The following is a 115,343-nucleotide window of genomic DNA, read 5'->3' on the forward strand; positions in this document are numbered from 1 at the left end:
TTGGCTGCAAACCCTATTTTTTGGGCCGCCTGGCATAGTCCCAGCAGAGAGGTACCATTCAGGGTGGTGCCACTGTTTTTCCGAAGTTCATCCTGTGAACATGCTCCACCATACCAGTTGGCGAGGGTACTGAGGCAAGCTAGCCCGCAAGCAAACTCTCCGAGCTGTTTCACATGGATCCGATCGAGTTTTTCCTTAGACAACTTCATAAAAATCACGTTTGGTATAGTTAGGATAAATCAACTTCATTTCTTCCAGCAGGATACGGAGTCTCTGATGTTCCTGCTCGTTTACCGGTGTCATGCCTGCCTTAAATGAGCGGATGGCGGCTTGATATCTAACCGCATGATCCAACATATATCTGATCTTTTGCTCCATCAAACCCAAGGAGTCTTTACGGATATTCCCCATTTGACCCAGCCCTAGGTAAACCAGCCTTGCCGCACAGCCCGGCTGATCCCATTTTAGCGATAGTGGAAAAGCCAACATAGGAACTTCAGCAGCAATGCATTCCTTGATTGAATTGATTCCCCCGTGATGAATCATTAAATCCACGTGGGAAAGCAGTATTCGCTGCGGAACACTTGAAAACACCGAAACATTGGCGGGCGTCTTGCCTAGGCGGTGGATATCTAAAAAACCACCTATACTCAACACGAAAAAAGCATGCGCTATCCTACCGGCAAGGCTTATCACGTTGTTGAAAAAACGCTCGCAAATACCAAGATCGTTTATCGTCACCGTTCCCAGCGAACAGAAAACCAGCCTTTTGCCAGAGGACTTGACCAAATCAATCACTTTTATGAGCCGTTGATCCTGAATAGACTGCTCCGAGGGAATATCAGGTAATCGACCAAAATAGTATTTGTTTTCCTTGTGTGATGCCGCGGCAAAATCAAAGGATTTGGGATAGGCGGCAATGATAGGCAACTCTTTTACACCAATTCCGAAGCAACGATCGGTATCCAAGGTCAATTTGGATAACCGGTACTTTGATCTTATGACATTTACGTGGTTAGTTTCACCTAACAATAATTCCTTCCAAAAACGGCTACACCATCTGGAAAACAACACCCTATTCCAAGAAATACGAATCCGCAGTGCGGAGAATGCAGATGTAGCCGGCATTTGAACACTTTGAAAGGGCGGAGTACCCGATACTCTATGCGGCAGCGTCATGGTTGATACCAATAGCGTAGGCAGCGAGATACGCTCGTATAAAAAAGCTTTCAGGGCAAAATGATCGTCCAGAAATACCAATGAGGGAGAAACAGAACGCAAGGCGACGGCGTACTCTAACCTTCGTGCTTTCATCTCTTCTATCAAACGAGGCTTTCTCTTTCCGGATATGCGCTCGACCAACACGCTGACCCACCCTGCCTGCTGTATCTCTGACTTCTCCGGCGCTAAAAGAAATGGGTTCACTAGAATTACCCGATATCCCCTACTAGTGACTACCGAGGAAAAATCAGGATTGGTCAAAAAAACAATCTCAAACCCTTGCTCCTTCATCCAATCGGCCAAATTTAAGAATGCTTGCACGTGACCCATGGCAGGAAAAGGATCCATCAATACCACCGAGGAAGCTGATTTTTCCGCATTCATATCACAGGCTTTTGGGTAAGTTATTCAACAAAGAAGAAACTTTAGCAGGTCCTTCAAACCTCCAAACCAGGTGCATGTCCTTACTGAAAATCAGGGAAACAGGCACGTTAAAAACTTCTAAGGTCTTGGCTATACTCGCGTCTTCGTCGACCAAAAAATAGGTAGGAACGTTGGATTCCCAGTCAAACGAGTTCTTAAACGCGTCGATTTCATTTGGGTCTTCGGAGGAAATAAAAAGTAACAAAGCAGGTTCAAACGCCTCTAAATGCTGATTGATTTGTGCTATCTCATGCTTGCATAGATCACAACTCGAATTGAAATAAATCAAGACAATTGGAACCTGACCCGCAAACTTCGATAGGTCCAGCCAGGTTCCATCCACTGTTTTAACCGGCAGATCCATCAGTGAAACGGTAACCGGTTTTGGCGTTTGAAGGCTTTTGTATTTTCCGATCATGGCCCAGCCCATGACGCCCAAAAACAAAAAAACGAAAGCTAACAAGGCATTTTTAGTTATCTTTTTCATTTACATCACATTTAGGGTTAAGAACATGACCAAGACCACCCAGCATACCATTCCTACTCCATAGGAAGAGAGCACGATTCGGGAACTTTTTAGTAACGGGAGCTCTACCTCTTCCTTTAGGAAGTAAATCAGTAGCACCATATAGACCAGCTCAAACGCATTGAGCAATTGTAAGGGATATACAAAAACCTGATGCAACCCCGCAGCATCGAAAAAATTAATGGCTGACAGCGGGTAATACTTCATAAAGGCATCGTAAGAGAAATTACCGGAAGAAATCACGAGAATTTTTATCAGAACGGCTATCACGAGTATGCTTTCTGCGTATACGGCAACATGAAATAGACGGGAAAGTGGTTGGTTTTCGTGACTGTCCGCAAAAAATAACCCCGCATAAAGTAGAGACGCTACCAAAAATGCCTTCACCACATAAATGAACACCGAAAAAAGAAGGCTGAATTTACTCCAATACCTCATTTGATCCAGGCTCTCCAAAAGGACATGCTCCGGAATATCCAAATCACCCTGTTCCATAAACTGACGGAAGAGTAAACCTTCTATATCGACGAAATAGAAGTTTACGGTGTAAATCACTCCCGCATAGAAGACAATGATTACGAAGCTCTTCATAAAAAACATGTTAAAGAAACTGCACCTAAATTAACCAGCCTTTCGGCCCTCCACACCTGCCTTCAACACACAAATGAATACACTTACAAACAAAAGAACGGAACGATGATTTGATAAGAGATTCTGCCAAAAGGAACAAAAAATTAGCGCTATACGACTATGCTTGCATGTTTTTGATCCTTGAAGAATAATCCCGATAAAATTATCACCCAAAAGGCATGTTCAATTACTACCTAACGAGATAAATCAGATATAACTTACAATTTTTCATCAAATCATTACAATCACATAATATTAAAAATTAATCCTTTCAATGTCAAGCTATTGAAGCAGAAAAAAAACAAACTTTTTATATTGATCAATCAAAAACACCAAATAGTAGATGAAATGAAGGCTACCTACTGGAAAGACAGGGATTTCTTGTTACCGTTGAAAAATCAATTATAGACACATGCTATAATCTCAACAACACATTAGGCTGTGCTGAACCAAAAAAAAAGCAACGCCCTGATACATGCAAACTGAAAACGACCGTGCTCTTCATCCGCAATAATTAGATATCGCGCTAAAAAAGTCTGTGAAGCTGTAAAGAGCGTTAACAAGGTTTTAGTCAAACAGAAAGACCGTTCGGAATCTTACTTGCTAATCAACTCCTCAAAATCATCCCGTACATAGATCACGTTGCGGCCTAGTTCGATCCAGCGCTTTTTCTCCAGTTGCTTGAGCAGTCGGGAAATGACCTCCCGGGAGGTACCGAGTTCGTTGGCAATCTCCTGATGGGTGGTATGGAGCTCGTTGGCACGCAGCTGCTTCATCTTGGTCACAATATACCGCATCAGGCGCTCGTCCATACGCTTAAATGCCACCGCATCCAAGGCCACCAGCATCTCCTGAAAACGGTGCTGATAGGTGCTGGATACGTAATCCTTCCATTGCTTGTATTCATCCATCCACTGCTCGTGCAACTGCACCGGCACGGCCAAAATGGTTGTTTTTTCCTCCGCTACCGCCCGGATTTCACTCGGACGATTGGCACTGCAGCAGGTAAGCGAAAGGGCGCAGGTCTCTCCGGGTTCCAAGTAGTAAAGAAAGAGCTCCCTCCCGTCCTCATCCGTTCGCAGTACTTTGATGGCACCATCCAAGACGATTGGCACCATTCGGACGAACTGACCGGGCTCCATGATGGCCTTATCCGCTTCAAACTGCATTATTTTCCCCTCTTTTGCCAAAACCTCCAGTAACCGGGTATCGGTAATGGCCGGCAAGCGGTCCCGCAGATCTGCTATTTCTATCGTATTCATACTACCCTAAGATTTATTCTTTGATAAGTAACCATCGATTGAAAAGGTATTGGATGGCATAAACTGGATCAGGAGCACAAAAAACCCGAGATGGATCATCTGCGAGGGATAAGCACCCCAGTTTTCGATTGACGCCGTTCCCAGCATCAATAACAGCATAAAGATCGCCCCAGCTACCGCACTCCAGGTACTTTTATATCCCAACAGCAATAGCAAACCCAGCCCGAATTCGACAAACGGGATCGCCAAGCTAAAAGGCCGCACCAGCAGCGATGGCAACATGGATTCCGCAAAATCAGCCACCATTTTGTCGCTAAAGGATGTAAGCTTGGGCAAGCGTACCAGGCCATGCCCAAACATGCTAATCCCTATGCCAAGTCGGATAAAGAGATAGGAAATTGGATTCATATGTTTCTTGTTTTTTCTCGGGGAACATAGCCGGCCTGCCCGATATATCCATCCGAATTCATAATGCGCCGTGGCGCTTTATCCAAAATTGCCACAAATTCCGCAAACGCCCAAAAAAGCCGGGAGAAGATTACGCTTTCAAAAAAAAAGCAGCTACGGCAAATAGGCCAAAACCAGACATCGTCAGCATGCCTGTTTGATCATGAAAATAAATAAACGGACGCAAGGTCAGGGAATTACAAAAAAACTGATCCAATGGATAGCTTAAACGCCCCGAAAACAACAAAAAAGCCCGGTAGTGAACCGGGCGAGAAAATCAAAAGGAATCGGTGGAGAAACTAACGGGATCTCCAAAGATCCTTTAACGATTTGCCGTTAATCTGCATCACAAAACGGGCGGGGTTGGCTACCAGCACAATACGCACATCTTGACCATCAAACTGTTCGGATTCGATAGGCACTCCTTCTTTACCCTTTATCTCATAGGAAACGACACCCCGCGCATCTGCCTGCAACGGCACGTATCGATTGGCCAGATAAGCAGAAGGAAGTAACACATCGTTGTCTGAATTCAGTGCGTCGTAAATACGTTCCAACTCAGCCTCCAATCCATCGCCATAGGTTTCGTTGAAATCATCTTCCAGGTCATGAAGCTCCTCCTCCAAATCATCGTAATCGGGCTCGGCATAAGTCTTCTTGCTTAGCTTTATTCGCAGTTCAATGATAGTAGTGAGATCTTGGTCCAGTTGATTTAAATCCATAGTATAATCGGCTCTTTAAATTTTAGGAATGAAGGTAGATAATAATGAAACAGTTTCCAAGAACTACCCGATGAATTGGGGGCTTTGGAAATGAAACGAACCAAAGGATTCGAGTCATCTTCCCGGCCGAAAAAGGCAGGTTCCAAAAAATCCAGAATAAATTTTCCGTTTCCCATACGTTAACCCACATAAATTCCTAATTTCATTCCTTCATAATAACTTTGTACCAGAACCAAACTTTTTCCAAACTATGACAGATGCTTCTATCTTGAATAAAGCCCAAACTTGGCTTAACAGCAACATCGACGAGGAATCCAAAAAACAAATCAAAGCCCTGATGGAGGCCTCGGATTCCAGCGAATTGATTGATTCATTCTATAAAGACCTGGAGTTTGGCACAGGAGGTCTTCGCGGGCTGATGGGGGTCGGTTCGAACCGCATGAACGTCTATACCGTGGGGATGGCTACCCAAGGCCTTGCCAACTACCTGCTGGCATCCTTTCCAGGGCAGCAGATTTCAGTGGCGGTCACCCACGATTCCCGGATCAACAATACGCTGTTTGCCGACACCACCGCCAACGTAATGAGCGCCAACGGCATACACGTTAAGTACTTCCGGGAGATGCGGCCCACGCCCATGCTTTCGTTTGCCATCCGACATTTTAAGTGCCAAAGCGGCGTGATGGTCACCGCTTCCCACAACCCGAAAGAATACAACGGATACAAAGTTTATTGGGAAGATGGGGGACAGGTGGTGCCCCCTCACGATAAAAACATCATTACAGAAGTAATGAAAATCAAATCGGTAGACGATGTCAAATGGACCCGGAACGAAGCCCTGATCTCATACATCGAAGAGGATCACGACTTGGTATACCTGGCCGAAGTAAAAAAGCTCTCCATGTCACCGGAAGCTATCATCGCACAAAAAGACCTAAGCATCGTATTTTCACCGATTCATGGGGCCTCCGGAACCATGGTACCAAAGGCATTGAAGATTTTTGGCTTCGAAAACATCCACATTGTCAAGGAACAGGCAGAACCAGACGGAAGATTTCCCACCGTCATATACCCCAATCCCGAAGAAGCCGAGGCGCTAGCCATGTCGGTAGCCCTCGCTCAAAAAGTAAAAGCAGACCTGGTGCTGGCCTGTGACCCTGACGGTGACCGGTATGCCGCCGTAGTTCCCAATGAAAAAGGAGAATACGAACTGCTCAACGGGAACCAAACCGGATCTGTCATCGTCTACTATCTCCTAAACAAATGGCGGGAACACGGGAGGCTGACCGGCAAGGAATATACCGTAAGTACCATTGTCACTACCGACCTGATTGGTGAAATTAGCAGGGGCTTTGAAACGGAATATTTCTCCACCCTGACGGGCTTCAAGTACATCGCCGAAGTGATCCGGGCAAACGAGGGGAAGAAGACCTTCATAGCCGGGGGCGAAGAAAGCTACGGTTTCTTGGTAGGGGATTTCGTACGGGACAAGGACGGCGTGTCGGCCTGTGCCATCGTAGCGGAAATCGTGGCTTATTACAAGACCAAGGGCATGAACCTCATTGATGTCTTGGCCGAAATCTATATGCAGTTCGGGTTTTACAAGGAATCCCTGATCTCCATTACCAAAAAAGGGAAAGACGGTGCCGAGCAAATCCAACAACTGATGCAGGGCTTCCGCACCAATCGGCCAAACGCAATTAACGGCGTGAAGGTAACCAAAATCATCGATGTTAAAGAAAGCAAGGTATATGACATGGTAACCGGAACTGAGGAGATGCTCCATTTGGACAAATCAAACGTGATTCAGTTCTACCTGGAAGACGGAAGCAAGATCTCCGCTAGGCCATCCGGTACGGAACCCAAAATCAAATACTACATCTCGGTAAACGAAAAACTACCTAATCGGGAAGCCTACAGATCAGTGGAAGCCATATTAGACAAACGAATAGATGACCTGAGGAAATTCTTTGGCTGATCGACCGAACATCTGATCACTAAAAAGGACAGCGCATCGCCAATACGGCTAATGCGCTGCCTTTTTTTAAGGGGCAACCAAAAAATCGCCTTTCATTCAACTTTACGTTCCCCTCCTTACCCTTCTACTCAAAAATAACATAAACCGCCTGCTCACTTCATGCATCACCTTCCAATCCCAGATTAATAGACCATACGGGCAAATTCAGGTAGGTGACCAGGTTTTCCGTCACGCTGGGTGCAAATAGCTGCTGCAAATCAGAACGCCCATGTGTGGCTACAGCAACCATATCGGCTCCCAATTTTTCGGCAAACTGAATAATTCCACGTTCCTCCTTGTAGGCGCTGTAATGATGAACCGGGTAGTCCGAATCCGCATATTTTTCCAGAAACTCCCCAGCCAGCTGCTCAATCTGGGAATCTTCCAAGAAGTTTGCGGGTGTGTTCACATACAATAAGTGCAGATAGAGTCCCATTTTCGCCGCAAATTCCGCCACTTGTTTCAGTGCCTTGCCTGAGTTCTCCTTCAGATCCGTCGCAAAGACGATACGATTAAACGAAACCGGATCTTCGATATTCTTCACCACCAAAACGGGAACCCGGGCCTTCCGCAACACATGGTAGGTATTCGACCCCAGCATATGCTCCTTCCATCCGTATTGCCCGTGCGACCCCATCACTACCATGGAAGCATGCTCTCGTTCTACAAAAGAAATGATCTGATCCTTCCCGTCGCTAAAGCACAGCTGCTCTCCTACTGCGACGCCTTTGGTTTTGGCCTTGTCAACCCGCTCCGCCAAGGCCGCTCTCGCCCTGCGGATGGCCTCTTGGGTCTCCGGAAACAACCGCTCTTGGTCTTTGGAAAGCTTTGCCCAATTCACTGGTGTATGAAGGACATGGAGCAGTACTACCTCCCCCGGCTGCTTTTGGGCCAACTGGATGGCGTAATCGAAGGCAGCATCCGCATGGGGGGAGAAATCGGTGGGAACTAGGATCTTGTTCATCTGAAATGGCTCTTTAGAAGATTCATAATGATAAATATAAAAAAAACAGTATATTACAAAGCTAGTTTGTGTCAGCATGTTTCATGACTTTGGTCATGCCTGTCTACTACAGGGAAGGTAAAGAAAAGCGATTCAACCATAAGGCCCGTGCAACACGCCTGACTGCTTTCGGACGGGCTTGCAGTTAATGGGTATTCGATAAACTTAAAAATGACATTTTACCTTAGAGATCTCTGGTTTTTACCTTGTATATCAACCCTTTGGTTGGGATGTTCGGGAAAAGACACGTCCCAGGGAGGTCTTTTTCCTACGGTTCTGATAGAAGCCTCCCAAATCCTGCCTTTTGATCAAGCCGCCGCAGAGGTAAGTTTCATTCCCTTGCGAATTCCGGAAAACCAAGCCATTAACCTTTCCTGTCGTTCCTCCGAACTGACCGTATACGGGAACGAGCTTTATTTCGCCACTAAATGCATGAATCAATTCGCCATCCATGTTTTTGGTTGGGAGGGGAACTACCGTCGAAGCTACGAAAAACAGGGAGATGGCCCGGAGGAGTACGCTTGGCTACAGGGTCTGCACATAAAAAACGACACCCTCATCCTAAGTGCTGGCCAGGGCGAGCTTGTGGAATACCGATTACCCGACTTTCGGTTTTTAAGGCGGATCGAGGTAGGGAGCTACCTTTTTCTCAACAATTTCAGGGCACTCGGGTCGGACACATGGCTGCTTTCCGGTGAATACGACGGAACGCTGGATGCGGATGGAAAATATCCCGTTTTCGTGAAAAAAGACATTCAATCGGAGAAATCTGAGGGAATAGGATTGCTCGGAACCCCTGTATCAGCCGAAATCAGCGAGGGAGAGATAGCTGACTTTGGCCAAGGATACCTGCTTAACTACGCCTTTTCGGACACTATTTTCCATTTCTCAAATGGCAAGGCAGAGCCTATCGTTCGGATGCATTACGGAAACCGGCACCCTCCTAAAACCGCTATCTACCTGGAGGAGGATGCATTTTTCGAATCTCTCCAAACCCAACGCATGGCATTCAATATGGGAAACATTTGGCATACCGAAGGCACTTGTCGCGTTCGGGTTTTCGGCCTTGAAAAAAAGGCCTCTTTTGACCTGGATGATGCTGCCTCTTTTCCAATCTACGAGGTCTTCTTTTCGTTAGATTCCCCAGTACCGGTAGCGACGCCCATGCTTGGAGGCCTCCATGCGAAGGGAACCTCCCATGCAGGATATTTTTTCGATATCTTACAGCCTGAGGACTGGGTCCGCGCACTGGAAACTGGAAGCCTGGGTTCACATGGCGAAGCATTGCAGCAGGTAGTAAGCCAAGACATCGATTTTGAAGAGCCTGTAATAGTCCGCTACCAGGTCAGGGCGAAAGGTCGATAGGGAATTTCTTGGCCAAAATCATCCGTTCTGAAACGGCTATTTCGTAGATAAAAACATAGGGAATGCGATCACTGGCCGCAAGACAGTAGCCAAACAGACTGTCGGCATGAGACAGAGTCCGCTCGTAAAAATCCAATTTGATGCCACTAAAAAAGCCCTCTAAAATTTCTCTTGAGGGCTTTTTTAGCAACTTCCGTTCTTCAGTTGGATGATAGCAAATGAACGTTAGTAACCTTCATTTTGATCAGCGCCTGAAAGAGCCGAATTGTTATCGATTTCATTTTGTGGTATAGGCAACCTATCGTGCACCTGCCGGTAGACCGCGATGGGTTCAGCGGCCAATTTACCGGCTCTTCTCCATCTTCTAATATCCCGGTTTCGAACTTGCTCCCCTCCCAATTCCACTCTTCGTTCATGTTGGATCGCCCGGCGCATTTCTTCCTGTGTCCCGGTAGGGTATTGCGCGGTGGGGTATGGAGGCATATCCACGTCAGCCCTCGCCCTTACTTGATTGATATAAGGCAATGCGGCCGCAGGACCGGAAGTTTCATTTTCTACTTCCGCCATCATTAGCAACACATCGGCATAGCGGATTACCCTGAAGTTAATACCTGACCGGGTGTCTTCATTCTCCCGCTTATAGATCATCTGGTATTTCCTCCATGAAGGACGGGTAACATCGCCCTGCACCTTATCCGCAGTGAGTTCATTTTGACCATTATTATACATATCACCTATCCGGTAAAAGGAGTAAACCGACCGAGGGTCGTCCTTTTCGGCCCCATTGGCAACGGACTCAAACTCATCAACCAACGAAGCGCTGGGAATAACATTTCTCCAGGCTTTTGGACCATACTCCTGCCCCCTGAATGTAACTTCAGCAATATCGCTGCCATCGGCATTCCAACCACCGGCGTCCCCGAATTCCTCTGTAAACTGCACCTCCCAAATGGACTCTGCATTATTTTCATTTTCTTCTTCGAAATTATCCAAGTAGCGATCCACCAGCCGGTACTGCCCAGATCCGATCACTGCCTCCAAAAAAGGCTTGGCAGCGGCATAATCTCCTCGGAATAAATGTGCCTTAGCAGCCAGCGCCTGTGCAGCACCCCTACTTGCCCTTCCTGCAAGGGATCCGGTAAGTTCACTTTTCAACGGCAACAGGCTGATTGCCTCTTGAAGATCACTAAATATCACCTGATACACTTCCTCCTCCGAAGATCTGGGGATTCCGTCCGGAGTAGAAGCACTGGAGGTCATCAAAGGAATTGGACCCCACAGACTCACGAGCTCAAAAAACGCCAAAGCCCGTAAATAATGTGCTTCGCCAATAATTCGGTTGCGAAGCCCTTCGGTAATCTCTTCTGTTGCATTTTCAGCATTTTCCAGCACTAGATTTGCACGGTGGACGATTCGAAACCAGCCCCGCCAGTTAGCCCCAACCAATGGATTGGACGCGTCGAAAACATGATTAAGTACCTGTGCGCGAGGTGCCTCCAATTGAGGCCCTCCGGTATCACAGTCGTCTGAAAGCAGGTCTTGAAGGAAGAAATACTCCCGGTTGTACAAGTTATTTGCCTGTAGTCCCGAATAGACCGAATTTATCGCAGCCTCAAGCTGGGGGCCTGTACGATAAAAGGTTTCTATACCCAATTGGTTAGGGTTTACCGGTTCCAGAATTTCCTCGTCGCACGACGCAGCTCCCATCAACAATAGGAACAGCGTGAGTATGGATTTAGATTTCATAGTATGCATTTTTTTGGAATAATAGGTTAGAAGGTAAGCTGAATGCCCGCAAGAACGGTTCGGGCCGCAGGAAACTGACCATAATCGATACCAGCGCCTAGGGTATTGTTGATCCCTTCACGAACCGCAATCTCAGGATCGTATCCCGAGTAGTTTGTGAAAGTCAACAGATTTTGGCTGGATAAGTACACTCTTAGATTCGAAATACTTCCCCTACTAAATGAATCCAGCACCGGCTTAGGCACCGTATAACCTATGGAAAGGTTTTTCAATCGGAGGTAAGAACCATCCTCAATCCAGCGGGAACTTGCACGGGCATTTCTATTGGGATCTCCCGATACTGCCCGAGGAACTTCTGTATTAGGCTGCTCAGGGGACCATCGATCCAAAACCACCGTACTGGCATTGAATAGTCGAGTCATCCCTTCGGTATGAAAACGCAATAGGTTAAATATTTCATTTCCCTGAACTCCCTGCCAAAACATGGTGAAATCAAAGTTCTTATAATTGGCGGATACATTTACCCCATAAGTAAAATCCGGCATGTAATGTCCCAGAAAAGTCCTGTCAGCATCGGTAATCACCCCATCGTCATTTAAGTCTCTAAAGCGAATATCTCCTGGAGACGCGTTCACCTGCTGACTTCGGTCATCTCCTTGTTGGAAAAGCCCATCGGCCAGCCATCCATAGAAATAGGCGATCGGCTGTCCCTCTTCGGTAAACGTCATTTGATCACCTTGAAACTCCGGCCCAAATATGGTGTTACCAGTACCCAATGAAGTGAGCTCATTGCGAATAAAACCAATGTTTCCATCTACTGAAAATTGGAAGTCACCGGTATATTTCCGATATCCCGCGGTAAGCTCCACTCCCCGGTTTGACACATTTCCTACATTGGCTACCGGCGCGGCGTCGTATCCGAGGGACGGAGGAATCGGTACCCCCAAGATCATCCCTTCTGTCGTATTGTCGAACCACTCGGCAGATAAGTTGATTCGATCGTTCAACAATCCCAAATCCAACCCAACATTTCGCATTACGGTGGTTTCCCAGCGGAGATTGGCATTCGCCAATGCGGATATCGTGCTGGCACCTTCCAAAGACCCCGCAAAATTGTAGAAATGGTTACTGTTGATGGTTCCCTGATAGACATAATCCCCGATGCGGTCATTTCCTGTCTCGCCATAACTCGCCCTTAACTTTAGATCGCTTACAGCGGAAAGCGATTCCATGAACCGCTCCTCACTGAGCCTCCAGCCCAATGAAAACGAAGGAAAAGTTCCCCATTTGTTGGCAGGGCCAAAACGTGATCCCCCGTCCCTTCTGACCGATGCACTGACCAAGTACCGTTGTTCGTAGTCGTAATTGATACGCCCAATGTAGGAAATGAGTCCATATTCTGTCTTGTTGCCTGAAGTTGTTTGGTTTTGCACACCCTGCAATACCCGTACGTCGTTGGTAAGGAAATTTTGACCATTTCCGACAAGTCCGGTGGAGACAAAGGTCTGTTGCTCCAATACCGCTAGGGCATCTATCGTGTGTTTCCCAAAGGTCTTGTTATAAGAAAGTTGGTTGCTGATGAGCGGAGAAACAAAGGTGCTTCTATTCTGGGTAATAGATGCGAAGGGCTGGAAGTTGAAGTCCCCGGCATCAAATCGAGGAGTGTATTGGTCCTGTGTACCTATCCCTATGTCCATTCCGACGAGAAATTTATATTTTAAACCTTCATAGATATCTACGTCCACGAAAGCGGTACCCAGCAATTTGAAATCCTGCTGTCGGTTGGTTCGTATTTCGGCATTTAAAACCGGGTTTTCGGGATCCGATCCATCCACGCGATCGGGCGACCGGAATCCACCCAATCGGCTGGCATCTCTGACAGGGATATAAGGTACCTGCTTGACCATGTGCTCTATCTGACTTCTGCCACCTGTCAGAGGCTCATTGGCACGATCCGAATAGGCGAACGTCAGCGTTTGGCCGATTTTTATTCGGTTGTTAATTTTAAAATCCGTATTGGTTCTGAAAGAAACCCGTTCGAATCCGGTTCCTCTCATGATACCCTCTTGCTTAAAATACCCAAAAGAAACATTGTATAACACAGACTCTGTACCACCCGAAACCGCCACATTATGATCCTGAATGGGAGCTGTACGGAACATCTCTCCCTGCCAGTCGGTATCTACATTGGCAAAGTCGCCGAGATCGTCAAAGCGCTGCGGCGCCGGTTGCCCTCCATTGGCCAATAAGTCCCTTCCAAAGGAAATGTATTGATCCCGGTTCAACAGATCCAATTGCTTCCAGGCAGTCTGGGTTCCATAATAGGAATCCACAGATACCTTTGGAGTCCCGATCTTACCCTTTTTGGTGGTAACAAGGATTACGCCATTGGCGGCTCTTGATCCGTAAATTGCCGCAGCAGACGCATCCTTCAACACCTCGATAGACTCAATATCCGCCGGGTTGATTTGATTCAAACCTCCGGCGGGTACGCCATCTATCACGTATAGGGGGTCGTTATTTCCGACTGTCCCAATGCCTCTCACCCGTACCAATGGATTGGTGCCCGGCGCTCCGGAATTGGTAACACTCACACCGGCGGCGCGGCCTTGTAACGCAGAAGCCAAATTTGGGACTGGTAATGCACGAATATCTTCGGAACTTATCGAAGATATGGCTCCGGTTACCTTTGCGCGCTCTTGGGTACCGTACCCCACTACCACAACCTCGGAAAGAGCGGACAGCTCCTGTCCAAGTACAACGTCCACCGTGGTTCGATTTCCGACACGGACTTCTTGTACCTCAAATCCAATGAAGGAAAAAACAAGCACCGCATCGGAGGAAGGAACTTCCAGGGAATACCGCCCGTCTATATCGGTAGCTGTTCCGATCGTAGTCCCTTTTACCAGTATGTTCACTCCCGGTAAGGTTTCGCGGCCATCCTCGGAAGTAACCGTTCCACTTACACGAATCGGTTGGTTTCCCTGTGCCATCAGTGATCCAGTACAAAACAGGACAACTATTAAACTCAAAAAAGCCGCCCTTATGCCAAAAATGGACATAGAACGGCTCACGTAACAATTTTTAATCATACTCGTAGGTTTTTAGGTTTAATAAATCAACTTTCTAAACTGCCCATTAGAGCCATCGTATTTGTCGGTGATCAACTCATTGAAATGTGATGACCTAACAAAGACAGCATGATAAGTTTAAAGTCATTCAAATGTATAAAATTTATTTTAGAATAAACGAAAAAAGCGCTAATTGGTTTATCAAAAGACCTAAATCAATTTAAAAATTAATCACATAACACTAAAATCGGAATATAATTTTAAAAAAATTAATAATTTAGAGATAGATAAATTTTTTTCATACATAAAATATTTTAATACTAATTATTAATGAAATAACACATATATAGGGTAAAAAATAGATTGAGTGACCAAAATCACCTTCGAATTCAGTTAATTCCCCTATCTTTCTAATAAAATAAATACACCATGGGATACTACATCGCAAGAACATTTGAAAAACAAGACATCCAAACGCTCAGGGAACAGGTGGAAGCGGCACTCAAGCAGGAAGGCTTCGGCATACTGACCGAAATAGACATACAGGCCACCATGAAAAAAAAGCTGGACAAGGACTACAAACCCTACTTGATTTTGGGTGCCTGCAATCCGGTTTTTGCAGATAAAGTGCTGCAGGCGGAACCCAACATAGGAGCCCTGCTACCCTGCAACGTGACCATTCGTGAAACCGACTCCAACGAAATGGAAGTAGCGGTAATGGATCCGGCAGCGGCGATGATGGCGGTAAAAAACCATTCCATCGAATCGCTGGCAAATGAAGTAAAGCAAAAGTTAGAACGGGCGCTGGCTTCGTTGTAGTCAGTAATGGAAAGCAAAACCTATCGCTTGCCCCCTATTTCCCGGCCTTTTTGTTTCCAGTAACGTGGGAAGAATAGTGGCCGGGATATTTTTTTTCTATTCCATGCTCACTACCCTGCTTTTTTCCTCGGTAGATTTGCGAAAGTGCATTTAGCCACTCTCAAGTCGTATTTTTGATAAATTTGGGTGTTCCGGTCATTATTGTTGCTATTTTGAGTCGTGTCCAAGAGCATCGAAACCCCGCAGCTGGGCACCTTTTGGCTAAAACCTGCAAGGCGGAAAATAAAGTGAGCATGTGGTTTTTCTCCCATATACAAAATTACGATCAAGATAATAGGGTCACATCAAACCATCGGAAACCATCAAGAGAATTGACGAAAAAAGGTATCGGGTGGATTGAAATGGGTGTCCCAGCGAGGAAAGCGGCAAAAATAGGGTGTAATTGATTCATCACTTGAAAAGATCTGTGAAAACCTGTGATATCTGTGGTCAAAAAATCCAGTTCCTGCTAGCTTAGATCTAGGAACCTGGCAGGTCCCAGTCCGTCTACATTCAGTCGGGTTAGAGGACATTCAATCACCCCCTCCAAAAACTCGTACACCAAGCCGTTCAATGGGCCGGTAAACGGACAAAATAAACGCATTTACGACCAAGAAAGGCTCATTTTCACACTCCAAGTGTATGAAAAAGAGCCTCTTTTGGCACGCATCCTCCGACTAAACCTGAGCTACCGGACTGCTTAGTAAGGAAACTCCCACTACTTCTCGCCGAAGGTGCCTAAACTCCTCTTTCAACGCCTCCACGCTATCCACCGTGTCGGCTGCCTGTTGCTCGATCAACTGCTGATAGTATTGGATTCCATCCAGTAGGTTCTTTTTGAATTTCTCCACATAGTTTTCAAACTTCTGGCTGTTCTCCGCCAATGGCTTCTCAACCTCCCGTTTGATATACCCTACGTAGAGTTGAAGTTCCTTGACAAACACATGGGGCCGCTGGGGATCCAGGGACAAGCTTATTTTTCCATATATATGGTCCACCATTTCCTTGAGGCTGAAAACCCCTTTGAAATAGGCCAGGTTTGGCCCCGGACAAATGGTTACGGCGCTCAGGTTTCTTCGTGGGGTATGCCCTTCGTGCAAAATGGCAGGGGCGCTGAGTCCCTCGCATAGGCAATCCTTTTCCATGGCTTTTTCCAGTTCCTCCGAGGTGATGGTACCCGAGGCCTGTTGTTTGGACTTTAAGTGCAGATAGGCACGGGAAGCGGTGCAGATGGGTTTGTCTCCAAATTCTGTGCTGAACGACAGAAATTTCTTATAGCAAGGACTTCCTGCCCGGTTTTTTTGGATGCGGGCCATGCGTTGTTCTTCCGCGCTGCTGTTCCGCAAATTGTTAAAAGGAACGCCCAAAGGAGAAGCATTGCTCAGGTAGTAGTCGGACTTCCGTGAAGCAAGAATCCGCTGAAGCGTGTCCTCATCAACGCTCGTAGCCTCCGGGACCAACAGAAAGGGGCTACCCCAGCCGGTACCATCCAGCTCGTAATGATCCAGCAGGAAGCGGTCTTCCTCCGAATTGCCGATGCCTCCTTGGTAGGTGATTTTAGGTCGGGCATCTTCCGGCAGACGAAGGCCTTTGGCTTGTAAACCTGCATTGCACGCCTCCCTTAGCGTTTGGGCCAGCACCTGCCTGTTTGTCTTAAATTCTTCCAGAATGGGCCCAATCAAATACCCCTCCGTCGCAAAGGCATGGCCTCCGCAGTTTAACCCGGACTCCACCCGAAATTCCGACACCCACAAACCCTTCTTGGCCAAAAAGCGGCCTTGAATCAGGGCAGATCGGTAGTCACTGACCTTCAGTATGATGCGCTTTTTTATATATCCGTCCTTATCCGGGAAAAAGTCCGAAAAATTCTCCGCATAGCTGTATAGGGCAGGGTTTAGCCCGGCGGAGAAAATAACCGATCCATCCAGTTCGCTGTTGGCAAATCCTCTGAGAGCAGTGAGTGCATCCGAATATTCTCTTGGAAGGGGGTTCCCCTCTTTGTCCGTATTTAGTTTATCCACCTTCGTCATGATATTGACGTCGATGGATCCTGGTACGATATGGCTTCTGAGCTCCTCTTGCAGTCTAACACGCTCGGTACCGGTTTCCGACAGCATCTGAATATAAAGCGAGTGGTCGGGATGGTCGGTGGGCAGCAATTCGAAGTAAACATGGATGTCCCGGTCGGTCTCAAAATCCTGGTTTTTGAGATCCGAGCATTGCCGTTGCACCTCGTGATGGAGCAGGTTTAGGTAAGCGGTCGTGCGGAGGGCCTTGTAATCAGGCACCTGCTCGTCTATAGCGTCAAAAGGGAGACCCAGCTTGCTGCTGTGAATCCGTCTCATGTCTTCCAACAAAAAATCGTCTACGATGGAAACGGCACTCGAAATGCCAAATTTGGCAACTTTAAGGGGGGTGTCAACAGTAAACCCCAATCCCATTACGGGGATATGAAATGAATGTGGGGAGGTAGTTTGCTTCATGGAAATCTGATCAATTTAGCCCAGTATCAGGCAACGACAAATATATAGTGTACCGCAAAAGCCACCTACGATGAAACTCACCCATAAGTATGATTTAAATCATCTATTTCGCTTGATGGGGATCAGTTCGATTTTTCGCTTCTGTACACCAGAGCATGCCAACGAGCAGCGGTAGACGCGTCTACAAGCTACAACTGGAAAGCACCAATCCTTCAGATATATTTAACTATCCTTAGATGCGTAAGACCTCGCAGCGGGATGGAAGGGGGGCGATTGAATCGGAAGTGGGAGATGGGAGTATGAGGGGATAGTGGTTTTTGTTATAACAAATCAGTTCTGCCCTTTGTAAAAGGTATTAATATTCGTACCTTTGTACTTTACCAATCAAGCGGAATGAAATATTCAGAACTCGAAAAGAAATGCAAAAAGGCCGGGTGCTACTGGATAAAAGATGGTAAAAAACACCCGATATGGTATAGCCCGATCACCGGAAAGACCTTCGACCTCTCACACCATAAAAATCAGGAAGTAAAAACGGGAACACTAAACAAGATCATGAAAGCAGCGGGAATTAAATAACCTCCGCTTTTTTAACCCTAAACTGTAAATCAAAATCGTATGATAAAGGCAAAAGCAATTATAGAGCGTGGTAATGACGGAACGTATGGTGCCTATCTGGACACGGAGGATCTTCCCTATCACATCATCGGTGACGGTGACACCGCTCAGGAAGCAATAGAGGATTTTTACAATAGTTACGAAGAAATGAAGGTAGTTTTTGAGGAACAAAAGAGGGAATTTGTGGAATGCGAATTTCAATTCTCCTATGATGTGGCTTCGTTTCTTGATTACTATGGCAAGGTGCTTTCTCTGGCGGGATTGGAGCGGCTCACCGGCATCAATCAGGGACAGCTAAGCCACTACGTGACAGGCAGAAAGAAGCCCGGCAAAAAGACGGTGGAGAAAATAGAACATCGCTTGAAGGAATTTGCCAAAGATCTACAGCAGATTCAGTTCGTTTGATTGGTACCCGTGCGTGCGAATGCAACGGCCCCGGATCCTGATTTTCAGGACCGGGTTTTTTTATGTCCTTTAACGGAAAGTGCCTGAAGGGACTATGATACGATACGCTCCCCAAATCAAAAAAACGGGTAAATGCCGCCTGCTGGTCACCGAGACGAATGCCTTTGTGATAGGCACCAGTCCGTTTGCCCAGTTTGATGAATATATCGGAATATCCAAGGGCAGCAAGGCTCCATAGGAGGGCTTGCATCCTATTTTAGCTAACTACCAATGCTGTTTTTTTGATTTCGTCTGCCAAACAGTGAAGGGTTTCCTCAATCCGTTTTGCTTGGTCCTTTGAAGGGTTTTTAGCACCAGACACGTACTGCCTTAGAAAAGCAGGATTCATGCCGGCATGTTTGGCTATATTGGAGATTTTCAGGAAGTTGCAGAGAAATCTTTAAGCTGGAAAAAGATGACTTCTTCGCCGCAGATACCGGAGGTGAATGGTGGAAATTCGCCTTACATTTCCTATATTCTAGGAACTGACAATTCCCTACCTCCGAACACTTTTGCGCCAGGGTAGTAGAATTTTCTCAGTTTCACCGGATCCATGGCAGCTTGGATTAACTCTAAATGGGCTCGGGTAATCCGGTCATTTGCGTCTTTATGCAAAAAACCAATTGATTTTTCCTAAAATCCTGCGGATTTTAGGAAAAAATAAATCTTGCAGAATCGCTTGTAAATGAAATCTTTTCCACTACATTTCCGCAATTATTCTTTCATTATGAACGCCTTTTTTAAATCGATCTTGGTGCTGTTTTCGATTTTTCGTTTCTGCACCCCCGGGCATGCCAACGAGCAGACTCCCCACTACTCCACCGTCAATAAGGAGCAGCACATTACGTTGCTGGAAAACTACAGCTACCTTATCTCGCTGAAGCAAACCACCACTATTATTAACAGCGAAGGGTCGGCCCATGGAGGGTACCGGTTTGTCGTTGATGAATTCACCAAATTGGAGTACTTCGACGTGCGGATCGTAGACCCGATCAGCGGAAAACTGATCAAACGGGTCAGAGAAAAAGACCTGAAGTCACGGGCATTGATCAGCGAAGGAACTTTCTTTCAGAACCTCGTCCTAATGTACTTTGACTTGGATCAAGTAAAATTCCCTGCCCGCGTGGAGATGGAGGTCAAATTACATAAGACCGGCAACTTCAATATGCCCACTTGGTATCCCACCCATTTCTTCAACCAAAAAGTACAAACATCCACACTCGAAATACAGTATCCGGAGGCGCTGGGCATGCGGTATAAAGCCGTCCATCTGGACGAGCCAAAGGTCTCATCCGTCGGCACCACCCACCATTCCTTTTATTGGCAGGTCGAAAACATGGATCCCATGGATTCGGAAATTAAATCAGCGGACGTGCCGCGGATTGAAATCGCCCCAAATCATTTTGCCATGCAGGGATATCAGGCAACGATGGATTCGTGGAATTCTTTGGGCAAGTGGTTCCATCTATTGAATCAAGGGAAGGACAATATTCCCGAGTCAACGAAATCGCTGGTGGCCGATTTGACGAAGGGGCTGGATAACGACTACGATAAAGTAAAGGTTCTCTATCAGTACCTTCAGAAAAACTACCGCTATGTGAGCATTCAGATGGGCTTGGGAGGTTGGATGCCGATGGCTGCTTCTGACGTGGTTTCCACCAAATACGGAGATTGCAAAGCACTGACCATGTTGATGAAAGCACTATTAGCCGAGGCGGGAATTGAGGCGTACTACACCTTGGTCTATGCTGGAGAAATGGACGAGCCTTTCGACTTGGATTTTCCTTCCAATCAGTTCAACCACGTTATTCTACAGATTCCGACCCAAGACAAAACCCTTTGGCTGGAGTGTACATCGAGTACCCTTCCCGCAGGGTATTTAGGGTCCTTTACAAAGGACAGACCAGCCTTGGCCATTTCACCCGAGGGAGGCAAAATCGTTCATACTCCCTCCTACAACACAGCCGAATACAACACCACCCACCTTACCTTGGAAGTGGAGCTGACCGCGAATGGCGACGCAGAAATAAAAGGACACCTACTGCATAAAGGGGCACCTGCGGAATCATTGCACAGCCTGGACTATCAGACCGGAGGAAGCGAAAAAAAGGATTACCTAATCCAGAAAATCGGAGGTGCTGGCCTTAGCTTGGAGGACCACACCCTTTCGGTTGGCTCCGAAAAGGAACTTCCTACCGCCGATCTGGCATTTTCTGGTTGGGTGGGTCGTTATTCCCAAAATACCGCCAAACGGACGATCATACCGGTCACTTGGGCAAAGGGACTACAGATCAACGACAAAACCGCTTCCGGAACAATATCAGAGGAAACAACGGTGATTATCCCCGGCCCATTGGAATGGGAATCCGGATCGGATGGTTGGGAACTCACGACTGCCCATACCCAAACCCAGATAAAGCCCGAACTTAGCGAACGTACACTGAAAATTGTAAAAAGCATTCATTATTCATTTCCCGAGGATTTTTCACAGGAGGAAAAGGCCGCCGAATTGAGTCTGATCAAAGTTCTTTTACAGCAGCAATTTATTTTCAAAAAACAACTATGAAATCGATCCATTTTTATCCACTCCTTCTGGCTGGGATCTTCATCCTGTGCCATAGTGCCCTAGGGCAGCAATCAAAGTATGGAAAATACGAAGCAAGCGAATGGGAGCTTATCGAGGTCCCCTTTGATCCCGACGCAGATGCAGTGGTATTGGATGAAGAAAATATCTCCTTTATTTCCAATTATGTGCTTCTAAGTGAAATAAACCGGCGGTTTAAGGTGTTGAAAGAAAGCGGAAAATCCATTGGGGATGTGGTGATCCGGTACTATGCCAAAGACCAAATAGAAACGATCCAAAAGCTCCGGGCCCAGATCGTTCAGTTGGAAAACGGACAGGAAAAGGTCACCAAGCTGGGCAAAGACGACTACTTTGAAGTAGATGCCGGAAACGGTTGGCGGGAAATCCGCTTCACCTTCCCCAATGTACAAACCGGTTCCATCCTCGAGTACAGCTATACCAAAAGGGATAAATCGATTGTTTTTATAGATGGGTGGGTATTCCAAAACCATATCCCCACCCTTCGATCGACTTACCATTTAGCTATTCCCGCCGAACTCGAATACCGGATGCTGGGTCAGGGTTTTAACGTCATTACCAGTAACTACCGCAAGGACAAAGGCTCCTACCAGTGGAACCTTACGAATCTACCCTCCATTAAAGAAGAACCCTATATGAACAACCCGGGGGACTACCTGGAGAAGGTACAATTCCAGCTGGCCAAACATGAAACGCAAAGCCAATCCATGGGAATCGTGCAATCCAATTCCACCAGCTATTTCCGCGATTGGCAAGATCTGGGCAACTGGTTTATGAACGAAAAATCATTCGCCACCTACCTAAAGCCGGATCGGAACACGCAGCGAAGTTTGGTTCAGGAACCTGCGAGCGATCGATCCCCCCTAGACCTGATCCAAAAAATCTATCAGCACGTCACAGATAACTTTACCTACAACGAAAAGCCTGGTGTATTCCCCAGCCAAACACTTAAGGCAACCTTGGATCTACGCACCGGAAAACGGAGCGACATAAACCTGGCCTTGCTTGCGTATCTTCGGGCAAACGGTATCGAGGCCTTCCCGCTGCTGATCAGCAGTAAGGGAAATGGCCGCTCCCACTTGGTGCACGCCCCCTTCGCCGACCAGTTTAACCAATTGATTTTGGCCATCAATACGGGTGAGAAACTGATTTATGCGGATGCAAGCCAAAAAGATCACCCATTAGGATATCTATCACTGCCCTCCTTGGTGCATGAAGCCTTCATTTTGCGTGATCCCGGAAGTGGCCTGATCGATATACAGGTGCCCCACCTATCTGGATTTAATCAGTTCGTAACCGTCAAATGGGACGAGGCCGGCTATTTCAAGAAAGAATCCAGCTTTCGTTTCTCCGACTACGATGCACTCGCTATGGGCGGACTGAAAACCGACGCCGAAAAGGCCGAATTTAGAAAAAAGATTGTCACTGTTGAAGATGACCAAGTGCTTTCGATAAAATCCGAGCTTACTTCGAAGCTTAACAAACTTACCCACGAGTCCACCCTTAGCACCAAATTGTTCGCTCCAGAAACAGCACCTTTCCATGTGTTACCGTTTTCCATTACCCGCTGGAAAGAAAACCCGTTTACCTCGGATACGCGTAATTTTCCGGTAGATTTTAACTACACCGTAACCGACCGCTTTTCCTTCAAAATGGATATACCGGAGGGATATGAGCTGGACGATTTCCCGGAAAACATCAATCTGACCATTCCGGACGGCACCATGTTGTTTAGCTACGTGGTGAATGCCGTAGGAGCCATTGTGCAGGTGAACATGGTCCTTCAGATTAAACAAGAGTACGTCGATGCCGAGCAATATCCGCACCTAAAGTACTTTATGGACGTGGTGACAAGCAAATTGAAGGAGCCTGTAATTTTGAGAAAAACGGATCATCAAGCCACTGCCAGCAACCACCCCTAGCGACCGAAGGAAAAATTTAGAACCCAATTCGTCGGATTGGGTTCTTTTTTTTACCTTACACGAAAAAACCATGCACTATATCGTCTGTGAAACCCCTGGCAAATTAGTCCTTACCGAGAAGGAAGTTCCCGTTCCCCAACCCGGAGAGGTGCTGGTAAGAATCAAAAAAGTAGGTATCTGTGGCACAGACATCCACGCCTTTGCAGGAAATCAAGCCTTTTTCACCTATCCCCGAATCTTAGGACATGAGCTGGCAGGGGAAGTTGCAGACCCGAACGGACAGGCCGGCTTTAACCCATGCGACAAGGTTGCCATCATCCCTTACGTATCCTGTGGATCCTGTATTGCCTGTCGGGCCGGAAAAACCAACTGCTGCAGCACCTTAAAGGTATATGGCGTACATACCGACGGAGGCATGCAGGAATATTTCAGCTTTCCGGCACAATTACTCCTGCCCGCCCCCGACCTCAGTTTGGAGGAAATCGCCATAATTGAACCGCTCTGCATAGGCTACCACGCCGTGCAGCGGGCACAGTTTACCGCAGGCGAGGCCGTTCTAATTATGGGCTGTGGCCCAATTGGATTGGCCATGATCCGTTTCGCCACATTGGCAGGGGCACGGGTAATAGCCGTGGATGTCAATGCCCAACGCCTTGAGAAAGCCAGATCCCACTTCGGTGCCGCCGAGATACTCGTGGCCGGCGAATCGTTAGCAAATCAAGTCTCCGAGCTGACCGGCGGCGAACTTTGTCCAGTTGTAATGGACGCTACAGGAAACAAACAAGCATTGGAATCGGGCCTCAAATACCTAGCCCATGGAGGTAGGTACTTGCTGGTAGGGCTCTATAAAGGCGATTTGGCCATAAACCACCCGACCTTACACGCTAAAGAAGGAGCCGTGATGAGCAGCAGAAACGCCACCAAAAAGGATTTCGAAGCGGTGATGGAACTGCTGCGAACCAAGCAGTTCCCCGTAGAAGCCTATGTGACCCACGAAGCACGCTTCGACGAGATGATCTCGAAATTTGGGCATTGGACCCGAGCCGACAGCCAAGTCATCAAGGCCATGGTCAGCTTTTAAGCCAAACGCATGTAGGATGTCCATCTAAAACGGAATGATCCCGGCGCATGTTGATTCAACAGCGCCAGGAGCTTCCTATGTGGCTCAATTCATGTGTTTTCCAATTACTTTTGCCCAGATTTCATACCCCTTTCTGTTCATGTGCAGGTTGTCTTCGATAAAGATATCCGGCATGGGTTGACCGTTTTTACCCAACATAGGCTTCCAGACATCCGCAAAGCCAACTCCTTTGGTAGACCTGGCATACCGCTTCATTGCCGTATTTAGCTCCTTGTATTGATTGGCAAGGTTCCAGCGGGAGATACTCGGTTTTGCGCTGATTAATATCACTTCGGTATTGGGTAAGGCTTTGTGAATTGCTTTGACGATTTGGTCCATGGTATCCATGATTTCCCCTGTAGTCTTTTTGCCAGAAATGTCATTGTCCCCCTCATAAATAAACACCTTCTTCGGCTGGTATTCCAGCACCAACTCATCCAGGTAGTGCATCAGGTCTGTTGCGTGGGATCCTCCAAACCCGGTATTCACAACGCTATGATTGGGAAAATCGGTTGCCAGGTCCTTCCACAACCGCACACTGGAACTCCCTGTAAATAAAACACTTCCACGGTGCTGATCTGAAGGATATTGGGTCTGGATTCTGCCCACTTCCTCCTCAAAACGGGTGGGATCTTGCGCATTAGAAACCGAAAAAACCAACAGCGCTAATGACAGGGCAATGATACATTTCTTTCTCATAGGTGGGTTTAGTTGACTTGTATGATGCAAAGATAGAAACATCTGTCCGAACAGCCGATTTCTGACTGTCTCAAAATCGAACAGCAGGAAATCCAAGCAATCCCATTACCGGACAGGCAACCTGAGAAAGCACCTGTTGCTACTACATGTTAAATTTTGTTTATCAGCTAGTTACAAGTTAAAACGATTGATTTAAATCCATGCTATTTTCTAGCCCGGACTTTGCATTCCAATCTAAAAAACCCTAGCCTAATGAACAAACTTTCCCATTTTTTGTGGTTTTGCGCCGGAACCTACCGCCCACTCCTCAAACGATGCCCCACTGAAGCAAACAAATACGTAGGTATAGGGGGCACCGTTTTATTTACCGCCATCTTTGCAGGTCTGGCTGCAGGCTATGCGCTGCATACCATTTTTGACGACCTGTTGGTTACCATCCTGCTGGCATTGGTGTGGGCCACTGCCATTTTTAACCTGGACCGGTACATAGTGGGAACCATGCGCAAAAACGGCAAACCATGGCCGGAATTCAAATTGGCTGCACCTAGGCTGGTACTTGCTATCGTTTTAGCGTTGGTTATTGCCAAGCCGCTGGAGCTGCGGATCTTCGAAAAGGAAATCAACCAACAACTGGCCACCCAAAAGCTGGAACTTGTGAAACAAACGAAATCGGCACTGGAGGCAAACTATCCGGAAATTGCCGCCTTGGATCTACAAATAGGAGCTCTGCAAGAAGAAATAGCCGCAAGCCGACAATTCAGAAATGAAAAACAGGGGGAGTATGACGCCGAACGGTTCGGAGTAAAAACGCCCGGAACCTCCGGACGTGCAGGGATAGGTGTGAATGCCCGCAAAAAAGAAGAGCAACTAGATCAGGCCCAAAAAGCCTACGAGGAAACCGAACGACTCAATCGAGTGAAGATCGATCAATTGGAGGTGGAGAAAACCCGACTCAATCAGCTCAAAGAAGCGGCCTTGCTGGATCAGGAGTCAACCATCTCCGAGATGGATGGCATTGCCGCGAGGCTTCAGGCACTTGCCGATCTCTCCCAAACGGAGTCTGCCATAAACCTGGCCAATAGCTTTATCATTCTATTGTTTATTTTGTTGGAAACTGCCCCTATTCTAGTGAAGTGGATGGCACCCCGGGGTCCTTACGATACCCTGTTAGCCTTTCGGGAAAATGCGCTCATGCTACATACCGAGGAGCAATGGTACCAAACGCAGGCAAAAACCAACGCAGAAAGGGAAATCTTTGACTTCCGGCTGGCCAACAGAACCACCCGCCTGAAAAACCCGGACACATCGTCTTCAGACCCCATTTGAGCATGGCCTGGGGGAATCTAGACAAACTTTTTTACCGGTAGTTTCGATTTACGACCAAATTTTCTCATTTTCAGGCATTGAATACTACCCATTCCATTGGAACACGTTGTAGCAAGGCGAAATCGTCAATTGGGCAGAAAAACCATGCCCGATCTGCCCAGCCTAAGGGTGTGCCCAATGTAGAAAAAAAAATCAACCTCATGTGTAAATACCTCATTGGATGTTGGCTTCTTGCGATAGCCCTCTCCTGCAAGCCAGAACCAAAGAATAACGAAATATCGGAGCAACCCACACCTCCCAATCTGGTCTTTGTATTTGCAGATCAATGGAGAGCCGATGCCCTAGGCTGTGCAGGCAATACAGAAGTGATAACGCCCCATCTTGACAGGCTGGCGACCGAGAGCTTGGTGTTTGAAAATGCAGTGGCGGTAACCCCCGTTTGTGCACCCTGGCGGGCTTCTTTTCTTACAGGGCAGTACCCGCTTACCAATGGACTTTTTTACAACGACAAGCCACTGCCTACCCAAGCCGTTACCATTGGAAAGGCCTTCAAGGAAGCTGGATACCAAACCGGGTACATCGGCAAGTGGCACGTCAACGGGCATCAACGTGGAGAAGACCCCTTTAGCGGCAGGAATCAACCAATTCCCAAGGAGAGACGACAGGGATTTGACTACTGGAAGGTGCGGGAGGTTACCCATGACTATAATAATAGCTATTATTTTGACGAAAACGACGAAAAACACTTTTGGGACGGGTACGATGTTTTTCCACAGACTGACAGTGCCATTAGCTATTTCCATAAAAACCAAGACAATCCTTTTTTCTTGGTGTTATCGTACGGACCGCCACATGATCCCTACTTTACCGCACCACAGGAATACAAAGACCTATATCGTGATCGTACACTTTCCCTGCGGCCAAATGTACCGGAAATGTACCAAGATAGCGCCCGTCGGGTGCTGGCCGGATATTATGCCCACTGCACCGCTATTGACAAAGCAGTGGGGGATCTTCTAAAAGGGCTCGAAGATGCGGGAATTGCCGAAAACACGATATTTGTTTTCACCTCAGACCATGGCGACATGCTGATGTCCCGGGGCGTATTGAAAAAACAGCGCCCATGGGATGAATCCATCAAGGTGCCCATGCTCATGCGCTGGCCTTCGAAACTCGGATCAACCCGGAGAGATATCTATGATCCCATCAACACTCCGGACCTAGCTCCTACTCTTTTGGGGCTCTGCGGAATAGACGTACCGGAAAGCATGGAGGGAGAAGATTTTTCAGCCACCCTTTTCAGCGGGGAGGACTTGGGCAACGAAGCCGCTCTGATCACCCTCCCGGTACCCTTTCACGAATGGCAGTTTATGAATGGAGGCAGAGAATACCGAGGGGTAAGAACCCGAAAATACACCTATGTCAAAGATTTATTAGGTCCTTGGCTGCTCTATGACAACGAGCAGGACCCCTACCAACTGACGAACCTCGTGGAGGTGCCCCAATACGCCCAGGTGAAAGCATACCTGGAGACTGTACTGAATGAAAAGCTGCTGGCTACTCAGGATGAATTTCTGCCAGCAGATACGTATATGCGGAGAAGGGCCTACCTCTACGACAGAAACGACAGCCTGCGTCCTGCAAACTACTTGGAGATAAATAGGGATTGATTCATGTAGCAGTTAAAGGGCATCTTTTGCGCGGTTTCTTACCCTGTCCTTTACAGTGTTGCATGGAGAAAACTCCATTTCCCCGTTTTCATATTTTTCAAGCCTGCCCTCCAGTTCCATCTGCTGTTCCGCCCGTAATTCAGAAGTACTTTACTGTTGCTCTTTCAGTTCCTAAAGTTTCTTAAGGATAGACTTGTCCTGAAGCTCAGTAACCCAGCAGATAAGGTCGATTTTAACAGATTGTACGTCCATACCTATCATTTGGTAACGATTTATTCGTGTAGTTGATTCACTCCAGCGGAGTGGAAGCAAATACAATCCAAAAAAGTCCATGTCCTAGACTAATTGGAAAACAAAATCAATATCTCCAAACATAGGGGCGTTAGCCCTTATATCTTAGTAGAACGTAGTTATAGTTGGCAAACCGAGGGGCGTAGCCCTGAAATCATAATACTGGGGAAATAGAAAACCAAAACGTGGGCCCGTTCGTAATGAAGTTCCATTCACCCAAATTAGTCTAATGTAATAAAAAGGCATAATCTGTTAAAAATGGCAAACAAATTTACCCATCTGTACCTCAGAGTCATTCTTTTCCATCCAGAAAAAGGGGATTTTCCTAGTCGAATCATTCCGTGACGAGTTAGAAAAGGTGACGTGTGGAATACTTGGTTTTTCTGTTGTGGCCAAATTGTAACCGTATGGCAGGGCGGATAAGATGTCAGGGCTAACGCCCCTCATTTTTACAATACCTGGTTTTTTCTACTAAGATTGCAGGGCCCTGCCTCATATTATAGTTTGGCCCCAACTAACAGGACAAAGGAAACCCCATCTGCGTGTAGTTTGCCCTTCCTTCTTCCCGGCCCTAGCCTAAATCAGTTCCCAAAACTTATATTAACGGCTTGTCCTACCCTTCTATCCTTTCCAGTCTGCTATTGGAAATGGTCGGAATCACTCTTAATCGACCTCAATTAACCCTTTCAATCCAGCATGTTCCTTGCGCTCGAAGACATGCAATCCACAGGATTTAAACATTCAGACGATGGAGCGAAGGAAACCTGTGGTCACGATAAATTCAGACTCAAAGCAACAACCTAAGCGTATCCTAGCTTCGTCCTCACCCTATTCAGAACCGAGGAGGCAATCTCCCTTGCCTTTGCCTCTCCCTCCTTTAGAATCTGATCCAGTTCATCTGGGTGGTTCATGTAATGGTCGTACCGCTTTCTTTGTTCCGAAAATGTTGTCAGAATTAACTCGGTCAGCTCCTTCTTGGCATGTCCATAGCCAAAATTACCACCCAGGTATTTTTGTCGCAGCTCCTCGGTGGCTTCTGGTGTTGCTATCAGGCTGAAAAGCTTGAATACATTGCAAGTATCGGGGTCTTTGGGTTCTTCTAGGGGGGTACTATCAGTCACGATTCGGTTGACGTTTTTCTTCAGCGCCTTTTCCGGCAGGAAAACATCGATGTAATTGTCGTATGACTTGCTCATTTTTCGCCCGTCAGTACCCGGGATGATCATAACCTCCTCACTGATTTTTGGTTCTGGCAGGAGCAGCAGTTCCTCTTCCATCCGGTTATTAAAGGCAGTAGCGATATCTCGGGTTATTTCCAAGTGTTGCAGTTGGTCCTTTCCCACGGGGACTATATGGGCATCGTAGAGCAGGATGTCTGCGGCCATCAAGACCGGATAGGTAAACAGCCCCGCATTCACGTCCGAAAGCCTATCGGATTTATCCTTAAAGCTGTGGGCGTTGGCCAACATGGGGAAAGGGGTGAAGCAACTTAGGTACCAAGTAAGCTCGGTAACTTCCGGGATCCGGGATTGCCGATAAAAAACCGTACGATTCACGTCCAGGCCAAAAGCAAGCCAAGCGGCGGCTACCGCCCTCACATTCTCCTCTCTTGCCACACCGTCTTTCAAGGTGGTAAGGGAATGGAAGTCGGCAATGAATATAAAAGACTCGTTGTCCTCCCGGGAGGCCAAGGTGACCGCAGGAAGAATCGCACCTAAAATATTACCCAAATGAGGCTTTCCCGAACTTTGAATTCCTGTAAGTACTCTTGCCATTGATAACTTTTTGCCGCAAATTAAGGAAATAAACACATACTTCGACCCGAAATTAGCGTTATTTGTACCATGATGAAGTACCTTGCTTTGGCGCCAGTAATCCTTTGTTTTTGGACTGTCAGCTTACCGGCTTACTGTCAAGACATTGCCCACTCCCTTTTGGAATGGGAATCAAAATCGATCAACTTGGGTTCGGTGTTGGAAGAACAGGGGAATGTGACTGCGCAATATGCCTTTACCAACCGTAGCGGAAGGAGCCTATTCATCGAAGAAATCATGACGGATTGCGGTTGTACCACCGCAGACTATACGCGGGACACCTTGGCAAACGAAGAAATGGGCCAGATAACCGTCGTTTTCGATCCGAGAAGCAGGGGAGGAGCATTCTCTAAATCCATCTTGGTGAAGGTGAATGACGATCCAAACTTGGACACCTTGGTATTGGAAGGATTTAACGTGCCCTTTCCCGCTGATGCTGCTAAGGCTTATCCCATTGAAAAAGCGGGCTTGGGATTTCGACTGCCGGTAATTCATATGGGAAATGTCTTTTCCAACGAGCCAAAAGTCAAGCAGATGGATTTTTTCAATTTCAGGGATTACCCCATACAGCTCAGCCAAATTCAGGAGGCATTGCCCGATCACATACAAGTTAAACTAAGTCCTGCAGTGGTTACCGCCAAATCCCGTGGCATACTGGAGATTGTCTACCATGGGGAGGCACAGGGAGATTTGGGATTCTTTGAAGATGAGATCCAAATTACCGTACTTTCGGACGAAAAGCAATCGATTGATTTTCGGGTAATTGCAAACGTGTATGAGTATTTTGCGCCCACTCCCATCACGGAGATTGATCAGGTACCCCGCCTGCAAATACAGGAAATGGAAGTAGACCTGGCGAAAATAAACAGCAATATGCCCATCTCCAGAATGATCACGCTTCACAACAAGGGGCAACAGGAACTTCTAATACGGAAGGTTACAGCAAACTGCGATTGTGTCAGCATTTCTTTACCCACCGACCGTCTTTTGCCGGGTGAACAAACCGACATCACGGTAACCTTTGACCCGAAAGACCGAAAAGGACTAGACCATAAGGCGATTACGATCTTTACCAACGACCCTATCCAACCGGCTCAGACATTTATCGTGAAAAGTCGCATCAATTGATACCCAAAATTTCACCTTAGTAAACATTTTTTTAAAATCAGTCTCTTTGCGGCAATGTTGAAACAACGGCAAGGCGCTTTCATACGAAAAAAAGATTCGCAGCTTACCTGCTGCGAATCTCCCTTCTCATAAACGAATAATATGCCAATCCGAAACACGCTGCGGTGGCTGCAATCAGGGCGGTCAATTGGGCCCAAACGAGCAGCATACTTTGTCCCAATGGAAGCGGGCTAGGCAATGCCCCTACCACCTGTTCGGAGCTCAAAGGGCCTAAACTCCTCACTGAGGGCATCAATAAAGTGGTGGTTGCATCGCTGTAAAGCTGACTGGGCACTACCCGCAACAGGTTGGTGATAAATTGTTGGTATTGAATAATCTGCTGCGGATGGGCGAAATTGGAGGGCGCAATGGCGTTGGCAATCAGGTTAACGATGATCCCGTAAAAAACCGTAAAAAACAGCCAAACGGCTATCACTGCCAAGGCGGAGGTCGCCGCCTGCCTAAATTTCACCGAAAATAAGATAGATAGATTCAACCAGAATCCGACATAGCATATACTCACCAGAATAAACAGAATAATCCTCAAAAACTCCTCGGGCGTAGGCGGGATGCCGATGCGAAGAATTCCCAAGCCAACGAATAGCAATGTCAGGCTGGACAGCAGTGCCGCTACCACCAAGAGTCCAGCTGCAAACTTGGCGTTGAGCCACTGATCTCGATAAATGGGCTGTGACAACACCCTCGCCATGGTACCCCGGCTTACTTCTGAGTTTACCGAATCAAACCCCAGCCCAATTCCCAGCAAAGGACCCAAAAAGCTAATAAATACCACAAACGATGGCAAACCGGACCCTGATGCAGAAAAGAGCTTTAGGAAGAAAAACGCATCTTCCGGATCGGTGACCTTCACAAAATCGTTGAAATGCAACAACCCGGTGATCAAGGAACCTAGGCAGGCAAGCACGATCACTCCCATCAGAATGATCAATCTCCAGCTGTGTATATGATCCGAGACTTCTTTGCGCACAATCACCCAGAAAGGAGAGGTGGGATTTTTGGCTACATCATTCCTTGTTTCAGTTACCCTGCTCCACACAGCCTGCCAACGGGTAGCTTGGAGCGGCAACAATAGCTCATTGAACCATTTCATATGCTTTCTTTTCTTCAAAATACCGTTGATAGATTTCATCCAACCCATAGGTCTTTTGGGTGAGTTCGTGCAGCGCAGCTCCGCTGTCAAGAAGCACCCTTGCAATCTCGGAGGTTTGATCCGACTCGCAGCCTACTTCCAACAAGCCCTCCGCTATCCATGTCACCTCTTTGACCCCATCTAACGCTAACAGATCCGCTTGCAATTGCGCTTTCGTCACGTGGGCAGGGAATGATACTTTTGCTTGAAGTTGGAAAGGATGCTTCGAAAACAACTGCCCAGACAATTCATCCACCGTGCCACAGGCTATGAGCTTGCCAGCCACAAACAACCCTACTCGATCACATACCTGCTGTACTTGGTGCAGATGATGAGATGACAATAACACGGTTAGTCCCTGACTCTTGGCGAGGTGGGAAATTAAACCTAGCAGTTCTTTGACGCCCTTTGGGTCAATACCCAAGGTAGGTTCATCCAAAATAATTACCTCCGGGTCTTTGATCAACACATCTGCCAATCCCAACCGTTGACGCATGCCTCGGGAATAGGTTTTGACACGCTTACCGGCGGCGGCTTCCAGTCCCACGGTACGCAATAATTTTTTTACCTTTACGGCTGCCTGATCGTCGGGAATCAAGTTTAAGCGGGCGGTAAACATCAGGTTTTCCCGTCCAGACAGCTCATCGTAGAAGCCTACGTCTTCCGGCAGGTACCCAACCTTCCTCTTTACGTCCACCGGTTGGGTAGTCGAATTATACCCACAAACCGTAACTTGGCCGGAACTGGGATCGGTCAACCCCAACATCATCAAAATGGTGGTAGATTTACCTGCACCATTTGGACCCAACAAACCGAACACCTCGCCCTGTTGGATTTGCAAATCCAAGCCATCCACCGCCTTGAACGTACCGTAGGTCTTGCAGAGCTTATTCAGTTCTATCACAGGGCTCACCCATTACCTCCTTCCGTATTTGTTAAACAGCTGAAAAACACCTCCGAATACGCCGAGAATCAACATGACACCCAGCCATCCCCAGATCACGGGGGTCTTGACAGATACCCTAAACGCCGCCTTTTCGGCAACCTCCGGGGTAGTTGCTTCCAAGGTTGCCATGTAATCCCCGGCAATTGCCTTCTTCGATGCTTGAATAGTGGCAAATACCTGTGCAGATTGGCCTGGCTCCAAGCTCACGATTTCAGCCGGTTCGTAACTCACGTCCCAATCCACCGGCACCTTCCGGTCCAGCTTGAGTCCATTGATTGTAGAGGATCCGTTGTTTCTTACCACCATCTCCAATCGCTTGGACTTACCGGCAGTAACACTGGTACTCAGCATGCCAGTGGGTGTCGTAAACTCCAGTTCGTAGGAACCCTTAATAACCGCCTCCAAGTCTAGGTTAGCAGCTGTGTTGGCCGTGATCGCACGAACGGGCACGTTATAAGTCCCCGCCGCAATCTTTTTGGGAGGAGTCACTTCAATGGAAACATCTTGGGTTTGGTTAGCTTCGATACTAACGGAACTGACCTGTTTGCCATTTGCCTTGAATACCACGTTCCAGCCTCGGGGTGCGTCCGTGGAAAGGGCATACAACTGAGGCTCTGAAGTCATATTTTTAAGCTTTGCATTGTAGGAAAAAAGTGCGGAGGAATGCCCTTCTATATTGGGTTGATTCGAGGTAAACTCGGTTTTGAAGGTTCCTGTTTCCGACACATTCACCGTTATCGGTAATGTGTACAATCCGGTAGCGACCACTTGAAACCGATAACTACCTTTTTCTACTTTATGTGGCACATCTACCTTTAGCGAAAGGGTCCTTTTCTCGCCGGGCAAAACAGCAACTTTGGTAACCGTCCATCCTCCTGATTTAAGGGAATATTCCCACCCTTCCGGCATTCCGGATAATAGAATGGAAACATCCCGAATGCTCCCCGAATTGTTGATCACATCGATGGAATAATCGATGGATTCACCGGGAGGTACGGCAATTTCAGGGTAAGGCGTATACAAAGCCACGGTATTTGCAAATGCCAAGTGGCCACCGAGAAGCAAAATCCACAAGCTGTGGACCCATTTCATACATAGTGAATTTTTCGTACAGGTTGACAATAAAAAACGTTTCATAATCTTTTAAAGGCTTTAGTACAATGGACAAATTTAAAAACAGCGAAAAAATCACTCAAGAGTCCCTATGTTAAAAATTGTTAAGGAATATTATTCTTTAAAAGGTAGCCAAACTGCCGACTATCCAGACAAAATAGAAATAAGAAAAATATAATTTCAAACTTATCACAAAAACCGTACTTGTTGAGTTTTTGCAAAAAACGGATTGATTTCCAGAAATTTCCTCGAATGGAAATCGGCTCGGGATTGTTTCATAGAATCAACTAATGCGCCCCTGATATTCCCGCTTGCGCACCAATCCGAAGACTATTGTCCCCTATCGCGGCCCAATGAAACCTTAAAATTATCCGGGTCGCCCGAAATATTTAAATTGACAAACCGAACCTTTTTATTCTCATCCCGAAAAACAATGGCATCTTCCTGGTCTGGATCCACTTCATCCCTACTTTTACCTCCAAAAAGTGACCTAAAGCCTACTTGGGTGACAAGACCCAGGGGGATACGAATAAAATAATCCATATTGAGGTCTAGTCCTTGGCGGCCCGACATTTCGATGAAACCCAAGCTTGAGTTGATGTTCATTCTAGGAATGTTCAGCACCCCATTCCTTAAATCAAATGTATTCTGAAGCGTATCAAACCGAACCAAATTGAGGTTCCGATCTCTGAAATAGGCTCCCATAGCCTGCAAGGGGGTGAAGTTCACCAAGCTGCCATCGTATACGACCAAATCCATTTTTGCTTCACTCTTGTCCACGATAGGAGTCAGATCAGGATGTACCAAAAACTTGCTCACAATCGTACCACTTACCTTACCATGCAGGTTTTCATTGATCATCACGTCCTGGCCAAAATTATCAAACTTTACCATCATCTTGTCCAAGTCCAGCTTATCTGCCACCATCGTGGAGTGAAAATAAATATGTGAAGAATCAGATCCATTGAAATACCCGTTCATTGACAGACCGCCATCGGCTAGTCTAACCGATAGGGTGTCCACATACAGGTAATGATCAGGGGTAGTTCTAAGCCTTGCCCTCAAATCCTCAAACCAATATGTATGGTAGTTTACCCGGTCTATATCCGCAACAAAATTCATGTCGCTAAAAGGCAACTCAAAAATATTGAACGTATCCGCATGGGAAACCGGTTCGGTTGCGTTCGGGTCATAATTCAGCAGGGCATCTAGATCCAGTGCTTTGGCTCGAAATGCCAATTGATTTTCACGGACCTTTGCCGTGGTATCCTTTCCCATAAAATAGGCCAAATCCATCTCAAAGTCACTTTGACCCATAATTCCTCCGAATTTCTCTACTAGAACGTTCCCCTTTTCAAAATGCAGGCGTCCGGAAAATCCTTCTAGCTTAAGTGGGTGTATATTGAGCTTCCCGCCCAACTGATCGATCACGAGATCTGCAGACTGAAAGGTCGTGTCATAATTCAGGTCGAGTGAGCCAATGAGACTAAATTCGCGCAACACCTCGTCTCTATAGTCATCCGGCAAGTAATTTTCACCATTATAGCTCAACAGATCTCTAACCACCAACGATTGCGACCTAAGGTCAAACTCGAACCGGGAAATTCCGGTATTGACATCCTTAAACCATTTGTCGTAATGGGTCAAAATCCCGGAAAACCTAAAATCACTCGTATCAATGTAGCCTTTGAATTCTTCGACCTCCAACTGCTCCGAATCAATCGCAATGAGTACATCAAAATCATGAAATGCATGGGGATAGTCCTTCAATTTCCCATACAGGTCCTGCAATTTGAACTTGCCTTTTGGCAGGTATTCGAAATTCACCAGTTCACTACCTTGGGTATCCAACGACAAAGAAACTGAAAAACCCGAAAGTTCCTCATCCGTGGAGTCGGAAAGGGAGGGGTCAAACGCCAACAATTCCGAAAAAATGACCTTATCGGATCTTGCCTTCAAACTGGCGGTGACCGGCATATCTCTGCCATGAAAAACCGCTGGAAAATCACTGAGGGATCCTGAAAACTCAAAGTCAGAGGCACCCACATTAAATTTGAGAAAATCCAACTTGATTTGTCCGTTTTCCATAACGGCATAGCCATTGGCATCGGTAATAGGGTGAGGAAAGCCAGGAACTTCAAAACTTAGGTTTCGGATGGTCAGCTCACTATCGAGACCTTCTTTTATTCTGGCAATCTGGTCCGAGGGCATATCGAGATCGATCAACTCGTCAAAATCCATGTCTAACAGCACATTTCCCCGAATCCTCCGTAGCCCCTCTATTTCAAAAAACTGCCCTAAGAACTCCAAATCCAAATCCGCATGGAGGTTTACCTTAATAAAGGGATCTTCAAAATCCCGGATAACCAGTTGCCCTTCAAACTCCCCCTCATCCGGCTTGGCCGAGAACTGCTGAAGCCGAAATTCGGAAGTTTTAAGGTTTCGCTCCTTTCCATTGGTAAAAAAACCAGAAAACCGCAGCTGGTCGATTCGCTTTTCCATGGCCGTATTTTCAAAGTAGGCATTCTCGCAGCCAAATTCCACTGCGATTGCCGGCATAGAACCATTTCCCGCTTTGCCCAATATGGTGCCCAAAAAGTAAATTTCGCCTTGATTTTGGTACCTTTTCAATACTTCTGCTACTTCCTCGGGCGCAAGAGCAGCAAAAATGGAGAAGTCGGGCTTCTCGCCGTAGATCTTCACGTCTGTATCGATCCCCTCGTTTAGATTTATCGTTCCCTCTATTGTGAATAGGGCTTCCTGTATGCCAAGGCTGGACGGGGAAATTTGCACCAAATTTTGTTCTGACATGTAGCCGACTTCCCAATCAAGCGTTATTAATTTATTGGTGAAAAACGTCGGCTCGCCATCTTTGAGTACATTTAATACCATGTCACTCATCAGATCTATCAAAATTCCATCCTCGCCGAGACGAATCAAAGACCTAAACTTTCCAATCTGAGAAACCAATTCCTGTCCCATGGTCTCATCCCGATAGGTAAAAGAAAAGCCGTCTAACCGAAGTTCCTTTAACTCCAAAGACAACGCTTCGTCCGATGAACCCTGCGGTTCTTCCATGTTTTTGGCCTTTAGGAGATTGATAGAACCATCGGCATATTTAATCAAGTTCAGAGCACCTTGGGACACTTTGACGGAATGGACTCGGTAGTTCCCGCTGATAACTTCAAAGATATTAAAGCCCAAATAGATATCTTTTGCTTGATAGATAGGTGTGGTATCCATCGCTTTCGTTTCGAAAAATCTTACTCCTTCCAAATCAATGGAGATATAGGGAAACTGGGCAAAAAGCGCCAAGTAGGAATCTTCAATCACGAGCTGCCCTCCGAATTGTTCATTTACCGACTGCAATGCCATCCGAGTGAGGGCCCGTTGGTTTATATACAAACCAATGGCAGCCGCGGCACCAATCAGCAGCGGTATAGCAACTATAAGAGCAATGAGGAGCGGGCGCCTATTTCTCATAACGCAGTAAATTGGATTGGATCTTTCAACGATTAAATAACGAACGGTAAACCGTTAAGGTTCTTACCGCCTTCCGGCTAAATTGCCCCTTTCTGACGAAAAAATTCGTGCAGAAACTGAAAATACTACTGATATTTCCCGCAAATATACTGTTAATTAACAAAATATAGCACGCCTATTTTTAGGATGAAATCGCTATTACTTTGCGGCTGCCATTTGATTTCCCCATTGATACCAATTTCATCGATCAACTTATGAATTAAGCCTCCACCGAGGTTCAGGGTTGGCTCGTTCCTGAGGGGAATTTCCGGATTGAGCTCATACCTTCTACGGAAATTAGCAAAGCCAATCAATCCATACCATTGGGTCGTTTCCTCTGTCAAATAATATCGAGCATCCAAATGAAGGTTACTCGCCTTGCCGGTAGCAGGAAAAAGTATAGAGAAACTGGGTGAAAACGATAGGTTATCCAAGAAAAAATATTCAGCCCCTATATTCATTCCGAGCAAGCCACTACGAAAACCCATATCATTGGCATACTGTACACGACCCTGTCCCTTATACTGTGCCTTTAGGGTCGTACACGTAAGAACAAGTGCCAAGAAAACAACTACCTTCTTCATCTTTTTCTAATCGTTTTGTCAATGCTAGGAGTAAATACTACCCCGAAAATCGCGTACCGTGCTATCTTCAGCCATGCCACAGGTCGGAGAGGGATCCTATTGCGGGTAGTGCACTTCACGCAGCCGGTATTTCGATGACTAGATTTGCTCTTTAAATACGCTATCACAATGGCGGCAAGCTTCTCTGCACGGGTCTTCGCCGGTTTCTGAAATCTAATGTATACATGATATTCAGGCGGATTACATGCTTGTTTGCATAAGTACCCGGATTATTGGTGGATCCGTATGTCCACATGTGCCCGCCGAAGAACATAAAATTATTATAGGTATAGCCAATAGCCGTGTAGATGCGATTGTCCTCGAATATCTCCCGCTGATATTTACCAGTTTGAAAAAAAATCTCGTTAGACGGTGCTAGAAAGAGGGTTTTGTTTTGCATTTTGGGCTTGTTCAGCGGGATATAAGCAATGAATTTATACCGGTATCGATTGGTGAATTTGTATTCCGCTCCGATTAAGTTGTCGCGCTTAAACCGGTGCTCAAATCGGAATTGGTGCAAAATCTTTATGCCTGACATGGACTGCGTGAATAGCCATTGATGCCACAATCGAGGCTCCAAGGTATTACTTAAGTAAGATGGGTTTTCCCGATCAGGCGTATAGTTAAATACCAAGGTCGGCCCTACCGTTACCTCAAATTGGTCATTAAATAGGTAAACCAAGCCTGCCCGATTGTAAACCTGCCCCATTCTACCTAAAAAATCAGACCGATTCTCCGCACTTGCCCGTCTTCGGTAATGGTTTTCCTGGTACCAAAATATTTTTTCCGAAAGCCTGAATTTCAAGTAAAGACCATTCCAAAGTTCAGTTGTTGGCGCTAAATTCGTCCTAACTGGAACCTCCGAGCCAATCTCTGATTGCGCAAAAACGGTCGATAAGCAACCTAAAAAGGTGAAAATGGGCAGCAAACAGAGCTTCTTCCACAAAACATTCATCTTCATCTTGTTTAAGTGGTTACAGATCCAGTGCGGATTCTATTCTCGATACGGTTTGACGAGTTCCCAAACGCCTTTCTATTGCTCTGCTATCTTGATCCCTTAGCTCATACATTCTATCCTGCAATTTTTCGATTTTACCAATGTGATCCTTGATGCGTGTATAGTCCGGTTCCTGCAACAAGTCCTCTTGGTATTGCTTGTATAAATAGCGGTAGGCTAGGAAAAGTCTTTCCTTGGCCCGTACATCGTAGCGACTGTAGGTAAATGGGTTAAAGGTCTCCTCCATGTAAACCTCATCCAGTACCCCATCCCGTTTGAATAATGTAGTGATCATGGGATACCTCTTTTCCAGTTCATCAAAAAGATCCAAGATAATAGTACCCGCATCCATTTTGCTTTCGAAATCTACTCGGGAAGCATATTCTTCGTTCAGCGACTCGTATACGTTCCCCATAAACTGGCCCACAAAAGCCCTGCAAAATGCTTCCTCCTCTCCTTCTGCCATGGCATGGTAGTTTACAAACAACGTATCCATTTCGGCCTTTCGGCTAACAATACTTGTCTCCAACGCCACTAGCTGGGAGTTTACCGCTATGGCATACAGTTCTTTGGTAACGAACCCCCCAAGATCTTCCACAATTTCCAGCTCCTCCAACAAATAGTCTCTCAGGGTTGCCAGTAGGTTAGTGGCATCTACGAAAAAATGTTCTCTGGAAATAGATTTACTCAGGGTATCATCCTGGTAAACATAGGTAACCGCGTCTGCTTCTTTCAAAATTTCCACGCCAGATTCGGTGTAATTCCCCAGATCAAAATACCGGATTTCCCCGGTGCTGATGAGGTCAACAAGGTGATGTATTGCATCAAGCCTTTCTGAAGCTTGGCCGAAATAGGCGTGTGAAAAAGCCAACGAGTCACTTTTGGAACGGTTTAGATCCAATGAATTCATCTCAGTGAACCGCTTTACCGAATCCCTGACTTGGTCAAACAACAAGGGAATCTCCACAAGAAGGTTACGTTCCTCCTCACTTAACTCGTATTCAAAACGCCTAGTAAAAAAGGGGTATCGCATAATCTCCCCATCGTCGGTAACAGAATCGTCAAATCGCAAAAGGTCTAAAAAGAACGCTCGCATAAAGTTGTTTCCCGCTTCCTGAAGCTGTAGCTCCTTTGCGTCGGGACTAAACCCATCATTGTAGTAAGGTGGAAAAGCCTTGTCTGACACCCTATAGCCCAAATTTCCACCTTCGTTTACCTCACTGAGCTTTCGGATAGTGGTAAAAAATATTACCTCGTCTATTACTTCCCCGTTTTCGAGATCCCGCTTTACCAGGCCCAGTAGAAATCCATTTTCATAATTCCTGACTTCGGAAACCAATCGGGAGTCCTGAACATACACCAATGACCACTCTCCTTCCAAAAAGCCATTAGAGTCCAATTTTCCGCGTATAAACTGCGTATACCCGTTTAAAAAATTCCGATAGGATACATTTCCCTTCATGACACCTTCCTCAAAATGAATGCCTTCGGCAAGGGCTCGAATATCCGCCTTATTTCCGTTGAAAATGTTTTTCACCAACTGCCATTCTCCATGGGGTTTACCATCTTGGTAGGAGGCTTTAATCTCCAAATCATCGCTTTCCAACTTGGATATTAACTTAAAATCAACTACATCCTCCAGAATTACTTTATGTCGCTCTTGGTCGTAATGCCAACTTCCGGATTTGAGATTCTCAGTGTAAGTACCTCGCACCTGAAATTTCGTAAGCAAAGTCTGATCCAACGAGTCTAATTCCTTTCTATCAAACGAAAAAAAACCATCAAGTAGGATTTCACCATCAACTCCCTCGCTGAACTCAAAGGTGGCATGTCCCCTTCTTCCCTTAAACTCATAAAGTCCGTCGAACAGGGACTTATCCTGGCTAAACCCTATAAAAGAACTAAAAAAAACAAAATACAGAATACATATCGTTCTCATTTTGTGCAAATTACAATTATATCGGTTAGGAAATTAATGTTGGTAAACGTTATGGGCTCGGAAAAGCGCTCAACAGATACAAAAATTCAACGCCAAAAATCTTGCCAAAATCAGCCGGTACTTGAACGTTTTAAAGCAATATTTTGGCAACCCGCCACTGCATAATAGATTTCAAAGTGCCGTGGGACTAATCTCCCATCCACTGACAAATCCCACCATACAACACCTTGTTATATTCTTAACCGAAGCCTCGCTCTCTCTAGCAAGCCGGTCATGAGGATGATGATTAGGGCGTATAATAGCGACTTGACAATGCCTAACGCCCCGGTCCGCACCATCAGCGGCAGAGCAATGCCCGTAATAGATAAGAGACCGTAGTGGATATAGGGGAGCAAGTAGCAGGTTAGCGTGCTGGTTCCGGCAGGCCTGATGACCCTGAACCACTCCTTTTTACCCTTCAGCTCAACCAACCATATCAAAAGACAAAAAAACAACACACTGATTCCTATGCAGATAGTCACCCAAGAAGGGGATGACCCAATTTTGTGTATACCCCACAACGGCCTAGTCAATAAACCAAAACCCAGACAGCTAACCGCAAAAATGCTCATTTTGGCCCAGACCCCACCGAACCTGCTAGATCCCAAAAATGGCTGATAATACAGTGCAACGATAATTCCTGCCATGGACAGGGCAGGGGTAGCGCCGTCATCGATCAACCATACATAGGGCTTGATTACCTGTAGTGAATCCAGCAAACCCAATTTGGCCAAAACACTAAAAAGCATAAAACCAGCGAAGAATGCCCACATAGCAGAAAGCTTTCCCTTAAACGCTACAAAAACCAGCGAACAGATAAAATAGGCCCAACCTATCAAGCCCAATATGCCCCACCAATAAAACCGCATCCAGCTAGGATCAGCTGCCGTCCCTCCTTGATACAGCAGCACCAAGCCCAACAGAAGGATCCACCCCAGTGCCTGACCTGCGATCTTTACACGCTTTGCGTCCTCTTTTGGATAATCTAACCAGATCAGAAAAAAGGCGAAGGTTGCTAAAATCTGCCATATAGGCTTGGGCAATATCGCCAATTCCTGGTTATAGGACTCCAGGTTTACGTGGCAGAGCCCCATTACTAGCAGGGCGAATGATCTGGATAGAATATGTAAAGCGATCGACCAATTAGACCCTCCTTTCTTCCAGCGATTTTGCATCGCAAAGGGGATGGATAATCCGACGATGAACAAAAATACAGGGAAAACCACATCCGCCAACCCCATCCCGTCGACCTGAGCCGGAACATGCCCAAGCCATGCCGGAATATGCTGCAGTGTCCACAAGTCATTCACAAAGATCATCAAAAGCATGGTAAGCGCTCGAAATACATCGATCGCATTGGAACGGGAGCCAATAGTCTGTTTTGTATGCATAGGTTAAATTATCTGCTAATTTTTCTTCTACTGTCAGCAATCATTCCATTCAGGCGACATGACGTTGGACATCTCATTTTGAACCATCGCTTTTTCGATGACGTGGCCATTCTATCTGTCCAACGAAGCAACCCCAGTTGCAAGGAGACTCCTAGTTAGTCCGCAGCATCGTGGCTTCACCTGAAAACAAAGATACGTTTGACGAATTGTTATTGAGGTGGCAACTCCAAATCTTGACTCTAGGGACAAAAAACCATACCGCACCCTATCTCCAATCCGTGAAAGAAAGACCAGAATTCATTGAGATCAGGTAGGCTAGGTAAATACCCCCAGTACCTGCCGCATCGAATTTACCAATTTTTAGGTTCCTTTACACACTCCTTTCCAGGTTTTTGATGGCAGCAAAGTCATCCTTACAAAAATTTATTTCGGTATCAGTAGCGACGGCTACGATCTTGCAAAAGGGCGCCAAAAAAAACCACAAAGACAATGAATCGTATGCCGACCTAGCCTACTACCAAACTCAAATAGTATAAATCCCGGATGCCTGTTTGAAATTAAGATGTTACAGGAGCAACAGGTAGCTTGAAGTTGCTAGCTAGACTACGAGTTGTTTTTAATTGGTGCTGTTTCGAGTAGCAGAACGAACACTTTTTTATCCTCTAAACATAAAAAAAGCGACTGAAAATCAGCCGCTTTTAAAAGGAAAGGGATCAGTTGCTTACGGATAGTCCGGATTCTGAGGCGTCAGATTCGGGTTGTTCTGCATCTCAGGTAGCGGATAGGGCATCAATAAATGCATATTGCGAAGCGGTTGATTTGAGCTAAGGTTTACGTGGCCTATGAAGTCATCAAATCCATTTGTTAGTTCATTGTATACCTTTCGGAGACGGATCATGTCAAACCAAGTGATCTGCTCGTAGCACAGTTCGTGCCAGCGTTCTCTCCACACGGCCTCGCGAAAGGTATCCGTCGTAAATTCGCCCAGCGCAGGAGTGGCCAGCTGAGCTCTATCCCGGATACGTTTCAGGCTTTCATGTGCCAGAGCATTGGGACCACCTACCTCATTTTGGGCTTCTGCATACATCAGCAGCACCTCTGCAAACCGAATTAAGGGCACGTTCAGGTTATTGGCGCGGTTTCCTGGTACGCCAAAGGTACCCAAAGCCGCACGGTTGAAATGTTTAAATATGTAAGGAGCACCCAAATCAAACGGCTCACCACTACCATTGGTGAAATAGCTCGTATAAAAGAAGCCCTCTTGATTTACGGTCCGCCGATCTCCCTCCTCGTAAGAATTGTAAAACTCGATGGTCGGAACCGTACTTCCGGTTCCGGATGGTCCCTGAAAGGTTACTGGTTTGAAGTTGGGAAACATGTTGTTCATCGGGTTACCGGCCACAATTACATTGTATTGGATCATAAAGAGGTGTTCCAATCGATTGCCATTGTTTTCATTGTGCAGGTCTCCATAATTTGGATAGAGATTGATGGAGGCGGGGTTGCCGTTGGCGTATTCGATCACCTCCAACGACTTATTGGCGGCAAGTTGGTAATACTGATTTCCTCGATTCAAAGGGAAGCCCGCCATCGTCAGGTAAACTTTGGCCAATTGGGATTTTACTGCCGCCATGGAAACCCTGCCACTGGGATCCATCCAAGGAAGACCCGCTGCTTCTGCAGCTATAAGATCTTCCACAATTAGTTCATAAACCTGTTCCTGAGAGGCAGGAGAAGGTCTAAAATCCTCTGAACTAGCTGTCTGAGGTGCTGTAATCAAGGGCACATTTCCCCAAAGCCTGACCGCGTAGAAATAAGCCCACGCCCGAAGAAACCGCGCTTCACCCAAAATTTTGCGCTTTTGCGCTTCATCCATCGGAGTGATGGCAGGCACACGATCCAACACCATGTTTGCCTGTGCGATTACTTTATAGAGGCCATTCCACCAGTTGATAACGTGCTCGGTACGCCCATCATAAATCAATCCATATAGGTTGTTCAAATCCGAATTCTGGGCTGTTTCTGTTGTAGAGGTTCCTGTTGTTGCCTCCAATAGTTGCCAGGTAGAGGAGAAGATACCGGCACCTCCCCCATAAAAACGCATATCTGCATATACCGAAGCCAATGCCGCCTCTGCGTGGTCCGGAATAGTGTAAAACGACTCGGGCGTCAGGTTAGACGGGTCTTCTTCTTGAAGAAAATCCGAGCATCCTGTGGTGCCTGTCAGGACCGCACCCATCAGCAGATAAGCGAATCCTTTATATATAGTTACTAAATTCATTTTTTCAATTGTTTTGAGTAAGTCCACAAAAATTTAAAGTGTCACCTGAAGGCCTAACATGTACGTGGTAGGCTTCGGATAGGCGTGCCAGTTCATACCTTGGGAAAATACGTTATTTCCATCTCCTCCCCTGATTGGAGCCACTTCGGGATCTCCTATGATGTCCTTTCCGGTCACTAAAAAGAAGTTCTGTGCCGTGGTGTACACCCTAAGCCTGCTTAACTTGATTCGGTTGGCAAAATCAGTCGGAAAGGTGTATCCAATCAGCAGGTTTCTACCCCGTAAGAAGGAAGCATCCTTCACCCAGTGGGAATCCACGTTGGTAACGTAACCTGCGCGGGTATCACGAATCTCTGCGATCGGCGTGTTTTGATTGGTAGGCGTCCAGGCATTCAGAACCGTACGGTAGCTGTTTGCAAGGGCTTGCCGGTCTTCACTAGGGTGAAGGTTCATGTCCAATAGGTCATTCCCATACATGTACTGCAACTCAAGCGTTAGATCCCAATTGCGGAAACGGACGCTGTTGTTCATGGCTCCCCACATATTCGGATTGCCATTTCCGATGATCATCCGGTCCGAGTCATTGATGGCTTTGTCCCCATTCACGTCTAGGTACTTAATATCACCGGGTAAGATAGTGAGGCCGTTCCGGTAGCTGACAAATTCCGCTGCTTCGTCTCGTTCTGCTTCACTCCAGGTTCCCAAGCGAACCAATCCCCAAAACGATCCCACGGGCTCACCTACCCGGATAATATTGGTCTGATTGGTAAAACTAGGACCTCCTACACCAAAAATATCCGCAGGTGTAGCCAAGGACAGCACTTTGTTGCGGTTGGCGGAAAGGTTGAAGGATGTATTCCAGCTAAAGTCCGCCTTTTCCACGTTCACCGTGTTCAGCGTAAACTCAATTCCCTTGTTTTGCATGGAACCTACGTTGCTACGTATGGTGGCATAACCACTGGTTCTCGGTACGGGTGAATCGAGCAACATGTCGGTAGTTTTGCGGTAATAGTAGTCCATTTCGATGGTGATCCTGTTTTGGAACAAACCCAACTCGATACCAATATCGCTTTGTGCGGTCTTTTCCCATCTCAGGTTTGGATTAGCCAATCGGTTGATTCCGGTCCCTCCGACTTGAGATTCATTGTAGATTGCCGAATAATTTGAGCTAAGCAGTGCCAAGGAAGAATACGGCGGAATCTCTGAGTTTCCGGTAAGCCCATAGCTGGCCCGTAACTTCAAGTTTGAAATCGTGGAATTACCTTTCAGAAAACCCTCTTCGGAAAGCCTCCAGGCGATGGCCGTGGATGGGAAAAATGCGAATTTGTTGTTTTCCCCAAACTTGGAGGCGCCGTCTGCCCTACCGGTGGCAGTGAAGAGATACTTGCCGTCCAAGCTGTAATTGATTCGGGCAAAGTACGAACTCATCGAATGACGGGATGCTCCTGAACCTACGCGTGGCAGCTGGGAGCCTGCGCCCAAATTATCGAAGGTAAAGAAGTCTGTCGCGAAATTCTGAATGCTGGCATTCATCGTAGTCAGCGTATTTTCCTGCCAGGAAATACCCAACAATCCGGTGAAGGCATGGCGTTCTGCAAAGGTTTTGTTGTAGGTCAGGTAGTTCTCCAATGACCAAAAGCTATCTCTGCGCATGCTTTTGGAAGCGGTACCATTTTGAGCTATGGATAAGGTTCTGGTGCTAGACTGGCTGTTTTCCTGCGTCATGATATTCACGCCCAGCACCGTTCGCATTTCCAATCCTTCGGCAAACTTAATATTGGTATACGCACTTCCCAGGGTCGTTTGGGTGTTGAGTACATACCTCCTGCCATACAGACGGTGCATGGAACTCATGGTTCCTTCAGCAAAGGGGTAATCCCGGTTATTTGCAAAAGTACCATCCTCATACCTTACCGGCATAAATGGGAAGTCCTCTACAATCTGACGGGGAACCGCATCCGAGACGTCCACCAGGTTTTCTTCTTGGCTGTTGTAGCTGATGGTGCCCCCCACCTTCAACCAGGATTTTACTTGATCATCAATGGTAAAGCGCGTGGAATAGCGGGTCAGGTAGGAGGTTTTCAACAAACCCTCATCGTCCCGGTACCCCAAAGAAAGAGAGTACTGCGTTCGCTCATTTCCCCCTGTAAAGCCTAGCTGATGGTTTTGGGAAAGCTTGTTTTGAGTAGTTTCCTTCAGCCAATTGGTATCGTAAAGCGGGTTCCCGTTGGCGTCAAAAATCCGTGGATCCGTTCTTCTCAGCGCCGGATTCAAATAGGCCCACCTGCCGGCTTCCCATCCTACTGGATCGTATTTGGCCATGTTCCTCCATGCCAAATCCTCTACCTCTAAATATTCACGGGCATTCAATACTTCTGGCCGATTGGGCCCTATGGTATTCACGCTGACATCGACGTTGTAAGTAATCGTTCCCTCACCGGATTTGCCCTTTTTGGTGGTCACCAAAATTACCCCATTCGCTCCCCTGGATCCGTAAATGGCGGTGGAAGAAGCATCTTTTAGCACCTCGACAGAAACGATATCGTTGGGATTGATGTAATCAATCGGATTACTGGCTTGGTCCATGGTTCCCATGGGAAGCATCACACCGTCCACTACGTAAAGCGGATTATTGGATGAATTGATCGAGCTGAAGCCCCGTATACGCACATTGGTACGACCTCCCGGACGACCTGAGTTGGTATTTACCTGCACACCGGCCACTCTTCCCGCAAGGGCTTGGTTTAACGAAGGGGCGGGACGTTCACTGAGTTCCTGCGCTCCCACGGAACCGACGGAACCTGTTAAGTCAGATTTTCGCTGTGTACCGTATCCAATCACCACCACTTCCTCCATGGCGGACGCATCTTGCTGCATCTGTACATTGAGTACCGTTTGGTTGGTGATACGGATCATTTGGGTTTCATAACCGATAAACGAAATGACCAACGTAGCATTTTCGGGAACCACAATGGAAAATTCCCCATCGATGTCCGAAACGGTTCCCCGCGAAGTTCCCTGTACGGAAATGGTTGCTCCCGGGAGTGGCTCATTCGTTTCGTCGGTAATTTTACCGCGAACGGTAACGTCAAATAGGGCATCTTCCAACGCGGAAGACGTCAATTTGTGCGGCGAAGCTGCCTGCACGTGCAATGCCCCGCTTCCCAATAAACAGGCGGAAGCCAGTAGGCATACCCCCCATCTCTTGGGAGGCGTAAGTAACATTTTAAACATAGTTTGTTGGGTTTTAATCAACAATGATCGAAAATGCCGGCTTGCGTAGGTTCAAAAAAATAAGCGTGGTCTAAAAATCACCTTAGAAACTAACAAATCAGTTATTTGGGATACTTGTTGAAGGGTTAATAAATTAACTGGGTAAAGGTTTTTTGGCAACCAACAACGGTTACCCTGTGTCGAAGAATTGCTTCATAGATCTGGGTTTATTGGTTAGAAATCATGAAAGGAATTAAACTGCCAATCCCTTGTCCTCCGTTAGAATAAAATCCCAAAAAGGATGCCTTCTAAAATTGGCTACCGTTTAATGGCATAAATATAAAATAAAAATATATAAAAAATCAATATAAAAGAATTATTTAATTGTTAAATTGGGTATCTCCGTTATTAATACTTGGCTAACAACGACACCCTTTTGACGCTTCTCCACTTTCAAGAACCTAGATTTTATTCAGCAAAGCAACCTACGCTAAAATTAGTTTCAAAACTTTTTAAAAGAAGGCGCAAAAAAGTAATTCATATGGCAAAGTCAGCTAATTACAAAATTTAATTTCCAATACTTGGATTGATATTTTGAGGTAAAAAATATTATTATCAAAAAAGGATATTCCGATATCTCTTTATTCTACTAATTCTAAATTTTTAGTATTTAAATTTTATGAAATCGGTTGCATGTTTAGGTATGTATGGCTAATATTAGCAATCTATTGAAAGAGACGTTGCTTTAACAATTTATCCTACAAACCTAATAATCAGTCGACTATGAGATAAACCACTCGAGAAAATCTGTAATGAAGTTCAAATTAATTAATAAACTCAAAGTATATGAAAAAAATCATACCCAAACGAAACTGGGCTTTAAATGGCTTGGTTTACTTGTCGATCGGAGCCGTGATTGGTCTCCATCAAGAGTTGGGCGCTGCTGTTCCAACTACGAAAGCGCTGTCAACAATACCTGACACCTATATTAGCGAGGCAGATGTCACGGTCACAGGAACCATTACCGACGAGGATGGCGAACCCATCCCGGGCGTAACGCTGTTTATTGCGGGCACTGGCGTAGGTACCGTCACAGATATTGACGGCAAATACAGCCTGACGGTTCCCGAGGGATCCGAAATCACCATTTCCTATGTAGGCTTTGTCACGCAGGTGATCCAAATCACCAATCAAAGTGAACTGAATATCACCTTGATGTCTGACATGGCATCTCTGGAAGAGGTCGTTGTGATCGGATACGGTACGGCCCGGAAAAGAGATTTAACAGGTGCAGTTTCCTCCGTTACGGCTACTCGCCTCGAAAATGAAAACCCAAACTCTATACAGGATATCTTACGAGGTAATGCTGCTGGTCTAAATGTGGGCTTGAATACATCCGCAAAAGGTGGAGGCGGACTGGAAGTACGGGGAAGAACATCCCTAAATGCAGGCGGCAGTCCATTGATTGTATTGGATGGAGCCATTTATTATGGGCAGTTGGCGGATATCAACCCCAACGACATCGAGACCTTGGATGTATTGAAAGATGCTTCCTCTGCTGCAGTATTTGGAGCCAAGGCGGCGAATGGTGTAATCCTGATCACCACCAAAAGGGGGACGCTGGGCAAACCCACGATCAAAATCAACACCAACTGGGGCACGCAGGGCATGTCCAAACACGAGCGGGTATACGATGGTGCGGGGTTTATCGCTTGGCGTGAGGATGTAATGAAATCCATTTTCGCAGGTGGTTACGAACCCTATCGTTTCTCCAATCCAAACAACCTCCCCTCCGACATTTCACTAGAAACATGGATGAGCTACGATGGGTCTGAGGGCGATCCGGAAACTGTATGGCTGCAACGGCTTAACATGCAACCGCTGGAAATCGCCAACTATAAGCGCGGACAGGAAACGGACTGGTATAGCATGATGTTTCAAAACGGCCTGCGCCAAGACCACACGGTCAGCTTGGCTGGAAGAAGCGAAGACTTTCAATACTATTGGTCTATGGGCTACTTAGACAATGACGGACTGATCGTTGGAGACAAATTCACTACCATAAGAAGCCGATTTAATATTGAGGGAAATGTTAACAAATGGCTAACAGTAGGCATGAATACGCAATTTGCCGATAGAGACGAAAGCCAAATACCGGTAGCTTGGGGCAACCTCGTGAATCTTTCCCCTTGGGCGGAACCGTTTATGGAAGATGGAAGTCTTCGTTTTATGCCTAATGAAGAAGTCAGCGGCGGGCGCCACCCCTATTATACCCCCGGGTATACCAATCGGCTACAAAAGGAAACCACCATCAATTCAACACTTTACGCAACAGTTGACCTGCCCTTTGGTATAAAATTCAGGAGTAACTTCACTCCTAGGTACGAATTTTTTGAATACTACAACCACGAATCCGCAGAGCACCAAGATTTCGCTCCCATGGGAGGAAGAGCTACCCGGCGCCAGCGTAAAGTATATTATTGGCAAATAGATAATATCCTAAGCTGGAACAAAAACATCAATAATGTTCATAATTTCGATGTAACATTATTGGCAAATGCCGAAAAATTCAATGTATGGGACAACTCAATGACCAATAATGGTTTTGAACCCCACGATAGATTAGGATATCATAACATTGGAGCTGGTATAAATCCAATTATATCGAGCAATGACAGTACGCACACGGCTGATGCCTTGATGGGCAGGGTAATCTACTCGCTTAAAGATAAATACGTAACTACCTTTTCGGTAAGGAGAGACGGGTACTCTGCGTTCGGCCAAAGCAATCCCAGGGCTACTTTTACTTCCGCCGCATTCGCCTGGTTGTTTACGGATGAGGATTTCGTCAATATACCTTGGCTGGATTATGGAAAACTACGGGTATCCTGGGGAAGCAACGGTAACCGGGATATTGGCCGGTATGCCGCACTATCCAATCTGCAAACCGGAAAATATTTTTACCAACGACCCAGCGGACAATTGTATTTCGTGAGCCAACTCTACGTTAACTCGATGGAAAATCGAAACCTACGTTGGGAAAGAACCACATCGGTAAATGTGGGATTGGACTTCTCATTGTTTAGCAGTGTGCTTGATGGTACGTTGGAGTTATACGACATGTCCACAACGGATCTCCTGGTACAACGTAGCTTGCCTGATATCCTTGGATTTAACTTTGTGTGGGACAACCTGGGAGAAGTCCGTAACCGTGGGGTAGAATTAACTTTGAATTCACTTAACTTAAACAGGACAAATGTCACTTGGCGTTCCAATTTGAATTTTCAGCTGAATCGTAATGAGATTGTCAGCCTATATGGAGACCTAGATGAAAACGGTAGAGAATTGGATGATATAGGAAACCGTTGGTTTATAGGGAAAGCGATCGATCAGATATGGGATTATAGGACTCAGGGTATTTGGCAATCGGATGAAGCTGAACAGGCATCGGATTATGGCGTGCGGCCAGGTGACTTTAAAGTAGAGGACGTGAATAACGACGGAGTTTTCACCAATGCCGACCGACAGTTCCTAGGGTTTACACAACCTCGCTCACGATGGAGTTTAAGAAATGAGTTCAAGTTGTTCAATAACTTTGATATATCTTTCATGATGTATGCTTACTTGGGGCATATGGGCACCTTCAATCAGCGCCAAAACAGACAGGGCTTCCTAGATCGATCCAATTCACACATACTTCCCTACTGGACGGAAGAAAACCCCAACAACGAGTGGGCGAGGCTCTATTCCAGCCAAGGTGGATCCAGTCCACTGAATGTCTACGTGAAGCGTTCCTTTGTTCGATTCGAAAACGTTTCCATGGCTTATAGCATCCCTAGAAAGATGATCGAGCCATTTGGAATCCAAAATGTCCGCTTTTATGGAAACATCCGAAACCTCGGTTTCTTCGCACCTGAATTCAACTTCTGGGATCCGGAGACCGCCGCACCTACCCCTAGGCAATTTACCTTGGGATTAGACATTACCCTGTAATTGTTGGACCAAAAAATTTGCTGAATCATGAAAAATCAACGAAATCATATAAAGCCCCTTCATTGGATACTTGGGATATTCGTCCTTTTGGTGACTCCTTCCTGTGACGACGAGTGGCTTACACCACAACCCCTTTCCTTTTATGCACCCGAAAACACCTTCAATTCCGCCAGTGGGCTTTGGGGTGCTTTGGTAGCCTGCGAAAGAAATCTGCGCCACGAATACACCGGTGATGGCCCCCCCATACTTACCGAACACATCTTTTCGGAAGTAGCCGTAGAAGGTACCACGGATAAGTCCGGACCGGCACAGGACCTCAACCTGCTGATAACCCCAGATGCGAACCTAAACAGTGCGGATTTTAACCGAATAGGTTGGTATTGGTATGAGGGATATAATGGAATCAAATACGCCAATACGGTAATTTCTCGGATCGAAGACCCAACAGATTACGAGTCTGAGGCAGAAAAGAACCACATATTGGGCACCGCTTACTTTCACCGGGCATTGCGCTATTATCGACTGACCCATCAGTTTGGGGATGTTCCCCTCATACTTGAAGAGATGAGACAGCCTAAGTTGGATTTCTTTTCAACCGACAGAGAAGTGATTCTTCGTAAAATGAAAGCAGACTTGGAATGGGCCGAACCTTGGGTTCCCGAGGTAATGGATAGAGGACAGGTGCAGAAGGGTGCTATTCAGCATTTGTTGACGAAAGTAAACCTGGCACTTGGTGAATTTGACGATGCCATCGCTTCTGCATCCAGGTTAATAGACGGGGGACAATATGCGTTAATGACCGAACGATTTGGAGCGGTTTCCAGCTATCCGGGCAAAAACGTCGTTTGGGATTTGCATCGACCTGAAAACAAATCACTTAATGCAAACAAAGAAGCGATTCTTATGGTAATGGATCGGGTGGATACCGACGGTAACTCTGGAGGCATGTCCTCCATGCGTCAAGCTGTACCCTTCTGGATTACGAATATCAATACGCCTAACGGAAACCGGGGTACCATTGATCAACCTGGAATCGAGTTTGACCACGTGACCAACTACGGTCGCGGAATTGGAAGAATGAGGGGCACTTGGTACCATCAGAGCATGATTTGGGATGATGAAAATGACCTACGGCATGCACCTGGCAACTGGATGAATATGGAAGATCTGGTATACAACAACCCAGGCATACAAGGAACCGATGAGTACTACGGCAAACCGCTACAATTTAGGAATGAGCAAGGTCAGGTCCTAGTCGTGGATACCATCCGAAGCTGGTTTTCCTGGCCCCACTACAAAGTGTTTGTTCCTCAGCCCCAAGCCATTCGGCCGGCAGGAGGACATAGCGATTGGTATATTTTCCGTCTTGCCGAGTCCTATCTACTACGGGCAGAAGCGCATATGTGGAAAGGTAATGCCGCAGCCGCTGCGGCGGATGTAAATGCCGTTAGAACCCGCGCAGGCGCGGCACCTTATACCCCGGATCAGGTCAACATATCGACCATACTGGACGAAAGGGCCAGAGAATTGTATTACGAAGAACCCCGAAATACAGAACTGACCCGAGTTGCCTTCATCTTTGCAAAGACTGGTATTCAGGCCCCAAATGGAAAAACCTATAACATGACCAGCTTCTCGGAGGACAACTACTATTATGACCGCATCATGTCGGTAACAGACTACTACAACAAAGGTGTGTTTACCCGGCATGGTGATACTTACACCATGAGTCCATACCATGTGCTTTGGCCAATTCCAGCCAACGCTATTAACACCAACACCATGGGGCAGATCAATCAAAATAAGGGTTATTCCGGCTTCGAAAACAATGTGCCACCATTGACTACGATTGAGGATCCAGGAAACTGATATTCAGTTTAAATAAAGATTAAAAATACCCGGGGCACAGTGCTCCGGGTTTTTTATTTGCTGACGTTTTTTGTGGAGCCAGTTTCTTGAATACTATTACCGATACTTCCAAATAGTCCAGAGAATCTTGTATCCAGCTCCAAATACACCGCGCACCGTTCCACTTACTTTCGAAACACCAATCCGTTGGCGGTAATCCACCGGGACTTCGGTGGTCTTCATTCCCTTCTTTGCTGCTTTGATCTGCATCTCGATCGTCCAGCCATAATTCCTATCCACCATCCCAAGCTCCCACAACGCTTCCCATCGGATCGCCCGAAAGGGGCCCAAATCCGTATATTTCGTCCCGTAAATCCACCGCATCAGCGTGGTGGAAAGCCAATTACCGAATACCTGCGGAAGGGTCATTGACCCTGTTTCCCTATTGCCTAGCGCACGGGAACCAATCACCATGTCCATTCCTTCCTGCAAGATAGGGCGAATGATCTCTCCCATTTGTTCCGGGAAGTCGCTGTAGTCACCATCCAGAAAAACTAGTATCTCGGGGGCTACCCCTTGATGCTTTAAAAATTCCATTCCTGCGAGGCAGGCCTGACCATATCCTTTTCGCGGTTCATCCACCACCAAAGCACCAGCCTTTGCTGCCACCTGGGCCGTCTGATCTTCCGAACCGTTATTGACCACCACGATGTGACGTACCGCCTTTGGAATGGCTAGGATCACTTTGCCAATCGACCCTTCTTCGTTATAGGCAGGAATCAACACATCTACAATAGGCAGATCACCGCCCTTAATTTTCATCATGCTGTTCACTTTCGGCCCAAAAGTAGGCATTCGCCCAACAACGATTCCTACCACTGATGCAATTTATCCATTTTTCAGGGTCCTACTGCTAATCCCGCTCCTTCGGGTTAAATTAGGCTTATGCTGATTTCAACGCCAGAGAAGCGGCAGCAGCATAAATTAAACCATACCTATCGACCAGGCTGGGGACGTCCTCCCAGCCCCGGAGAGGTCTGTCAGGAATCTTAAGCAAACGCATCGGTGTAAACACACAGCTCTGCTAGCCGAAAAATCAAATTGACTGCATAAGCCATTAAAAACATGCCGGCCACTAAATGCCGCCCATTAATTTTTCCCTGTAAAATGCTGCCCATTCCAGAATGATATCAAACTGCGCGCGGCTAAACCGGGTACTGATGGCATGCTGGGAAATGCCCAAACGGACACCAAGCTCCTTTTGGGAAAGGTGCGCAAACTCCATTTTCTCCAAAATGGCCTCACAGGAGACGGGACTCCACGTGTTCATGATAGTCAACACCAACTTAAACGTGAGATTTACCTCCTTATCCAGATCAAGCCAGCGGCTTTTGAATACCAAGAATTGACGTAATGGCCTCAGTCGTCCAAAAGCTTCCAACGAGTGCTCAAATGCTTCCCTGTGGAATTCGTCATTTCCTTCGGAGGGATCGGAAACCTCCCCTACTCCCACACCCATTCGCACATCTAAACCTTGAAAGGACCGAACCGCTGCCTTGATCCAAATTAACGCATCCCAGGTTTGTTCAGGCGGCAAAAGCAATTGAAAACCCTTTCCGCCAAACTCCTGCCAAGCTATTTCCTCCTCGCCCCATCTTGCCATTATAGCACCAAACTGATCGAACCATTTAACCGGCTGTACCCGTTCCAAACCGATGATTTCCCCCGTAATTACCGTTTTCATTGTCAGATTTTTGAAGATACTTTTTCTATTAGAAGGGGTTGCGGGTAGGTTTTTTCTTGCAGCATACCTTCGGTCAGAAAAACCGAATATAATGATCTACTAATCAATAATACAATTCCCATCCCGCTTTCTTCAGAACTAACTCCTATCGACCTGCATTTAGCTGCATCAAAAAGTCAGTCGCATCCCAAAACCCAATCAGAAGTAGCCCGATGAGCCCGGTAAAAACCAGGTAATACATCGTGGGGACAATCGTTTTCCTCAAAACCATCCCTTCGCTTCCCAATAAGCCCACCGTTGCGGAAGCCGCGACTACGTTATGTATGGCCACCATATTACCGGCGGCAGCACCCACCGCCTGCAACGCGATAATCCAAGAAGGCGCCATGTCAAGTCTGTCTGCCACCCCATACTGAAACAAGCTGAACATCAAATTGCTTACCGTATTACTGCCTGCAATAAATGCCCCCAAGGCTCCAATGACTGGAGCAAAAAAGGGATATACCTGCCCTACCTTCGAAGCGGTCCACTCCGCCATTAAAATCGGCATGGAAACAAGCTCCAGCGCATTTTCACCCGAATTAATATAAACCCGCACCATGGCAACCGCAAAAAGCAGTACAGAACCTGCTTTGAAGATCATGGACGCACTTTCTGACAGTGCCAGCTTTACCTGATACGATTTCATGGCATGAATAAAGTACGTAATCAAACAAACCACCAGGATGATGGTACCTGGAAGATAAAGCGGCGTGCTGCTGGCAGCTATCCCAGTGCCTAAGATTTGTTCCCAACTCACCGTAAAAGAAGTCAAAAGGGACTTTACCGGCAAATTGGGCAGTCTGCTGATTACGAGTAATAGTGCAAGCAATACGTAGGGCATCCAAGCCCTTCCGATCGAAAGCTCCCTTTGATGCGCTCCTATTCGAAATTCCAAACTACCAAGCCAATTGGCTGGCCACTCCGCCCTATCTGCCAACTCCCATTCCTTTTGGGGAAGCAAAAATCCCTTTTTCGTCGCAAAAACAACTATGACCATCCCTACCAGAGAGCCAAGCAACGACGGAAATTCCGGTCCCAGTAACACACCCGTAAGTACATAAGGTATTGTAAAGGATAGCCCACCAAACAGCGCAAAAGGAAACATCTCCAGCCCTTCCTTCCAAGACCTGTTCTTTCCAAAATACCTAGTGAGCATCAACACCATCAAAAATGGCATTAAAGAACCTACCAATGCATGGGTGATAGCTGCATTCACGGTAACTGCCTGCAGGACATCGGAAAACGAATAGCCGCCACTTGCCAACAATGCGTCCAATTGGGGATTTTGCAGTCCTCCCCGGACTCCCACCAAAACGGGTGTACCCACGGCCCCAAAGGTGACCGCTGTACTTTGAACCATCATCCCCAATACCACAGCAGCCAATGCGGGAAACCCCAACGCCACCAAAAGCGGCGCTACTATAGCAGCAGGGGTTCCAAAACCGGCGGCTCCTTCAATAAAGGACCCAAACAACCAGGCTATTAGTATCACTTGCACACGACGATCGGGGCTAATTCCGGCAAATCCGCGCCTAATAGCCTCCACCCCACCAGAATGTTTTAAAAAGTTCAACAACAAAATCGCCGCAAATACGATATAAAGAATATCAAAAGTGATAAAGAGGCTCTGGATTACAGAGGCTATCACCTGTATCCATTGCATTTCCCAAACGACCCATCCTACAACTACGGTCAGTAGAAAGGTAATCGGCATCGTCAACCGGGCAGAAACCCGGAAACCTACCAACATGATGGCGGCAACCGCAATAGGTAAGCTGGAAAATAAAAACAATCCGGTCAGTGACATAAGGCTAGCTTTTGAGCAATAGTCCGATTACACCCGAAAATCCAAGTTTTCCGTGATTCGATCATTTTTCTCCTTCCAGGTTTTCAGGTACTCTGCGATACGCTCCTTCGCCAAATCCAAATCTAAATTATTGAGGTTGATGTTTAGCAAATCAATGAACCATGGGATTTTTTGTTGCTCTGCGACGTAAATTTCTGCAATTTCCCGCGCAATCGGCAAGGTGGTTGATTTGGAACTATTATGCACATCCTTATCATCTGCTTTCAACAGCTTTTCATATTCCTCCGCAAGTAATTTCCTGAATAGCTCTAAGGTAAACAATGTACCGGCCTTCACACCAGACTCGTCATCATCTTCGGTTAGCTGGGCCTGCTTGTGAACCCATTCCCAAAGTATGCTCAACCTTATCTCGCCGGTAGCCATATCCTCCATCAGATACAGTACATCTTCGTTTCCAAAAAAATCAGCAGGTTTCAATGCAGCCGCCTGCATGCCCTGACCAAAGGCATTGCCGTACTGTACCGCCACGCTTATCAGATTGCGGGCACCCCGGATATTCCGTGGTGCAGTCTCCAGCAAAATCAGGCCGTCTGCATCTTCCTGATTATAGGTTAGAGGTGGAAAAGTACGCCCCATTTGATTATCCTGGCCTACTTTTTCCCATACAGGCCGCACAATATGGACCATTTTCCAGTGAGCCACCCACTTGCCGCTTGCCCCTTCACGTTGTTCCCGTTCCGCACCGGCCACTGCTTTTTCCATACTCGAAGTAACCCCTTCTTTAGAACCAACCGGAATATTCGGCTCCATACCGCCCTGCCATAAAGCAAAATTCCCGTTTATGTCTGGAGTGTTCACAGCCCTACGGACACGGTCTTCGTAGTTCCTCATATATCCATAGGTCATTCCTATGGACTCAATATTGGGATTGATAAAATCCATCTTCCACGCCAATGCATCCGAGACGCTGTTGATATAATCCCACCGTCCAGTGTTATAGCCGACGAAATGCTTTCCCAATGCCGCACGAATCTCCATAAGTTGATAAGTGGCTTCCAACTGCTCTACGAGTACATAAACCTTTACAGCCCCCTCTACCAAGCCCAACCATCCCTCCAGGGCGGTAATCATCCGGTTCCAAAGCGCCGCTTCTTCAGCCGTCTGAATCTTTGGCAAGTAGAGTACAATGGAAGCGCCTGTGTCAATAAGTCTCCGGTAATTATTGGTAACATACAGCGTGAGGTCTGCAATGGACGCAGCAAAAGACCGTCCTCCAACCTCTCGGATATGCCTATCATCCAGATGCAGTCCTCTAGCCCGGAATATTTTGGTGGTAAATCCCAACTGACTTTTCCAGTCTGTAATTTTTGCTTCTCCAAAAAAAGACTGAGACCAATCATTCATCTGCCGGGCTACTTGCTCGGCAACGGAAAGAAAGAGCGGATCCTGATGAATAGCAAGCTTTAGGTTTCGCTGATTGTCCAATGACATGGTTCCCGTTTGCCCCAAAGCATCCTCTCCATCAAACATCCAACCATCTGCACCGGATAGTAACGCGTACGCCACATTCCGGATACTGCTCTCCAACGATGCCCCCGGCTTAGCCCCAGGACCAGTACCCTGTATCCACTGACGTTGCAGGTCCGCGGGTACTATGGATCCCTCAAAATTTCCCGCACGGGCATCCTTTACTCGTATCGAAGTTCCACCAATAGTTTCGTGATCTTCCAAGAAACCAATTCGTTCTCTCTCCCTCGACCGTCTACTTCTTCGTTCCAAGCGCTTGCTCATCAATGCTTTTACCTCTTGGTTAAAGGGAGCCATTTGTTCCAGGGCAGCGAGCACTTCGGAGGTATACACATCCCGATAGGAATCCAATAAATGATCTCTGACAATGATGGTTTTTGGGTTACTCATAAAAATTCGTTGGGTTAATGATCTCGTTTCAAGCTTTTAAATTACGACATTATTCGAATTTAGAAAGAAGGATGACCGATTTTCCGATTACCGAAATGGATTTTAGATTCTTATGCCTACGAGTCGCATAAAAAAGGTAAGTCCATCATAGATAAACCTACCCTTGTGTTAAAATAGTCGTAAACCTGTTATTCCGCCCCAAGCCCCGCTATCAACCCTCGCAACTCAGCCAATCCCTTCAATCGACCAATGGCCGAGTACCCGGGGTTGGTGACTTTATGGAGGTCATCCAGCATTTGATGGCCATGATCTGGCCGAAAAGGCAACGGAGAATTTCTCTTGTTTGTTAGCTGAAGCAGTTTATCCATCACTTTTACCATATCTACATCGCCATCCAAATGATCTGATTCATAGAAATTTCCTATTCCGTCTCTTCTAACATTCCGTAGGTGAACAAATTCCACCCGCTCTCCAATGCGATCCAGTATGGCGGGTAGGTCATTAAAAGGTCCTGCACCAAGGGAACCGGTGCAAAAACAAATGCCATTGTAGGAATCAGGTACCGCATGCGCCAAGTACTCCAGATCTTCCAGGTCTGATACGATGCGAGGCAATCCCAAAATAGCATAGGGCGGATCGTCCGGATGCATGGTCATCGTAATCCCATGCGCTTCGCACACAGGCCCTATTGCCTTCATGAAATAGGTCCAGTTATTCCGTAGACCTTGTTTTCCTATGACCGCATATTGGTCAATGCTGCTTTGAAGCTGCTCCAAACTAATTCCTTTTTCCGTCGGAACACCCATCAGGATGATATCCGAGAGCTCCGCTCGTCTAGCTTCGCTCATGTTTGCAAATCGATCCTCCACATGCCGTAAAACCTCCGGTCTATAATCCTCCGAGGCTCCCTTACGCTTTAACACGTACAGGTCAAAGGCCGCTAAGTCCCTCCAGTCAAAGTAAAGCGCCTTTGCACCATTCGGCAAGGTAATGGCCAAGTCAGTCCTGGTCCAGTCCAACACCGGCATAAAATTATAGCAGACCAAGCGCAACCCACAAGCGGCGAGGTTTCGCAGGGAAATACGGTAGTTCTCCAGGTATCTCTCGCAATCGGCACTTCTTGTTTTAATGGCTTCATGCACCGGTACACTTTCGACTACCGTCCATTCAAGCCCCGCCTGCTCAATGAGCGCCTTTCGCTCCTGTATTTCCTCTAGGTTCCATACCTGTCCATGTGGCACATGATGTAAGGCGGTGACTACCCCCTTAGCTCCTGCCTGACGAATATCTGACAAACTTACGGGATCATTGGGGCCAAACCAACGCCACGTTTCCACTAGTGAACTCATGCTTTTTTGTGATTAAATAGCCATCTATGGGATAAACCAAATTAAAAAACCATGCCTTTACCGAGGTCAAACTCTCGCTGAGGAGACTTGACTTGGTAAAACCATGGTTTCAATTCGAAATCAATCAGTTATATTACGTAGTCCACACCGTAGGGATATCGCTGTGGCCTGGAAAGCATGGAATTGGCCTCGTCGTCATTTTTGAAACGTTCTCTAACCGAATCCCAATACAATTTTCTTGGCAATTTCATCGCTATATGGGAGAGCAAGCAGGCGCTGTTAGATCGTTGGGCTACTTCTGCAGGTGTGATGGTCTGCTGACGACTCACGATGCAATCCAACCAATTCTTATGGTGCTCTTCGCTTTCATACAAGTGAATTTCATCTGGACCAATGACCGATGTCAAAATCTTTTGGTCGCTGGCCTTAAATGCATCACTTGGCTTTCCTCCCGGAACAGGATCTGAGGCTGTTACGCCTACATTTCCACGGGCTACAAAGATCCAACCATCGGTACCTTCGAAGCGAATCCCATTGGGGTAAGCCCCGCTAACCAACATCTCCACTCCATTGGCGTACTTGGCAGAAACTTCAAAGTCTCCATGCACATCCCAAAGTCCCGTTGTGGGAAAGGAAGCATTGGCTTCGATTTCGACGGGACCGGTATATTCCGTGCCCATGCCCCAATGAGCTATATCCAAGTGGTGGGCTCCCCATCCAGTGATCATACCTGCACCAAACTGCTCACAGCGAAGCCATCCCGGACGATCGTTCAGATTCGTCTGGGAATGCACACGATCCAAGGTGTAAGGCACCATAGGCGTAGATCCCAACCACATGTCGTAATTCAGGTTTGACGGGACGCTCATTTCCTGCGGGTTACCTCCCGCAGGGTCTCCTGGAAGTCCGACTAAGATCCGCTTAAGTTCACCAATCCTTCCATTTCGTACCAATTCGCAGGCACGTTTAAACTGCGGCCAGGGATTCACAGATCGTTGTTGACTACCTATTTGAAAAATGGCTCCGGTACGGTGAATCGTGTCACTCATTACCCGACCCTCCGATATGGTAAGTGAAGTAGGCTTTTGCATGTAGATGTCCTTGCCCAATAGAGCCGCCTCCATTGCCGGCTGCGCATGCCAGTGGTCGGGGGTACTGATGATCACCGCATCAATATCCTTTCGTAACAGCATTTCCTTGTAGTCATCATATACCTGAACGTCTACGTAATTGGGCTTATTGTACTTCTGGGCATACTGCTTTTCGACCCACTCCTTGCCAAGTTGTCCCCGCTTGCTGTCGACGTCAGCCACGGCAATCACCCTTGCAATTTCATTTTTCATGGTCTCCGGTAGGTCATGGGTCATTGCAATACGCCCGAACCCAATCTGACCGATGTTGATCTTATTGCTCGGCGCTTGCTTGCCCAAGACTGAGGCCGGAACGATGGTCGGAAAACCGGTAACGGCAAAGGTGGCGGCCAAGGCTCCCTTAGAACTTGATTTCATAAAGCCTCTTCTAGAAAGCTTTCTTTTAGTTTCCTCTTTCATCGAAATGTAGGTTAGTAGATTTTGTTTCAATTCGTTCAATGGGATAGAAAACGCACGGGTGTATCCCGATCGGTAGCATACGCCTTAGTGTAATCTCGCGGTCCAATTTTCCCGGACACGTATTTCATTCCCTGATATATGTGATTTACGAACTCGGGATCTTCGTAATCCTTGATATGATGCCCCAGGGCCGTTACCCAAACCACGCCTCCATCGAAATCCTGATGCCATACTGCTGGGTAATACCGCCCGAAGTTTCCGGCCAGCTCTCGAACACGCTCCTCCTGATCCTTATTCAGGGATTCCAAATCGTGCGCCATAATTACGCGGATTCCAGGGTAAAGCTCGTGCATCAAGTAGCACTCATCTTCCTTTTCCCACACATTGGGTACACCCTCCATAGATGCGTGGTTATGGTCCAACTTATTGATGCGGAATTTCTGAAACCTTGGATGCCAAACGAAGCGTCCTCCAATCATCATCTTAAACCATTCCCATTTCCGCTCGGTACCCACCACGGAATGGATACCTACGAGCCCTCCACCGGCCTGCATATACCTTCGAAAGGCTAAACGCTGCTCATCGGTATCGAACACCTCGTTATTGGTACTGGTAAAAACCATGAAATCGATCCCTTTCAGATAGGTGTCCGTAAAAATTGACGGATTATCAGACACTTCCACCTCAAACCCGTGCGCTTGTCCTAGCCGCTTCACACACTCCACCGCATAGGGTATGTTATCGTGGACGAATCCCTCTCCGTTTTTGGTATAAACCAACACTCTTTTTCCCTTTAGCACATCCTCCGCCTGAAGAAGTGTAAGCGACGAAAAGAAAGTGACCAATGTCAGTAGGAATACTCTGTAGTGAATCATATAAACTTGTAGATCAATAAGTAAATTAAACTGTAAATAGGTGAGTTGCTTTTAATGAATTGTGACACTAGGCTTAGGTGGATGGGCAAAGTAGCGCCATGCCCGCTCGGCCTGTTCGGCCGATAACTTGTTAGCCGACACCAGAAACCGGTAGTTTAATACGTTCTGCTTGCCCGGTTCAATGGTCCAGTCCATATTTTTGGTAGGGGCGAAATTGGCGTACATATCACCCCTATCGTACATGTTTTCGGGCCAAATCCGCAAGGGCTCTGGGTGGTTGTAATTGGTAGGGAAAGACATCATCACAACCGATGCATAATCCTCGTCTATTTCCCCCTGCACGATGCACCAAGTGGCAAGGGTGCCATCGGCATCCTTGCGGGTATTGCCTTCTGACGTAATTACCTCGCTGTTGTACCTATCCCATTTTTCGGTAGTCCTCCAGCCCAAGCTACCATACCGGTATTCCTTTAATACCACAGGGTCATTGGTGGCAGCATTAAGCACAATAGTGATATCAGCCAAATAGACATCATCGTTGGCATCCAAGCTGTATATGCGGGTACCCTGTCGCTCAACCATCGCTACCAACGGCTCCGTCTGCTCCTTTAGCACAACGTGTTCGTGCAATACCTCATAACCAGCAAATACGGGCCCCTGGATCCGGGAAATGGTATTGGCGTAGCGAACCGTACCTTGTTTATCGGCCAAGTTCCAAAAATCGATGGTCTGCCCCCTAAATTCCGCCCTAGTCCAGGGATTCCATAGTCCATAGTGGTGATAATGATCGGGTGGCTGAATGCGAGTCAATGCCTTTCCGGTGGGAGACCACATGGGATGCACAAATCCACTTCGGGCGTACGCGGGGTTAACCCCGGCCGGTGGTTGCTTCACTGCATGGTTGTATTGCCAAAGATCTCTACCTTTTTTTCGGATGTAAATGGCCTTTTCATCCATCGCCACCGTCAGGGAACCGGCAGTGGGTACATCCTGCCGATGATGAAGCTCATACGTTCGTCTATTGGCCGGAGAATTACCTGGCTCCACCATCCAATATAAGCGACGGCTGCCCTCCCGGTGTATTTGATAGGGGACAGAATGGGTGCGCCCTTGATGTAGCTCCACCAACTGTAGAAGTGTATCGGCTAGATGGGTAATCCCATCCAAGTCCACTGAAACCGGAAATGCAAACTCCGGGTTTTCTTCCAAATCAAAGGCAAGCGTAGCTATCCGTTGAGCAATTACTGGTTGACTTTCCGTCAAAAGCAATCCGCAAAAAACAACGATCAAGAATTTACGAATCATTTTGGGATTTTTAAGACTATAAATTTTATCGATCGTAAACATAGAGATATATTTGCTTGAATACAATATAATTTAAAAAAATTATGCAATCGGTTTCATTCCAAATATTCATTGCCTATATTTCAATTTTATCGATCGGATAGTATCCAAAGACAATGAAAAAAGATATAACTATCTACGACATAGCTGAAAACATCGGAGTATCTCCTACCACGGTAAGTAGGGCCCTAAGCAACCACCCTCGGGTGAAAGAAAAAACCAAGAAGAAAATCTTCGAGGCCGCCCAAAAGCTTGGCTATCAATCGAACATCTTCGCTACCAACCTGCGCAGAAAACATACCTTCAATATCGGAGTGATTGTTCCGCGCCTAAACAGTCCTTTTCAATCTTCGGCGCTATCTGGTATGGAGAAGGTAGCGAGCGAGGCCGGATACAACTTGGTCATCAGCCAATCCCTGGAATCGATGGAAAAAGAAGTAGCCAATGTCAAAACGATGTTTAACAGCCGGGTAGATGGCCTTATAGTGTCCTTGGCCGGAGATACAGAGCAAACCGACCACTTCCAGGCCTTTCGGAAAAAAGAGATTCCCATTGTATTTTTTGACCGGGTACCCAAGCAACCGAACATCTCAGGTGTGATCATCGACAATGAAAAGGCGGCTTATGAAGCTACTACCCACCTACTTGAACAAGGATGTAACAGAATTGCCCACGTGGTGGGCAATTTAGATATCAATGTATACTCCGATCGGCTAGCAGGGTTCCATAGGGCGCTTAGTGATCGGGGGGTCCCTCTAAAAGCAGCAGATCTGATGGTCTCAGACCTCAGCGAAGAAGCCGGCGAGGCGGTGGTCTCTAAACTGGTAAAAATGAAACCGATGCCCGACGGACTGATGGTATCCAACGACTATTGCGCCGCATCTTGTCTCGTCGCATTAAAAAAACGAGGGGTTCGTGTACCGGAAGATATCGCCCTGGTAGGATTTAACAACGACACCATTTCGCGTATGGTAGAACCAAACCTAACCACCATCAGCTATCCTGGCTACCTAATGGGAGAAACCGCTATGAAAACCCTCATTCTACAACTCAAAAGCGGTGATAATTCAGAAAGTATCCCCAAGGAAATCAAAGTGTTGGACGCCGCATTACTTGTTAGAGGTTCATCAAAAAGAAATACCAACAAACCGAAGGAAGCTATATAATGTATTTTACCGCTTTATGCCAGAGCGATCATTTTGCCAGCATAAAGCGGTATAGTTTAATGGAGTTTAGTTTCTAGCTAACTACAACGGCATACTTTTGGTAGGCGCACATATCCGAATGCTCCCAGCATTAACAAAGCACCAATATAAATCACCGAATAGAGAAACAGCCGAAAACCTAGAAGAACTGACCAAACACTATAATTAAGTTTTGGTAGTTGCCTCCTCTAGATTGTACAGCGTCACGATTACTTGCATCATCGCCGCATCGGCGAATGAATCCTTGGAGGGTTCAAGCGGGTACTTTCCCACATCCATGATTTTCATGGCCTTGTCCGGATCGCCCTGAAAACGCTCATATTCCTGCAAGTAAAAATCAACCATAAGCGCCAATTCTTCCGGCTTGGGATCTCTTCCCAGTATCCTTAAATAGGCTTCCTCCACGGCAGCCTCGGTGGAAGTGTGGTTTTTCACCAAGTTAGATGCCAATACCCGTGAAGCCTCAAGCACCATGGGATCATTCAGCAGGGCCAATGCCTGCAAAGGGGTATTGGTTCTGTTTCGCCTTATCTGACAAATGTCCCTATTGCTGCCGTCAAAAAGCAGCAGCGCAGGAGGTGGCAGTGTTAGCTTAATAAACGTATACATCCCTCTTCGATACAGCTTATCTCCATTATCCATTCGATAGACAGAGAGTTCGCCCCTTCCTGATGAAGATGCTTCCCAAAGGCCAGGTGGCTGATAGGGTTTCACGCTTGGGCCTCCCAACTCGTGGACAAGAAGCCCGCTACTTTCCAACACCAAGTCGCGGATATGCTCTGCTGGCAAACGCAAGCGAGGAAAACGCGCGAGGTATACGTTTTCAGGATCCTTCTCGAGTTTTTCCTTCGTAAGTCTTCCAGACTGCCGGTATGCGGCCGATTGCATAATCTTTTTAAGTAAGTACCTGATATCCCAACCATTTTCGCGAAAATCCACCGCTAGCCAATCCAAGAGTTCCGGATGGGTAGGAAGGTCTCCTTGCAGCCCAAAATCCCCGGAGGAGGCAACAATTCCCTTCCCGAAGAGCTCCTGCCAGATCAAATTTACAAAAACGCGGGAAGCCAGTGGATTTTCCGGTGAAAAGGTCCACTCCGCCAAGCCTAAGCGGTTAGGTGCATACTTTTCGTCAAACGCCAATACCGAGTTGGGTGTACGTGGATAAACAACTTGGTCAGTCGGCGCATCATAGACGCCACGGGAGAGCACATAGGTAGTCCTTAATGTATCCTTAAACTCCTCCATTACCGACACCACAACCTTTGTTGTATCCTTGTGATTGACAAAATTCAGGATTCCCTCCAAATCTTCCGGTTCAATCGTCATCAGCGGTGTTTTGGAGCGAACGGCAGACCCCGCACCTCCCTCAAAACCCTTCTCGGGTGTGTTATTGAAAAATGCATACAAACTAAAGTAATCTTCCTGCGAAACGGGGTCGTATTTGTGGTCGTGGCATTGCGCGCATTCCATCGTTAACCCCAAGATCGCCTTTGAAAACGTATTGGTCTTATCCACTACATACTCCACCCGGTATTCTTCATCGATCACCCCTTCCTCCTCCGTATACTTATGGTTTCGGTTAAAACCAGTAGCCAAAATCTGCTCTTTCGTGGGATTAGGCAATAGATCCCCTGCCAGTTGCCAGGTAATAAACTTGTCGTAGGGCATATTCTTCCGAAACGCATGAATTACCCAATCTCTATAGGGCCACTGAGTACGGATATTGTCGTTTTGATACCCAAAAGAATCCGAGTAACGGGAAACGTCGAGCCAAAAGCCAGCCATACGCTCCGCATAGGCCGGAGTGAGCAAAAGCGAATCAATCAGCGCCTCCACCGCTTCTTCGGAACTTAATGATTTGTAGGCTTCCAGTGCCTTCGGCGAAAGTGGCAAACCTGTGAGGTCCAAGGCGATCCGCTTCATCAAGTAGTTTCTTTCTGACTCTTCATTCGGCAATAGCCCCTCCTGCTGCATTCGATCCCATAAAAACCGGTCAATTTCATTCTTGGACCAGCTATCTTTTGGATCTATTGGAACCTCTGACTTTACGGGAGCCAAAAAAGCCCAATGCGGTTCGTAATTAGCGCCTTGCTCTACCCATCGGAGTAATATATCCTTTTCCGTATCCGTAAGCGAAAGATTGGATTCCGGCGGAGGCATCTGATCAGAAGGATCCGACGAAAACACGCGGGAAATCAACTCCGAATCTGATGGCTTGCCCGGGATAACCGCATGCACAGAGGGAGTTTCCTTTAATGCAGCATAAGCGCCTTCGGGCGTATCCAAGCGCAATCCCGCTTCCCGCTTATTGGCATCGGGACCGTGACAGGCAAAACACTTGTCCGAAAGTATAGGCCGTACGTGAAAATTGTAGCTAAGTACACCCTCCCCCGATAATTCCAGATCCCCCGTTTTCTGCTCACAAGCAACGAAAAAAAAGAATACGACTGGCCAAAGAAAGTTTAATAAGGGGTATAAACCGGATGATCGAAATACCGGGCAAGAAAGTACTCGCATGATAGTAGGATTTATTGGTAAATTGTCATCTAAGATACTAGCTTGAACTGACAAGACAAAAATAAAAGCATTCGATTACCCTCCTGAAGGATAAAAAATCTACACAAAGTAATCAAAACAAAAAGAACAACATTCAACATCCAATCGGCGCACCTACCCAAAATCGATTCCGTAGAGTCCAGACTCTTATTTCTATTTTAGTGCAATAGTTGAGAAAACAGCCTAATCCATGCAAAAAGACGGGTTGCAGATTGACCCTCATTTTTAAAATTAAACCGATTCAGTTTAGAATCAAAAAAAAGATTGCGTTTTTTTTGAGAAATCAATAATTTAACCCCATCTTTATTTTAGAACCAACAAAGTACACTTAAAAAAATGGATAAAATTTTAGACATTGACAATATAGACCTAAAAATCATCTCATTACTTAATGAAGATGCCAAGACCCCGTATACCGAAATTGCGAAAAAAGTATTTGTTTCATCGGGTACCGTCCACGTACGCATGCGAAAGCTTGAAGATATGGGCATCGTCAAAAGTGCCACATTAAACATAGATTTTTCCAAACTAGGGTACGACATCTCGGCGTTTTTGGGAATCTATCTGGAAAAGAGTTCTTTGTATGACAATGTAATCGAGCGACTCAAGGAAATCGCAGAGGTAATCCATGCCTATTATACGACAGGCAACTACAGTATTTTTGCCAAAATTATTTGCAAGGACACCAACCACTTAAGGGATGTACTTAATAAAATACAGCAGGTAGAGGGAATAGACCGTACGGAAACACTCATCGTATTAGAAGAAAGCATCAACAGACCCATTCAACTGTTTGACCCCACGAAATAAGGAGTGGTCGAGTCTAGTTATTTAGATTAAATCTAAATAAAACTCAAATAGGCTGTTACCCATGAATAATAGTCCTTTTTAAAGATGAGCCAAAAAGCTGTAAACCCTATTCACATATCACAACTAACTTAAAATCAACTATATAATTATCTAAAACGCAAATATTCTGAGGAAATTAGCACCCTGCTGAACAATATAAATTAGATATTCGTTGTATATTTGTCCAGTAGAATGTAATTAGTCTAAATAACTCAGAAAATGTCAAAAGACAACCAAATCTTAGAAGAATTCACGTCAAAGGAATACGAACACGGCTGGTCTGTGAACTATGAAGCGGACGAGGCGCCCATTGGGTTAAACGAAGATATCATTCGTTGGATTTCTGCAAAAAAGGAGGAACCCGAATGGCTGCTTGACTGGAGGCTGAAGGCTTTTAAAATCTGGGAAGATATGAATGAGCCAAGCTGGGCTAATGTGAAGTATCCTAAAATTGATCTTCAAAAACTACGTTATTACTCTGCACCAAAGCAGGCAAAAAAGCCTAAATCGCTGGATGAAATTGATCCGGAACTGCTAAAGATATACGAGCGGCTGGGTATTTCCCTGAATGAGCAAAAGCGTCTTCAGGGCATCGCTGTAGATGCAGTGTTGGATTCAGTTTCTGTAGGAACCACCTTTAAAGACACCCTTTCCAAACTGGGAATTATTTTTTGTTCGTTTGGCGAAGCAGTGCAAGAACATCCCGAGTTGGTGAAAAAATATTTGGGATCCGTGGTTCCCATTTCGGACAACTACTATGCCGCTCTCAATTCAGCGGTATTTTCGGACGGTTCATTTTGTTACATCCCGAAGGGTGTAAGATGTCCCATGGAGCTCTCCACTTACTTTAGGATCAACGCAGCCAATACGGGTCAATTTGAGCGTACGCTGATAGTAGCCGAAGAAGGTTCCTATGTATCCTACCTAGAGGGATGTACTGCCCCACAGCGGGATGAAAATCAACTGCATGCAGCCGTGGTGGAAATTTATGCGGAAAAGCATGCGGAAGTAAAATACTCTACGGTACAAAATTGGTTCCCAGGCGACAAAGATGGAAAAGGCGGTATCTATAATTTTGTAACCAAGCGAGGTCTTTGTGCGGGAGATCACTCCAAAATATCCTGGACCCAAGTAGAAACGGGTTCAGCCGTCACATGGAAATATCCTTCCTGTATCCTCAAAGGAGATCACAGTGTGGGTGAATTTTATTCTGTGGCCGTGACCAACAATTACCAACAAGCGGACACGGGCACCAAAATGATTCATATAGGTAAAAATACCCGATCTAGGATCGTATCCAAGGGCATTTCTGCGGGTTTTTCCCAAAATTCGTACCGGGGGCAAGTACAGGTGATGAAACGAGCTACCAATGCCCGAAACTTTTCGCAGTGTGACTCCTTATTAATGGGATCGAAATGCGGTGCACATACGTTCCCCTATATAGATATTGCAAATACCAGTGCAAAGGTTGAGCACGAAGCTACTACCTCGAAGATCGGCGAAGATCAGATTTTCTATTGCAATCAACGGGGAATCGCCACCGAAGACGCGGTAGCACTTATCGTAAATGGCTATGCTAAAGAGGTATTGAATCAGCTACCCATGGAATTTGCTGTGGAAGCGCAAAAATTACTGGCACTTACCTTGGAAGGTAGTGTAGGATAATCTAACATCATAACAATCATGCTAAGCATCAAGAATCTTCATGCCTCCATAGAAGGCACTCCCATTCTCAGGGGTATAAACTTAGAAGTAAACGCAGGCGAGGTACACGCCATCATGGGCCCCAATGGTTCCGGAAAATCAACATTGGCCTCTGTACTTGCGGGCAGGGAAGAATACGAAGTAACCGAAGGAGAGGTTATCTTTAGGGGAAAGGATCTGCTAGAACTTAGCCCAGAAGATAGAGCCAGAGAGGGTGTATTCCTTGCTTTTCAATATCCGGTGGAGATCCCCGGCGTTAGTTCTACAAACTTTCTACGTACTGCGGTAAACCAAGTAAGGGAGTATCGAGGACAAGAACCACTTGACGCGGTTAAATTCCTTTCGTTGATGAAGGAAAAAATGAAACTGGTAGAAATTGATCAAAAACTTTTAAGCCGATCACTGAACGAAGGGTTTTCCGGAGGAGAGAAAAAACGAAACGAAATCTTCCAAATGGCTATTCTTGAGCCAACACTTTCCATCTTAGATGAAACGGATTCAGGCCTCGACATTGATGCCTTGAAGATCGTGTCTAATGGCGTAAACCAACTCAAATCCAAAGACAATGCAACGATAGTAGTGACCCACTATCAGCGCTTATTGGACTATATCGTGCCCGATTATGTGCATGTGCTGTACAAAGGCCAGATTGTCAAGTCCGGAACCAAAGAATTGGCCTTGGAATTGGAAGAAAAGGGTTACGATTGGATCAAGGAAGAAGTGGCGGGAACCGCTGTCTAATTACTTGTCTTTCAACCTGTTAACCTATTCAAATGACTACTACCTTAAAAAAAACCGATACCTTAGCCTCCTCGTTTTTGGAGGCTTTTTATAGTAAGAAACCGGATTCTCCTTGGACGGAATTAGTCGTTCATGCGTCGGGATTGCTGCGGGAGCATGGTCTTCCAGCTCCAAAAAGTGAAGAGTACAAATTTACGGCTATTTCAAGGCGCATTGAAGCCAGATTAAAAAACCTGGCCCATGCGCCCCATGCAGAAAAAATTACCGCAGAGGATCTCCACCAATACCTTATACCAGGGGTAGCTTGCCATCTCGTGGTATTAAACAACGGAAGATTCGACAGATCCCTATCCTCCTTTGATGAGGCTGCATTTACCGCACGATCGTTCTCCGAAGGAGAAATCCCTGTGGAATTGGGAACAATTGCAAAAGCGGAGAAAGATCCATTTGCTGCATTGAATCAGTTGGCCTTCCAAGATGGCCTTTACATTGATATCCCTGCAAATACTTCGCTGGCAAAGCCGATTTATATCCTTCAATTGGTCTCCGTCAATGACCAAGGTGAGACCGTGCATCCGCGATTGTTTATCCGAACCGGAAAACATGCCGAGGCGACCTTCATCGAGCAGGTTGTCCCGATACAGGATAATCCCTTCCTTCTAAACACCGTTACCGAAATTTCCCTAGGCCATAATTCCCATGTACACTATTACAAGCTTCAGGATGAGGGAAAAGAGAGCATGGAAGTAAGTAATACCGAAGCGAATATTACCCAGGACGGAACCTTCACTTCCGTAGTCATTTCGCTGCAGGGGCAAATGATTCGGAATAATTTAAGCCTTAACCTGCTCGATTCCAATACGGTGGGTAATATGTACGGATTATACCTGCTCAATGGCGGGACACACGTGGACAATCACACCAATGTAGATCATATAAAGCCCCATGCAGAATCAAATGAACTCTACAAAGGAATCCTAGCAGATAAGTCACGAGGGGTCTTTAATGGGAAAATCTTTGTTAGACAGGATGCACAAAAAACCAATGCGTTCCAGCAAAACAACAATATCCTGCTGTCTGAAGATGCGGTGATCAATACCAAGCCGCAACTTGAAATTTGGGCCGATGACGTGAAGTGTTCCCACGGCTGTACGACCGGCCAATTGGACGAAGAAGCCTTGTTTTATCTCCGTGCCCGGGGTATTTCCAAAGAGGCAGGAAAAGCACTGTTGTTGTATGCCTTTGCCGGAGAAGTACTAGATCATATACAACATGACGATTTCAGGGAATACTGTATCAACCTTGTACAAAACCGACTGGGAAGCAATTACGCCAGTTGACGCGCCCACCGTGGATATCTCTCAAATCAGAAATCGGTTTCCCATCCTTCACCAAGAGGTGAATGGCAACCCCTTGGTGTATTTGGATAATGCGGCCACTACGCAAAAACCCGACACGGTGATCCGGGCGTTGAATACCTATTACGAAACCGACAACGCCAATATCCACCGTGGTGCCCATGCATTGGCCGCAAGATCCACCGAATATTACGAAGCCACCAGAAAATCTGTTCAACAGTTTCTTCATGCCCAAGAAGCAGAAGAAATCATCTTTACGAAAGGAACGACCGAAAGTATCAATTTGGTGGCATCCACTTACGGCAGAACGTCCGTAAATTCCGGTGATGAGATTATTATCTCTACCATGGAACATCACTCGAATATTGTTCCTTGGCAAATGCTTTGTGAGGCAAAAGGCGCTACACTACGGGTAATCCCGATACAGGATTCGGGCGAGTTGCTTTTGGAGGAGTTTGAGAAGCTCCTTTCCAAAAAAACCAAACTTGTATCCATAGTTCATGTATCCAACGCATTGGGAACGATAAACCCTGTAGCAGAAATCATTGCAAGAGCACATGCCGTTGGTGCCAAAGTACTGATAGACGGTGCGCAATCTACATCACACCTCGACGTTGACGTCCAAAAACTCAATTGTGACTTCTTGGCCTGTTCAGCCCATAAGCTATTTGGGCCAACGGGTGTGGGGATATTGTACGGTAAACGGGAAATTTTGGAAGCAATGCCACCTTACCAAGGTGGTGGGGAAATGATCAAAGAAGTAACCTTTGAGAAAACCACCTACAATGAAATCCCTTTTAAGTTTGAAGCCGGCACACCCAATATTGGTGATGTGATCGCCTTTAAGGAAGCGATCCAATTTATCAATGACATCGGTAAGCCAGCGATCAGAAAACACGAAGAGGAATTGTTAAACTACGCCATCTCGCAGCTTTCAGCTATAAAGGGATTTATCCCGGTGGGCACCGCCAAGCAACGGGTGAGCGTATTGAGCTTCCTAATCAACCGGATGCATCCTTTTGATGTGGGAATGATGTTGGATGCTATGGGGATTGCGGTACGGACAGGGCATCACTGTACTCAGCCTTTAATGAAAAGATTGGGCTTGGAAGGAACCGTAAGAGCTTCGTTTTCTGTTTACAACACGAAATCAGAAATAGATCGTCTGGCTGAAAGTCTGGAGCGCATTGCCAAAAGGAAAAACTAAATGATTGATATAAACACCGTACAGCAGGAGATAATAGATGAATTCAGCATTCTGGGTGATGACAGGGAATCTACCATTTTCTACATTATGGAGCTGGGCGATAAACTGCCCGAATTTCCCGAAGCGGAAAAAGTAGACGAAAACATAATCAAAGGGTGCCAGTCAAAGGTTTGGCTAACCACCCGCTCAGAAGGCGAAAGGATATCTTTTCTTGCCGACTCCAATACGGACATTACAAAAGGACTCATTAGCTTGTTGATACGGGTCTTATCTGGCAGGAAAGCCGAGGAGATCCTTCGGGCGGAGCTCTATTTCATAGAGAGAATCGGCATGGGAAACATCATTGGCTCCCAACGCTCAAACGGCTTGGCGGCGATGATTAAACAAATGAAGCGCTATGCTTTGGCTTATCAGTCTAAAACGAACGCATCTTAACAAAGGTCACTAGAATGGAAACTGCTGCAAGCACCGGCGATACCGCTGAAATGAAGCAAAGGGTAATCAACGCGATCAAACTGGTATACGATCCGGAGATACCTGTTGATGTATACGAATTGGGATTAATCTATGAAATCACCGTTTATCCCGTAAACAACGTCTATATATTGATGACGCTCACTTCCCCAAACTGCCCCTCGGCCGAGTCCATTCCATCCGAAGTGAAAGAGCGTGTGTTGGAAATAGAGGGTGTAAACAACGTGGAAGTAGAACTCACCTTTGAACCACCATACTCTCAGGACATGATGTCTGAGGTAGCAAAACTTGAATTAGGCTTTCTATAAAAATTAACGAAGAATTATGTATCCAGAAGAATTGATAGCACCCATGCGTGCCGAATTGACCAATGTGGGATTTCAAGAGTTTCGAACTGCCGAAGAGGTAGACACCCATTTGAAATCACACAAAGGAACAACCTTGATCGTCGTTAACTCCGTATGTGGATGTGCTGCCGGTGCCGCCAGACCAGGGGTTCGCTATGCACTCGACCAATCCGCAAAAAAGCCCACCACCTTGGCGACCGTTTTTGCCGGAAATGACCGCGATGCCGTGGCGAAGGTGAGAGAATACGTGCTACCCTACCCCCCTTCTTCGCCGGCCATGGCGCTGTTTAAAGACGGTGAGCTGGTTCATTTCATTGAGCGTCACCACATCGAAGGCCGTAATGCCAAAATGATTGGAGACCATTTAGTGGAAGTATTTGACCATTTCTGCGAATAGACATATAGCCCCACATGGGGCTTTTCTTTTTTTCCATCGACCAAAATCAGTAGAATACGTATTTTATCCAAAAATTTTAATCGAATTCATTTCCCGTAAATAGCTGTTTTGGCTAAACCAATTTGGGCAAATGTGGGTTCTAATGCAGGTGGGAGTTAATGGATATTACCGACCCAAAAAACCATATGACTTGCGCCCTAGCTGTAATTTTTGAAAAAAAATTGCGGTGTTTTTATTAACTTGAGCCCGAAATTTAAATGTGAATCAAAATAGAGCTTATATCCAAAATAGATTAACTAGAAACATATGTCTGAAATTGCTAAGTTATCCTTCAACGGTAAAGAATTCGAACTTCCTGTACTAAAGGGCTCAGAAAACGAAGAAGCCATAGATATTGCCAAGTTGAGAGGCCAATCCGGACTTATTACCCTTGATCCTGGATACAAAAACACCGGTTCTACCCAAAGTGCCATCACTTTCCTGGATGGGGAACAGGGAATCTTAAGATACAGGGGGTATAACATCGAAGATTTAGCCGAGAAATCAAACTTTTTGGAGGTTTCCTACTTGTTGATCAACGGAGAACTCCCCACAAAAACGCAATACGACAGTTTCGCACAGAGAATCACAAACCATACCTTGGTGCACGAAGACATCAAGAAAATTTTGGATGGATTTCCTTCTGTGGCACATCCGATGGGTGTACTTTCTTCTTTGATATGCTCACTTACTGCATTCTATCCCAATTCACTGGATCCTAACAATACACAGGAAGAAATCCAGTTGAGCATCGTCCGCCTGATGGCAAAGATGCCTACCTTTGCAGCATGGGCATTTAAAAACAAGGTCGGTCATCCAGTAAATTATCCGGACAATAGCTTAGACTATTGCAGCAACTTTTTGAAAATGATGTTTGCCCTCCCCGCTGAAAAATACGAACCAGATCCGGTGATTTCCAAGGCGTTGGACAAGCTTCTTATATTGCACGCTGACCACGAGCAGAACTGCTCCACATCTACCGTTCGGATAGTCGGATCTTCACAAGCCAGTATTTATGCCTCCATTTCTGCGGGAATCAACGCACTATGGGGACCCCTGCATGGAGGTGCAAATCAATCTGTGATCGAAATGCTGGAAGCGATCAAAGCAGACGGTGGAGACTCCAAGAAGTACCTGGAAAAAGCAAAAGACAAAAATGATCCTTTCCGATTGATGGGATTTGGCCACCGGGTGTATAAGAATTTCGACCCACGGGCAAAAATCATCAAAAAAGCCGCTGACGAGGTGCTTACCAAACTGGGTATCGACGATCCCGTGCTAAACATCGCCAAGGAGCTAGAAGAAGCGGCGCTGAAAGATCAATACTTTGTGGATAGAAAACTCTATCCCAATGTGGATTTCTATTCAGGCATCATTTATCGTGCCTTGGGCATCCCCACCGATATGTTCACCGTGATGTTTGCCCTGGGGCGACTACCGGGCTGGATAGCTCAATGGAAAGAAATGCGTGAAAACAACGAACCGATCGGAAGGCCTCGTCAAGTATATGTAGGACCAACAGAAAGGGCTTTTGTTCCCATGACCAGTCGATAAAACTACGTGCTAGAGGGGCCATTTACCAAGGCCCCTCTTTATTTTCCGAATTTTTTCTAAATGAACCGTTATATTCGTTTATAATATTTTTATTTACCCCCGTAAATATTGGATTTGCAAATTATTACTTCTACCTTTGCACCTTAATTAATTCAAAATTTTTCTCCATTGCCGTGGGTTTCCTTACTGTTGCTAGTTAGTGGGATTCGGAAAACTGTGGCTAGAGAAGTAAGGAAACATTTCATGGATCAAACAGTATTATTTTCAGATCTCGGGATCTCGGAAGAGATTTTGAGTGCAGTAGAGGATATGGGCTTTACCCAACCCTCTCCCATCCAAGCGCAAACTATCCCATACCTGCTCGAAGGGCACGATGTAATTGGACAGGCGCAAACCGGAACCGGAAAGACCGCTTCATTTGGCATCCCAATTATTGACATGGTGGATGTGGACAATCAAAAACCTCAGGCGTTGATTCTTTGCCCTACCAGGGAACTTGCCGTTCAGGTGGAAGGAGAAATCACCAAACTAGCCAAATACAAAAGAAGGTTATCTTCCACTTGTATTTATGGGGGCGATCCAATAGACCGTCAAATCCGCGCACTTAAAAAAGGGGTACAGATCGTGGTGGGCACGCCTGGCAGGGTAATGGATCACCTTGATAGAGGTACATTGGACCTAAGGCAAGTAGGTATCATCGTATTGGATGAAGCAGACGAAATGCTGGATATGGGTTTTAGGGAAGATATAGAAACGATCCTAAAAACCATGCCTGACGAACGGCAGACCGTTTTCTTCTCCGCTACCATGCCCAAGCCTATCTTAGACTTGACCAAAAAATACCAAAACAACCCCAAAATTGTAAAGGTATTGCGAAAGGAACTGACCGTTGAGAATATCGCACAACATTACTACGAGGTCAAAAGCCCGTTAAAAATCGATTTGATTACCCGTTTGATCCATGTTAATCAGTTTACCCTAAGCTTGGTTTTCTGCAATACGAAGCGAGCTACGGATGAAGTAACCGAGGAATTGATTGCGCGGGGCATTCAAGCAGAGGCCCTACATGGAGACCTGTCACAGGCGCAACGTACCAAAGTCATGAACAAGTTTCGCAAAGGCCATTGCAGCGTCTTAGTGGCAACGGATGTGGCTGCGCGGGGCATAGACGTGGAAAACGTGGAAGCTGTATTCAACTATGACCTTCCCTTGGACGAGGAAAACTACGTGCACCGTATAGGCCGTACGGGTAGGGCCGGTAAATCCGGTACTGCTATTAATTTCGTTTCCGGACGAAGAGATCTAGGTAGAATAAACGATTTGGAACGATTTATCAAAACGTCCATCCAAAAGATGAGTCCTCCTTCCGCAGCAGAAATGCTGGAAATGAAAAAGGATCAATTAATCGTTGACGTCAAAAGAAAAGTAGCGAAAGAAGAAGACAACACGATCTATTCCGACACCATACAGAAAATGCTGGAAGAAGGTCTAACGCTAGACGAGGTGGCTCTTGGTCTGATCAAACTTCAGATGAAATCTGCCGTTAAAGAGTTAAACGACGTAAACTTTAGCTTGGACCTCGGAAGAAGAGACAAAGGCGAAACAAGAGGCCGTAGAGATGGACGTGAATCCCGTTTTGAACGCGGCGACCGGAAAGGACGATCCGATAGAGGTGACCGTGGACCTAAAGGTAAGAAAGAGCGAGAGCCCAATATGGCCAGACTTTTCCTAAACCTCGGCAAAAAAGACCGCATCCGCCCAAATGATATCGTAGGTGCAATCGCGGGGGAAACCGGTGTTCCCGGACGAAGTATTGGTGGAATTGATATTTTTGAAAATTTCTCCTTTGTGGATGTTCCCAAAAAAGACGTGAACCAAATCATCAGTGTGATGAACAGCAACACCATCAAAGGCAAGCCGGTCAACTTTGAGATATCCAAAGGATAACCCTAGATAAACTGCTGGCTGAGATGCTGGGCTACTGAAAGATAACGATAGGACTGCCATTCTCGAGCAGTCCTATTTTAATTTTCAAGCCATGCTATATCCTTTTTTGACAGGCAGATGAAAGGTGAAAGCAACTTCCTCAACGCTCTGCTTCGCACTTATTCTTATCCAGTCATAAAAAAGTCCATATAACGAATGTATATGGACTTACGTTGGGGAAACCCATCCCCTCAGTTTATGGAGGATCTAAGCCAATTGAGCGGGAAACGGTCTTCCTGACCAATATCTTTTTTCAGTGAGATGACTTCCCGTACATCTACCTCGTTCCATCGAATATCCAAGTATTTTCTGACGACATCATCTTCTCCTCGGAGTACATTCAGTGTGTAAATTCCCGGTTTAAGACGATTAAAATCTACCAACACTTGGTTTTGACCGGTATTTTTTACTGTAAATGTATACACCAACCGATCGATGTCATCCCTTACCCGAATGGTCACCTCCTTATCCTTGGGAAATAAACGAACATCTAGCTTGGCATATTTCCCCTCTTTCTCCGCAGGTAGCAAGAGCATGTCCTCTGGGTTACTGTTCGTTGCGTTTGCTACAGTAGAAAAGGCAAATACCATCAGTAATGCAACAAATGCAGATGCGATTCTTTCAATTAACGTTTTCATAATTCAAATTTATTAGGTTGCAAAATAATGTTGGTCATAGTAAAAAATACGAAAAATAGGTATTATTGTTACAAAAAAATGTATTTTATTTTTTTATTTATTATACCATACTTAAAGTAATTTTTACTTACTAATAGTATACTAATCATAACTCGATGTCTCCTTAGTGCCTATTCAACTATCTCTTTGGTTAATATCCGTGTGCCCCGTCTCTACAAAGGATTTTCCAGTTTACCCATAAAGAGTATGGCACCACTGTGTTTCTCCTGTATAAAAAACACAAAGGGTTTGTCTAACACCAACGTAAATGGTCCACTAGGCGGAAAACTCACCCGCTCTATAACCTCAACAATAGTAGCAGCGGCGGCCTCTGTTCCTTTCTCATCTACTTCAATCAGCGCCTCGTGGATAACCCTACTGATTTTGAGTTCATCCGTAGGGTTGGAAAAAAGTTTGGTAAAATTGTCTGAATGAAAACCAAAAGGGGTCACCAACCCCAATGCGATCAGGTCATCTGCCATATTCGGAATCTTGTGGCTGAATTTAAACTTCGGCATTTTCAGGATCACATTCCATTCCCTAACCTGTTCTCTCCAAAGCACCAGGTTGTCCATGGTCAGCCTTTTAGTCAATTCCTCTGTATTTCCATCGTAGCCATACAATATACCCATCGAAAACTGCCCAGAACTGTAGGGGATTTCGATATAGCCGTAGTCGGACGTTTGGTAAAAGTTAAAAGTCGCAGGCTCACCCAAACTCATCATGTCCACCATCACTTCCTGACCCGGCTTGGGATAAAATTTTTCCTTTTTGGTATTGGCCTTAGGAAAGTTATAAGTCCAGTCTGCTTTAAAATAGATGGCATTGACTAAATACATAACCGCATTGCTCGGGATATGATCCAACATGTCCCTAATCAGGTTATGGGTTTGTTGGGCGATCCAGTTATTAATAATATTGACCGAATTCGGATCCCACATATCCAACGGAGCGATTTCTGCCTTATAATAATCCCGGGCGGTCTGTTTAAATGGAGGCTGTACCTGGTATTCCTGCTTATACCAGATCGCATTGGCAATGGCGAGGTTAACTTGGGGATCCAAGCCAAGTAAGAACGCCGTCAGATCCTTAGCGGCTTGATTGGCTTCTTCCAAGCCAAGATCCTCTACTTCCAACAGCGCTTTGAATTCCTCCAACACGCTGCCTTGATTTCCGTTCATGGTCATCGACAGCGCCTGATGTACACTATATGGACTGATAAACAGGTTATTATCAGGATTTCGTTGTACAATTTGTTCAAAAAGCTTGAGTGCAAATTTGGTGTTCGCATCAGACAATTGCTGCTCCTGAACCGCCAACTCACGGATATTTGCTGTGACAGGGCCCACTAACACATCTTCTTTGGGCACACAGGACCACACGCCAATCAAAGCAAAAATCAACAATGGGATATAGCTCTTCATTCTCGCTTTTGTTTACCGTCACTTTCTGTTAACTTGGCCCGAAGACAGCAGAAACAAAACAACATCTTCTCACTGTTGCCGACAGCCTATTATAAAGACGGAGTTTTTTCGGTGAACGCTACAATGATCCTAAAAAAAATCACTTAATCTCAACACTGGGTTCTGCCTTCAAGTAGCCAATGGATTGCAGAAACCGGTCACTTTCCGCTAGCGTCTGCCGATAATAGTCAAAATTCCGGTAGTTGAAAAATCCGTGGACCGCCCCTTCGTACAAAAAAACCTCACATCGGCTACCTACTTGTTCCATGACTTTCCGATAATATTGCACGGTTTCCACAGGGATAAGCCGATCTTCGGTCCCAAGAAACATCACCGTGGGGGGTGCACCGGAACGGATATTGTGCAGTGGAGAAAAAGCCGTAAAAGCTTCCCCTATCCGCTCATACCCATACCCTCCGGGACCATTGTCAATGACCGGATTGAACAGCACCAAGGCATTCGGTTTACAACTGATCGCCAAATTATCCGATTGCTCCTCGTAAGCCTCTACCAATGCCGTAGCGGCAGCCAAATGACCACCGGCCGACCCACCTGCCGCTACCACGCGGAGGGTATCGATACCAAATTCATCGGCATGTGTGCGAATAAACCGAATGGCTGATTTGGCATCTTTCAAGGACTCAAAGGGCGTGGTCTGCTGTCTGGACTTAACCCTGTAATCTACCAGAAAACAGGTGATTCCCCGTTGTGAGAAATACCTGGCATGAGGTTCAAACTGATCGACCGTACCACCGTTCCATCCCCCTCCGAAAAAAAACACCATTGCTGGATTCTTCCCACTTTCTTCCGCATGAACCGATCGGAAAATCTTCAGGTAAAGCGAAGTCGTATCAACCTGCTTGTAAAGAATCTCCTGCTGCGAATACGAAGCAGTCCAACAAAAGGTCAAAAATCCAATTAAATAAACTATTCTTTGCATAACGAGGGGCTTCTCTTGTACCCTATAATCCTCCCAAAGTAATGAACCATCCGGGTGCTTTCAACCAGTTACGGTCTTTGACGGGCAATATCGACAAAATCTTTCGACTAAAAAATAATCCGTATGAATCCGCGACATCAAAGGCACATTTTTTGACCGACAAGAATGGCAAAAATACACCAAATAATAGTCTTACGATCGTATTTCCTCTCCCACCGCAGAAAGTGCTAAGTGGCGCCCTACTGCCGGAATTACACGCAAAGCACCAAACAAGAGCGCATCACTGACAAAATTCTGACGCAGAAGAAGGTTTTGCAAAAAAACGCCTTTTCGGATGCGTTCACGCAAGTAATTGGCGACATATGCCTGCTGGGCTCGGTATAACGACTCCTTGCTACGCCTTCCCAACCAACCCTCAGCCAACAAAGGTGCCAGATACGCCCCCGAACGCAAAGCCAAACTCATACCGTTACCGGTAATTGGTGGGATAAATCCAGATGCATCCCCTAACAACAATTGATCTTGGTAATGGCCTCCGTGAGTGGAAAAGTGAAACTGAGAAGTGGTCACACGCTCACCCAAAAAGGTTACTTCGGAGAAACGTTCCCGCAAGTGGCGGTTTCGAAACAAGTGCTCCCGCTCAAAGACTTCGATATTTCCACCAAGTGTCTTCAATGGGGCTGCGTTGGCAAGGTAGCAAAGGCAGTACCTGTCACCATCCACTTTAGAAAATCCGCAATAACCGCCGCGGAACACGTGCATTTCAATGGTATTTGCGGGCGCATTGCTTGCTACGTGATACTTTACTCCAATAAATGCCGAGGACCGCTTAGGCAACCGTATACCACTCAGTCGATTGCTTCGCCCATAGGCACCTACTACGAACGAAGCTTGTATGGTATCACCTTGGAGCGTCTGTACCACGTTCCCCTCGATCGACCGTACGGACACTCCAAACCGTATCTCTGCTCCTTCTCGTTGGGCAATTTCGGCCAATCGGAAATCCATGGTCCACCGGCTGAGTCCAAACCCACCTCGGGGAAGGGGCACACTTGCTTCCCTTCCCCCCAAAGAGGTAAGGTGCAAGGTATCCATGTGGGGAAGGGAATACGTCTCCAAGCCAAGCTGATTCAGGTAAGATTCGGATTCTTGGGAAATATACTCTCCGCACACTTTTTGGCGGGGAAAGGTTTCCTTTTCCAAAACGAGCACCGGGATGCCCCGTCTTACCAGCTCAATACAAAGACTTAACCCGGCCAAACCGGCACCGACTATCACCACAGGATGCCTCATACCTTCGGATTTTTAGGTATCACCAATAAATGCCTAAACGCCCAGCACCAAGTCAATGAATAATGTTGGATTCCTGCCGCCCGGAGGGCATGGTGCCATTCAGACCGGGTAAAGCCTCGAAGTACGGAGAGTGGTGCATCGTGTCGGGTAAAATGAGACTGCGAAAACCAGCTCGTGAGCAAACGGATGCTGTGATATGCGAAGGGATGTCGATGCAAATCATTGATCACCAAACCTACCCGGGCATGCCGAAGGGCTCCCTTTAAAAATGCAATCAGCTCCGCATCATCCAAGTGGTGGCAAAACAAATTGGCCGAAACTATGTCTGTACCATCTTCTTCCTCAAATACATCCCGATAATCCGAGATTTTCCACGAGACCTGTGATTGTACGTCAGGAAATGCCTCCAAGGCAAATTGCTTCGCTTCAGACTGAACATCTACCGCAATAAAGGAAATGGGAAACGCACCAAAACGCCTACGGAGGTAATCAAACAAATCCCCAGCTCCGGATCCGATGTCTGTAACCTGTGCGTCGCCAAGAGCTGCATGCCGTATAAGTTGCCTAATGCCGCGGTACGTAACCGAAGCACCGCCCAAATACCGGTTTATCAAGACGATTTCCTGAAGATTTCTGTGAAAATCCGCTTTGCTGAGATTCGGCGCATCCATCAGTTCCTTTTCGTAAGAGCGATGTTGAAAATTCATAGGCGTGAAAATAAGCCACTTTCTACGGTAAGCCCAGGGCCAAAGGCTGCCGCATAGAAGGGCCCATGTAGCAAGGATTGATATAATATACGTTCCAAAACAAATAGAATCGTTGCTGACGACATATTCCCGTGTTCCCTCATCACATCAAAGGATACCTGTAGATCCTCCATTTCGCAGCCTATAGCCTCAGCAAATGCCATCAAAATATTTTTCCCTCCCGGATGAATGGCATAACCAACGATATCCGTCGGTTCCAGTCCACCTTTGGTCAGCAACTGTTGATAAGCTTGCCTCATATTAGAACCTATGTGCTTGGGAACTGCACTACTTAGAATCATTTCAAAACCCCTGATGCCGATATGCCATCCCATGGCATCCTTGCCCTCGGAAATCAGCGTGGAGGCAAATGCATTCAAACGTAATACCGGATGCTGATCTGCTGATCCTCCCTCTATCAAGGCCGCCGCGGCTCCATCTGAAAACAGAACGGTAGATAGCAGGTTATCGTTTTCTTCACTGTTTCTGAAATGCAGAGAACAGAGTTCCACGCTAACAATCAACACCTTGCTTCCAGGGTTGGCCCGACAGATATAGTCTGCTTGCTTTAATGCGTGAAAAACGGCATAACAGCCCATAAAATTTACGGCGCCGCGTTCTGCCCGTGCAGGAAGATTAAGCGATCGGTATAGGGCAATTTCAAGACCTGGCGCCTCGACCCCGGTACAACTAACGGCAATGAGATGAGTAATCTGTTCGGCATCTACTTCCCTTCGCCTTAAGCAAGTAGTGGCAGCCTCGGTTCCAAGTTTGGTCGCCAATGGCAGAAAATGTCCTAGGCGAATGGCGGTGTCGGGATCTTGGTAACCGGTGCCGTTCCACCGATAAAGCACGCCCTTTCCATTTAAGGAAAAATCGTTGATAGCCATATGCTTGACAGCAATTCCCGCATCTCGGGCGAGAAATTGCAACTTTCGGCGAGCCGCGGGAGAAGCATGGGTTAATCCCGCCCACTCGACAAAGTCACTTAGCGGATACCTGTTTTCGGGAATTGCCGTTCCTATTGCCGTAATGGTGCTACTCATACGTTCCATGATTGGAAGATTAACAAAGTGGTAAAAAAGACATTCAATGTGATGGTAGAGATAAGGTTCATCCGCATGGTATTATCGTAGTCTGCAGCGCTGAGATCCTCCCTAACCCGCTTTATCCAATTCAAGAAGAAAAAGGCGGTCGGTGCGGTAACTAAAAGAAAAAGAAACCCTACAAAAACCGATTCCTTCCAAAGCAGAAATACCAAAGCCGTAAATAAGCCGAACAGTGATACTGAAAACAACAGCGTTCCTCTCACTCCCAGTTTCATGCTCAAGGTATTTACGCCATCTAACCTATCTTGTTGATGCTGGTATATTTGTGTAATTGGATACCCCGCACCTATCATCACCGTTGCTGCCAGCGCGCCTAAAAACACTTCGGCCCCTAGCTCAAAAAAGTGTTGGTGTGAGGCCACCATACTGGTAACAAGGTAAATGAGCCCCCCTTGGAGACTAGCAACCAACAGAAAGCCGCCGATGGCGTATTTTTTCAATCGGATGCCCCGGTAGCTGTATGCCCGAGAAGCCAAGATGTAGCCACCCAAAAGAACCATCACCTCCACTCCCAGCAACCAAGCACCCAAACCAAGCGCTAAGCAATCAAATACAAACGTGACCACCCAAAGACCCTCCGGTATTGGCGGGGGATTTTTCAAACCGCCGATGCTTCCGGAATCTCTATCTTGTATACTGTTATACGCATTACTGGAAGGATACACCAAAAAATGGAGCAAGACAAACAACCATATCGTATCTCGGTGAAAAGGGTCTGACGCCCGAGATACCGCAAATAGAAAAACCGGTAACAGGAAAGCTGAAAAATGAAAACGAAGATGTTGAATACTGTGTACTAGGTTCCTCATAGATCGCAAGGCAGTGAATAGATTCAGGCATGAGTCTCACAATATACCTTTTATTGGACAACTTCCCACAAATAGACCCACCACTAACACAACCTACCTGCGTAGGAATAGGTTTAGACGGATACCAAATTTCAAGCTCCGATCTAATCCTATCCTAGCTGGGATGCCTACCTTATCTCAACGTATCTTCTAAAATAGCCTGCTCCATACCCTATTGTCAACGGCCTATCTTCACTTAAAAGTATGCTTCCTTTGGAAGTCAGGACTTTGCCATCTCGCCTCGACACGGCTCCCACCAAATATTCCGATAGCTTACTCTCCTCACATAGTGGAATAGGCAAAAGGGAACTAGCGGTTTGGCCTATTAACAAATCTAAACAATCTCTTGACTCATAGTCAAAATTCAGGGGTGCTCTAAGTCGAATCAACCGCTGTGTACTACCGCTAGGCTCTATGGCCAACTCATTATAGTACCCTGCCATATATGCCATGCTTACATTGAATGCCGTATTAAATTGCACCCAGCCTTCCGTCCACCCAAGATTGCCTACCTTCGGATTATTGGGGTAATGAAATGATTTAGGGGATCCATCGAAGACCAATGGAAGCTCGTCTAAAAGTCCTATACCTCCCCTATGCCGACTGTACCAACCCAAATCAACCCCTTCGATTTCCTCAGGACCTTTATAGGAATAATGCCTGCCGGTAGGATTACGCCCAAATGCATTTTCCATGTGAGACCATGCCAGCAATTCCAGTTTCTCCACCAAAGTGGAATCGTCCAAAATCATCATCGCTGCAAAAGCAGCAGCAGGGAATCCAAGGATATTTCCTGTCTCGTTCCATCCGGGGGGCGTCCACTCTTCTTCAGAATACTTTCGGAAATCCCACATATTGTCTGAACGAGAAATGGCAACCTTGGCCCACTCGTTTACCTTCTCCTGTAACCCAGCCGGGCACCGGTCGGGGTATTGGGAATAAAAAAAATGAAAAGCTCGCATCGTCACGTGCTCAGAGGTTCGCTGTCCTTTGGTGGTCATGGGGTCCTGCCAATCCAGGTTTTTGATCAACCATTCCATCTGCCTGAAAGCCGCATCAAAGTACTTTTCGGCATCTGTCTCTCCCATTTTCCTTGCGGCCTCATACATCATCAAATTCGGGACCACCGAAAAGCCCGGAGGCATCTCCCCCTTTGTAGTTCCCAGCTTGGTTTTGAGACTAAATAGGTTGTGTTCAGGACTTTGGTCGTAAATAGAATTGGCGTGTTTGGAAACGTCCGGCTTGGCCCATACCGACTTGGCAAAAGCATACACCACCTCGAAGTTCTGCCGGGGAAGCCACTGACTGAGGTAGGGCCATGCGTACAGAAAGTGGGCCAACTCCGCCTTTTGCATCTCATGGTCCAGTTTCATGGATACCTTCACATCCGCATCCCAATGGATAAGCTGCACGACATCGGGAGTTCCGGGGGCAAAGGGATCCAAGTCACCCCAAAGACCCCGATACTCTTCCGGGTAAGAATCGTTGGAAACATAGGCACCCTTGACCTCCATGCGTTGGTAAGCCTCTGGATTGGATAAATACATAGCGACCAGTGTTTGAAGAGACCAATTAAAAAAATCCCCGTCCCGCCATTCAAAAGACAGGGGACGTTTTTCGGTCACATTCCCCACCATATGCCTGGCCCCCAGCATAAAATCAACCATGGATCGATAGGTGACCCGCTCCAACCAATTGGGCCCTATACGGAAGGAAAAAGAGGCTAAATCTCCGATACCGATAAAAAACTCCTCCTCCGCTTCGGGGTTAAAGTCATGAAAGTACCCTTTTCCGCCAACTACTTTGCCTTCGTACAGGCTTTGATTGGGACGATCCGCTGCATAAATATGAAAGACGGTTCCATCAGGGATTTCCGGTGCTGTAAACCCCTTGGGCCTGTGTAAATTGTAACCGCTTTGATTTACCAATATCCTTTTTACCTCCCCCACCGACTCGTCTACATAGGATTGTCCGATCAGGTTAAACATAGCTATATCCAGCCGTAATGCGTCCATGGACTGTAGCCGAAGCCTGTCGATCAATAGTGGTTTTTGAAGCGCTATCTCTAGTTGGCGCAATCCCGCCAGCTCTATATCTTGGATCTTGCGCCACTCCCCGTTCAACAAGTATTGTAGTTGTACCTTTTTACTGACATTCAGTGGCCCCAACGTCAAGTGTACGGACACCACTTCCGTTGCTCCAGGTAGTCGCACGGTAATCCAGGGAGTAGAATCCTCCTGACCGCTTCGCCAGCTGGTCTTATCATCTCCATCCAACGCCAGCGACGCGTCATGGCCTGAATCCTCAGAGCTTACATAAGCCTGTCCCGAAAAGGAAAGGTTTTGCTGTGATGCCGATTCAAAAACCAGCGCTGAACAGAAAAAGAGGAGTAGTATGGTAAAAGGAAATTTATGGCTCATTTCTTGGAAGCATAACAGGTGATACCAAATAATGCCGCAGGGATATGTGGCTGTGGATGGGCCACCTCTACGCGAATCGTGTCGGTCTCCACAGGTTCTTCCAATACCAAGGTGTAAATGGTTTGATGGTTGCCTTCTACACTAGTCAAAACCCGACCGCTCCCGTCCTTAATGTTAAAGCACTGTACACAAAACGGCATCTCGGATTCCGGATGTCCTAACAGGGTAGACTCCATGGGATGATCAAAATCGGTATCAAGAAACAAACGGATCTTGCCTATGCGCTGCGGCTGTTGCCACTTCAATTCTACCCAATTGCTTTCCACACCCGGATCTGCCACCCATGCATTGGTAGAAACTGCGGGCCTAAATACCCCATTTGTCAATTGCTCCTTTTCAAATACCACGAGTGGGTGACTGAGGGTAAAGGCAAGGTTATGTCCATTAGGTCTGCGCTCGGGAAGCCAAAATTCAAAGCTATCTATCCCTATACCATCCGGTGGTGACTGCCGGCTACTGGTAGCGACTTCTTTGTTGAACCTTTGATAAACGCTCACAAGCCCCGTAACCCGGGTAGTAGACTGCCTGACCTCCACTTTTTGATTGGCTGAAAAAGCTACAAACACATACCCCTTTTCAACCTCTAGAGTCCCAAAATCCACTTCAAGGTGGTTTATTCCTGGTTCGAGCGCTGAGGTATATTCGGCCAAAACCCTTTCTGGTGTGAAATTACCAGCCTTTTCCGACGTCATCAACCTCACGCTCAACTGCGTGGTATTTGATGCGTTGCACTGAATCGTGATTTTCGGCATGAGCCCCGCAGAAACCGGCAGCAATTGGGCCATGTCAAAATCCAGCCTTCTCCAAGGACCGTCAAAGGGCAAGTCCTGCAATGACCACGTCGAAGACACTTTAAGCTGCGCCTGTTGCGCCAAATCGTCGTCATCTTGGTACCGAACGTTGGGAATATAGTGTCCCTCAGCAAGTAAGCGCTGTTGTAATTTGGTGACGAGACTGGGTTCGGCGATATCTCTTGGTAACAAATCAAGTTCTTTGCACATCGCTGCTGCCATCCCCACCGCTTGACCTCCATGGGCACAGGTGGCCATCACTCTGGAAGAACCAAAGGCCACGTGACTCGCGCTGATGATCCTGCCGACTAGAAACAGGTTATGAATGTTCTTGCTGTACATGGTTCGGTAGGGGATCTGGTACACCCCTTTGCTATGCCATTGATTGCAACCTGGCTTGTCGCCATATACACCGTCGGCAGGGTGCAAATCGAGAGACCAACCACCAAAAGATATGGCGTCGTAGTGTTCTCTCTGTTCCACCACGTCCTTCTGTGAAAGCATAAAATCACCTTCGAAACGTCTACTTTCCCGCTTGCCAGGCACCGTTCCCACCCACTCCAACGTATGGTTTTCCTTTTCAGGATACTCCCCGGAGTTCTTGATGTGATGCCAGATTCCATACACGACCTTCCATAACTCCCACTTGATACGTTCGCTTTCGTGTATGGTATCCATACGTCCCCCATACTCTACCCACCATAGCCAACAGCCGTGCTGCTTTAGGTTAAAGGAATGGAAGCGGGGCAATTCTGTCAATGTCTTTAAGGTGTAGGATGGTGCTACAAACCGCACTGGCTTACCCGTATCTTTGCTGTAAAAATAGATGGAATGACCCAGGAGTTCACCATATTGTTCATCAGGGGCAAACTGTTCGTCAAATTCATCTTTGGATTCCGCTCCTATTCGAAACGCGGCACCGGAAAGAAAACCCAATATCCCATCGCCTGAACCGTCTGCAAACAACGGCGCCAAAAGTAAGTAGCGCGTACTGTTTTGACTACAAAATGCCGTCACCGACTTGATATGAAAATCAGCTGATTTTTCTGCTTCATAAACCGCTGTATTCAGTAATAGTCGGATATTAGCCTCTTCGGTTACCTTTTCAATCAGGATGGTATCCAATATGAGCGGGTTTCCTTCTGGGTTTCGGTACATATTCTCCACCAAAATCTCATCGATCACGCCGCCTTCCCGGGCCCATCGGTTATTATTTCCCATGTGGGAGGTAGCTCCGAGTATCCAAAGCCGAATCTCCGAAGAGGCATTGCCTCCCAGTACGGGACGGTCCTGTACTAAGGTAACCTTTATCCCAGCCCTTGCAGCCGTGATGGCACAACAGGTTCCGGCCATTCCTCCCCCAACTACCACCAAGTCCGATTGGATTTCTTCTGTTTTCAGTCCCCGAACTTGGCTACTAAACTCCGCTTTTATCATGATTCTATCAGTTATTTTTCTTTTCCTAGTTTAAACCCTATTAGCAATTTAGACATCCAAATACCTATACCGGTGATCACCAATCCCATCAACCCCAACAACCACGCAGCCAAGGCTTCCGTCAAAAACCCAAGCAATAAAAACATGACTCCGGTAGCCAAAAGAGCGAATCCCATCACCTTGATTCCGTATTCGTTTTGTTGCTGTCCGCTTCGTTGTTCTGCAGCTGTCAAAACTTCTTCTGTTACATGCTGCATCTGTTGCTTTCCCAAGGACCTTGCATAAACCTCATATGCCGCCAACAGCAGCAAGGGAAAAACCATGCCTACCAACATCTCCATGCTTCTATCCAACGCAACTCCAAACAACCCAAATTTAAACGCTAGATTTAGAAGTAAGCTTGCGAACGTTACACCGAGTACGGATCTTCCAGTCTGATAGGGCGAAAACAAGGACCAAATCGCAGGGGCATATAAAGCCCCCCCGGTGACTGCACCTATGCTTAACACAACTTCCACAATGCCTCCTGCCAATGGTACTAAACAGGCAACCAAGACGGTTCCCAGACCAAATAGCAGCGTAGCTATTCGAGCGGTCCTCATCAACCTTATCTCCGAAACGCCCGGAAAAAGCGGTTTGTACAGATCGTTTGTGAGTACTGCAGCAGCCAAGTTTAGAGAAGTGTTGACAGAGCTGGCGGTGGCAAAAACCATCCCGCCAAGCATCAAACCCAACATGCCCGCTGGAAGCACTTCCATACACATCCGCAAATAAGCGCCCTCTGATTCCAATCCAACCAATCCTCCGTCTAGGATCCGATAAACCATGGGGGGCAACATCCAAATGAATGGACTTATCAAATAAAGAAGCCCAAACAAGTAGCCTACTTTTTTGGCCGATTGGGCAGAAGCCACGGAAGTATAGCGCTGCACGTATGCCCAATTTCCTCCTATGAAAACTGTATTGTACAGTACAAAGGCGACAATGAAAAGTGGACTATACTCCTCATTGAACAACTGGAAGAAATTATCCGGGGCTTCGGTAAAGAACCGGTCTACCCCGCCGATCTTTGAGATGGCCAAGGGAAGTACAATCAACACCGCCGCCGTTAGAATCACAAATTGAAGCACATCGGTAGCCACTACGGCCCAGAGACCTCCCACCGCCGTATAGATCATGATCAGGCCGCCAAGCAGCCAAATGGCCCAATAAATGTCTATTCCCGTGACTACCTGAAGAATCTTGGCCACTGGATACAGAAACGCACCGGTATAACCTAATGACAGAAATAAGAAGAGGTAGGTATAGTATTGCTGAATGCCTTTCCCAAACCTCCCCGTAAGGTATTCTGCCACCGTGAGGACCTTGGCTTGCTTCCATTTGGGGGCTATCCATCTCCCTATGACAAAACCGCTCACACACATGGTCATCTGAATGGTGATGGCTACAAACCCCCACTCATAGGCGATCGACCCCCATACCACAAAGGTTCCTGCCGAAAAAAAACTCATAAACAGCGACAAGCCGCTAACAGGCCATGGAACGGCACCGCCCGCGGCAAAAAAAGATTTCATGTCACTCCCCCTCGCCCCAAAAGAAAGCCCTGCAACAAGAATAATAAGCGTAAAAATAATAATGGAAATATAGTCTAGGGATTGCATCGAAGAAGCGCTTTTCTAGTGAGATTACGTAGGGCCGATTTACTAATTTTTTGGCAACGGAACTACTGGAAGTACGTTGAGCGGCGATTCGATGATACCCATAAACGTATCCAAGTGATTGGCATAAACTCCCCGTGGACTGGTACCGAATGCCTTGGCCACATACGCAGCATAGCCTACCGCTTCGCCCATCATCCCGCAGGTACGCATCACACGGGTACTGCCGAATGCAACGTGAGTGGTACTGATATTCCTTCCAGCCATAAACAGGTTTTCGATATTTCTGGAATAAAGGCTTCGGTATGGAATGGTATAAGGTTTGACCTTGATGTGTTTGGTGGCTGCGAAGAATTCCTCACCCTTGAAGTAGTTAGCGTTTTTTTCGTCGGGAAAATGCAGATCAATGGTCCAAGTGGCCGTAACACAGCCATCAGGGTAATTGATCCCTTCCTGAATATCCATTTGGGTCAGAATATGATCTCCCATTAACCTCCTCGATTCGCGCTTTCCACCAATATAGGCGACCCAAGCTAACTCGTGGTTTTTGTACTTGTCGGATTTATGATTTTTTAGGTAAGACCAGTTGCCATAAATCGCCCGAAGGTTATGGTCACGGATTTCCTCAGCCTCGTAGATCGTGTTAAAGTTGCCAAAGCCGGTTTCCCACTGCCAATCTGCTTTATGATCATCTATGTGGTATTCATCCGAAAACTGAATAGCCCAGGGAGTCTCCGGAAATGACGATGCCTCGTTCTTAGGCAAAGAGGCCCACAGATTAGAAGTACCCAGCGTAAAATCATCGGCCACTTCAGCTGCGAGCGATTCACCGGTTTCTTCGCGGCTTTCCCGACCCATACGAAACTCAGCCCCTGCCAAATATCCCAGTGTCCCATCTCCGGTACAATCGGAAAAATAGGTGCCAGTAAACCGAAACTCTTCATTCGTACGTATGTGGCGGCCAACGACTGCGTTGATCTTGGTACCGTCCATTTCCGCCTCATAGACGTGCGTATTGAGGTACAACGTAATATTTGGCTCAGCGGCCACTACCTCCATTTTTCGAAGATCCCCATAGCGTGCCGCATCGGGGTTTCCATTGCCTGGATCTCCATTGTCCAACTCACGGACGATCCGACCCAGTCGGGGATAGTGGTTTTGATCTACCCTACCCATCAGGTGCACGCGGATTTCCGAACTGTTGTTTCCTCCCAAGACCGGACGGTTTTGTATCAGGGCCACCTTTAATCCCATCCTGGCGGCAGAAATAGCGGCAGCGGTACCTGCGATGCCTCCACCTACAACGACGAGGTCAAAATGACCTGCCTCTATTGGACCATCCGCAAGGTTCAACATCCTTTTACGCATCGTTAACAATTCGAGATTATCGTTAGGCGGCATATCATTTTTGGAAGTAGAAAAGTAAATAGCGTCGAACCGACCATTGAAGCCCGATAGGTCTTCTGCTTTAAGCTTGGTCCTTTTTTCAGTAACATCAACTGCTCCTCCATAATACCATTGCCATGCCGCCGATCCATCTGCACCAAACGTCTTTTCCAAAGTCCGATCACCCACATGTAGTCTAAACGCTCCCGGGCCCTTTGGGAACGGTGCCCAATCCTTGGTCCGTACCCAAACATGGTAGGTTCCTGTTTGGGGAAATTCGACCTCGGTCTCCGCATCTGCCACCTTTTTGCCCATGCCATGGGCCATCAGGTAGGATGAATATAGGACATCAAATGATTGCTGATCGATCACCCAACCACCGGTATTTTCAAAAGACTCTGCTTCTACAAACAAACGCTGCTGCCCGAAAACCTGAAGGGAAACCAGCCAAACGGCCGATAAGACCATCCACTTCTTCATTACTGATAGATTCTTTCTTTCCATGAGTTTAACTTATTTTGGATTTTATATTCTGACTTTTATTGATCGCCTTTTAACGCCTGTACCCGCTGCTCAAACTCCGTTCCTGCCAGTAACTTTGAAAGTTTGCTCAATGTACCGGATGAGAGACTTGGCTGACGCTCCACCACTGCAAAAATTCGTCTTTTCTGCTCCGGATTGGCTGTAACCAAGTGTCCTATCAACTCTTCCGTCCATCTTGGATCGAGCTTCACTTCCTGGAGTCTATCCAAAAGCTTTAACTGTAATCGGTACGGGCTACGCTCGTAGATGTGGAGCACCTTTCCCTGTCGCTCAGGTATCTCCAGCTCTTCAGGTGGTATCCGTGCCAATGCGTACTCAGCAACAAAGAGGTTTTTGCTCTCCAACACCGCCCAATACGACTCTAAAAACGGCGATTGAAAGGCCCTGTTTGTTTCCAATAACCTATCCATTGCAAAATATTGGTAATAGTGATTAGAACTCTGCAAAAAGTCCGTAAGCATGGAATCTGTGACCTTCGTCTCGGTATATGAGCGAATCGATTGCGTGATTTCTCCATGTGCCAAGTGCCATAAGGTGTAGCAGGAATAAACTGCCCCTGAGATTACCTCGCTTTGGATAGTCTTCGACGTCGCTCCCGTTATGGCATCAATGCCGTTGGTATAGCTTGTTTCGGTACTGACGACCAGCTCCTCTACTTTATAATCCTTCAGTAAGGATGCCTTATTTCGTAGAATACGTAGTATTTTTTCATAGTCCTCTGGTTCGAAAGGGAGGTGATCCAACTTGGTGAGTATTTTCCCTTCCGGCATTTCATAGCGATCAAAATTGCCCAAAAGATCCCAATAAAAATTTATAAAAACCGGATAGCACTTATTGGAGTAACAAACCGGTGTAAAGATCTCTGCCATGTAGTGATCAGGAACCTCATCCCCATCCATCACCAACCAGAGGTCGTACCGCGTAGAATCGGTATCCAACTGCTTCACCAGTTCCTTTGTTGGCTCTGAAACAATCGATTGCGTTCCAAAAGGAATCTTCATACTACAAACAAGTAGTACTGATAAGACCGGCAAAGGGAGCATCGTGTAAAGGTTCATTTTCGGATTACTTGGCTATAAATTGATTTTCCATTTTTATTTATGGCCGCCAGCTTAAACTCGTAGCTGCGGTTTGATTTCAACCCGTCTATTTGAAAGAAATAGGCTTCCGTTCGGTCAATACGTACCGACTCCCAATGTTCGGCACCCAACTCCCTGTAGGCGGCTTCGTACGTGGTTGCCTTTGATACCGGCACAAAGGAAAGCAATGCGGTCTGTCCCTTTCGGCTTACGGCCTCTAACTTTGGCACTGTAGGCGCAAGTCCTCCGTCTGGTACAACCGTGTATGACCTACTCCACAGGCTAAAGGAATTATTGTCCGTCACACGCTGCACTTCAAAACTATAGGAGCGACCATTTACAAGGTTTCGTACCGCCATCAGGCCAGGGGTCGTCGATTGCAGGATTTTTTCATCGCCTTGCTCTCCCCGGTACCGAATGCGGTAGAGAAAGTCTGTTTCCTCGGTAGTGTAAGCCACATAAAACCCTTCGTTAGAAGATTCCACATACTTTACAGCCGGCGGCAAAAACTCCCTTGGGTCGGTAGAAACCTTCAGAGGGTCTGACCCTGATTCCCCCTTGGAATTCATGGCCACCACCTGTACCAAGTAATTTTGATCCAGTTCCAGCCCCCTCACATCCGCAACCAACTCCCTAGTGGGTGTCGTTTCTTGATTCAACTGACCGAGTCCATAGCGTAGCTTGTATGCAACGGCATTCGGAACCTCGTCAAAAAATACACGGATGCCCCCAGAAGCAGCTGGCACGCTATTTTGTTCTGCCCTACCACCATATGCTTGAAATTGAATGGGTTTCACCGGAGGTTGAAAATATACCAGGGTATCCAATACGTTGTCTAACTGTGGGGAAAGTAGGGAGACTTCTAATACATAGGGATCTTGGCTTTGCCATTCAATGGTATGAGTGGATACGGCATCTCCCGGAATAAGAAGGGGCACATCGACAAAGCCCGATTCCAACACAGACCGATCACCACCTAAAATCCGGTAACTGATTTTATACCCCCGGACGGAATGGGCGGGAAGATCCAGCCTGCTTCTGGGCTGCAGCGCGATAGTGGCCTTTTGGTTGACTACTGCCACATTCATTGCCCGAAGGGGGGCATGTTCTTTCCGAAGGTCGTAATAGGCGTTCTTTTTTCGCCTGTAGGCATCTACAACGCCCCAGGATCGGTTTTCAGACCGTTCCCGGGTTCCTATGTAGCTACTCCTGTAGTCGTTGTAAGTCCAAATAGAGGCTCCTATCAAATACGGTAAATTACGAAGGGAATCGATCAGCGTTCCGATCTCGAAGGTGGCGTCCAGGCTTTCTCCAAACTGTCCGATACCGTATTCACTGTAAAACATTACTTTATCGGGATGCATTTTATGCTGTTGCCTCGTCACAGGTGCTAAGTTTGCTCCGTACTTATTTAGCATGCCCAAGTCTGTAAACCGAATGTAGTCGTCTTCAAATTGAGCCGTATAGGTGACGTTGGTTACAAAACGGGTACTGTCGAGTTGCCGGACATAATCTACACTTTTCTCCACGTATTCCCTAGCGCCCGGATAATACCCGATTTCATTACCAGTACTCCATCCTACGATGGAGGGGTGGTTGTACTGCAGTTCAACCAACCGTTTAAGCCAATCAAAAGGCACTTGATTGTTCGGATCGGCAAGTGGGTCGTACCCCCAAAGTGGTATTTCCGACACGATAAGCATGCCACGTTGATCAAGGTACTCCAGCATTTCTTCAGGGAGGGGCAAATGGGAAAGTCGGGCGAAATTACCATTTAAGCTTTTAATCAAATCCACATCCTTTTGAATCTGCCACAGCGGCAAGGTATTACCGGTTGTGCGTGCATCAGGTACTAAATTTACGCCCATTAATCGGACGGATTCCCCATTTAAACGCATTTGATAATTTTCCGGATCTATTTCCAACTTCCTTAATCCAAATGAGTTACGGATAGGCACATGGCTTATTCCATGCAGCGTAACTTCTGATTCATACAGGAAAGGATCGTCGAAATGCCACAAATGAAAGTCACTTTTTCGGATAAGCGTGCTAACAAAAACTTCCTGCCGTCCAATAGAAGGAATAGAGGTGGAAAAGGGCAGCATGCGTCGAAATCCCGATTTGGATGAAAGGGACAATTCCCCGGACACAAGGGTCTCTTCCGAGGCTAAATTCTCCAAAAATATGCGGATCCCCACCTCGGCCTCCTTATTCTCTAGGTTTATGGTAGGAGTAATATGCTGTCGGGTGATGCGTATCCCATCGTAGGCAACTAGTTTTACCGGCCTACGGACTCCGCCCCAGTTCCAGATTGCTCCCCGCTTGAAGGTATTGTCTGCACATACCGTAAGGGTATTTTCACCCTCTCGGTCAATCAACGCACTGATATCGAATTCGAACGGCAGAAAACCCGAGTTATTCTCTCCCAATTTTTTACCATTGAGCCAGACTGTGCAGTCATGGTACACCCCTTCGAAGGAGAGAATGACCGCTTTCGATCCCCATTCAGACGGAAGGGAGAAACTTTTGGTATACCAACCCTTGCCGACGTAATGTGCGTATTCGTTATGCAGGTCCCAGTTTCCCGGCACTTCCATATCATCCCAGCCTTGGGCATCGATATTCTTCCGAAACCATTGCCCCGACTCTCCCAGGTTGTTTGGGTCGGTTTTGAATTTCCAGGTGCCGTCTAGATCCTTTTCGTAGTCGGATTGGGCATGCGCCAACGATCCGAATGCGAGCAGAAATGCTACACAGGAAGCAATAGTCAGGGGTAGTTTCGGAAGCACCATGGGCTAGTTTAAGGAAATATCTGTTTTCTTTTTATTGAAGGATATGGAGTCAAACCCCTGCTGGGAAGCGTGGAGCAAAGATCCTGCACCTACCCTTGAAACCTCCTGGAAGCAGGAGGCAGGCTCCTGAAATGGGGTGTTTTGGAGGGTATTGTAACAAGAAATGATCGACCAACGAGGACTGTCCGAGGTATTTGGGTTGGAAGCATGCAGTAGATTGCTGTGAAAAATCAACGCATCTCCGGGCATCAGTTCACAGTAAACCCGCTCGACACGCTCCTCAAAACGCTCCACCCTATCCAATGTAGCTCCTACCTGTTCCCCAACTTTGCCATGCTCTATCCTCCCCATCCTATGGGAGCCCGGCAACACCATCAAGCAACCATTCTCCCTGGTAGCTGGCGTCAGCGCAAACATGATGCTGATCATCTCATCCGGAAACAAAAACCCGTTTTTATACCAATACCCATAATCCTGATGCCATTCCCATGCTCCCCCTACGCGAGGGGATTTCTGCATCACTTTCGAATGAAAATGGGCCACCGGGCCACCTATCAGCTGACCCACGGCGCCAACCACCCGTTCATCCCGAGAAAGCATCCCAAAAGGATCATCCCCGGGATTGTTCCAAAGGGCCAGTTTGGATTCGTTTCCATTGGAGTCCAATACCGAATAAGTATGCTCCGTCAAGGCATTGTCCTGAGCAGAGACCTGATACAATAAAGCCACCTCTTCAGCGGACAAAAAACCGCTGAGAATAAGAAATCCTTGTTTATTGAATTCTTCAAGTTGTGCGGAAGTTAACATAGTTGTCAATTTTTTAACGGTTTCTTTCTTTTTAACAGGGCACTCTAATCAGCCCAAATTCGCCCTATCGTAACAAATGTACCTCTGTTTCCTGTGCATTGCCCTGTGGATCATAAGAGGTCCACTTCCATTTAACTGGCTTATGAGGTTCTTTGACCCGAAGGCTGAATTCGAACGGATAGACTTCGTCCGATATCTCCTCCCACTCACCCTCTCCTAGCTGGTAAGACCAAATCACCTTAGCCGTCTCGGCTTCGGTGGCAGAACTAAATACATATATATCCTTATAATAGTCACTTATTTTCAATGACATCCCGGTAATGGTTCCCAGCGAGGCAGCCGTATATTCCTTTCGGACAAAATCATTGTTTGGCAAAGCCGATGCGTCCGGTAAAGCAACTCCAAAGGGGGACTCTTGGAACATTCCCTCGATCTTGATCACCGAAGTACCCAATGGCGGAATTTGGATGGCCAGCATTCCCGACTCCACGAACCGAACGTCACTGGACCCCTCAGTTCCCAATGAAACAGTGGCATAACGGCGGCCTTCATCCCATTTGAAAACCTCTTTGCGCAAGTGGATAGTGTCGTTGATGAACCTATCGCTTGTGTTCATCAATACGAGGTAGGTATTTTCCCCATCCCGTCCCAACACGTGGTTAAATCCAATTTCCTTGGTAAAAAAAGGATTCTTGGGCAACCACAGCCTTACATTTGGATGGCCATAGATTGACCCGGCCGCATGGCCATATACCTTATTGGTCAGAAAGGCATAGCCCGGTGAAAAGAGAGACGGAAAATCAACCGCTCCGTCAGTTCGAACGTGGGCGTCGCTCACCAGAAAATCCTGCAACAATGATATATGTGGCCAAAGATGGTTGTAAAACACTGCATTGTATTTAACGTCCAAATAGGGATGCAATGGATAATTGGTTTGCTGGTATACATTGGTATGGAGGGAAGTGAAATAATATCCGGGGAAATTATTGTATCGTCCCAAAATACCGTTGTAGGCAACCCTTCGCAGTACCTCGTCATTTTTGAGCTGTGCCATCCTCAGCATAGCCCCTGCCTGATGAAACAGCATGATGGGGCCATAGACATAGGTACCGGGCTGCTCCGGAAGCAATCCCACAAGGGAAGTGTGCCAGGCAGGTACTTTCTGTTCCTGAATCCGGGTAGTCATGTCAAACTCCTGCCATTCGTAGCTGTCTGCCTTAAACCTTCTACCAGGAAATATCCCGTCCACCTTTCCACCTTTGTTTACGGTGATGGCTTGGTCCGGAGCAAATGGGGTTGACCTGGTCCACAGGGAAAGCTGTTTCGCCCCTTCATAGGCAGCATCCAGGTATTTTGGGTCTTGCGTAAGTTCATATAATTCCAACAATTCTTGCCAAGTAGTGGAATAGTCATTCACAAAGGTCGCTTGGGCATCCCTAAGCCCCGCATTGGTAGAAAAGTCAGTTGGGTATTTATGAAAAGTCAGCTCCAAGTACTCATCCGCCAGACGGATAGCTGAATCCAAATATTCCTGACCGTGGTTCACTAAATATCTTGCCAGATAGTCCTTCCAGCTGGCTCCGCTTACTTCGGTCTGTAAATTCAATTGCCTACTCTTGCCAAAAAGCCGCTCCATTTCTTTGGGAAAGACCGTATTTGTTCCACCTAGAAGTTGGTGTATGCTAGCCATTTCCCATAGTTCCATGGCGGGACCTTTAAGAAAATGGGATGGATTTTGAGTCTGTTTTTCGGGAAATGCATTGATCGCATACAGGTACTTTTCCCGGGACATGAGATACTCCAAAATAGGAAGACCTCTTCGGTCGTAGATCTGCTGATTGTCCGTTGTCAGCGCAATACTCAATGGATGCAAGGCCGAGACATTTTTTACGGTGAAGGGTACGTCAAACTTATAATCATACCCTTTGTATTCATCGATCCAGCCGGAGTAGTAATCGTCCATGGCCAGATCAATCATGTTATGAAAGGTCTCATTCAGTGAAACCATGGCATTTTGCCGTTCCAGGGGATAATCCATCACCTTCTGATACAAGTAATCTGCTCCGGCTACCCAGGTACCGAGCTCCAAGAAGTACTGAACCGAAAAGGAACTGCTTGCACCTACTGCAAGGTAGGAACCCTCGCCTCCCAAAACCGGGGCCATTACCATCGGCTTAGCCTGGGCGTCCCGGGTTCGAAGCAACAAACCAAACCGCGAGTTTTCCGCCGTTGCAAAACGATATGGAATTTCCTTTGAGGGGATGGCCAGTCCTTCGGTTGCTCCGTGATGGTTGGTGAACACTGCGGGCGTTGTGGCGTAGGATTCGGGTGTTACGACCGCCTGCTCGGGAAATCGCTTCCATGACCATATCAGTGGCTGATACAGAAAATCAAGCTGAGAAGGGCTTTTCTCCTTAAGTCCGGCAAACACTACCCCGAAGTAGCCGTCCACCTTTGGGCGAAGGTTCCAGGAAATCTCCGGAACACCCGCTCCATCGGGCAGGGATACCTTGGACTCAAATTCAAAAAGGGGGTGGCTTTGGAACTGAAAAACCACGGTGCTCCCTGATACATTGTAGCTGACGGGATTAATGACGATCTGCTCGTTGTTATTCCAAACATCCATCTCCTGAAGCTCTCCCCACAAGGCTACGGGAGATCCACCGGTCGCTCGCTTTCCAAAACTGTACCTGGGGTCATCCTTGGAAAAAAAGACAATAAACTCCTGCGAAATAGCACGGGAAACAGTACCTACCTCCTTCCGTTCGATCTGCCAAGATCCCGGCTGATTTGGATTTCCCATTGGCTGAAAACGGTAGGAGCCGTTTTCGATGGTTGAAAACCCAAAGCCTGTTGCTGACCCCAATATAGGAGTCAGCAACACCAAGGAACACAAAATATATCGGAAAAAAAGAAGCTTTTTATCTATCATGTATTCTCTAAACTTACGTAAGCAATCAATAACCGCCGGGATTTTGGGTGATGGTGGCTCCATTCGCCCTATAGGTATCTATTTCAGCCTGCGGTATGGGTAGCAAGTAATCCCGCGGATTGTTAAATACACGGATGGCATTAGGAAACCGCGCATCTGTATTGCGATCATACTGAGATTCGATTCCCGCATAAGAAACAAACCCATCCTCATCTATCGACGGAACAAATTGCGCATTGGCTTCATCCAATATCCGCCCATAAAGCACTACAGCCATCACCTTTTCCGCAATATTCCATCTGCGTATGTCAAATAGCCGGAAACCTTCATTGGCAAATTCAACTTTTCTTTCTCTTTTGATCAATGTTCTCAAAAATGACTGATCCATTGAACTGACCGCTGGATAGCTTTCTATCTCAGCAACAGAAACACCATAAGCTCTTGCCCTTACCCTATTCAGCGCTTCATGAACCGAAGCGTCGATTTCATTTAACTCAATCTTAGCCTCAGCATAATTTAGCAATGCTTCGGCATACCTCATTAGGATGAAATCTGTATCACTCCAGCCTCTATTTATTAATTGGGATTCGACATTCGTATATTTCTTCCAAAGATATCCGCAAAATGCTGCGGGCCATATCACTACCCGAGAGTCATTATTTCGTCCCCTGATCGTTCCATCCACATTTCGCACTTCAAGGCTATCTGGGTGACTCTCAAAGATTATTCCGCCCCACTCACTTTGAGGAGTGATAATGGATGCCTTTAATCTGGGATCCCTGTTATCAAAGGGCTTTTTTGGATCGTAAACCGTTGATTCGTCAATAGGTAGCCCATCTGTTGCCTCGTAGCTATCAATCATGGATTGCGTAGGCACAACGACACTAAAGGCTCCATAATTTCTTGAACCTTGTGCAGTTGGAAACTGGGGAAGGGGGCCAAATCCGTCCATAAACGGCATCGCCATAATGGCCTCAGCTGAACCCTCTCCTTGGGGAGTAAACAACTCCTCGTAATCTGCATGTAATGTCAGATTGCCGCCGCTAATCACCGCCTGCGATGAAGTAACTGCCTCTCTATACCTTCCTGCATACAAGGCTATTCGGGAATGTAAGGTGAGCGCAACATCTCTAAATACCCGATTCTTTTCACTGGGGGTAGCAGGTAAATTCTGCGCTGCCTCCTGAAGATCTGCTAAAAGCGTGTCGATGATCTCCTCTTTGTTTACCCTAGGCAGTAGTGCCTCCAATGGATTCCCTATTAAATCTTCTGTGTACGGCACATCGCCGAACAAAAATATCAGGTAGTGATAGTAATATGCCCGCAGCACGATTGCTTCGTATTTTATTTGATTCAGTCGGTCAGTGGGTACCACCTCTGCCGCCCTGTCCAGGTTGTTGATCAGGCTATTTGCCCTGCCAATACCTCTGTACATGTGGGTATACGTACTAAGAAACCCACCGCTATTCGCACTGTGTGAGCCGGCTCCCAACTCATCAAAACTGGTAAAGCCTCCCCTGACCAGACCAATGTCAGTAGCTCCATTGTCCATGTTTACCTGTACGGGAAGTGTGTATCCCCCCAGCCAAACTAATGAATTATAAACCCCTGTCAACGCTAGGTTGAGTTCCTCTTCGTTTGAAAAGAACGTGGCATCGGTAGGCTCGGTAAGTGATTCCAAATCGAGCAGATCAGAATCACACGATGATATCATACACAGAGCTAATAAACAATATAATAATTTTTTCATGGTTTTTTCTGGTTAAAAGGTTAAACTCGCTCCAAACGTATAGGCTCTTGCGATCGGGAAAAATGCCCCTGAACTACCATTGGGTGTAAGCGGATTGGTACCGGGAGGGAGTTGGTTGAAATTGGCCAGATTTTGAACTGAGGTGTAAACCCTCAGGTTTCGGACTTTCAATTTATCCTTGAATGCAGGAAAACTATAGCCCAAACTTACATTTCGAATGGCCAAATATGCCGCATTAAAGACCCATACATCAGACGCCCTCGCATCGTTACTTCCGGAACTAGTAGGTGCGAGTATGGGAATCCTTGCATTTGGCCGGTTCGGTGTCCAAGATTCTTCCAAATGCCAATCCTGTATCTTACCGGCATTCCAGAGTGGCATGATAGCATCACCCTGTAACAGCATGTCTCTTTTTCCAACTCCTTGAAATAGGATGGAAAAATCAAAGCCTTTATAATCTGCATTTAAGTTCAACGCATAACTGTACCGGGGGAAAGGATCTCCAAGAATAACCCGATCGTCGGGATTTATCACCGCATCAGCAGCATCAGCCACCCCATCATTATTCGAATCAACGGTGAGTTGATTGGTATATCGAATATTTCCGGGTATCAAAGCGCCAAACTGATTGGGAGCATTGTTGATTTCCTCCTGATTTTGGAAGTATCCCATCGATTGGTATCCAAAAATCGCTCCAATGGGGCTTCCCACTGTAGTAATGGAATTCCCGCTTATTATCTGGCCCAAACCACCTAAATCCATGACTCGGTTTTTTACATCCGAAAAATTTAAATTTGCACTGTAGTTCAGCTGCCCGATGGCATCCCTCCAATTAAGGCTAAAGTCAATACCCCTGTTTTCTACCGACCCGGCGTTTTGAAGCGGGGCGCTAAGTCCCACGACTCTGGGAACGGGCAGTGCTAGAAGGATATCGTTCGTGGTTCTGGTGTAATATTCAATTGTAAAGGTCAATTTATTATTTATCAAACCCGCATCCAACGCTATGTTTGCCGTTTCAGTCGATTCCCATCTGATACCCCTGTTGGCCAGCACATTTTGTGCTGCACCTGTAGCCACATTATCGCCAAAGATAAAATTAGAACCTCCCAAAAGAATATTGGATGTGTAGGGGAAGTCATTGCCAATATCCCGAATATTTTGGCTACCAATCTGTTGGTTACCCAACCTTCCCCAAGAAGCCCTAAGTTTAAATTCCGTAAAAAAATCCAGCGGGCGGAAAAAGGCCTCTTCTGTCAAGCGCCATCCTGCGGAAAATGAAGGAAATACCGAAACCCGATTTTCCGGCGCAAATCGGGATGAAGCATCTCTTCTCACGTTAGCCTCGAACAAGTATTTATCCTTATACGAATAATTGAACCTCGAAAAATAGGAAGCTAAACTGGAATGGGTCGCACTTCCGCTATTTCTCATATTGGTTTCCGCACCCGCATCGAGCTGCTCAAGACGATCTATGATAAAGTCTGTTCTAGAGGCACCAAACTGTGTCCAATTGGTTTGGATCATTTCATAACCGCCTAGAATAGTGAACTGATGGTCTTTAACAGCTTTATTATAGGTAATTAAACCAATCAGGTTGTTTTCGAATATCCGTGTATTCGTGTTACTCAACGAATTTCTATCAGGTACATTTCTGGTAGACTTTGAATCCCAATCCAGAATGGTGGTATACATTTTATTGAAGTTCCGATCGAAAAGGTCCCTGTATTCTGGAGAAAACGTCAGACTTACGTTTAAATCCTTGACTGGAGAATAATTTACTCGGGCCAATCCACGGAAATAATTATTAGCTGTACGGTTAAGTCCTCCATCATGCGCAGCCGCAATTGGGTTTTGACCGCTCCAACCATCACCCCAAGACCCATCTGAATGAATAGCTACTTGGGTAGGATCAATTCGAAAGGCATCCAGAAAAATCCTGTCTAGACCTGAATTTGGTGATGTGGTCAGTTCTTGGCTAAAATTTAGATCAAAGGCCACATTGAATTTTTCGTTGATCTTAATATCCGAATTGAATCTCCCATTATATCGCTTAAAATTGTAATTCACCACATTAGCACCTTGATCTGTATAGGAAATGGATCCCATCAGTTGAATATTTTCACTCCCTCCACTGACATTTAGGCTGTGGTATTGCTGGAACCCATCTTCTGAAAACAACAAATTCATCCAATCCGTATCAGGGTATAAATCAGGGTTTGTCGCCATATTTTGTTGGTAATTCGCTATCGTAGCTTCATCCACATTGGTAGCCCTTAAAAAGTCAATGGCCCCTAAATAAGAGGGCAAGGTTTGAGGTTCTTGCCAGCCGGCATAGGTGTTGTAAGTTACCGTCATTGCCCCCTGCTTACCCCGTTTGGTAGTCACTAGAATAACCCCATTTGATCCCCTTGAACCATATATTGACGAAGCTGCCGCATCCTTCAGGACCGAGATACTCTCTATATCCGCCGGATCGATATTATTGATATCTCCCTGTATACCATCCACAAGTACCAAGGGATCATTGGAAGCACCAAGAGAGCCGGTACCCCTAACTCGTAATGTGGCACCATCCGCACCCGGACGGCTGCTGGATTGAATGGCTGTCAATCCAGGTGACATCCCCACCAGGGCCTGCGAGGCCTGAAACACCGGTTGCCTCGAAATTGCCGCTCCGGAGATGGACTCTACAGAACCCGTCAAGTTGATCCTACGCTGATCACCATAACCCACAACCACCACTTCACTAAGATCGCTCATGTCTGCTTGCAAACTCACATCAATGGAAGTTTGGGTTCCAACAGTCACCTCCTGCCGAAAATATCCCAAAAAGGAAAAGACCAAAACAGAGTTGCCGGATGGCACATTCAGTTGATACCTTCCATCCAAATCGGTCACTGTTCCTGTAGTGGAATTTTTGACCAAAATACTTACCCCCGGCAAAGGGGCCTTATTTTCATCGAAAACGGTACCACTGACCGTAATTGATTGAGCGAAAGCACTATTTGCACTGACCAAAAGGATCAAGACAAATAAACTCGGTAAGATTTTTTTCATACTACTTGGTATTTTGGATAAACATCGTTAACTATTCTTTAAACACAGAATATCATTCAATATTATTGAATAAATACGTAATTAAAAAATACTTTTTTAATAATAAATGGTATTTTATTCCGTAACCGTTATCGATAACGTTTACATTTGATAATTCGGCAATAAAATGGGGCTTTCCTTTAAAAATCGATAACCAGAAAATATACGCTTAAGTGTGCTGGACTTGATAATGCCTTCGGAAAATATCCACAACCCGACAGCAAATTCACGCGCTTAACTTTTATGATTTTAACCCATATCCCAATGATACCGAATTGTGGATTCTACTTACAGCAAATAGGAGTTTTCGCTCTGATTTAAAGCAACGTTCAGACATTTGAAAAATAAACCGCCCCGTTAAATTATCCCAAAAGAAGCGAAAGACGAAACGAAACCGTCGGACTACGAAATGATTATGTAGATAAGCACAAGTCCAAAATATGCTCTTCCGGCTAAATTCGAATGGGTATTAGGCAAATTACAATAAATGGTTGGACACCTTAAAATGGTCTAAATCCGATAGTCTGGATGTATAAGCCATTTGGCCAATCCCAATCTGTTTCTTGGCAGGTCTTCAACAAGAGAAGACTGAAACGATGGCACCTCCGGCAGTCCCTCTTCCGTAGGCTTATCAAATTCTCTCCTATACAATATGAAGGTTTTCCCAGCCTGTTTTCTTTCCTTTAATACCATCATCTCATTTTTGTTCTCAAGCATAGCAAGTTTCTCCTTCCTTAATTTTTTAAGGGATTCACCCTTTACCTGCCATTCCGTATTGGTTTGATACTCGAGGTGCTTTGCTTTTTCCGTTACATCAACTGCTTAAGATTGGGTGGGATTGCCATACTGATGCAACGCTGCGACCTCTATTCCGATCAGTGGTCGGTTGCAAACATACAACTCATCGAAGCCGCCAGTAAAAACACCATTATCACCGTCGAATTCCCGATAACTTCTGGCCAATGTTAACGGCCGTCTTACCGAATTTCCCCTACTATCACCAACCGGCAAAATGCTACTGTATAAATTGTTTACCAAAGTGACCTGACTTGCTGGTTTTCCCTCTATGTATAGATTTGTTCCGAAAGCATCGGCCGAAACATCATAGATAACCACAATGTGGCTCCATTCATTTTAATAGGATCCTCAGTGATTAGGTGGATAATACTGTCCGGCAAGGTATTGGTGATCCTTACTGGTCCATATTGTCGAAGAAAGCTTCCATACTGAAATAATCCTTTTGGGAAATAGGATCGAATTTGTGGTCGTGGCATCTCGTGCAATTATCAGTAAATCCAAAAAGCCTTCCGATTGTATGATAACGGTCGAGCACGTATTCCAAACGGTATTCCTCGTCGTCGATGCCTGTCTCCGAACTGGTTTGGTTATTTCTATTAAGCGCAGTGGCCAAAATTTGCTTTTTCGAAGGGTTGGGCATCAGATCTCCGGCTATCTGCCATTCGATAAACTGGTCGTATGCATAAAAACTTGCACCGTAGAATACTTTTATGTCTATGATGTAGGCAAATTTTTTAATTTGCAACATCTTAGGCATTTAAAACTCTATTTTAACCTAAAATTCGTTTGAAAAAAACCATAACCATAAAAGACATCGCAGAGAGGCTCAAGGTCTCGGTCGCCACTGTTTCTCGTGCGCTAAGAGGTTCGCAGGAAATAAAGCCGGAAACAAAAGAAGCCGTATTAAAAATGGCCAAGGATCTGGATTATCACCCCAATCTACTGGCCAGCAGCCTTAGCAGCAAACGTTCAAAGATCATTGGCGTAGTAGTGCCTACCATAAACCGTTTTTTCTGGTCCAACTCTATCGCTGGGATAGAAAATGTCGCCTACACGGAAAATTATAAAGTAATGATCTTTCAGTCGAGCGAATCCTATCAAAAGGAAATTGAGATTGTGGAAACCTTGGCCAACAGTCGTGTGGATGGCATTATTATCGCTTTTTCCAAAGAAACTGAAAATTTTGACCATATTCAGCGTGTAATTGAGCGCGACATACCCGTAATTCTGTTCGAGCGGGTGACAGAAGAAATTAATACTTGGAAGATCCAAACCGACGATTTTTGGGGCGCAAAAGAAATTACCGGACATCTTATCCAACAAAACCGAAAGAAAATTGCGCACATCGGTGGCCCCTTGACACTGGAAGTATGTAGAAAGCGCCTGGAAGGCTACCGGTCGGCACTTCTCGAACACGGCATACAACCTAATCCGGCATGGGAAGTGGTATTGGACGACTTTTCGTTTGAACAGGCCGGTGAGAAGATGGAGCAACTTTGGGCTACGCCCGAAAAACCTGACGCCATTTTCTGCTTTGCCGATATTATCGCCATAGGTGCACAACATGCCGCTTTGAAGATGGGAATTTCTGTTCCCAAGCAGCTCGCCATTGCGGGATTTGGAAATGACATCACCTCCAGATATCTCTCCCCTGCCCTAACCACAATGTCTCAGCCCTCATTTGAAATGGGCAAAACCGCAGCAACCATGTTGCTTGATTCGATTCAACAGCCTGAGAAGAAATTAGACTACAAATGTATTTCGGTAAAACCCACTTTGGTTATCCGTGAGAGCACCTGACTGGATTTTTAAAAAAATCGACTCCTAAACTTCGTAACGGATCCAAAAAAAATAGGGGCCGACCTTACTTATATTTACGGTTAGGGTAAAAAATAATGGGCCTAGTCATTCCTTTCCAGGAAGTTGACAGATCATTTTACCCTAAACGATGTTTTAAGTGCCACTATTAGATAAGAAATCATAACTTGTACCGCTTACTTTCTATCCTTTTTCCGTTGATATCCGTTCCAGAAAACCAGAAGTTAAACTCATTATTTTGATTCTCGACTGGAATGGTAAATTCAAAAGGATATGAACTATCTTTCAAGCTAACTTCCTTTCCCTGCGCATCTTCATAGAATAGACTTATGGAGGAAAATTTCGAATCGTCATCCTGAAGATAAATATAGATCCGTTGCTCATACCCTCCCAAATATATGCGCATGGCACGGGCATTTCCAAAATCAAGTTCTTGATATCCCTGCGACAACGTTTGCGGTTGGGCAAGCAGGCGCTGCTGAAAACCCGCACTGATGGCTATTCCTTCAATCGTTACTGCAGCCAACCCGTCTCCTTCTACCTCCAACTCAAAGGTTCCGTCATCTATTTTCGACACCCATTCGTTGTTTCTACTGCTTATCTTCCAATTACTGCCCTGCACCGACTCGGGATTTATGGTGACCTTAGCTTTTACCCGTTCACGGCACTGATTCGTAAAGGCAAGAAAGAGCTTGTTGCCTTTGTAGGCGGCAATGTAGTTCAACTCTACATGGTCGATGGTCAAAAGCCCTTTCGGCATCCATAACTGGACTCCCTCTTCTTCAAAAAATTTACCCGGTTTGCTACCATAGAATTTATTCTGCAGGTAGGCATAGCCTTCGATGTATTCGGAAGGGAAATCTATCCTGCCTTCTGACCGTACAAACACATCGGTCACCAAATAGTCCAGCAGCATGGATGCCTTAGGCAGAATATGATTATAATGAAAGGAATTGACACTCAAGTCCAGATGGGGTCTGAGCGGGTAATCCACTTTTTCGTAGGCTGTCGTGCGGGCGGTATTGATGTGGTATCCGGGAAAGTTCCTATACCTTCCTATTATCGCCGATTTGGCCACCTCTTTTAGAAACTGATCCCCTGTGTAATGCCCCAAGCGCAACATCCACGGCGCATAGTTGGCCATAAAAATGGCACGGTGCCCCTGACTTGTCCCTGAAGATTCCGGCGTGAGACCTATCTCGGAAAGCCTCCAGGCAGGTACTGTCTCTTCCGGAAAATACATCTGTCGGTGACCTTTGGATTGAAGGTACCAGTACAGGGGTGCTTTTCCATCCTTATTCACCACCAGCATCGTATCCGGAACGGCCGGGGACATCCAAGTGAACATCGTATACCGACGGGCCCCATCACGGGCGGCGTCCAGGTACTTCTTGTCACCCGTGATTTCATATAGCTCTGTCAATTCAATCCATTTAGGCGTAAACGCCGTCCAAAAAAAGGCTCCGGGAGAATCAGGATCCTTAAAATCTGCCTGTTTGGTATGGACTCTTCTTTCAAGGTACGCATCAGCCCCACTCCTCGCCTTTTCCAGGTAATGTTGGTCCCCGGTCGCCCGAAACAGGTGCATCGCGTTTACCCAGGTATCACCCTGCTCCAAAACATCCAAATTTCTGACTCGGGATCCTGAATACTCCCTTTTGGCCAGATCGATGAGAAAACCATTCTGCGGTCCGAGGATATGGTACAATCCCGTCAGTTCAGAAACGGGCGCTATCGGTCCATTCATACTACGGGAAGGATGCTGTATGCGCTGTTCAGGATCCAGGGAAAAAAGGAATTTCTCCCGGGACAGCATGTACTCCAAAGTAGGATAGGCCATTTTCTCAAACATCACCGAATCATCCATTACAATGGCCAGTTCCAGTGGGTTCAAACTCGATACATTTTTGACTGCCCCTGGTACATCGGTGGAGTATGCAAAACCTTTGAGGGAATCAAGAAACCAGGCATAATCTGTCTTGGAGTAATCTATAATTGCTTCAAACGTCTGATTAAGAGACGATATCTCATTTTTGCGATAGTCCCTGAACCCGAATATTTCCCGACCAACGGTTTCAAAAACCTCATGGACTTCGCCGCTTTCCACCAGCAAATAGGATTTGAATGTGTAGTTTTCGCCCGCTTTTCGAAAGGATTCAATCCCTCCCAAAACCGGGGCAAATAGCTGTGGCTGTGCCAATCCCTTTTCATTGCGGACCATTATCCCAAAACGGCTGTTGGATGCGAGTGGCAGGGGATCAAATGGAAATTCCTCAGAAGCCGCTAAAACACCAATCGTGTTTACACCGTCATTGACCATCGCTGTTGGGATGGGCGCACGGAAAGCCAGCGTCATGATCGGACTTGCCGGAAAACGCTTCTCTTGCCATATCAGGGGCTGCCAGATCTCGGCTACTTCATCCAAGGAGTAGGCAGGCGCACCGGTATAACCTACGGAAAAATACCCCTCCGCTTTTGGCGTAAGCGTGTATTCCATGGAGGGGAAGCTTCCTGTGTCTACCCTGATTTTTGCCGAAAAACCGAACAACTCCTGTTCATCAAAGGTCAGCGTGATGACTCCATTCGCTAGTTCGACTTGCCTTGCCCTAACCGGAATGACCTTTCCGGAATTAAATGGATTGGAGCTTCGGTTATCCGCCTGCCCCTCTAAAATGCGATCATCAAAGCCATCTCCAACGGAACTCTCACTTCGTTGGACCTTGTTCAAATCCGCCTCTTTGCCCTGGTAGGCTGTCCATGTGATCACATTATACGGTACTCCTTCAATGCCCGCGGGCCTCATGGCCATCTTAGGATCTTCCTCCGCGTATAGGATCGAAAATTCAGGCTGAAATGTATACGTTTTGCCGCTCTTATGGACGACTATCTGGTTATCCTCAATAAAAACCCCATCCTGAGTCCCAGGTTGGCACCCAAGCAGTAAACAAAGACAAAGAACACGGTGTATTTTTGAAATAAAATTCATTATCTAGATCAATTAACAAAATTCAACACTTAGTCTGACATTTAATTCAGCGCTCGAAAGCCCGTTCATTCGTAAAGCCCTGGGCAAGACAGAACCGATTCACTCTGGGAGTTTAACTCAATATTGGATGTACAACGTGTCCATGGACGTCGGTAAGCCGGTACCTCCTACCCTGGTGTTTAAAATTCAATCGCTCGTGATCAACTCCCATTAGGTGCAATAGCGTAGCCTGAAAATCATGTACATGTACTGGATTTTCAACGATGTTGTATCCAAGTTCATCGGTTTGTCCATATGAAAATCCCTTTTTGACACCTGCACCGGCCATCCAAAGAGAAAAGCATTTCGGGTGGTGATCTCTACCGTAGCTTGTTTTGGTTATCGCACCCTGAGAATAACTGGTTCTGCCAAATTCCCCGCCCCAAATAACCAAGGTATCATCCAAAAGCCCCCTTTGTTTCAAATCCTTGATAAGCCCTGCGGTCGGCTGGTCTGTACCCCTGGACATGGTCCTTATGTCGTTGGGCAGGTTTCCATGCTGATCCCATCCCCTGTGGTACAACTGAATAAAAGGTACATTTTTTTCCGCCAGGCGTCTCGCAAGCAGGCAATTGGCAGCATATGAACCGGGAATATGTACGTCTGGCCCATACAAATCCAACACATGGTCAGGTTCTCCTGAAATATCCATGGTTTCCGGTACCGAAGCTTGCATCCGGTAAGCCATCTCATACTGGGCAATTTTAGAATTGATTTCTTGGTCAGGATTGGATTCAAAACTATGTTCATACATAGCTTTCAGGTGTTCCATGAACCTGGACCTATCCGCCCTTCCTATGCCCGGAGGATCGTTTAAATAGAGTACCGGATCCTTTCCAGACCGGAACTGAACGCCCTGATGCTGTGAAGGTAAAAATCCATTACCCCAGAGCCTCCCATAAACGGGCTGGGCACCGGACCTTCCTGTGGAGACCAGTACGCAAAAAGCCGGTAGATTCTCGTTTTCACTTCCCAAGCCATAACTCACCCAAGACCCTATAGAAGGTCTTCCCGCCTGTTGCGATCCCGTTTGGAAAAAGGTAATGGCGGGATCGTGATTAATCGCCTCCGTATGCATGGATTTAATAAGGCATATCTCGTCAGAAATCGAGGCAATGTGCGGCAAAAGCTCACTTATATATAACCCCGATTGCCCCCTTCTTTCAAATCCAAACCTTGAACCTATCATCGGAAGGGTTTTTTGTCCGGAAGACATCCCGGTGAGCCGTTGTCCCTGTCGGACAGAATCGGGTAGCTGCTCCCCCGTCCGCTTGATGAGCTCCGGTTTGAAATCAAACAATTCGAATTGGGAAGGACCTCCGCTTTGAAACAGGTAAATGACTCTCTTTGCCTTGGGAAGAAAGTGAGGCGCCCCTAAAATTCCATTGCCCCGGGCAATCTGGGCTTGGGAAGAAAAGGGATTGATCAAACTGGCCAATGCTATTCCTCCAATGCCCAGACCGGCTTTGGTTAGAAATTCCCTTCTGGAATAATGATTCACCTGAGAACACAGTTCTGACATGACCTTTATTGTTTGGTGTAAAAATCGAAATGATTAAACATTAAATTGGCTACGGTGGTGAGTGCTGCGGTTGTTTCCAAGGGCATGCCAACATCCACTTTTGAGGCTCCGACCTGTAATAAAGCATCCCGGTCTCTCTTATTTTGGCGGAAACGGTGTAGTTCCTCCGAGAACATCTCTTTGAATAGCTGCATTTCCCGTTCTGCAGGCATTCTTCCCGTGACTCTTCGAAACCCATACGTCAGTTGATCTTCCAACTTCCGCCCCCCTTCTTTCTGCATTTTTTCCGCCAGGGCACGGGATGCCTCTATGATCTGTGGATCATTCATCAAGACCAGGGGCTGTAGCGGTGTGTTGGTTTCGGATCGCTGCACGATACAGTCCTCCCTACCCGGGACATCGAAATTAGTCATTGCAGGAGCTGGAGACGTTCTCCTTATGAAGGTATACATACTCCTGCGATACAGATCCTTTCCCTGATCGGTTATATAGGTGCGGAGAAAATTGGAAAACTCTCCCTTTTCTTCCCATAATCCTTCGGGCTGATAAGGCTTCACACTAGGCCCGCCTATTTCCTCCACGAGCAGTCCACTGGCGTGCAAATAACTGTCGCGGATAAACTCGCCCAAAAGCCGGTGTCTGGGACCTCTGGCTAACAAGGCATTATCCGGATCCAACTCAGCCAATTCCGGAGTGGCCAGGGATTCCTGCTTGTAGGTAGCCGAGGTCACGATCTTCTTTACCAAAGCCTTTACATCCCAACCTGATTCCACAAAATCTACCGCCAGCCAATCCAATAACAAGGG

81 protein-coding genes (2 of these 81 running past the window's edge) are annotated in these 115,343 nt (G+C 46.4%); 26 read left to right on the forward strand and 55 right to left on the reverse strand.

Going from position 1 to position 115,343, the window contains the following annotated elements:
• The 7 genes from IAQ59_RS02520 to IAQ59_RS02550 all read right to left on the reverse strand — a co-directional run.
• Positions 1–209, reverse strand: partial view of a peptidase domain-containing ABC transporter gene (locus IAQ59_RS02520; RefSeq protein ID WP_209329206.1) — the 5' end (the start) only. The gene continues 1,984 nt to the left of window position 1, outside the view; 209 of the gene's 2,193 nt are visible here — the first part of the coding sequence; the start codon lies at positions 207–209; its stop codon lies off the left edge, out of view.
• Positions 196–1,605 (reverse strand): glycosyltransferase, encoded by a 1,410-nt coding sequence (locus IAQ59_RS02525; RefSeq protein WP_209329207.1) that lies wholly within the window; start codon positions 1,603–1,605, stop codon positions 196–198. The genes IAQ59_RS02520 and IAQ59_RS02525 overlap by 14 nt, the downstream gene beginning before the upstream one ends.
• Position 1,606: 1 nt before the next feature.
• Entirely contained in the window at positions 1,607–2,131 is a 525-nt protein-coding gene (locus IAQ59_RS02530; protein ID WP_209329208.1) for a peroxiredoxin family protein, read from the reverse strand.
• Positions 2,132–2,761 carry a hypothetical protein gene (locus IAQ59_RS02535; RefSeq protein ID WP_209329209.1) on the reverse strand — a complete coding sequence of 210 codons (630 nt, stop codon included), beginning with the start codon at positions 2,759–2,761 and terminating at the stop codon, positions 2,132–2,134. It lies immediately after the preceding gene.
• Positions 2,762–3,396: 635 nt separating this feature from the next.
• Entirely contained in the window at positions 3,397–4,062 is a 666-nt protein-coding gene (locus IAQ59_RS02540; protein ID WP_245189389.1) for a Crp/Fnr family transcriptional regulator, read from the reverse strand.
• 6 nt (positions 4,063–4,068) lie between these two features.
• On the reverse strand, positions 4,069–4,470 hold the full coding sequence (locus IAQ59_RS02545; protein WP_209329210.1) for a DoxX family membrane protein: 402 nt from the start codon (positions 4,468–4,470) through the stop codon (positions 4,069–4,071).
• A gap of 338 nt (positions 4,471–4,808) precedes the next feature.
• On the reverse strand, positions 4,809–5,231 hold the full coding sequence (locus IAQ59_RS02550; protein WP_209329211.1) for a hypothetical protein: 423 nt from the start codon (positions 5,229–5,231) through the stop codon (positions 4,809–4,811).
• Positions 5,232–5,481: 250 nt separating this feature from the next.
• Here IAQ59_RS02550 and IAQ59_RS02555 point away from each other — a divergent pair, with 250 nt between their 5' ends.
• Complete coding sequence (locus IAQ59_RS02555; protein ID WP_209329212.1) at positions 5,482–7,209, forward strand: phospho-sugar mutase; 1,728 nt, start codon at positions 5,482–5,484, stop codon at positions 7,207–7,209.
• 157 nt (positions 7,210–7,366) lie between these two features.
• Here IAQ59_RS02555 and IAQ59_RS02560 read toward each other — a convergent pair whose 3' ends face one another.
• Positions 7,367–8,212, reverse strand: coding sequence for a universal stress protein (locus IAQ59_RS02560; RefSeq protein WP_209329213.1), 846 nt, complete (start codon positions 8,210–8,212; stop codon positions 7,367–7,369).
• Between the two features lie 210 nt (positions 8,213–8,422).
• Between IAQ59_RS02560 and IAQ59_RS02565 the strand changes: the two genes are divergently transcribed.
• The gene (locus tag IAQ59_RS02565; RefSeq protein WP_209329214.1) at positions 8,423–9,616 is read left to right on the forward strand and encodes a 6-bladed beta-propeller; all 1,194 of its coding nucleotides are present in this window, start codon (positions 8,423–8,425) and stop codon (positions 9,614–9,616) included.
• Here IAQ59_RS02565 and IAQ59_RS02570 read toward each other — a convergent pair.
• The 3 genes from IAQ59_RS02570 to IAQ59_RS02580 are packed head-to-tail and all read right to left on the reverse strand — an operon-like array spanning position 9,597 to position 14,454.
• Entirely contained in the window at positions 9,597–9,806 is a 210-nt protein-coding gene (locus tag IAQ59_RS02570) for a hypothetical protein (protein WP_209329215.1), read from the reverse strand. The two genes, IAQ59_RS02565 and IAQ59_RS02570, sit on opposite strands and share 20 nt — an antisense overlap.
• Positions 9,807–9,841: 35 nt before the next feature.
• Complete coding sequence (locus IAQ59_RS02575; protein ID WP_209329216.1) at positions 9,842–11,362, reverse strand: RagB/SusD family nutrient uptake outer membrane protein; 1,521 nt, start codon at positions 11,360–11,362, stop codon at positions 9,842–9,844.
• Between the two features lie 26 nt (positions 11,363–11,388).
• A complete protein-coding gene (locus tag IAQ59_RS02580; RefSeq protein ID WP_245189390.1) occupies positions 11,389–14,454 on the reverse strand; it encodes a SusC/RagA family TonB-linked outer membrane protein in 3,066 nt (1,021 codons plus the stop codon).
• A gap of 408 nt (positions 14,455–14,862) precedes the next feature.
• Between IAQ59_RS02580 and IAQ59_RS02585 the strand changes: the two genes are divergently transcribed.
• On the forward strand, positions 14,863–15,252 hold the full coding sequence (locus tag IAQ59_RS02585; protein ID WP_209329217.1) for a DUF302 domain-containing protein: 390 nt from the start codon (positions 14,863–14,865) through the stop codon (positions 15,250–15,252).
• 716 nt (positions 15,253–15,968) lie between these two features.
• Here IAQ59_RS02585 and IAQ59_RS02590 read toward each other — a convergent pair.
• Positions 15,969–17,774, reverse strand: a complete 1,806-nt coding sequence (locus tag IAQ59_RS02590; RefSeq protein ID WP_209329218.1) for a hypothetical protein — start codon at positions 17,772–17,774, stop codon at positions 15,969–15,971.
• A gap of 393 nt (positions 17,775–18,167) precedes the next feature.
• On the opposite strand from IAQ59_RS02590, the gene IAQ59_RS02595 reads away from it, so the two are divergent.
• The 6 genes from IAQ59_RS02595 to IAQ59_RS02620 all read left to right on the forward strand — a co-directional run bounded on the left by IAQ59_RS02595 (position 18,168) and on the right by IAQ59_RS02620 (position 24,441).
• On the forward strand, positions 18,168–18,353 hold the full coding sequence (locus tag IAQ59_RS02595; RefSeq protein ID WP_209329219.1) for a type II toxin-antitoxin system HicA family toxin: 186 nt from the start codon (positions 18,168–18,170) through the stop codon (positions 18,351–18,353).
• 39 nt (positions 18,354–18,392) lie between these two features.
• Positions 18,393–18,797 (forward strand): helix-turn-helix domain-containing protein, encoded by a 405-nt coding sequence (locus IAQ59_RS02600; RefSeq protein WP_209329220.1) that lies wholly within the window; start codon positions 18,393–18,395, stop codon positions 18,795–18,797.
• Between the two features lie 94 nt (positions 18,798–18,891).
• Positions 18,892–19,035: a hypothetical protein gene (locus IAQ59_RS02605; RefSeq protein WP_209329221.1), complete on the forward strand. Its 144-nt coding sequence runs from the start codon at positions 18,892–18,894 to the stop codon at positions 19,033–19,035.
• A gap of 528 nt (positions 19,036–19,563) precedes the next feature.
• Positions 19,564–21,402 (forward strand): transglutaminase-like domain-containing protein, encoded by a 1,839-nt coding sequence (locus IAQ59_RS02610; RefSeq protein ID WP_209329222.1) that lies wholly within the window; start codon positions 19,564–19,566, stop codon positions 21,400–21,402.
• Positions 21,399–23,360, forward strand: coding sequence for a transglutaminase family protein (locus tag IAQ59_RS02615; protein WP_209329223.1), 1,962 nt, complete (start codon positions 21,399–21,401; stop codon positions 23,358–23,360). Before IAQ59_RS02610 ends, IAQ59_RS02615 begins: the two co-directional genes overlap by 4 nt.
• 70 nt (positions 23,361–23,430) lie before the next feature.
• Complete coding sequence (locus IAQ59_RS02620) at positions 23,431–24,441, forward strand: zinc-binding alcohol dehydrogenase family protein (RefSeq protein WP_209329224.1); 1,011 nt, start codon at positions 23,431–23,433, stop codon at positions 24,439–24,441.
• Between the two features lie 84 nt (positions 24,442–24,525).
• Here IAQ59_RS02620 and IAQ59_RS02625 read toward each other — a convergent pair whose 3' ends face one another.
• Positions 24,526–25,179, reverse strand: a complete 654-nt coding sequence (locus tag IAQ59_RS02625; RefSeq protein WP_209329225.1) for an SGNH/GDSL hydrolase family protein — start codon at positions 25,177–25,179, stop codon at positions 24,526–24,528.
• A gap of 252 nt (positions 25,180–25,431) precedes the next feature.
• Between IAQ59_RS02625 and IAQ59_RS02630 the strand changes: the two genes are divergently transcribed.
• Both IAQ59_RS02630 and IAQ59_RS02635 read left to right on the forward strand, forming a co-directional pair.
• Positions 25,432–26,505 (forward strand): DUF4407 domain-containing protein, encoded by a 1,074-nt coding sequence (locus IAQ59_RS02630; RefSeq protein WP_209329226.1) that lies wholly within the window; start codon positions 25,432–25,434, stop codon positions 26,503–26,505.
• Positions 26,506–26,705: 200 nt separating this feature from the next.
• On the forward strand, positions 26,706–28,175 hold the full coding sequence (locus tag IAQ59_RS02635; RefSeq protein ID WP_245189391.1) for a sulfatase family protein: 1,470 nt from the start codon (positions 26,706–26,708) through the stop codon (positions 28,173–28,175).
• A 1,091-nt stretch (positions 28,176–29,266) separates the two neighbouring features.
• Here IAQ59_RS02635 and trpS read toward each other — a convergent pair.
• On the reverse strand, positions 29,267–30,241 hold the full coding sequence (gene trpS, locus IAQ59_RS02640; RefSeq protein ID WP_209329227.1) for a tryptophan--tRNA ligase: 975 nt from the start codon (positions 30,239–30,241) through the stop codon (positions 29,267–29,269).
• A gap of 69 nt (positions 30,242–30,310) precedes the next feature.
• Here trpS and IAQ59_RS02645 point away from each other — a divergent pair, with 69 nt between their 5' ends.
• Complete coding sequence (locus tag IAQ59_RS02645) at positions 30,311–31,408, forward strand: DUF1573 domain-containing protein (RefSeq protein ID WP_209329228.1); 1,098 nt, start codon at positions 30,311–30,313, stop codon at positions 31,406–31,408.
• A 103-nt stretch (positions 31,409–31,511) separates the two neighbouring features.
• On the opposite strand, the gene IAQ59_RS02650 is transcribed toward IAQ59_RS02645, so the two are convergent.
• From IAQ59_RS02650 to IAQ59_RS02695, 10 genes are all read right to left on the reverse strand, one after another.
• Positions 31,512–32,558: an ABC transporter permease gene (locus IAQ59_RS02650; RefSeq protein WP_209329229.1), complete on the reverse strand. Its 1,047-nt coding sequence runs from the start codon at positions 32,556–32,558 to the stop codon at positions 31,512–31,514.
• A complete protein-coding gene (locus tag IAQ59_RS02655) occupies positions 32,542–33,501 on the reverse strand; it encodes an ABC transporter ATP-binding protein (RefSeq protein WP_342450677.1) in 960 nt (319 codons plus the stop codon). The genes IAQ59_RS02650 and IAQ59_RS02655 overlap by 17 nt, the downstream gene beginning before the upstream one ends.
• A gap of 12 nt (positions 33,502–33,513) precedes the next feature.
• Positions 33,514–34,635: a COG1470 family protein gene (locus IAQ59_RS02660; protein ID WP_245189392.1), complete on the reverse strand. Its 1,122-nt coding sequence runs from the start codon at positions 34,633–34,635 to the stop codon at positions 33,514–33,516.
• 351 nt (positions 34,636–34,986) lie between these two features.
• Entirely contained in the window at positions 34,987–38,139 is a 3,153-nt protein-coding gene (locus tag IAQ59_RS02665; protein ID WP_209329231.1) for an AsmA-like C-terminal region-containing protein, read from the reverse strand.
• A 152-nt stretch (positions 38,140–38,291) separates the two neighbouring features.
• Positions 38,292–38,762, reverse strand: coding sequence for a hypothetical protein (locus IAQ59_RS02670; RefSeq protein WP_209329232.1), 471 nt, complete (start codon positions 38,760–38,762; stop codon positions 38,292–38,294).
• Positions 38,763–38,925: 163 nt separating this feature from the next.
• Positions 38,926–39,756: a DUF2490 domain-containing protein gene (locus IAQ59_RS02675; RefSeq protein ID WP_209329233.1), complete on the reverse strand. Its 831-nt coding sequence runs from the start codon at positions 39,754–39,756 to the stop codon at positions 38,926–38,928.
• Between the two features lie 19 nt (positions 39,757–39,775).
• The gene (locus IAQ59_RS02680; RefSeq protein WP_209329234.1) at positions 39,776–41,737 is read right to left on the reverse strand and encodes a hypothetical protein; all 1,962 of its coding nucleotides are present in this window, start codon (positions 41,735–41,737) and stop codon (positions 39,776–39,778) included.
• Positions 41,738–41,967: 230 nt separating this feature from the next.
• A complete protein-coding gene (locus IAQ59_RS02685; protein ID WP_209329235.1) occupies positions 41,968–43,167 on the reverse strand; it encodes a DUF5009 domain-containing protein in 1,200 nt (399 codons plus the stop codon).
• Between the two features lie 721 nt (positions 43,168–43,888).
• Positions 43,889–45,448, reverse strand: coding sequence for a RagB/SusD family nutrient uptake outer membrane protein (locus IAQ59_RS02690; protein WP_425342594.1), 1,560 nt, complete (start codon positions 45,446–45,448; stop codon positions 43,889–43,891).
• 33 nt (positions 45,449–45,481) lie between these two features.
• A complete protein-coding gene (locus IAQ59_RS02695) occupies positions 45,482–48,682 on the reverse strand; it encodes a SusC/RagA family TonB-linked outer membrane protein (RefSeq protein ID WP_425342595.1) in 3,201 nt (1,066 codons plus the stop codon).
• Between the two features lie 825 nt (positions 48,683–49,507).
• Here IAQ59_RS02695 and IAQ59_RS02700 point away from each other — a divergent pair.
• Positions 49,508–52,654, forward strand: a complete 3,147-nt coding sequence (locus tag IAQ59_RS02700; RefSeq protein WP_209329236.1) for a SusC/RagA family TonB-linked outer membrane protein — start codon at positions 49,508–49,510, stop codon at positions 52,652–52,654.
• 27 nt (positions 52,655–52,681) lie between these two features.
• Complete coding sequence (locus IAQ59_RS02705) at positions 52,682–54,523, forward strand: RagB/SusD family nutrient uptake outer membrane protein (RefSeq protein ID WP_209329237.1); 1,842 nt, start codon at positions 52,682–52,684, stop codon at positions 54,521–54,523.
• A 96-nt stretch (positions 54,524–54,619) separates the two neighbouring features.
• Here IAQ59_RS02705 and IAQ59_RS02710 read toward each other — a convergent pair whose 3' ends face one another.
• The 8 genes from IAQ59_RS02710 to IAQ59_RS02745 all read right to left on the reverse strand — a co-directional run bounded on the left by IAQ59_RS02710 (position 54,620) and on the right by IAQ59_RS02745 (position 65,091).
• The gene (locus tag IAQ59_RS02710; protein ID WP_209329238.1) at positions 54,620–55,327 is read right to left on the reverse strand and encodes a glycosyltransferase family 2 protein; all 708 of its coding nucleotides are present in this window, start codon (positions 55,325–55,327) and stop codon (positions 54,620–54,622) included.
• 310 nt (positions 55,328–55,637) lie between these two features.
• A complete protein-coding gene (locus IAQ59_RS02715) occupies positions 55,638–56,246 on the reverse strand; it encodes a hypothetical protein (RefSeq protein ID WP_209329239.1) in 609 nt (202 codons plus the stop codon).
• 145 nt (positions 56,247–56,391) lie between these two features.
• Positions 56,392–58,095, reverse strand: a complete 1,704-nt coding sequence (locus IAQ59_RS02720; RefSeq protein ID WP_209329240.1) for an L-lactate permease — start codon at positions 58,093–58,095, stop codon at positions 56,392–56,394.
• A gap of 27 nt (positions 58,096–58,122) precedes the next feature.
• Positions 58,123–60,012 (reverse strand): aldolase/citrate lyase/malate synthase family protein, encoded by a 1,890-nt coding sequence (locus tag IAQ59_RS02725; RefSeq protein ID WP_209329241.1) that lies wholly within the window; start codon positions 60,010–60,012, stop codon positions 58,123–58,125.
• Positions 60,013–60,200: 188 nt separating this feature from the next.
• On the reverse strand, positions 60,201–61,361 hold the full coding sequence (gene uxuA, locus IAQ59_RS02730) for a mannonate dehydratase (protein ID WP_209329242.1): 1,161 nt from the start codon (positions 61,359–61,361) through the stop codon (positions 60,201–60,203).
• Between the two features lie 128 nt (positions 61,362–61,489).
• Positions 61,490–62,911: a Gfo/Idh/MocA family protein gene (locus IAQ59_RS02735; RefSeq protein ID WP_209329243.1), complete on the reverse strand. Its 1,422-nt coding sequence runs from the start codon at positions 62,909–62,911 to the stop codon at positions 61,490–61,492.
• 35 nt (positions 62,912–62,946) lie between these two features.
• On the reverse strand, positions 62,947–63,786 hold the full coding sequence (locus tag IAQ59_RS02740) for a ThuA domain-containing protein (protein ID WP_209329244.1): 840 nt from the start codon (positions 63,784–63,786) through the stop codon (positions 62,947–62,949).
• A gap of 51 nt (positions 63,787–63,837) precedes the next feature.
• Complete coding sequence (locus IAQ59_RS02745) at positions 63,838–65,091, reverse strand: DUF6807 domain-containing protein (RefSeq protein ID WP_209329245.1); 1,254 nt, start codon at positions 65,089–65,091, stop codon at positions 63,838–63,840.
• Positions 65,092–65,246: 155 nt separating this feature from the next.
• Here IAQ59_RS02745 and IAQ59_RS02750 point away from each other — a divergent pair, with 155 nt between their 5' ends.
• The gene (locus tag IAQ59_RS02750; RefSeq protein WP_209329246.1) at positions 65,247–66,296 is read left to right on the forward strand and encodes a LacI family DNA-binding transcriptional regulator; all 1,050 of its coding nucleotides are present in this window, start codon (positions 65,247–65,249) and stop codon (positions 66,294–66,296) included.
• 204 nt (positions 66,297–66,500) lie between these two features.
• Here IAQ59_RS02750 and IAQ59_RS02755 read toward each other — a convergent pair whose 3' ends face one another.
• A complete protein-coding gene (locus IAQ59_RS02755) occupies positions 66,501–68,852 on the reverse strand; it encodes a PSD1 and planctomycete cytochrome C domain-containing protein (protein ID WP_209329247.1) in 2,352 nt (783 codons plus the stop codon).
• Between the two features lie 375 nt (positions 68,853–69,227).
• On the opposite strand from IAQ59_RS02755, the gene IAQ59_RS02760 reads away from it, so the two are divergent.
• The 10 genes from IAQ59_RS02760 to IAQ59_RS02805 all read left to right on the forward strand — a co-directional run bounded on the left by IAQ59_RS02760 (position 69,228) and on the right by IAQ59_RS02805 (position 79,508).
• Positions 69,228–69,701: an Lrp/AsnC ligand binding domain-containing protein gene (locus tag IAQ59_RS02760; RefSeq protein WP_209329248.1), complete on the forward strand. Its 474-nt coding sequence runs from the start codon at positions 69,228–69,230 to the stop codon at positions 69,699–69,701.
• A gap of 258 nt (positions 69,702–69,959) precedes the next feature.
• Positions 69,960–71,405 carry a Fe-S cluster assembly protein SufB gene (sufB, locus tag IAQ59_RS02765; protein ID WP_209329249.1) on the forward strand — a complete coding sequence of 482 codons (1,446 nt, stop codon included), beginning with the start codon at positions 69,960–69,962 and terminating at the stop codon, positions 71,403–71,405.
• 18 nt (positions 71,406–71,423) lie between these two features.
• Positions 71,424–72,185 (forward strand): Fe-S cluster assembly ATPase SufC, encoded by a 762-nt coding sequence (gene sufC / locus IAQ59_RS02770; protein ID WP_209329250.1) that lies wholly within the window; start codon positions 71,424–71,426, stop codon positions 72,183–72,185.
• 32 nt (positions 72,186–72,217) lie between these two features.
• Positions 72,218–73,525, forward strand: a complete 1,308-nt coding sequence (gene sufD, locus IAQ59_RS02775) for a Fe-S cluster assembly protein SufD (RefSeq protein ID WP_209329251.1) — start codon at positions 72,218–72,220, stop codon at positions 73,523–73,525.
• Positions 73,488–74,750 carry an aminotransferase class V-fold PLP-dependent enzyme gene (locus IAQ59_RS02780; protein WP_245189393.1) on the forward strand — a complete coding sequence of 421 codons (1,263 nt, stop codon included), beginning with the start codon at positions 73,488–73,490 and terminating at the stop codon, positions 74,748–74,750. The genes sufD and IAQ59_RS02780 overlap by 38 nt, the downstream gene beginning before the upstream one ends.
• Positions 74,751–75,185 carry a SufE family protein gene (locus IAQ59_RS02785; protein ID WP_209329252.1) on the forward strand — a complete coding sequence of 145 codons (435 nt, stop codon included), beginning with the start codon at positions 74,751–74,753 and terminating at the stop codon, positions 75,183–75,185.
• A gap of 14 nt (positions 75,186–75,199) precedes the next feature.
• Positions 75,200–75,532 (forward strand): iron-sulfur cluster assembly protein, encoded by a 333-nt coding sequence (locus IAQ59_RS02790; protein ID WP_209329253.1) that lies wholly within the window; start codon positions 75,200–75,202, stop codon positions 75,530–75,532.
• A 16-nt stretch (positions 75,533–75,548) separates the two neighbouring features.
• Entirely contained in the window at positions 75,549–75,968 is a 420-nt protein-coding gene (locus IAQ59_RS02795) for a BrxA/BrxB family bacilliredoxin (protein WP_209329254.1), read from the forward strand.
• 306 nt (positions 75,969–76,274) lie between these two features.
• Positions 76,275–77,561 carry a citrate synthase gene (locus tag IAQ59_RS02800; RefSeq protein WP_209329255.1) on the forward strand — a complete coding sequence of 429 codons (1,287 nt, stop codon included), beginning with the start codon at positions 76,275–76,277 and terminating at the stop codon, positions 77,559–77,561.
• A gap of 243 nt (positions 77,562–77,804) precedes the next feature.
• Positions 77,805–79,508, forward strand: a complete 1,704-nt coding sequence (locus IAQ59_RS02805) for a DEAD/DEAH box helicase (RefSeq protein WP_209329256.1) — start codon at positions 77,805–77,807, stop codon at positions 79,506–79,508.
• 230 nt (positions 79,509–79,738) lie between these two features.
• On the opposite strand, the gene IAQ59_RS02810 is transcribed toward IAQ59_RS02805, so the two are convergent.
• From IAQ59_RS02810 to IAQ59_RS02900, 19 genes are all read right to left on the reverse strand, one after another.
• The gene (locus tag IAQ59_RS02810) at positions 79,739–80,185 is read right to left on the reverse strand and encodes a hypothetical protein (protein ID WP_245189394.1); all 447 of its coding nucleotides are present in this window, start codon (positions 80,183–80,185) and stop codon (positions 79,739–79,741) included.
• Positions 80,186–80,397: 212 nt separating this feature from the next.
• Positions 80,398–81,648, reverse strand: a complete 1,251-nt coding sequence (locus IAQ59_RS02815) for a serpin family protein (protein WP_209329257.1) — start codon at positions 81,646–81,648, stop codon at positions 80,398–80,400.
• 139 nt (positions 81,649–81,787) lie between these two features.
• Positions 81,788–82,627: an alpha/beta hydrolase gene (locus tag IAQ59_RS02820; RefSeq protein ID WP_209329258.1), complete on the reverse strand. Its 840-nt coding sequence runs from the start codon at positions 82,625–82,627 to the stop codon at positions 81,788–81,790.
• 192 nt (positions 82,628–82,819) lie between these two features.
• A complete protein-coding gene (locus IAQ59_RS02825; protein ID WP_209329259.1) occupies positions 82,820–83,920 on the reverse strand; it encodes an NAD(P)/FAD-dependent oxidoreductase in 1,101 nt (366 codons plus the stop codon).
• Positions 83,917–84,627, reverse strand: coding sequence for a methyltransferase domain-containing protein (locus IAQ59_RS02830; protein ID WP_209329260.1), 711 nt, complete (start codon positions 84,625–84,627; stop codon positions 83,917–83,919). The genes IAQ59_RS02825 and IAQ59_RS02830 overlap by 4 nt, the downstream gene beginning before the upstream one ends.
• Positions 84,624–85,712, reverse strand: a complete 1,089-nt coding sequence (locus IAQ59_RS02835) for a type III polyketide synthase (RefSeq protein WP_209329261.1) — start codon at positions 85,710–85,712, stop codon at positions 84,624–84,626. The genes IAQ59_RS02830 and IAQ59_RS02835 overlap by 4 nt, the downstream gene beginning before the upstream one ends.
• The gene (locus IAQ59_RS02840; RefSeq protein WP_209329262.1) at positions 85,709–86,584 is read right to left on the reverse strand and encodes a UbiA family prenyltransferase; all 876 of its coding nucleotides are present in this window, start codon (positions 86,582–86,584) and stop codon (positions 85,709–85,711) included. Before IAQ59_RS02840 ends, IAQ59_RS02835 begins: the two co-directional genes overlap by 4 nt.
• A gap of 167 nt (positions 86,585–86,751) precedes the next feature.
• Positions 86,752–89,043, reverse strand: a complete 2,292-nt coding sequence (locus IAQ59_RS02845) for a discoidin domain-containing protein (RefSeq protein WP_209329263.1) — start codon at positions 89,041–89,043, stop codon at positions 86,752–86,754.
• On the reverse strand, positions 89,040–91,331 hold the full coding sequence (locus IAQ59_RS02850) for an FAD-dependent oxidoreductase (protein ID WP_209329264.1): 2,292 nt from the start codon (positions 91,329–91,331) through the stop codon (positions 89,040–89,042). Before IAQ59_RS02850 ends, IAQ59_RS02845 begins: the two co-directional genes overlap by 4 nt.
• Before the next feature lie 11 nt (positions 91,332–91,342).
• Positions 91,343–92,992 (reverse strand): sodium:solute symporter family transporter, encoded by a 1,650-nt coding sequence (locus IAQ59_RS02855; protein ID WP_209329265.1) that lies wholly within the window; start codon positions 92,990–92,992, stop codon positions 91,343–91,345.
• Positions 92,993–93,034: 42 nt separating this feature from the next.
• On the reverse strand, positions 93,035–94,855 hold the full coding sequence (locus IAQ59_RS02860) for an FAD-dependent oxidoreductase (protein WP_209329452.1): 1,821 nt from the start codon (positions 94,853–94,855) through the stop codon (positions 93,035–93,037).
• A 59-nt stretch (positions 94,856–94,914) separates the two neighbouring features.
• Positions 94,915–95,919 (reverse strand): hypothetical protein, encoded by a 1,005-nt coding sequence (locus tag IAQ59_RS02865; RefSeq protein WP_209329266.1) that lies wholly within the window; start codon positions 95,917–95,919, stop codon positions 94,915–94,917.
• Between the two features lie 53 nt (positions 95,920–95,972).
• Positions 95,973–98,789 carry a glycoside hydrolase family 2 TIM barrel-domain containing protein gene (locus tag IAQ59_RS02870; protein WP_209329267.1) on the reverse strand — a complete coding sequence of 939 codons (2,817 nt, stop codon included), beginning with the start codon at positions 98,787–98,789 and terminating at the stop codon, positions 95,973–95,975.
• 3 nt (positions 98,790–98,792) lie between these two features.
• Complete coding sequence (locus IAQ59_RS02875; protein ID WP_209329268.1) at positions 98,793–99,596, reverse strand: phytanoyl-CoA dioxygenase family protein; 804 nt, start codon at positions 99,594–99,596, stop codon at positions 98,793–98,795.
• A gap of 64 nt (positions 99,597–99,660) precedes the next feature.
• Positions 99,661–102,528, reverse strand: coding sequence for a hypothetical protein (locus IAQ59_RS02880; RefSeq protein ID WP_209329269.1), 2,868 nt, complete (start codon positions 102,526–102,528; stop codon positions 99,661–99,663).
• Between the two features lie 25 nt (positions 102,529–102,553).
• The gene (locus IAQ59_RS02885; protein ID WP_245189395.1) at positions 102,554–104,242 is read right to left on the reverse strand and encodes a RagB/SusD family nutrient uptake outer membrane protein; all 1,689 of its coding nucleotides are present in this window, start codon (positions 104,240–104,242) and stop codon (positions 102,554–102,556) included.
• A gap of 48 nt (positions 104,243–104,290) precedes the next feature.
• Positions 104,291–107,335 (reverse strand): SusC/RagA family TonB-linked outer membrane protein, encoded by a 3,045-nt coding sequence (locus IAQ59_RS02890; RefSeq protein ID WP_209329271.1) that lies wholly within the window; start codon positions 107,333–107,335, stop codon positions 104,291–104,293.
• Between the two features lie 549 nt (positions 107,336–107,884).
• Positions 107,885–108,091, reverse strand: coding sequence for a hypothetical protein (locus tag IAQ59_RS02895; RefSeq protein ID WP_209329272.1), 207 nt, complete (start codon positions 108,089–108,091; stop codon positions 107,885–107,887).
• A gap of 475 nt (positions 108,092–108,566) precedes the next feature.
• Positions 108,567–108,929 carry a DUF1549 domain-containing protein gene (locus tag IAQ59_RS02900; RefSeq protein WP_209329273.1) on the reverse strand — a complete coding sequence of 121 codons (363 nt, stop codon included), beginning with the start codon at positions 108,927–108,929 and terminating at the stop codon, positions 108,567–108,569.
• 29 nt (positions 108,930–108,958) lie between these two features.
• Between IAQ59_RS02900 and IAQ59_RS02905 the strand changes: the two genes are divergently transcribed.
• On the forward strand, positions 108,959–109,972 hold the full coding sequence (locus tag IAQ59_RS02905; RefSeq protein WP_209329274.1) for a LacI family DNA-binding transcriptional regulator: 1,014 nt from the start codon (positions 108,959–108,961) through the stop codon (positions 109,970–109,972).
• A 178-nt stretch (positions 109,973–110,150) separates the two neighbouring features.
• On the opposite strand, the gene IAQ59_RS02910 is transcribed toward IAQ59_RS02905, so the two are convergent.
• The 3 genes from IAQ59_RS02910 to IAQ59_RS02920 form a co-directional block, all read right to left on the reverse strand.
• Positions 110,151–112,976, reverse strand: coding sequence for a YyaL domain-containing protein (locus IAQ59_RS02910; RefSeq protein ID WP_209329275.1), 2,826 nt, complete (start codon positions 112,974–112,976; stop codon positions 110,151–110,153).
• A 112-nt stretch (positions 112,977–113,088) separates the two neighbouring features.
• Positions 113,089–114,537, reverse strand: a complete 1,449-nt coding sequence (locus IAQ59_RS02915) for a DUF1501 domain-containing protein (RefSeq protein ID WP_209329276.1) — start codon at positions 114,535–114,537, stop codon at positions 113,089–113,091.
• 5 nt (positions 114,538–114,542) lie between these two features.
• On the reverse strand, positions 114,543–115,343 hold the 3' end of the coding sequence (locus tag IAQ59_RS02920; protein ID WP_245189396.1) for a DUF1553 domain-containing protein. The gene runs 2,451 nt beyond the window's last position; the window shows 801 of its 3,252 coding nt (coding positions 2,452–3,252); its start codon lies beyond the right edge, outside the window; the stop codon is at positions 114,543–114,545.

The organism is Lunatimonas salinarum, from assembly GCF_017811155.1.
Lineage (GTDB): Bacteria > Bacteroidota > Bacteroidia > Cytophagales > Cyclobacteriaceae > Lunatimonas > Lunatimonas salinarum.

Excerpts from the sequence above, each read along its gene's own strand:
- IAQ59_RS02600 (WP_209329220.1), top strand. The coding sequence starts at position 18,393 with ATGATAAAGGCAAAAGCAATTATAGAGCGTGGTAATGACGGAACGTAT.
- IAQ59_RS02915 (WP_209329276.1), bottom strand. The coding sequence starts at position 114,537 with ATGTCAGAACTGTGTTCTCAGGTGAATCATTATTCCAGAAGGGAATTT.
- IAQ59_RS02670 (WP_209329232.1), bottom strand. The coding sequence starts at position 38,762 with ATGAAGAAGGTAGTTGTTTTCTTGGCACTTGTTCTTACGTGTACGACC.
- IAQ59_RS02720 (WP_209329240.1), bottom strand. The coding sequence starts at position 58,095 with ATGTCACTGACCGGATTGTTTTTATTTTCCAGCTTACCTATTGCGGTT.
- IAQ59_RS02685 (WP_209329235.1), bottom strand. The coding sequence starts at position 43,167 with ATGCATACAAAACAGACTATTGGCTCCCGTTCCAATGCGATCGATGTA.
- IAQ59_RS02750 (WP_209329246.1), top strand. The coding sequence starts at position 65,247 with ATGAAAAAAGATATAACTATCTACGACATAGCTGAAAACATCGGAGTA.
- IAQ59_RS02560 (WP_209329213.1), bottom strand. The coding sequence starts at position 8,212 with ATGAACAAGATCCTAGTTCCCACCGATTTCTCCCCCCATGCGGATGCT.
- IAQ59_RS02900 (WP_209329273.1), bottom strand. The coding sequence starts at position 108,929 with ATGCCTAAGATGTTGCAAATTAAAAAATTTGCCTACATCATAGACATA.
- IAQ59_RS02590 (WP_209329218.1), bottom strand. The coding sequence starts at position 17,774 with ATGAAGCAAACTACCTCCCCACATTCATTTCATATCCCCGTAATGGGA.
- IAQ59_RS02890 (WP_209329271.1), bottom strand. The coding sequence starts at position 107,335 with ATGAAAAAAATCTTACCGAGTTTATTTGTCTTGATCCTTTTGGTCAGT.
- IAQ59_RS02610 (WP_209329222.1), top strand. The coding sequence starts at position 19,564 with ATGAACGCCTTTTTTAAATCGATCTTGGTGCTGTTTTCGATTTTTCGT.
- IAQ59_RS02710 (WP_209329238.1), bottom strand. The coding sequence starts at position 55,327 with ATGATGAAAATTAAGGGCGGTGATCTGCCTATTGTAGATGTGTTGATT.
- IAQ59_RS02635 (WP_245189391.1), top strand. The coding sequence starts at position 26,706 with ATGTGTAAATACCTCATTGGATGTTGGCTTCTTGCGATAGCCCTCTCC.
- IAQ59_RS02755 (WP_209329247.1), bottom strand. The coding sequence starts at position 68,852 with ATGCGAGTACTTTCTTGCCCGGTATTTCGATCATCCGGTTTATACCCC.
- IAQ59_RS02605 (WP_209329221.1), top strand. The coding sequence starts at position 18,892 with ATGATACGATACGCTCCCCAAATCAAAAAAACGGGTAAATGCCGCCTG.
- IAQ59_RS02810 (WP_245189394.1), bottom strand. The coding sequence starts at position 80,185 with ATGAAAACGTTAATTGAAAGAATCGCATCTGCATTTGTTGCATTACTG.
- uxuA (WP_209329242.1), bottom strand. The coding sequence starts at position 61,361 with ATGAGTTCACTAGTGGAAACGTGGCGTTGGTTTGGCCCCAATGATCCC.
- IAQ59_RS02875 (WP_209329268.1), bottom strand. The coding sequence starts at position 99,596 with ATGTTAACTTCCGCACAACTTGAAGAATTCAATAAACAAGGATTTCTT.
- trpS (WP_209329227.1), bottom strand. The coding sequence starts at position 30,241 with ATGGCAAGAGTACTTACAGGAATTCAAAGTTCGGGAAAGCCTCATTTG.
- IAQ59_RS02540 (WP_245189389.1), bottom strand. The coding sequence starts at position 4,062 with ATGAATACGATAGAAATAGCAGATCTGCGGGACCGCTTGCCGGCCATT.
- IAQ59_RS02760 (WP_209329248.1), top strand. The coding sequence starts at position 69,228 with ATGGATAAAATTTTAGACATTGACAATATAGACCTAAAAATCATCTCA.
- IAQ59_RS02585 (WP_209329217.1), top strand. The coding sequence starts at position 14,863 with ATGGGATACTACATCGCAAGAACATTTGAAAAACAAGACATCCAAACG.
- IAQ59_RS02625 (WP_209329225.1), bottom strand. The coding sequence starts at position 25,179 with ATGAGAAAGAAATGTATCATTGCCCTGTCATTAGCGCTGTTGGTTTTT.
- IAQ59_RS02725 (WP_209329241.1), bottom strand. The coding sequence starts at position 60,012 with ATGAGTAACCCAAAAACCATCATTGTCAGAGATCATTTATTGGATTCC.
- IAQ59_RS02830 (WP_209329260.1), bottom strand. The coding sequence starts at position 84,627 with ATGAATTTTCAACATCGCTCTTACGAAAAGGAACTGATGGATGCGCCG.
- sufD (WP_209329251.1), top strand. The coding sequence starts at position 72,218 with ATGACTACTACCTTAAAAAAAACCGATACCTTAGCCTCCTCGTTTTTG.
- IAQ59_RS02795 (WP_209329254.1), top strand. The coding sequence starts at position 75,549 with ATGTATCCAGAAGAATTGATAGCACCCATGCGTGCCGAATTGACCAAT.
- sufC (WP_209329250.1), top strand. The coding sequence starts at position 71,424 with ATGCTAAGCATCAAGAATCTTCATGCCTCCATAGAAGGCACTCCCATT.
- IAQ59_RS02620 (WP_209329224.1), top strand. The coding sequence starts at position 23,431 with ATGCACTATATCGTCTGTGAAACCCCTGGCAAATTAGTCCTTACCGAG.
- IAQ59_RS02815 (WP_209329257.1), bottom strand. The coding sequence starts at position 81,648 with ATGAAGAGCTATATCCCATTGTTGATTTTTGCTTTGATTGGCGTGTGG.
- IAQ59_RS02555 (WP_209329212.1), top strand. The coding sequence starts at position 5,482 with ATGACAGATGCTTCTATCTTGAATAAAGCCCAAACTTGGCTTAACAGC.
- IAQ59_RS02690 (WP_425342594.1), bottom strand. The coding sequence starts at position 45,448 with ATGAATTTAGTAACTATATATAAAGGATTCGCTTATCTGCTGATGGGT.
- IAQ59_RS02790 (WP_209329253.1), top strand. The coding sequence starts at position 75,200 with ATGGAAACTGCTGCAAGCACCGGCGATACCGCTGAAATGAAGCAAAGG.
- IAQ59_RS02680 (WP_209329234.1), bottom strand. The coding sequence starts at position 41,737 with ATGAGAACGATATGTATTCTGTATTTTGTTTTTTTTAGTTCTTTTATA.
- IAQ59_RS02660 (WP_245189392.1), bottom strand. The coding sequence starts at position 34,635 with ATGAAATGGGTCCACAGCTTGTGGATTTTGCTTCTCGGTGGCCACTTG.
- IAQ59_RS02895 (WP_209329272.1), bottom strand. The coding sequence starts at position 108,091 with ATGCTTGAGAACAAAAATGAGATGATGGTATTAAAGGAAAGAAAACAG.
- IAQ59_RS02855 (WP_209329265.1), bottom strand. The coding sequence starts at position 92,992 with ATGCAATCCCTAGACTATATTTCCATTATTATTTTTACGCTTATTATT.
- IAQ59_RS02845 (WP_209329263.1), bottom strand. The coding sequence starts at position 89,043 with ATGAGCCATAAATTTCCTTTTACCATACTACTCCTCTTTTTCTGTTCA.
- IAQ59_RS02745 (WP_209329245.1), bottom strand. The coding sequence starts at position 65,091 with ATGATTCGTAAATTCTTGATCGTTGTTTTTTGCGGATTGCTTTTGACG.
- IAQ59_RS02785 (WP_209329252.1), top strand. The coding sequence starts at position 74,751 with ATGATTGATATAAACACCGTACAGCAGGAGATAATAGATGAATTCAGC.
- IAQ59_RS02835 (WP_209329261.1), bottom strand. The coding sequence starts at position 85,712 with ATGAGTAGCACCATTACGGCAATAGGAACGGCAATTCCCGAAAACAGG.
- IAQ59_RS02870 (WP_209329267.1), bottom strand. The coding sequence starts at position 98,789 with ATGGTGCTTCCGAAACTACCCCTGACTATTGCTTCCTGTGTAGCATTT.
- IAQ59_RS02805 (WP_209329256.1), top strand. The coding sequence starts at position 77,805 with ATGGATCAAACAGTATTATTTTCAGATCTCGGGATCTCGGAAGAGATT.
- IAQ59_RS02910 (WP_209329275.1), bottom strand. The coding sequence starts at position 112,976 with ATGAATTTTATTTCAAAAATACACCGTGTTCTTTGTCTTTGTTTACTG.
- IAQ59_RS02535 (WP_209329209.1), bottom strand. The coding sequence starts at position 2,761 with ATGAAGAGCTTCGTAATCATTGTCTTCTATGCGGGAGTGATTTACACC.
- IAQ59_RS02595 (WP_209329219.1), top strand. The coding sequence starts at position 18,168 with ATGAAATATTCAGAACTCGAAAAGAAATGCAAAAAGGCCGGGTGCTAC.
- IAQ59_RS02615 (WP_209329223.1), top strand. The coding sequence starts at position 21,399 with ATGAAATCGATCCATTTTTATCCACTCCTTCTGGCTGGGATCTTCATC.
- IAQ59_RS02525 (WP_209329207.1), bottom strand. The coding sequence starts at position 1,605 with ATGAATGCGGAAAAATCAGCTTCCTCGGTGGTATTGATGGATCCTTTT.
- IAQ59_RS02700 (WP_209329236.1), top strand. The coding sequence starts at position 49,508 with ATGAAAAAAATCATACCCAAACGAAACTGGGCTTTAAATGGCTTGGTT.
- IAQ59_RS02825 (WP_209329259.1), bottom strand. The coding sequence starts at position 83,920 with ATGAGGCATCCTGTGGTGATAGTCGGTGCCGGTTTGGCCGGGTTAAGT.
- IAQ59_RS02630 (WP_209329226.1), top strand. The coding sequence starts at position 25,432 with ATGAACAAACTTTCCCATTTTTTGTGGTTTTGCGCCGGAACCTACCGC.
- IAQ59_RS02715 (WP_209329239.1), bottom strand. The coding sequence starts at position 56,246 with ATGAAAACGGTAATTACGGGGGAAATCATCGGTTTGGAACGGGTACAG.
- IAQ59_RS02800 (WP_209329255.1), top strand. The coding sequence starts at position 76,275 with ATGTCTGAAATTGCTAAGTTATCCTTCAACGGTAAAGAATTCGAACTT.
- IAQ59_RS02695 (WP_425342595.1), bottom strand. The coding sequence starts at position 48,682 with ATGTTTAAAATGTTACTTACGCCTCCCAAGAGATGGGGGGTATGCCTA.
- IAQ59_RS02865 (WP_209329266.1), bottom strand. The coding sequence starts at position 95,919 with ATGAAGATTCCTTTTGGAACGCAATCGATTGTTTCAGAGCCAACAAAG.
- IAQ59_RS02545 (WP_209329210.1), bottom strand. The coding sequence starts at position 4,470 with ATGAATCCAATTTCCTATCTCTTTATCCGACTTGGCATAGGGATTAGC.
- IAQ59_RS02740 (WP_209329244.1), bottom strand. The coding sequence starts at position 63,786 with ATGATTCACTACAGAGTATTCCTACTGACATTGGTCACTTTCTTTTCG.
- IAQ59_RS02645 (WP_209329228.1), top strand. The coding sequence starts at position 30,311 with ATGATGAAGTACCTTGCTTTGGCGCCAGTAATCCTTTGTTTTTGGACT.
- IAQ59_RS02880 (WP_209329269.1), bottom strand. The coding sequence starts at position 102,528 with ATGATAGATAAAAAGCTTCTTTTTTTCCGATATATTTTGTGTTCCTTG.
- IAQ59_RS02840 (WP_209329262.1), bottom strand. The coding sequence starts at position 86,584 with ATGAGGAACCTAGTACACAGTATTCAACATCTTCGTTTTCATTTTTCA.
- IAQ59_RS02860 (WP_209329452.1), bottom strand. The coding sequence starts at position 94,855 with ATGAAGAAGTGGATGGTCTTATCGGCCGTTTGGCTGGTTTCCCTTCAG.
- IAQ59_RS02530 (WP_209329208.1), bottom strand. The coding sequence starts at position 2,131 with ATGAAAAAGATAACTAAAAATGCCTTGTTAGCTTTCGTTTTTTTGTTT.
- IAQ59_RS02850 (WP_209329264.1), bottom strand. The coding sequence starts at position 91,331 with ATGATAAAAGCGGAGTTTAGTAGCCAAGTTCGGGGACTGAAAACAGAA.
- IAQ59_RS02820 (WP_209329258.1), bottom strand. The coding sequence starts at position 82,627 with ATGCAAAGAATAGTTTATTTAATTGGATTTTTGACCTTTTGTTGGACT.
- IAQ59_RS02575 (WP_209329216.1), bottom strand. The coding sequence starts at position 11,362 with ATGAAATCTAAATCCATACTCACGCTGTTCCTATTGTTGATGGGAGCT.
- IAQ59_RS02675 (WP_209329233.1), bottom strand. The coding sequence starts at position 39,756 with ATGAATGTTTTGTGGAAGAAGCTCTGTTTGCTGCCCATTTTCACCTTT.
- IAQ59_RS02665 (WP_209329231.1), bottom strand. The coding sequence starts at position 38,139 with ATGAGAAATAGGCGCCCGCTCCTCATTGCTCTTATAGTTGCTATACCG.
- sufB (WP_209329249.1), top strand. The coding sequence starts at position 69,960 with ATGTCAAAAGACAACCAAATCTTAGAAGAATTCACGTCAAAGGAATAC.
- IAQ59_RS02650 (WP_209329229.1), bottom strand. The coding sequence starts at position 32,558 with ATGAAATGGTTCAATGAGCTATTGTTGCCGCTCCAAGCTACCCGTTGG.
- IAQ59_RS02565 (WP_209329214.1), top strand. The coding sequence starts at position 8,423 with ATGACATTTTACCTTAGAGATCTCTGGTTTTTACCTTGTATATCAACC.
- IAQ59_RS02735 (WP_209329243.1), bottom strand. The coding sequence starts at position 62,911 with ATGAAAGAGGAAACTAAAAGAAAGCTTTCTAGAAGAGGCTTTATGAAA.
- IAQ59_RS02580 (WP_245189390.1), bottom strand. The coding sequence starts at position 14,454 with ATGATTAAAAATTGTTACGTGAGCCGTTCTATGTCCATTTTTGGCATA.
- IAQ59_RS02705 (WP_209329237.1), top strand. The coding sequence starts at position 52,682 with ATGAAAAATCAACGAAATCATATAAAGCCCCTTCATTGGATACTTGGG.
- IAQ59_RS02885 (WP_245189395.1), bottom strand. The coding sequence starts at position 104,242 with ATGATATCATCGTGTGATTCTGATCTGCTCGATTTGGAATCACTTACC.
- IAQ59_RS02550 (WP_209329211.1), bottom strand. The coding sequence starts at position 5,231 with ATGGATTTAAATCAACTGGACCAAGATCTCACTACTATCATTGAACTG.